Origin of the sequence: Nocardioides sp., from assembly GCF_035576065.1 — a bacterium.
Taxonomy (GTDB): Bacteria; Actinomycetota; Actinomycetes; order Propionibacteriales; family Nocardioidaceae; genus Nocardioides.
In genome coordinates, this window is record NZ_DATLWX010000031.1 from 1 (window position 1) to 114637 (window position 114637).

A 114637-nucleotide genomic window follows, 5' to 3' on the forward strand; every position below is an offset into this window, starting at 1 on the left:
ATCGTCCCGCCGGCCTCCACTACTCAGAACCCACAGGTCCGCCGGACCGCCCGTCCCATCCCGACCACCCGGCTCGTCAAGATCGAGCTCCGCAAGATGTTCAACACCCGCTCGGGCTTCTGGATGCTCATCAGCATCGGCGTCCTCTCGGTCATCGCGACCGGGTCGGTCATCATCTTCGCCCCCGACAGCGCCATCAACTACAACAACTTCTCCGCCGCGATCGGTTTCCCGATGTCGGTGATCCTGCCGATGATCGCCATCCTCGGCGTCACCAGCGAGTGGAGCCAGCGCAGCGGGCTCACGACCTTCACCCTCGTGCCGAGCAGGGGGCGGGTGATCGGGGCCAAGGCCATCGCGACCTTCCTGGTGGGTGTCGCCTCCATGGCCGTCGCCTTCGCGATCGGAGCCGCCGGCAACCTCGCCGGCTCGGCGATCGTCGGTGTCGACACCGTCTGGGACGTCTCGCTCGTGCACGCCTCGCAGATCCTGTTGGGCAACCTGGTCGGCATGGCCATCGGCTTCACCCTCGGTGTCGTGCTGCGCAACTCCGCGGCAGCCATCGTCGGCTACTTCGTCGTCTCACTGGTCCTGCCGGGCATCCTCGTCCTGCTGGCCCAGGTGCGCTCGTGGTTCGAGGACCTGCAGCCCTGGATCGACTGGAACTACACCCAGGTCGGGCTGTTCGAAGGCCTCACCAACACCGGCGAGGAGTGGGCGATGCTCGCCTCCACCACCGCCATCTGGATCGTCCTCCCCCTCGCGATCGGCCTGCTCTTCCTGCGCCGCTCCGAGGTCAAGTAGCGGCTCGGGCGCTCCCCGGCACCACAACTGGCGGCGGACGACACTCATCCCGTGGGATGACGTGTCGTCCGCCGCCAGCTTGCGTGACAGATGACCAGCTCAGCGCGCAGCGGTTCCCTCGGTGTAGTCCGAGTCCTCCTGCTTCCAGGCGAAGTGCGAGCGCAACGTCTTGCCGGTCTGCTCGATCGAGTGGGCCGCTTCCTTCTCCCGCAGCTCCAGGAACTCCTTGCCGCCGTTGTCCTGGTCGTCGATGAAGCGCTGGGCGAAGGCGCCGTTCTGGATGTCGTCGAGGATCGACTTCATGCTGGCCTTCACGTCGGGGGTGATGACGCGGGGACCAGAGACGTAGTCGCCGTACTCCGCCGTGTCCGAGACCGACCAACGCTGCTTGGCGATGCCGCCCTCGAACATGAGGTCGACGATCAGCTTGAGCTCGTGCAGCACTTCGAAGTAGGCGATCTCGGGCTGGTAGCCGGCTTCGGTCAGCGTCTCGAAGCCCGCCTGGACGAGGTGCGAGACCCCGCCGCAGAGGACGGCCTGCTCGCCGAACAGGTCGGTCTCCGTCTCCTCGGTGAAGGTGGTCTTGATGACGCCGGCGCGGGTGCCACCGATCCCCTTCGCGTAGGACTTGGCGAGGTCCCACGCGGTGCCGGAGGCGTCCTGCTCCACCGCGATGATGTCGGGGATGCCGCGGCCGGCGACGTATTCGCGTCGCACGGTGTGACCCGGGGCCTTCGGGGCGACGAGGATCACGTCGACACCGGCCGGGGGCTCGATGTAGCCGAAGCGGATGTTGAAGCCGTGGCCGAAGACCAAGGTGTCGCCCTCAGTGAGGTGCTCCTCGATCGACTCCTTGTAGAGGTGGCGTTGCACCTGGTCGGGCGCCAGGATGACGACCACATCCGCCTCCTGCACCGCTTCGGCGGGCGTCAGGACCCGGAGGCCCTGGTCCTCGGCCTTGGCCCGGCTCTTCGAGCCCTCAGGCAGGCCGACGCGGACGTCGACCCCGGAGTCACGCAGGTTGAGCGCGTGGGCGTGGCCCTGGCTGCCGTAGCCGATGACGGCGACGTTCTTGCCCTGGATCAGGCTCAGGTCGGCGTCATCGTCGTAGAACATCTCAGCCACTGGGGGCTCTCCTTCGGTTGGGGTGTGCAGTTCTTGGATCAGGGTGCTGGGACGGCGACCGGGACAGGTCGCAGGGTGCGCTCGCTGATGGAGCGCGAGCCCCGACCGATCGCCACCATGCCGGACTGCACGAGCTCACGGATCCCGAAGGGCTCGAGCACGCGGAGGAAGTCGCCCAGCTTGTCGGCGTTGCCGGTCGCCTGGATCGTCACGGCGTCGGGCGAGACGTCGACGACCTTGGCGCGGAAGAGTTGTACGGCGTCGAGCACCGCACCACGGGTCTGCGGGTCGGCCTTGACCTTGACCAGCATCAGCTCGCGGCTGATCGAGGCTGACCCGTCGAGCTCGACGATCTTGATCACCTCGATCAGCTTGTTGAGCTGCTTGGTGACCTGCTCCAGCGGGGACTCGTCCACGTTGACCACGATCGTCATCCGTGAGACCTCGGGATGCTCAGTCGGACCCACGGCCAGGCTCTCGATGTTGAAGCCGCGGCGGCTGAAGAGGCCCGCGATCCGGGCCAGGACTCCGGGCTTGTTCTCCACCAGGACCGACAGGGTGTGCTTCGACATCAGAGGTCATCCTCATCGAATTGGGGGGCCAGGTCGCGGGCGTACTTGATCTCGTCGTTGCTGGTGCCGGCAGCCACCATCGGCCACACCATCGCGTCGCGGTGGACCCTGAAGTCGACCACGACCGGCTGGTCGTTGATCGCCATCGCCTTCTCGATCGTCGCGTCGACCTGTTCCGGCGACTCGCACGAGAGACCCACGCACCCGTAGGCCTCCGCGAGCTTGACGAAGTCGGGGATGCGCTTGCTCTGCAGGTCGGTGTTGGAGTAGCGCGAGTTGTAGAACAGCGTCTGCCACTGGCGCACCATCCCCAGCGACTCGTTGTTGATGATGGCGACCTTGATCGGGATGTCGTTGATCGCGCAGGTGGCCAGCTCCTGGTTGGTCATCTGGAAGCAGCCGTCGCCGTCGATGGCCCACACGACTCTGTCGGGCATGCCGACCTTGGCGCCCATGGCAGCCGGCACGGCATAGCCCATGGTGCCGAGACCGCCTGAGTTGATCCACGTGTTGGGGCGCTCGTAGTTGACGAAGTGCGCGGCCCACATCTGGTGCTGGCCCACGCCGGAGGTGTAGATGGAGTCGGGTCCGGCGATGTGGCCGAGCCGCTCGATGACGTACTGCGGCGCGAGCGAGCCGTCGTCGGGAGCGTCGTAGCCCACCGGGTAGGTCTTCTTCACCCCGGCCAGGAAGGCGACCCAGCCCTCGTAGTCGCCCGTGTTGCCCGCGTCCTCCTCGGACTGGAGCAGGGCGAGGAGGTCGGCGATGACTTCAGCGCAGTCGCCCACGATGGGCACGTCGACCGGGCGGTTCTTGCCGATCTCTGCCGGGTCGATGTCGGCGTGGATCACCTTGGCATGGGGTGCGAAGGAGTCGAGGTTCCCCGTCACCCGATCGTCGAAGCGCGCCCCGAGGCTGATGATGAGGTCGCTCTTCTGCAGCGCGGCGACCGCGGCGACAGTGCCGTGCATGCCGGGCATGCCGAGGTGCTGGGCGTGGCTGTCGGGGAACGCCCCGCGCGCCATCAGCGTGGTGACGACCGGCATGCCGGTGGCCTCGGCGAGCTTGAGCAGCCCCGCCGACGCCTGGGCCCGGATCACGCCGCCGCCGACGTAGAGGACCGGCTTGCGCGAGGCGAGGATGAGCCGGACCGCCTCGCGGATCTGCTTGCTGTGCGGGCGTGTCACCGGACGGTAGCCCGGCAGGTGCAGCTCGGTGGGCCACTCGAACGTGGTCATGGCCTGGAGAGCCGACTTGGCGACGTCGACCAGCACCGGGCCCGGCCGGCCCGTGGAGGCGATGTGGAACGCCTCGGCGACGGTCCGCGCGATGTCTGCCGGGTCCGTCACCAGGAAGCTGTGCTTGGTGATCGGCATGGTGATGCCACGGATGTCGGCTTCCTGGAAGGCGTCGGTGCCGATCATGGAGGCGCCCACCTGGCCGGTCACGGCCACGAGCGGGACCGAGTCCATGTGCGCGTCCGCGAGCGGCGTGACGAGGTTGGTGGCCCCCGGTCCCGAGGTGGCCATGCAGACGCCGACCTTGCCGGTCGCCGCGGCATATCCCTGGGCCGCGTGTCCGGCGCCCTGCTCGTGCCGGACCAGGATGTGCCGGATCTTGGCGGAGTCCATCAACGGGTCGTAGGCGGGCAGGATGGCGCCGCCCGGGATCCCGAAGATGTCGGTGACGCCTGCGCTCTCGAGCGACGTGATCAGGCTCTGAGCGCCGCTCATGGCCGCGCCGGCGGTCCCGCGCTGCTCTGTCATGGTCATCCCTTGCTCGTGTGGCCAACAAAAAACCCCTCGGCCCGGCGGGCAACGAGGGGAGGACGCGGGAGCGTTCGAGGCGAAGGGCCTCAGCTCACGCGTCGCGTGCGTACAAGAATGTCAGTGCGCATGCGCCTACGGTCGCCGTCGGGGTGTTACGACGTCAACCTACTCTCCCAGCCGTCCCACATTCTGGTATGCCGATCCCAGCATCTGGCCTCGCTGCGTCCGCCTCAGTCGCGGTCGGCCACCGTGCAGATGCACGAGCGATTGCCCTCGGCGTCCGCGACCACCCAGTAGGCCGGCGCGGCCGCGTCGCTGAGCAGCGTCCCGCCGGCGTCGAGCACCCTCCGCAGCCGTTGCTCGGCCTCGTCCGCGGGCACCCACACGTCGAAGTGCCAACGCTGGGGGACGTCCGGCTCGGGCAGAGCCGGGCCCAGGTCGTGAGGCTCCTGCCACCACAGGGTCGGCACCTGTCCGCTCGGATCCACCAGCTCCCCGTCCTTGACCTCGCTTCCGAGCAGCGCGGCATAGAACGGCGCCAGCCGCTCCCCCGCTGCGGTGTCGAGGCCGATCTCGAGCTGGGTGAGACCGGCGACGTCCGCCTCGGCCCCCACCTCGGCCGCGTGACCACTGATCGTGCGGGCAAGGTCGATGTCGCGCTGGGTGATGCCACCCACGTCGTGGCTGCTCAGCGTGACCAGGACCTCGGGGTAGGTCAGGGAGATGTCTGGATGGTGGTTGGCGCACTCGGCTGCCGAGCCGATCCGGTCGACCAGGGCGAGCCCCGTGGCGAAGTCGCCCGTCTTGAAGCGCGCCTTGATGGTGCCGAGGACATGGCGCCAGTCCGCGAGGCCGGCAGCCTCGATCTGGGCGTTGGACAGCTTGTCGGTCATGGCAGCACCTTTGCTCCGATCTCTCCCGGGTTGTGACAGATCTCCCAGCGGAAGCCTAGGCGCGAAGGCTCTCGAGACGACGGCGCTGGTCACCCGACGAGTCGAAGTTCTCGGGGCGGAGCCACTGCGTCAGAGCCGCCGAGACGCCCGGCCACTCGGCGTCTGTGATCGAGAACCAGGTCGTGTCCCGGTTGCGTCCCTGATAGACCATCGCGTTGCGGAACGTGCCCTCCTCGACGAAGCCGAGTCGTCGGGCGGCCCGGCGCGACGGCTCGTTGAGCGAGTCGCACTTCCACTCGAAACGTCGGTAGCCGAGGTCGTCGAAGGCATGCGCCAGCATCACGTAGATCGCCTCGGTGGCGGCGGTCGTGCGCTGGACGGTCTCGGCGAGGACGATGCCACCGACCTCGACCGATCCGTTCGCGGCGTCCTTCCGCAGGTAGCAGGCGACCCCGAGGCCCTCGCCCCGCGGCGAGAGGATCGCCATCGGCCAGGCGAGGGGAAGCATGAGCAGACCGGCGACGTACTCGTCGAAGGCAGCCGGCTCGCTCAGGTCGGGATAGGGGTAGTAGGTCCACGTCCGGGGCGAGCTCTCCAGCACCATCGGACCGTGGAGCACGCTCGCGTGATCCGGGCGCAACCGCTCGAGGCGGACATGTCGACCGAGGAGCGCACCGGGCTCGACGGAGGGACGGGGAGACCACCCCGGGACCTCGGCGCCGATGGGTTGGCGGAACTCGTTGATGCGCGTCACCCACTCATCTGACACGGTGGCGGCATGTCTTCTCCATTCGACGCGCTCAAGAAGGCGGCGCAAGCCGTCGTTGGCGCGCCCAACGTGTTCAACGCTGCTCGCGATGCCGGCGCCAGCCCGTCGGCCGCGACCGACGTCATGGCAGCGTCCGCGGCTGCCGTGCAGATCGCCTCATCGGCGACCGACGGGACACCCGGCATGCAGAACGCGGTCCGGCACTTCATCTGGCAGGCCTACATCGCGGGTCGACACGGAACGGCCGTAGCCGAAGCCGTCGCCGCCGCACACGAGGAGGGTCGAGACACGCCTCACGACACCCGGATCGACCTGCACAACAACGCCGTCGGTCGCGAGTACGGCGCAGCGAACTCCGCCTCGATCGGGCAGGGGTCGCTCACCGACGCGCTCAAGGCGCTCGTGCCCGTTGCGAAGGAGAAGTGGGCTGCCGGCGAGCTGATCTGGGTCAAGCAGAGCTGAGTGCGTCCCGGATCGCCGTCATCCCGGCGAGGACCTCTGCGTACGACGTCGAGAGCGGGCTCAGACCGACTCTCAGCCCGCCCGGGTCGCGGTAGTCCGGGATCACGTCGCGCAGCCACAGCGACGCCACCACCTCGCGCATCTTCGGGTGGTTGAGCGTGACGTGACCGCCTCGCTGCTCCGGGTCTCGGGGCGTGGCGAGCACCACTCCGTGTTCGGCCAGCATCGCGTCCGCCAGGTCCACGGAGTATGCGGTGAGGGCGATGGACTTCGCGCGGACCGCCTCCATCCCCGCACGGTCGATGAGCTCGAGCATGTCCTGCATCGCCAGCATGCCGATCACCGCCGGCGTGCCGGACAGGAAGCGCCGCATGCCGCCCGACGGCTCATAGCTGGGTCCCATCAGGAACGGGTCGGCGTGGCCCATCCAGCCCTGGATCGGCTGGCTCATGGCCGCCTGGTGACGCTCGGCGACATAGGCGAACGCTGGTGCGCCCGGCCCGCCGTTGAGGTACTTGTAGGTGCAGCCGATCGCGATGTCCACGCCCCACTCGTCCAGCTGGATCGGCACCGAGCCGACCGAGTGGCACACGTCCCAGATCACCACCGCGCCGGCGTCCTGGACGACCTCGGTGATCGCGGGGGTGTCGGCGAGGTATCCGGACCTGTAGGCGACCTGGCTCAACAGCACGACGGCGGTCTGCGGGCCCACGACGGCTTCGACGTCGGCGATGCTGACGCCGCCGTGGCGTTCGACCTCGATCCACCTCACGGTGAGGCCGAGCTCGTCGGCGATGCCCTGGACGATGTAGCGATCGGTGGGGAAGTTGTCGCTGTCGATGACGATCTCGCCCCGCCCCGGGCGTGCCTGGACCGCAGCACGGACCATCTTGTAGAGCAGCACCGTCGTGGAGTCACCGACCGTGGTCTGTCCGGGGGCCGCGCCGAGGCAGATCCGACCGATCTCGTCGCCGACGGTCAACGGCAGGTCGTACCAGCCCTCGTCCCAACCGCGGATCAACCGACCGCCCCACGCCTGTGCCACGAAGTCCCGGAGCCTGTCGCCGGTCACCCGCAACGGGCGACCCAGCGAGTTGCCGTCGAAGTAGACGAGATCGGACTCGGCACCGACAAACTCGTCTCGCAGCGGCGCAAGCGGATCGGCGGCGTCCTGCGCCTCAGCGTACGACGACGTGGTGATCTCGCTCTGCATGCTCATGGCCTCCCAGACCGACGACGCAACATTTCCGACCAAGCATGGCACCCGTCGTGAACAACCCCTGTAGGATCGGCTCAAGGGCGCGGCTTGCCGGGTCCCAACGGCCCCTGGTCAACCCCCCGGCGATCAGGGGTCGTTCCTATTTCGCCGCCCCGGCTGTCCTCAGCTGGCGTCCTTAGCTGGTCACGGCGCCGTGGGCCGCCGACTGCACGACCTTGGCGTACTTCCCCAGGACGCCACGGGTGTACTTGGGCGGGTTCGGCTCCCAGCCGACCTTGCGGTCCTCGAGATCCTCGATCTGTACGTCGAGGCTGCGGCCGGCGACGTCGAGGGTGATCTGGTCGCCGTCGCGCACGAAGGCGATCGGTCCCCCGTCGACCGCCTCGGGGGCGATGTGGCCCACGCACAGCCCTGTCGTACCACCGCTGAAGCGACCATCGGTGATGAGCAGGACGTCCTTGCCCAGGCCTGCTCCCTTGATGGCGCCAGTGATCGCGAGCATCTCGCGCATGCCCGGCCCACCCTTGGGACCCTCGTAGCGGATGACCACCACGTCGCGCGGCTTGATCTCGCCAGCTGCCAGGGCGTCGAGGGCCAGACGTTCGCCGTCGAAGACCCGAGCCGTGCCGGTGAAGGTCGAGTCGTCGAACCCGGCGCTCTTGACGACCGCGCCCTCGGGGGCCAGCGAGCCGTGCAGGATCGTCAGGCCGCCGGTGGCGTGGATGGGCTTGTCGAGCTCGCGCAGCACTTCACCGTCAACATGCTGGGGTTTCAGTGCCTCGAGGTTCTCGGCCATCGTCCTGCCCGTGACCGTGAGGGTGTCACCGTGCATGAGACCGGCGTCGAGCAGCGCCTTCATCACGACCGGGATGCCGCCGATCTTGTCGACGTCGTTCATGACGAAGCGGCCGAAGGGCTTGAGGTCCCCGATGTGCGGGACCTTGTCCCCGATCCGGTTGAAGTCCTCGAGGGTGAGGTCCACCTCAGCCTCGCGCGCGATCGCCAGCAGGTGCAGGACCGCGTTGGTCGACCCGCCGAGGGCCATCACGATCGCGATCGCGTTCTCGAAGGCGGGCTTGGTCATGATCTGGCGGGCGGTGATGCCCTGGCGGAGCATCTCCACGACTGCTTGACCCGACCGGTGTGCGAACCCGTCGCGACGGCGGTCGACGGCGGGCGGCGCAGCGCTGCCGGGGAGGCTCATGCCCAGAGCCTCGGCGACGCTGGCCATCGTGTTGGCGGTGTACATGCCACCGCAGGCACCCTCGCCGGGGCAGATAGCCCGCTCGACCTTCTCCACGTCCGCCTCGGTGATCTTGCCGGCCAGGCACGCACCGATGGCCTCGAAGGCGTCGATGATCGTGACGTCGTTGCCGTCGACCTGTCCCGGCATCGTCGACCCGCCGTAGAGGAAGACGCTCGCCAGGTCGAGACGTGCTGCCGCCATCAGCATGCCCGGGAGGCTCTTGTCACAGCCCGCAAGCAGGACGCTGCCGTCGAGCCGCTCAGCCATCATCACGGTCTCCACCGAGTCGGCGATGACCTCACGCGAGACCAGGGAGAAGTGCATGCCCTCGTGGCCCATCGAGATCCCGTCGGAGACCGAGATCGTCCCGAACTCGAGGGGATAGCCCCCCGCGGCGTGGACGCCGTTCTTCACTGCCTTGGCCAGCCGGTCGAGGGAGAGGTTGCAGGGGGTGATCTCGTTCCAGCTGCTGGCCACGCCGATCTGGGGCTTCTCCCAGTCGTCATCACCCATGCCGACCGCGCGGAGCATCCCGCGGGCCGCCGCCTTCTCCAGACCGTCAGTGACGTCTCGTGAGCGAGGCTTGATGTCGGGCTGGCCGGCGTCGGGACTCATGGCGCAAGGCTACTTGCGTGCGCGGCGAGCCCCCGGCCCCGTCTCAGCCGTCGCCCCGTCGTCGCCCCGTCGTCGCCCTAGCTGTCGGGCCAGTTGTCGCTCCGGGCAACTCGCCGGTGGTCACCTGGACGCCGGTTGCGAGATTTCTTGGTGTCCTGCAGAGCCCAGTCAGGGATGAGGAGCGATTTGTGCCTGCGGGGCTGCCATCCCTCTCTGGCCTCGGCCACGAGCTCGGCCCAGGTGGGATGGTCCAACAGGTCGGCGACGGTCGGTGGACGAGCGGGCTGCCACGACCTGCTGTAACGGACTCTCGGCAGCGCCAGATCGGCCGATCTGCACAGGATCTCCCCGAGCCAGGCGCTTGTTTCGGCACCCTCCGGCGCCCACCAGCCTTCACTCCAGACGAAGGTGTGTGCCGGATATCGACGATGGGCTGCGTCCCTGGCGGCGACCGAGTTCATGGGGCGTACGCGTTTGCCGTCGTCCGCGACCGCGACGAGGTGCAGCCCCGCCAGCCCAAGGATGCGGGTCAGCATCCGCGCTGACGGCTCCGTGCGCCCCGTCTCCCACTTCGCCACGGCGGACTGCGAGACGCCCAGATCATGCGCCAGTTCTCGTTGCGACAGCTTCGCCCGGCGGCGTGCCCGCCGGATCAAACCGGCGAGCTCGTCGTGCTCTGCCGTCGCTCCGGTCGTTGCCCCTGCTGTCGCTCCGGCCGCCGCCCCCGCAAGCGGCTCGCAGTGAATCGCGACGTCCGCGCTGATCTCCACCATGTGCTCCCCCAACTGCTCCTGGTCTGCTGCTGCGCCCGCCGGTCCCTGGCCTCGGGACCATCAGAACAGGAAGCACCGACAGCCGTCGCTTGGACCTGAGTCGCCGGAGGACTCAGGTCCAAGCGACGGGGTAAAGAGGGGGCAGGTGCGCGGGACCGCCGGCCCGAACGGGGATGTCGGGCCCGGACCGGGCGAGGCGCGGACGACCGTGCTCAGTCGATGGAGGCGGCTCGGACGACCAGCACGTCGGGGAGGTTCGTCTGGATCTCTGCCCAGGTGGCCCCAGCGTCCGGAGAGCACCACACCGTGCCGTTTCGGCCACCGAAGTAGAGGCCTGCGGGCTCGTGGTCGTCGGTGCACATGGCGTCGCGCATCACCGCCGCGTAGAAGGCGTCGGGCAACGAATCCTCGCCGAGCTGTTCCCAGGAGGAACCACCATCCGTGGTCCGGCACACGCGTGCCTTGCCGTCGACCGGCCAGCGCGCACCAGCATCGGCGATCGGGAACGTGTAGGCCGTGTTCGACTTGTGCGGATGGGTGACCATGGCGAAGCCGAACTCCGAGGGCAGGCCCGGTGCGATGTCCTGCCAGGACGAGCCACCGTCATCGGAGCGGTAGACGCCCCCGTGGTTCTGGAGGAAGAGCCGCTCGGGGTCCATCGGGTCACGGGCCACCTTGTGCACACACTGACCGAACTCGGGGTAGTTGCGCTCTCCCGGGTAGAACTCCGCCTTGATCCCCTCGTTGGCCGGGGACCAGGACGACCCGCCGTCAGACGTGCGATAGACCCCGCCGGTGGACAACGCGGCCAGCACCGAGGTGGCATCCTTCGGGTGGGGCAGGATGGTGTGGAACGCCTGCCCGCCGAAGCCCTCATTCCACTCCTCGCGGTGCGGGTGGTCCCAGAGGCCGCGGACCAGCGAGAAGGTCTCGCCGCCATCGTCGGAGCGGAAGATCGCTCCGGGCTCGGTCCCGGCCCAGACCACGCCGTCCTCGACACCGGGGGTCAGCTGCCACACCCGGGCCAACGTGGCGGGCGAACCGTCGGGCAGTTGCGCGTCCTCGGGGAAGCGAACGGCGCCGTTCGGGGTCTCCTTCCACGTCTGCCCGAGGTCGTCACTGCGGCGTACCTGCGGACCGAACCAGCTCGAGGAGCAGCCCGCAAGCAGCCGGGGAGACGCTCCGCGGCGATCGAGCAGGACGGAATAGACCTCATCCATCGGGAAGTACGGCGGGGTCCAGTCCCACGTCGTGCGGGACTCGTCCGATGTCCCCACCCACAAGCCCTTGCGGGTCCCGACCATCAGCATCGTGCGCGACATGAGTTCTCCTTCGCGACGAGCACGCGCTCGTCTATTCCTAAGTGGAACACTAGTCTTCTCCCATCATGGGTCAAGACCTTCCTGTCACGTCCTTCGCGCTGCTGGGCCTCTTCACCTTCGGTGAGGGCGACCGACCCCAGAAGCTCACGGGCTACGAGCTGAAGCGGCGTGCGGACGCGACCCTGCGCTTCTACTGGGTGTCGCCGGCCATGAGCCAGGTCTACAAGGAGCTGAGCCGGCTCGCCGAGCGAGGGCTGGTGAGTCCCAGTGACGACGACCGAGGGACGACCTACAGCATCACCAGCGCTGGTCGTAGCGCGCTCGAGGCCTGGATGCGGGAGAGCGAACCGGGATTCTCGGTGCTGAAGCACCCGATCGCGCTTCGACTGCTCCTCGGCCACCTGGTGGAGCCGAGCGCCACGATCGCCATGCTGCACGACCACCTCGAGGCGCTGGACAAGGAGCGGGAGGCCCTCGTGGAGGTGCGGGAGAGTCTGCGAGGGGCCGATGCGCCCGGGGAGACATTCCGACACCCGAGCCTCGTCGCGGACTGGGGACTCGAGTATTTCGCGCACGAACGGCTCATCGTCGAAGATCTCATCCGACGCATCAACCAGGACGAGTAGCGCAGCGGGCCGGAGGAGGCACTGATGAGCCGAGCGATCTGGCTGGTCGTGATCGGCATCGTCTCCGTCCAGGCCGGCGCAGCGATCGCAAAGGACCTCTTCGGCACCATCTCCCCCACCTCGATGGTGTTCCTGCGCCTCGCGACCAGCACCCTGGTCCTGCTGGCCGTGGCCCGCCCGTCCTGGCGTGGTCGGAGCCGGACCGACTGGCTGGTCGTCGTCGGCTTCGGCATCAGCCTCGGCCTGATGAACTGGTCGATCTACCAGTCGTTCGCCCGCATCCCGCTCGGGATCGCCGTCACGATCGAGTTCATCGGGCCGCTGACCCTGGCGGTGCTGGGCTCCCGCAAGGCCAAGGACCTGGTCTGGGTGGGACTGGCAGCTCTCGGTGTCGTGCTGCTGGGGTTCGAGCCCGCCAACCTCAACGCACCCGGCATCGCGTTCGCCCTGCTCGCCGGCGCCGCCTGGGCCTCCTACATCCTGCTGAGCGCCCGGACAGGTCAGCGCTGGCCCGGCTTCGACGGGCTCGCGATCGCCAGTGCCGTGGCCACCCTGCTGGTGACCGGCCCCGCCATGGTGTCCGGGGGTACGGCGCTCCTCGACCCCCGCGTGCTGCTGATCGGCGCCCTCGTCGGTGTGCTGAGCTCGGTCATCCCCTACAGCTGTGAGCTGGTCGCCCTGCGCACGCTCTCCCCGAGCGTCTTCAGCGTCCTCATGAGTCTCGAGCCGGCGGCCGCCGCACTGGCCGCCATCGTGGTGCTGAACGAGCTGCTCACGCCGCTGCAGTGGTTGGCGGTCGCCTGCGTCGTGCTCGCCAGCGTGGGCGCCACGCGCAGCCGTCCCGTGCACACGGAGCCTGCCCCGGACTGAGGCACAATCTGGGCATGGAGAAGACGAGCACGGACGCGGTCACCGTCGACGACGTCATCGGGTTCGAGGACGTCCTGTCCGACGACGGGACCCGGATCCGTGCCTGGACGAACGACCCCGGCGGCCGGATCACGGGCCCGACCGTCGTGCTGTGCAACGGTCTGGGCACCAACGCGTGGGCGTGGCCCGCGCTGCTCGAGCCCGACTGCGGCGTACGCGTCGTGTCCTGGAACCATCGCGGTGTCGGCGGCTCCGACCGCCCCACGGACCCCAGCCGGGTCAACATCAGCGACTTCGTCGACGACGCGCTCTCCGTCATGGACCACTTCGGGATCGACAAGGCTGTCCTGATGGGCTGGTCGATGGGCGTGAACACGATGTTCGAGCTCGCGGCCCGACACCCGGAGCGGGTCACCGGCCTCTTTGCCGTCTGCGGGGTGCCGGGTGACACGTTCGCCACGATGCTCGGCCCGCTGCACGTCCCCCGCTGGGCGGCACGGCTCGCGCTGGTCAACGCGGCGCGGACCACGAAGCTCGTCGGCTGGGCCCTGACCCCGTTCACGACCCGCCTGCCCATCGGGCCCCTCATGATCGGCGTCGTCAGCCACTCGGGTTTCATGCTGCCCGTGGCCGACCCGGAGCTCGCGGCGCGAGCGGTCAAGGAGTTCTTCTCCACTCCGGTGGAGTGGTATTCCCACATGGCCCTCGCGACCTCGCAGCACGCTCGGGTCTCCCTGAGCGGGATCGGCGTGCCTGCGTTCTTCGTCGCCGGCGCCTACGACCTGCTCACCGGGACGAAGCACATGGAGACCGCGGCCTCCAAGATGGACGACGCCACCTTCGTGGAGCTCAAGGCCACCCACTTCGCGCAGATGGAGCAGCCCGACGCCGTGCACCGACTCCTCCGGGAGTTCCTCGAGCAGGTCGCCGGATGACGCGTCGGGGAGCGAGCCTGGCGGCGGCCGTGCTCCTCACCGGAGTGCTGACGGCGTGCGCCGAGGCTGCTGATCCACCGGACGACGCAGATGCCACGTCCAGGTCCCCCGGCGTCCCCACCGTCACCGCCACCGTGGCCAGCGGGCTCGCGGTGCCCTGGGGCATCGCCTTCCTGCCCGACGGGTCGGCCATCGTCACCGAGCGCGACTCCCGCCGGGTGCTGCGCCTCATCCCGACGAGCGAGGGAGAGGCGCCCCAGGCCGCCGAGATCATCGAGCTCGGCGAGATCGAGGAAGCGGTCCCCGAGGTCGAGGCCGGGCTGCTGGGTGTTGCGGTGTCGCCGGACTTCGCAGCAGACAACACCCTCTTCTTCTACGCGACGACCGACGACGACAACACCGTCTTCAAGGTGACGCTGGACGGAGACGAGCTCGGTGAACCGACCCCGATCCTGACCGGGATCCCCAAGGGCGTGATCCACGACGGCGGACGGCTGGAGTTCGGGCCCGACGGGTTCCTCTACGTCTCCACCGGCGAGACCGGTGACCCGAGCCAGGCCCAGGACTTCCGCTCGCTCGCGGGCAAGATCCTGCGGATCACCACCGAGGGCGACCCGGCACCCGGCAACCCTGAGCCGGACTCCCCCGTGTGGTCGCTCGGCCACCGCAACGTGCAGGGCCTCGCCTTCGACGACGCCGGGAAGCTGTGGGCCAGCGAGTTCGGCGACTCGACCTTCGACGAGCTTAACCTGGTGACCCCGGGTGGCAACTACGGCTGGCCGCTGATCGAGGGCACCGGCGGAGAGCCGGACTACGTCGACCCGCTGCTCACCTGGTCCACCGAGGACGCCTCCCCCTCCGGCTTGGCGTTCGCCGACGGCACGCTGTGGATGGCGGCGCTACGGGGTGCGCGACTGTGGCAGATCCCGCTGACGGGCGAGCGCCCGGGTGAGCCCGTCGGCCTCCTGGCCGGTGAGTACGGCCGCATCCGCACGGTCGTCACCACACCCGATGGTGACCTGTGGGTCGCGACGTCCAACCGGGACGGTCGCGGCGACCCGGCCGAGGACGACGACCGGATCCTGCTGGTCTCCCTCGGCGACTGACTGCTAGCCCACCCGCCGGATCACCGAGCGTCGAGAGGCCCGTCGCAACGTGGTCAGGATCGCGGGGCCGAGCACGATCAACGCCACTGCGGTGGTGATGGCGCGCCCGGTGTCCCAGCTCCCGGTCGAGGTGAGCAGCGTGAAGATCCCGAACCGGTGCAGGTTCTCCATGAGCGGTGCACCTGCGACGTACGACAGCGAGCCCTCGTGCCCTGGGACTGCGATCCCGAGGTAGAACGGCCAGCTCGAGAGGTTCATCAAGATGCCGAAGGCGTACGACGCCAGGATCCCGTAGACGACCAGGGCCGCCACCTCGGCGCGGCCGGTGAGCCGTCGCGGCAGGAACCCCGCCCCCATCCCGATCCACGCCGAGACGAGCATCTGGAAGGGCAGCCACGGCCCGACGCCGCCGGTCATCAGCGCGGAGGCGAACAGCGACGTGCAACCCAGGACGAATCCGAACCCCGGGCCGAACACCCGGCCCGCCAGGATGAGCAGGAAGAAGACCAGCTCGATCCCGGCCGTCCCCGCGCCGAGCCCGCGCAGGATCGCGTTGACCGCCGACAGCACCCCGAGGATCGCCAGCACCCGGGCATCCATCCCGCCCTCGCTGAACTCCACCAGCACCACCACGATCACCAGCGGGAGCAGCGCCAGGAAGACGAACGGAGGGTCCACGCGCGCCGACTCGGGCACGTCGAGCAGCAGCGGCCAGCCCAGCATCATCAGCCCCGCGAGCGACGCGAGCCCGAGCACCATCGCCGACCGCGCGCCGATCGGCAGCGCGGCACTCTCGGGTCGAGCCCGGTCGAGGGCACGGTCCATGGCACTCACGACGAGACCCTCAACGCAGCGACGACCTCGTCGACCCGGAGCCACGGCTCCCCCAGGATCTTGGTGACCTGGGGCGCAGTGCTCGGCGACGCGGAGACGACCTCGCGGGCAGGACCCGAGGAGACGACCTCGCCCTCCGCGAGCACCACCACGTCGTCCGCGACTCCCGCCACGAACTCGACGTCGTGGGTCGCGATCAGCACCGCGTGACCAGCGGCTGCCAGGTCTCGCACGATCGTCGCCAGCTCGGCCTTGACGGTGTAGTCGAGCCCACGGGTCGGCTCGTCGAGCAGCACGACGTCGGGCCGGGCGGTCAGCACGATGGCCAGCACCAGCGCCAGCCGTTGGCCCTCGGAGAGGTCGCGGGGGTGCATGGTCTCGTCGATGTGCGGGACGAGGCGATCGAGCAGCTGGCGGCAGCTGCCCGCAGCCGCCCCCGCACCGGCGTCCGCTGCGGCGCACTCGTCGGTCACGGTCTCGAGGTAGAGGAGGTCCGCGGCAGTCTGCGGGACGAGACCGACCAGCGTGCGCCTGCCCGCCGGGTCGAGCCGCCCGGGGTCCTTGCCGGCCACCGAGACGGCGCCGGCGCGCCGGTTCTGCGTGCCCTGCAGCGTCCAGATCAGGGTCGACTTGCCCGCGCCGTTGCGTCCCATGAGGGCGGTGACGTGGCCGCCGCGCAGGTCGAGGTCGACGCCGTCGAGGACGACGTGGCGCCCGTGGGCCACCGTCAGCCCTCGGGCCGAGAGCACCGTCGGTCCCGCTGGCGGGTCGGGGACGACCGGTGCAGGCAGATCGAGCGACCGCGCGTGGCGCCGCGCGTCCCGGACACTCAGCGGCAGCGGCGACCAGCCCGCAGCGCGGCCGAGCTCGACGATCGGGGGCACGACGGGCGAGACCGCGAGCACGGCGTCCGGCGAGCCGACCTGCACCCGCCCGTCGCCCGTCAGCAGGCACATGCGGTCGGCGAACGGCACCACACGCTCGAGGCGGTGCTCGGCGAGGAGGACGGTGAGCCCGAGGTCGTGGACCAGGCGGGTGAGGGTCGCCAGGACGTCCTCGGCGGCGGTCGGGTCGAGCGCCGAGGTCGGCTCGTCGAGCACCAGCAGACGCGGGTGCGTGGTCAGCACCGCGCCGGTCGCGACCCGCTGCTGCTGACCACCCGACAGGGTGCGCAGGTCGCGCTGGCGGAGGTCGGCGATCCCGAGCAGGTCGAGGGTCTCCTCCACCCGGCGGCGCATCGTGTCGCCAGGAAGGCCGAGCTGCTCCATGCCGTAGGCCAGCTCCTCCTCGACGGTGTCGGTGACGAACCCAGCCGCCGGGTCCTGCCCGACGTAGCCCACGACATGGGCACGTTCCCGCGGCGGCTGGTTGATGACGCTGACGCCGTCGATGAGGATGTCGCCGGACAGCGTTCCTCCGCTGAACCGTGGCACCAGGCCGGTCAGGACGCCCAGCAGCGTGGACTTGCCCACTCCCGTGCGCCCCGAGACGAGCACCAGCTCACCCTCCTCCAGCGTGAGGTCCACCCCGCTGAGGATCTGAACGTGGTCGTAGGAGAAGTGGATGTCCCGCAGCTCGATCATGCGCCCACCTCCAGCGGGGTGGCGATCGGCTGCCGCGGCGGCGGGGCCGCGACGGCAGGCACCAGACCGACCAGCGCGCCGGTCAGCGCGATGACGCTGAGGTAGGGCATGGCCGACACCGACGGGTAGGCGACGAGCGGCTCGGTCCGGCCCAGCTGCCAGACGACGGCACCGACGACCAGCCCGCAGCCGGCCACCACCACCTCCGCGGTTCGCCAGCGATCGGGCCGGTAGCGGGAGCGCTCGACCCGACGACCTGCACTGACCATCCCGACCACGGCCACCACGGCACCGATGACCAGCATGGGCACGGCCAGCCAACGGGGAGCCGACTGGTCGAGCAGCGCGTAGGTGCCGATGCAGACGCCGAGCAGGGCGCTCAGGAGCAGGACCCCGGTCGTCCATCGTTGGCCACGTGTCGCCGTACCTGATCGTCCGTAGCCCCGGGCGTCCATGCCGGCCGCCAGCGAGAGCGATCGTTCGAGGGCGTCCTCGAGGACCGGGACCAGGAAACGGCGCAGCCGCCCGACCCGTCCGCTGACGTCTCCTCGCAGCGCCTGGGCCGCACGCACCCGGCGCGCGCTGTCGGCCAACTGGGGGAAGACGGTCACGGCGACGACGAGCGCCGTCCCGATCTCGTAGAGCGCGGTCGGGACCGTCTTGAGCAGCCGCTTCGGGTTGGCCAGCGAGTTGGCGGCGCCGATGCAGATGACGATGGCAGCGAGGCGCAGGCCGTCGTAGAGCCCGGAGAGCAGCGCCTCCTGCGTGATCGGTCCCAGGAGCCGGATCCCTGCCACCCACTCGGGCAACGGCACTGTGGGCAGGTCGACCAGCACGTTCCCCTGGCTCACGCCGCCGAAGATGATGCGAAACGCCACGCGGATGATCACGATGCTCAGCCCGAGCAGGAGGTAGAGCCGGAACGACCGCGCCCACGGATGGTCGGAACGACGCGCCATCACGACCACCGCGGCGGTCGCGACCAGCAGGACCAGCAGGAGGGGGTTGGTCGTCAGCGTGGCCGCGGTTGCGAGCCCGATCGCCCAGATCCACCAGGCGACGGGATGCAGGTCACGGGCCAGCCGAGGTGCCATCAGGGTTGGGTACGCCGCCGCGCAGCCATCGCCGCGATGCCGATCGAGACCAGCAGCAGGACCAGGATGCCCAGCGAGACCCAGGTCGGGACTCGCCGCGACTCGGACTCGGCGGCACTCGGCGCGACCGGATCGGCGACGGACTCGGTGGCGGTCGACGACGGGGCCGACGAGGCCGAATCGCTCTCGACCGGGTCAGCCGCCGCAGCAGACTTCTTCGCGCCGGGCGACGGAGTGCCCGACCCGGCGGCGCTGGGTTGCTCGGTGGCCGCCTCGCTGCCCTGTGCCGACGGGGATGCCGAGTCGCTCGGGGCGGCGGGCGCGGTCCCAGTCGTGGGCGCCGGCGAGCCACCGGCGGTGGTCCCGGTCGGCCCGGGCGTACCCGTGCCGGTGGGCTTCGGACTCCGGCTCGGGCTCGGGCTCGTCGTGCCCGACGACGACGGCTGGGTCGGGCTGGGCCCGGTGGTCGGCGTCCCGGAGGGTGTCGGCGAGGGTGTCGCGGTGGGCGAAGGTTCCTCGACAGCGTGCGCCGTTGCCGCCTGCCCCGGCACCCGGCGGGTGCCGCTCTGCCACGCCAACCCGATGTAGCCACCGTCCGGCACCTGGAGCGAGGTGACGCCGAAGTCGCTGTAGTGCCAGACACCGTCCTTGCCGTCGGACCAGAAGAGTCCCCAGTAGGCGTTGCTCGGCGGCGTGTTCACGCAAGGGTCGGAAGCCGGCACGCCGTCGATGCGGCACAGGAAGCCGGGCTGGCGTTGCACGTAGTCCACGCGGAACCCTGCCGCTGCAACGACGTCGCTCGCCGGCTGGTCGGCCCCACCGGCCACGCACGCAGACCTGAGCCCGCTGGTGACCCCGCTGAAGTCGACGACCACCGAGACACCCGACGAGGTCGAGCAGGCCGCGGCCGTGGCCGGCGAGGAGACCCCGACGAGCACGGCCGAGGTGGCCGCCATCACGAGGATGGCGGCCACCAGGCGACGTACGGACCCCGCCGGGGTGCCCAGCAGGGTCACTTGGCGCGCAGCCAGAACTTCGTGACTGCGCGGTCGGCGTCCGGAGCGGACTGGACGGCCTTGACCTTGACCCGGCCCTCGGCCAGCGCCGGGCGAGCGGGCTTGCGGACCTTGAGGACGAGCCTCTTCGTCGTCCCGGGGGCGACCGAGTAGGAGGTCTTGGCAACCAGCACCTTGCGGGCCCGGGCTGCGTCGCCGACGGTGACCTTGCGGGCCGAGCGGACCACGATCTTGGCGTCGCACCGCTCGGTGTCGTCACACGTGAGCGACACCTTGAAGCGGTTGTTCCTCGCCGTGACGACCTTCTTGACCGTCAGGCTCCCCACCTCGGGCGTCGCAGGCACAGGCGGGACCGGGACGGGCGTCAGCGTCGCCCGGGTAGTCGCCGTCTGCGTCCCGGCCAGGGTCGCCAGGGTGAAGGTGTGAATCGCGGCGCCGGCGGGCAGGTCGAACGTCACCGTGAGGTTGTCGCCGGTGCCAGTGACCGGCTGGGACACCGAGCCGAAGCTCACACAACCCGGCTCGCCGGCACCGAGGCCGGACACCGTCACGGTCACCTTGCTCTTCTCAACGGCCGTGGCAGGTGCCGAGAGGGCCAAGGTGCCGGTGCCGGCCGGCACGCTGGCCAGGGTCGGCAGTGCCTGGGCGGTGGCGCGACGGAACTGGTCGCGCTGACCGGCTGTGATGCTGCCGGCCGTCCTGGTCGCGCTGAGGATGCTCGGCTTGTAGGCGATCGCGCCGTTCTCCGCCGCGAGCCTGGTCGCGCACGGAGCGAGGTCAGCAACCTGTACGCCGCGGAGCCAGGCCGCCGCCTTGGTGGCGGCCGCGTTCTTCCCGGCCAGGTCAAGCGCCCAGCCGGCGAGACCGGTGCTGTTGGCGTTGTAGCCCTCGGTGCCGCCAGCGCTGAAGGAGCCGTCGGCCGCCTGCTGGGTCTTCAGCCACTCAGCGGCAGCACCCGCCAGGCCTCTCGTGGTTGCAGACACACCTGGGGTGTCGAGCAGGTTGATCACCGTGAGGGCGGTGGTGTCGACGCTCGGCCCGCTGCCTGCGGCACCGCTGACACAACCCTGCTCGGGGCTGGTCTTGTCGGGGTTCAGCTGTTCCCGGAAGAAACCCTCCGGACACTGCTGCTCAAGCAGGAAGGTGGTCGCGTCCACGGCGCGAGGCGATCCCGCCGTGGTGAGTGCCCGAGCGGCGAAAGACTGACCGATCACGTTGACGAAGTCAGCATCGAAGGGGTCCGTGGAGTCCACCCCGGCGTCTTCGAGACGACCGGTGATGTGCCCAGCACTGGCCACGCGGCCTTCCAGGCGCGCGACCTGGTTGACGCTGTTGAAGGCGCGGGCGTCCTCCCCTGCCGCCTGGGCGACGCTCACGAGCTTGGCGAGGCTCCCGGCATAGACACGCGAGGGGCTGCCAAAGTCAGCACCGCTGACCCACGACTCGGACTTGGGTTCGATCGCGTTGACGATCGTCGCCGCGTCCGCGTTCTTGCCCACCGCCTTGAGGGCAAAGGCGAAGTCCGCGGAGAGGCCGTAATCGTCGAACCCGCCGAACTGGTCGTTGTGCACGAGGCCGTTCGTGAGCTGGCCCTTGAGCCAGGACGCTCCGGCGTTGACCGCGCGGTCACCCGCGGGGTGGGCCTCGGCCGGACTGCTCAGGACTCCGAGGGTGGTGATGGACAGGGCCGACGCAGCCACGAGGGCGGCTCCGCGGCACAGCAGTGCTGATCGCATGTTTCCTTCCCGCTGCACCAGCGGGAGCGGTCGAGTCGAGTCGACCAGCATCCGTTGTTTTCCACGACAGCGTGTGTTCTGAAGACGCATCGCAGTGAGTGCTCCGGCTTGCACGAGTGACTCGTGCCTACGGTTGCGGGACAGCGCCGGACTCGGACCGGCTTCCCCCGACTACGGGCGCTATGAATGTTGTGGACGCACGCTACCAAGCAGTGGCGTCACGGCGCGCATCCTGCGACCGGTGAGGTGCGACTCAGGTCAGCTTCTCCAGGATGAGCTCGCGGACGCGACCGGCGTCGGCCTGCCCACGCATCTCCTTCATCACGGCTCCGATGAGCGCTCCCGCGGCCGCGACCTTGCCGTCGCGGATCTTGTCCGCCACGTCGGGGTTGGCGGCGATGGCGTTGTCGACGGCGGCGCTCAGGGCACCCTCGTCGGACACGATGGCGAGGCCGCGCTTCTCCACGATCTCGGCGGGGGTGCCCTCTGCGGCGTACAACCCCTCGAAGACCTGGCGCGCGAGCTTGTCGTTGAGCGAGCCCGCATCGATCAGCGCTTGTACGGCGACCACGTCGGCCGGCGTCACGCCGAGCTCGGCGATGTCGGTCTCGGTGTCGTTGGCGCGTCGGGCGAGCTCGGAGAGCCACCACTTGCGAGCGGCCTGGGGCGTGGCGCCGGCCGCGATGGTCTCCTCGACCAGCCCGAAGGCGCCAGCGCCGATCGTGTCGCGCATCTCGAGGTCGGAGAAGCCCCACTCGCCCTGGAGGCGGACGCGCTTGAGGGTCGGGTTCTCCGGCAGGGTGCCGCGGAGCTCGTCGACCCATGCGCGACTCGGCGCGACCGGGACGAGGTCGGGCTCGGGGAAGTAGCGGTAGTCCTCGGCGTCGGACTTCTCGCGGCCGCTGGTGGTCACGCCGGTGTCCTCGTGCCAGTGCCGGGTCTCTTGGAGGATTGAGCCGCCGGAGTCGAGGATCGCGGCGTGCCGCCGCATCTCGTAGCGCACGGCCCGCTCGACGGAGCGGAGCGAGTTGACGTTCTTGGTCTCCGTGCGGGTGCCGAGCGTGCCGGCGCCCACCGGGGAGAGCGACAGGTTGACGTCGGCGCGGATCGAGCCCTGGTCCATCCTCGCGTCGGAGACACCGAGGGCCACGATCAGCTCGCGGAGCTGGGCGACGTAGGCCTTGGCCACCGCCGGGGCGTTCGCCCGGGTGCCCATGATCGGGCGGGTGACGATCTCGATCAGCGGGATGCCCGCGCGGTTGTAGTCGACCAGCGAGTAGTCGGCCCCGTGGATGCGCCCGGTGGCGCCACCGACGTGCAACGACTTGCCGGTGTCCTCCTCCATGTGGGCGCGCTCGATCTCGACCCGGACGACCTCGATGTCACTTGGGCCGCCTCCATCGACGGGCACGTTGACGTCCATGTGGCCGTCGAAGGCGATGGGTTCGTCGTACTGCGAGGTCTGGAAGTTCTTCGGCATGTCCGGGTAGAAGTAGTTCTTCCGGGCGAAGCGGCACCACTCGGCGATCTCGCAGTTGAGCGCGAGGCCGATCCGCATGGCCGACTCGACAGCGATGCGGTTGACCACGGGCATCGCGCCGGGCAGGCCCAGGCAGGTCGGGCAGACCTGCGTGTTGGGCTCGGCGCCGAACTCGGTGGGGCACCCGCAGAACATCTTGGAGTTGGTGTTGAGCTCGACGTGGACCTCGAGGCCCATCGCCGGGTCGAACTTCTCCAGCGACTCCTCGAACGAGAGCAGCGTGTCGGAGCGGGCGTGCGTGGTCATCGGGTCTCCTCCAGGGCGGGAGCCTTGTCGAGCAGCGGCGCGCCCCACTCCTGAGCGAGCAGGGTCTCGAGGGCGGCGCCGACGCGGTAGAGGCGGTCGTCCTCGAGCGCGGGGGCGAGGATCTGGAAGCCGGCGGGCAACCCGTCCTCGTCGGCGAGACCGCTCGGCACCGAGATGCCCGGGACGCCGGCGAGATTGGCTGGGATGGTCGCGAGGTCGTTGAGATACATCGCGAGCGGGTCGTCCAGCTTCTCGCCCAGCTTGAAGGCGGTCGTCGGCGCGGTGGGCGAGACGAGCACGTCGACCGAGGCGAAGGCGGCCTCGAAGTCGCGACTGATCAGCGTGCGCACCTTCTGGGCCTGGCCGTAGTAGGCGTCGTAGTAGCCGCTGGACAGGGCGTAGGTGCCCAGGATGATGCGGCGCTTGACCTCGTCACCGAAGCCCGCGTCACGCGAGGCGCGCATGACGTCCTCAGCGCTGGGGTCGCCCTCGGGCACGACGCGGAGGCCGTAGCGCATGGCGTCGAACTTCGCGAGGTTGGAGGAGGCCTCGGCCGGGAGGATCAGGTAGTACGCCGCCAGTGCGTGCACGAAGCTCGGGCAGGACACCTCGACGACCTCGGCACCGGCCTTCACGAGCAGGTCGAGCGAGTCCTGGAACCGCGCGATCACACCGTCCTGCCACCCGTCTCCGGCCATCTCGGTGACGACGCCGATCTTCACGCCGGTCATGTCGCCGCTCGCACCCGCCCGGGCCGCTTCGGTGAAGGAGGGCCACGCCTGGTCGATGCTCGTCGAGTCGCGCGGGTCGTGCCCGGCAATGATGTCGTGGAGGAGTGCTGAGTCCAGGACGGTCCGGGTGACCGGGCCGGCCTGGTCGAGGCTGTTGGCGAGGGCCACGAGGCCGTAGCGGGAGACTCCGCCGTACGTCGGCTTCACACCGACCGTGCCGGTGACCGCGCCGGGCTGGCGGATCGAGCCGCCGGTGTCGGTGCCGATGGCGAGCGGCGCCTCGAAGGCAGCCACGGCCGCAGCCGAGCCGCCGCCGGAGCCACCGGGGATGCGGTCGAGGTCCCATGGGTTGTGGGTGGGGCCGTAGGCCGAGTGCTCGGTCGAGGAGCCCATCGCGAACTCGTCCATGTTGGTCTTGCCCAGGATCGGCAGGCCGGCTGCCCTGAGCTTTGCGACGACGGTCGAGTCGTACGGCGGGATCCAGCCCTCGAGGATCTTCGACCCGCACGTCGTGGGGAGTCCCTCGGTGGTCAGCACATCCTTCACCGCGATCGGCACGCCGTCGAGCGGGCTCAGGGTCTCACCGGCCGCTCGACGGGCGTCGGAGGCCGCAGCCTGCGCGAGCGCGCCGTCGCGATCGACGTGCAGGAAGGCGTGGACGGCGCCGTCGACGGCAGCGATGCGGTCGAGGTGGAGCTCGGTGAGCTCGACGCTGGTGACCGTGCCCTCGGTCAAGGCCTGTGCCATCTCGGCGGCAGTGCTGCGGATGGTGATGCCTGCGGCGCTCACTGCTCGTCCCCCAGGATCCGCGGCACGCTGAAGCGCTGCTGGTCGACCGCCGGGGCCATGGCCAGCGCCTGCTCGGCGGTCAGCCCGGGTGTCACGACGTCGTCGCGGAAGACGTTGGTCAGGGGCAGCGCGTGTGACGTGGGGGGCACGTCGTCCCCCGCCACACCGTTGATGGAGGCGACAGACTCGAGGATCACACTCAGCTGTGGGACAAGGTGATCGAGCTCGGCGTCGTCGAGGTCGATGCGGGCAAGGTTCGCGAGGTGCGCGACCTCGTCTCGGGTGATCTCGGGCATGACGGCAATCCTAGGGTCGCCCAACCGAAGCGAGGCACGCGGCATCTGTCTGGGTGACAATCCATTCGAGGAGGACTGATGGCTCGACCACCCTCTGGCTCGACGTACGACGGGGACTTCACCGAGTTCGTGCAGGCCAGCTGGCCGGGGCTCTACCGCACTGCCTACCTGCTCATGGGCGAACGCGCCCTGGCGGAGGACCTGGCGCAGACTGCCCTGGCCAAGACGTACGCCGCCTGGTCGCGCATCGACGACCGCTCCGCCGCACCGGCGTACGCCAGGCGCACCCTGGTCAACACCGCCGCGTCGTGGTTCCGCAAGAAGGGATGGCGCAACGAGCTCCCCAGCGCCGAGCTGCCCGAGACGGCGTACTCACTCGACCCGAGCACCCGGCCCGCGGTCATCGACGCGCTGGCCCAGCTGCCGCCACGGCAGCGAGCGGTCGTCGTGCTCCGCTACTACGAGGACCTCTCGGTCGCCGAGACGGCCGACGCCCTCGGCTGCTCGACCGGAACGGTCAAGAGCCAGACCTTCGAGGCCTTCGCCAAGCTGCGCGTGCTGCTCGGCGATGCCGTGATCCCTGCGACCCTGGGAGCCAGCAATGACTGAACGACTCTCTGCCCTGCTCCGCGACGAGGCCGCCGCCCTCGACATCCCGCCGGTCGACCAGGCGGCCATCCTGGCGCGCGGTCGGCAGGCCCGGACGCCTCGCCGCGCAACCACGTGGCTCGCCGCGGCCGCTGTCGTGGCCGTCGTCGGGGCCGGCTCCACCTGGGCCCTCCAGGGGGACGGAGATCGGCAGACGGAGGACCGGGTCGCCGACCCGGCCGCCGAAGCCGGACCCTCCCGGGGGGTCGTGGCGTACGGCGCCGGCTCGACCGTCGTCGTCATCAGCCCGCCCGTGATCAGGGCTGGCGTGCCGCACCGTCAGTCCGCGATCACCGACATCCCGGGCACCCTGCACTCGCTGCACTACACGTCGGTGGGGGTGCTGACGCGAAGCAACGCCCAAGGCGGGGCCTCCGACGGGTCCGGCCCCGAGAGCCTCACGCTGGTCGCCGCCGACGGGACGACGACAGACCTCGGCACGATCCCGGAGGGCGTCGGCCCCGCCACCGACCCCGACGAGGACGTCTACGCCCTGGCGGAGAAGTCCGGCGACGGGTTCGAGGTCGTGGTCCGCGACGCCCGCACGGGAGACGAGGTCGGCTCGGTCCCGCTGCCCGACCTGCCGATGAGCTACTGGCCGGTCCCACCCCTCGCCCTCGACGGCGATGTGGTCTACGCCGGGTTCGAGGAGGAGGCCTACGCCGTCAACTGGCGTACGGGCGAAATGCAGCAGGCTGCCGGGCTGGGCGGTGGAATCCCCGAGGTCCGGGGCGGATTCGCCTACGCCACCGGCGAGAAGCTCAACGAGGAGACCGGCGCCCTCGACCTGGTCGTCTCGGTCGTCGACGCAGCCACCGGCGCCAGCGCCCTCGTCGTCCCGCTGGAGCAGGGAGAATATGGCTTCGGCAGCCTCTCTCCCGACGGGCAGTACCTGAGCTTCACCCAGCAGATGGGGACGAATAGCGGCGTCGACATCTACCACGTCGCCAGCCAGGAGCGCGTGACCCTCGAGGGAGACGGCTGGGGTTGGACTGCCGGCAGCTCACCGTTCAAGGTCACCAAGGAAGGGCTCGAGGTGTGCGACCCGATCACCGCTGCCTGTGAGACCGAGCCCGGACCGCCCGTCGGCCAGAACCTCAGGCTCGGGGGCAACATCTACGAGAGCTGAGGACTGAGCGAGGTGCGTGAGCCACATTCTCGGCGCCGAGAGTGTGGCTCACGCACCGCTGAGCAGGCCGCTCAGCAGCTCTGGCGCCGCTCGATGAGCTTGCACCTGTCCTTGCCGCTCTTGCCGAAGCCGATGTCGAAGCCGGTGCCGCCGATCAGGACGTCCTTCTGGTTGGAGCCTGTGATCACGTCCGCGCCGCCACGGGCCTTGATGGTCGCGCCGAAGTCGGGGTGGGCATCGATGACCTCGCCCTTCATCGTGCCCTTGTAGATCGTCGTGGTGCTGGCCGGCAGGGAGACCTCGGTGAAGCTCTGGAACTTGCCGCTGACCACGAAGGGTTGGAGCTTGGTGACCTTGGTCAGGCCTTTGCGCTGATCGATCCGCAGCGTGGGGAGGACGGCCGGGTTGGGGTACGCCACCAACCGCAGCTTGTCTCGGCCGGCGTTGCCGATCACCTGGAACCCGGACTCTCCGGGCACCGGCACCGTGACCGTGTCGCCGCCCGACCCACCCTTGATCAACAGCCGGTTGACCGAGCTCGAGGAGATCGCGTCGATGCCAACACCGCCCAACAAGGTGTCGAAGCCGGCCACGCTGGAGATCTTGTCGTCCCCGGAGCCGCCGTCCACGAGGTCAGCGCCGGCACTGTCGTTGCCGTCCGGGGTGATGACGTCGTCGCCGTCGTGGCCGAACAGCTGGTCGTCCCCGGCCATGCCGAACAGGCGGTCGTCCTTGTAGGTGCCGCGGATGACGTCGTTGAAGGCCGTCCCCACGAAGCCGATCGGCGAACCGGCAGCGATGGCGATGGTGTCGGTACCGTCGGCAGCGACCACCGCAGGGGCCGTGCGCATGTCGATCACTGCCGGGGCGGGAGCGCTGTAGTAGCTGATGGTGTCGGGCACCACCTGTACGCCGACCGAGACGGCCCGTGCGTCATAACCCGGGTCGACGTAGTCATTGCCGGCGCCGGGGACGATCGTGTCGCCGGTGCGCTTGAACCGGCCGAACCGGTCGGCCCGGTAGTGGTCCAGCTCGCCGTAGATCGTGTCGTCGTCCGGGCCACCTGAGATGCGGTCGGCGCCCTCTCCGGCACAGATGAGGTCGTTCCCCCCGAGCCCGGAGATCCGGTCGTTGCCGGCGCCGGCCCAGATCACGTCCCGCTTCGTCGTGCCGGTGAGGTCGTTCGACCTCTCGTTGCCGACGATCGTCGCCCTCTCGCCGGCGCAGCTCTTGGCTGCGGCCTGGGCCGTGGCTCCCAGGGCGACAAGTGGGATGGTGAGGGCGAGGGTGGTGGTGAGGGTGGGTACGAGACGCATGGCTGACCTCCGAGTGTGGTCCTGATGGATGCCTGGTGGTGGCGGGTGGTTGCAGGGCACAGATGAGACGCCGTACCTCGCGCCTAAGTTGTCGGTGGGCGACGCAGGCCCTGACGCGATGTGTCACTATTCCGGTCCATTCGGGGGATGCGGGGGCAGGCAGCATGACGGTCGTGGCGCGCGACGAGATCGACGGCGTGGCAACGTTCTGGGTGGACTCCGGGCGTCCCACATTGACGGCCAGCCTGATGTTCCGCTGGGGCAGCGGAGACGAACCAGCGACGGAATCGGGCTGGCAGCACCTGCTGGAGCACCTCGCCCTGCATGAACGCATGGGCGGCGGGCAGCTCCAGATCAACGGTGAGGTCTCCCTCCAGCACACGAGCTTCGATGCCCACGGACCCGCAGACGAGGTGGCAGCACACCTCAGCGGCGTGGCCCAGTGGCTGAGCGAGCCGTCCTTCGCACGGATGGACACCGAGCGTCGGGTGTTGGCCGCCGAGGCCGCCCAGCGCAGCTCGGTGGGCCTCCCCAACGCGCTCGGCATGCGTTACGGGGCCGCCGGGCCCGGCATCGTGGCCTTCGGCGAGCTGGGACTGGGGCGGGCGACGCCGGAGCTGCTGGCAGCCCGGGCGCGCGCCGTCTTCACGCAGCAGAACGCGGTCCTGATGCTCGACGGGCCTCCCCCGCCCGGGTGGCGGCTACCGCTGCCGTCCGGACGGTTGCGGGTCCCGCAACCCGTGCACGCCGTCGAGGAGCTCCCGGCCGGCTACGTCGACGCGGGGCTGCTGGCGAGCGGCGTGGTGCGGCGTACCCCAGCGGCAACCCTGCTCCCCGAGACCCTTCGGCGCGAGTTCGTCGACGAGTTCCGCGAACGCCTCGGCCTGGCGTACTCCCCGTTCTGCGGTTACGAGTACGCCGACGCGGACCACGCCGTGGCCTATGTCGGCACGGACATCAACGGCGCTGAGCGCGGGTGCGCGACGACCGCGCGCGACCTCCTCCAGACCCACGCGGAGCGGGGGCCCGACGAGGTTGTCGTCTCGGAGATCAAGGCGATGATCATCCAAGGCCTGCGCGATCCCTATGCGACGTACGGCCTGGCCCTGCGGGCCGGCGGCATGCACCTGGCCGGCGAGGACCCGCACCTGACTCTGGACCAGGTCGTCGCGGAGTACGAGTCGATCACCGCTGACGACGTACGGATCCACGCTGCCGAGCTCCTGGACAGCCTCCTGCTCGCGATGCCGCCGTTGGCGGACGAACAGCAGATGATCCGGATGGTCACCCAGCCGACCACCACGCCCCGGGTGCCCCCGACGCAGGGTCGCAAGCACGCCAACTGGCCGGCGTGCCTGGACCGGTTGATCGTCGATGGACACGGCACGGTGCTGGCCTCGGGCGACCAGGCCCTCGACTACCCCCATGCCGACCTCGCGGCCTACCTCACCTACCCGTCAGGGATCCGGCACCTCGTGCGGGCCGACGGGTGGGGACTCACGATCGACCCAGCTCAGTGGTCGGGCGGCTCGGGCGTGGTCGCCTCGCTCGATGCGGCCGTGCCCGGCGACCTGCACACCCCCCAGCGAGAGCGTGAGGGACGCGAGTCGTTCAACCGCGCGAGCCTCGGTGGCCGCTACCGCCCTCTGCTGGCGCTGAACACTCGGAAGGACCCGGTGGTCAAGTCCGATCCGACCGCCCGCCTGATCGCCCAGGGAAGCGACCTGCTGTTCGTGCTCGTCCTCCTGACCCTGGTCTTCGGGATGCTGCTGCTGACCAGGCTCGTCGACACGACCCCGGACTACCCGAGGGTGGAGATCCCGGACAAGGTGACGGTGCCCATCGGGATGGGTGCGCTCCGGGACGTTCTCTCCGGCGAGTGAGCAGAGGTGTGCGGGTCAGGAGACCTCAGGATCGGGAGCCAGCGGATCGAACTCGTCGTCCTCCTCGATGGCGGTGCGGATGGCCTCGGCATGTTCCTCGCTCATGCGGTGCAGGTGACCGTCGAAGAGGCCGCCGTGCGGCGCGATTCCTTCGAAGACCTCCTGCCAGGACTCCTCGCCGTTCTCGATGTGCTGGGCGAGCCGCTGCATGTCCTGTCCCAGCCGGCCTGCCAGTGCGTCCTGGTGCAGTTCGGCGCGCTCGTCAGGCGTGTGCACGGGTCGGGAGCGGCGACGGTCCAGTGCCTGTCGGGCGGAGATGAGGGTCGCCTCTAGCTCGCGACGTGCCGCCATGATGCGCTCGGCCGGGGGGTCAGGCGGTTGGGTCATTGGTGCTTCGTTCGAGGGCTGCCGGGCTCACCGTCAGCCCTAGTGCGCAGCGGTCGGCGCGGGCGGGAGCGCGTCGATGGAGAAGGCGTTGATGATCATGATGATGCCGTCCTTGACCATCGTGATCGCGTTCCAGAAGACGGTGATGACCTTGCGGGCGTTGTTGATCAACGGGATCGCCTCCTTGACCGTCTTGATTGCCTTCCACTGTCCCCAACCGGGGATGTACGCGCTCGACAGGGCCGCTGTCACGAGGCTGATCACGGTCTTGATGATGTCTACCACCACCTGCGCCATCTGGACAGCCTGGTCGATCATGTCGCGAAGATGACCGGCCATGGCCGAGCACGACGCGGACTGGGTCGCCAGCGCCTCGATCCAGCTCGCCGCCCGCGCGCTGGCGTTCTGCGCCGCTCCACCCGCCCAGGTCTGGCCGATCCGGTCCAGACCGCTGTCGAGGTTGCGTTGCACCGCGTCCACGCAGCCTGAGAGGTGCTCCCATGCCTCGGCCTGGAGCGAGGCCTTGCCGATGTCGCCGGCGATCCACTTGGTGACGTACTCCCGGGGGTCGGGGCAACCGACCCACATGAGAAGGTCGCAGCACTGGTCAAGCACGAAACCGAACGACACCTCGGGCAGCACGTCGCCGCTGGTCGACGGAGCCGGGATCGACCCCGCCGGGCGAGAGTCCGGGAAGTTGTTGCCGCCACCGTCCACGATCGCCGCGCCCACGCCGAAGGTCTGGGCGACCTGCGCGTCGGTCTCGGCGAAGTCGTCGCGGGTCATGTCCAGCGCTGAAGCAAAGCTCGCCAGCTGCTCCGCGTCGGTGTCGAGAACGGTGTGGAAGCTCGAGATCAATGCCTCGTAGTCGGCCGTGATCAGTTCGAGGATCAGCCCGAAGTCGCCGTCGCTGATGTGACTGCGGCCGTAGTCGGCAGCTGCGCCGAGATGACTCCCCGCCCGCTCGACCTGGTTGGACCACGCACGGAGGTTGGAGAGGTCCACTTGGAGATCGCTCATCTGGTGCTCCTCAAGTCGTCGCCCACATGAGGGCGACCGTCCCCACGTCGAGGGCCAGGATGACCAGCCCCAAGGTGAGGGCTGCGTGGACTGGTAGTTCCTTGCCCAGTGCCACGAACCCTGAAACCAGTCCCACACCTCCAATGACCACGCCGAGCGTCATGAGCGGGCCCACCCCGGTAAGAAAACCCGCGACCAGCACGACCAGCGAGCAGAAGGCCGCGAACGTGAGCAGTCCATCGACCACCCGGCCGTGCGGCGACCGGCGTGCCCCCATCAGACGAACATCACCCCGAGGAGGAGGAGGTCCAGCGACAACACGATGAGGAGTGCCAACCAGGTGCGGGCGATGGGCCAGCGCTTGGCGACGCTCAACAGGCCAACGGCCGCGCCGGCGACGCCCACGACGGGGCCCACTACCACCCAGGGCAGCTCACCGACCATGACCCCGGCGCCCACCACGATCAGGGAGAGCAGGATGACACCGTTGGTCACCCAGTCACGGATGAACCCCTCCGCGAGCCCGGCCAACGCAGTCCCCGTCCCTCCAGTCTCAGGCAGGCCTTCGGGATCGGATCGGCTCATGCGGTCACGCTACCTGCTGTCAACGGCGGCGGACCGTCGGCGAGCAGCTCGACAAAACCCGCCTCGTCGAGGATCGGTACGCCGAGCTGCTCGGCCTTGTCCGCCTTGGACCCGGCGTTGTCGCCGACCACGACGAAGTCGGTCTTCTTCGACACCGACCCCGACGCCTTGCCGCCGCGGACGATGATCGCCTCCTTGACGGAGTCGCGGGTGAAGCCCTCGAGCGACCCGGTGACCACGATCGTGAGGCCCTCCAGGGTGCGACTGACGGACTCGTCGCGCTCGTCGTGCATGGTGACCTTCGCCCTTTCCCACTTCGTGATGATCGCCTGGTGCCAGTCCTGCTCGGATCCGTCGAACCACTCGCGGACCGACGCCGCGATCGTCGACCCGACGCCGTCGGTGTTGGCCAGGGTCGTCTCGTCGGCCTCGCGGATCGCGGCCATCGAGCCGAACTGCGTGGCCAGCGCTCGTGCAGCGGTCGGCCCGACGTGCCGGATCGACAGTGCCACGACCACCCGCCACAGGGGCACGTCCTTGGCCTTGTCGAGGTTGTCGAGAAGACGCTGCCCGTTGGCCGAGATTTGCGGTCCGTCCTCCCCCTTCTTCGGCGCGCGGGTGAACAGCGGTGCCGTCAGCAACGCCGCCTCGTCGAGGTCGAACAGGTCGCCCTCGTTGGCGATCGCACCCGCCTCGAGGAGGGCGACGGCCGCTTCGTAGCCGAGGCCTTCGATGTCGAACGCGCCGCGCCCGGCCACGAAGAAGGCACGCTCGCGCACCTGTGCCGGGCACTTCTCATGGTTGGGACAGCGCAGGTCCTTGTCGCCGTCCTTCTGCTGGACCAGCGGGGTGCCGCAGCCGCCGACCTTCGGCGGGCACACCGTCGGCGGCACCCACGGCTCCAGCCCCTCGGGCCGCAGCGCCAGCACGGGACCGACGATCTCGGGGATGACGTCGCCGGCCTTGCGCAGGATCACCGTGTCGCCCGGGTTGCCTGGTCGGACGTCCTTGCGCACGACCTCGTGGAAGTTGTGCAGGGTCGCGTTCTCCACCGTCGAGCCGGCGACGCGAGTCGGCTCCATGACGCCGTACGGCGTGACGCGGCCCGTGCGACCGACGTTGACCTCGATCGAGATCAGCTTGGCGTTGACCTCCTCGGGCGGGTACTTGAAGGCGATGGCCCAGCGGGGGGCACGGCTGGTCGAGCCCAGCCGACGCTGGAGCGACACGTCGTCGACCTTCACGACCACACCGTCGATCTCGTAGCCGACGATCGTGTGCCGGTGCTCCCCCACGTGCTCGATGTAGGACTGCACGTCGGCCAGGGTCGAGACCGCCTTGATCTGGTCGGAGGTGGGCAGGCCCCAGGCACGCATGGCGGCGTAGGCCGCGGACTGAGCCGTCGGCTCGAAGCCCTCGCGGGCCCCCAGCCCGTGGCAGACCATCCCGAGGGACCGGGTGGCCGTGACCTTGGGGTCCTTCTGGCGCAGCGAACCGGCCGCAGCGTTGCGGGGGTTGGCGAACAGCGGCTTGCCGGCATCGGCCATGCCAGCGTTGAGGCGCTCGAAGGCTGTGGCGGGGAGGAACACCTCGCCACGCACCTCGACCAGCGACGGCACGGGGAACTCGTCGGTGCCGGTGAGGCGGTGCGGGACCGACTCGATCGTCTTGACGTTGGGCGTGACGTCCTCGCCCGTCCGCCCGTCGCCGCGGGTCAGGGCCCGCACCAGTCGGCCCTGCTCGTAGAGCAGGTTGATCGCGAGGCCGTCGACCTTGAGCTCGCACAGCAGCTCCGCCGACTCTCCCCCGTCACGAGCCAGCCGCGCACACCAGGCTGCGAGCTCGTCGAACGAGAAGGCGTTGTCGAGGCTCTCCATCCGTTGGAGGTGGTCGACGGCCGTGAACATCGTCGAGACGGCGCCGCCCACCGTCTGCGTCGGCGACTCCGGCGTCCGGAGCTCGGGATGCTCCTCCTCCAGGGCCTCCAGCTCACGCAGACCGGCGTCGAACTCCGCGTCGGACATCGTCGGGTCGTCCAGGACGTAGTAGCGCCAACGGGCATCCTCCAGGCGCTGGCTCAGCTCCTGGTGACGATCGCGCGCCTCGGGCGGCGCGGGCTCCAGGGCTGGTCGATCCGGGTCACTCATGGGGCTAGTTTGCCCGCCCGCACCGACAGGCGCGGAGAGACGTCGCCCTGGCCCCTCGTGGGCGCGCAACTGGCGGCATACGTCATCGAAACTGGTCGATGGCCGGTCGGGCGCCGCCAGTTCACGAGCCCGCCAACGCGAGGTGGATGAAACAAGGTTGTTCCATCGGAATATCCGGCCTACTGTCGCGGTTAGTACGAAACCGTTTCGTTTCATCGATCAGGAAGGACGCCGCCATGACCCCACTCACACCGGACGCGTCCACCGATGCCTCCCCCGACGGACAGGCCAGCCGACCGCGCGTCGAGGGGGACCGCGAGCAGGAGATCCTCGACGCCACGCTCGACGTCCTGGCCGAGGTCGGCTACGACCGGCTCACCATGGACGCCGTCGCCACCCGCGCGAAGGCCAGCAAGGCGACGCTCTACCGACGCTGGAGCACCAAGCAGGCGCTGGTCGTCGACTCCGTCTGCTCCCAGAAGTCGTCCGGGCCCGTGCCGGACACCGGCAGCCTCCGGGGCGACCTGGTCGCTCTGCACTGCGCCCTGGGCGGCTTCCGCGACCCCCGCAACCTCGCCGTCATGGCCGCCGTGGTCACCGCGATGGCGCGCGACGAGGAGTTCGCCGAGACCTACCGCCGCGACTTCATCGGCCCCAAGGTCGCTGCCTCCCGGGCCGTCTTCGAACGCGCCCGGGCGCGCGGGGAGATCGCCGAGGGCGTCGACGTGAGCCTGCTCGCCCCCGCCCTGCCGGGCATCGTCCTGCACCGGGTTTTCATGCTCGGCGAGGAAGCAACGCCCGAGCTCATCGCCCAAGTGATCGACCAGATCATCATTCCGGCCACAACCTGTCCGCATCTGCCGACAACCTCAGACCACGAACCCACGAAGACACATCCGCACGCCGAGCACGAAGGAACCTCATGACCAACATCGACAGCACCGCTCCCCCGCCCGAGGCGGTGGCCGCGCCCCAACGCGAGCTCAACCTCGGCTGGGCGCTCGTCCTGATCTCGATCGCCCAGCTGATGGTGGTGCTCGACGCCACCATCGCGAACATCGCGCTGCCCTACATCCAGAAGGATCTGGACATCAGCGACGCCAACCTGTCGTGGATCGTCACCGGCTACGCCCTGGCCTTCGGCAGCCTGCTGCTGCTGGGTGGACGGCTCGCCGACCTCTACGGCCGCCGTCGGATCTTCATCATCGGCCTCGTCGTCTTCGCCATCGCCTCGCTCCTGGGCGGACTGGCCACCAACGAGCCGCTCCTGCTCGCCGCTCGCGGACTCCAGGGCCTCGGCGCCGCGCTGGCCTCACCCGCCGCGCTCGCGCTCATCACCACGACCTTCCCGGCAGGCCCGGCTCGCAACCGGGCGTTCGCGGTGTACGCCGCCATGTCGGGCGCCGGTGCGGCCGTCGGCCTCATCCTCGGTGGCTGGCTCACCGGGACCTCCCCCGAGCTCTTCGGCGTGGTCATCGACGGCTGGCGCCTGACCTTCCTGATCAACGTCCCGATCGGCATCGTCGCGGCCCTGCTCTCGCCGCGCTTCCTCAACGAGTCGGAGTCTCACGAGGGCGAGCTCGACCTGCCCGGCGCCGTCACCGGCACCCTGGGACTCCTCGGCGTCGTCTACGGCCTCTCCCGGGCCGGCACCGAGGGCTGGTCCGACACCTGGACCGTGGCGAGCCTGGTCGCCGGCGTCGCGCTGCTGGCTCTGTTCGTCGTGGTCGAGACCCGGGTCAAGCACCCGCTGCTGCCGTTCCGGATCTTCACCAACCGGACCCGCGCTGCCAGCTTCGTGGCGATGTTCCTCGCTCCCGCCGCCATGTTCGCGATGTTCTTCTTCCTCAGCCAGTACATCCAGAACGTCATGGGCTACAGCCCGCTCAAGGCCGGCGTCGCGTTCCTGCCGTTCACGGTCGGCATCGTCGTCGGCGCGGGCTTGGCCTCCAACCTCGTCAACCGGATCGACCCCCGTTACATCTCCGGTGTCGGCACCTTGATCGCCGCGGGTTCGCTGTACGGCTTCTCGAGGCTGCCCTTCGACACGACCTTCCCGGCGGAGGCCGTCACCGGCACCTACGTCACCGACCTCCTGCCCTACATCACGCTGATGGCCTTCGGCATGGGGCTCACGTTCGTACCCGTCACCCTGACCGCCGTCCACCACCTCCGCTCGGAGGAGTCCGGCATCGGTTCGGGCGTCCTCAACACCGCTCAGCAGGTCGGCGGCGCGCTCGGCCTCGCCGTGCTGGCGACGGTGGCCACCCAGACGTTCACCGATCGGGGCAAGGAGCTCGCCGAAGCCGGCGCCCAGGCGGGCGGGCCCCAGCCCTCCCCCGAGCAGCTGGAGGCCTTCCAGCGGATCGCCCAGCAGCAGATCTTCACCGAGGGCTCGACGCAGGCGTTCCTCGTCGGTGCCTTCCTGATGCTCGCGGCCTCCGTGGTGATCTGGGTGTTCCTCGACGTCAAGCACGAGGAGCTCGCCACCGACAGCCCGGAGGGCGTGCACGTCGGCTGAGTCGCTCTCCACCACGCCGGCCCGCCTGAAGTCTCAGGCGGGTCGGCGTACCCATCCGTGCTGGTCCTCGGCTCCGAAGGAATCCATGTGAGCGATCCGATCTTGTCCAAGCACGACGCCCCCGAGACCACGCGTGGGCTCATCCTGATGTTCCACGGCGGCAAGGACCGCTCCAAGGAAGACGTGGACGGCCGCAGCCTGTCGTGGAAACGGTCCCTGGCCATGCAACGCTCGATCGCCCCGGCCGCTCATGAGGACGACCTGAGCGTCTGGTTGCTGCGCTACCGCCAGCGTGGATGGAACGGTGGTCGCGACCGCATCGCCGATGCTCGCTGGGCCCTCGACCAGGTCCGTTCCGAGCACCCCGGCGTGCCCATCACCCTGCTCGGGCACTCGATGGGCGCCCGCGTTGCGGTGCACGTGGCCGACGACCCACAGGTGCGTGGCGTCGTGGGGCTCGCCCCCTGGCTGCCCGGGGGCGAGAGCATCGACGCCCTCGCCGGCCGCGACCTCGTGGTCGCACACGGTCGTCGCGACCGGATCACGTCGTTCAAGGCCACTGCGGCGTACGTCGAACGCGCCCGCACCGTCGCGAGCAGCGCGGAGATGCACGACATGGGACCGGTCGGGCACTACATGCTCAAGGGTTCCGCTGCCTGGAACGCAGTCGCGCTCAGCGCCAGCCTGGGTGTGCTGACCGACTGATCCCCGCGCACGCTCCGTGCCTAGGAGCTGTGCGTCGAGCCGCTTTCGGTGTGCGAGGTGACGATGTCGTTCGCGGCGGCCCAGGCGTTGATGTCCCGTCGCTCGATGGCAGCGGCCATCAGGTCGGGGAACTGGTCGGGCGTGCACGCGAACGCGGGCACCCCGATCCCGGCCAGCGCTGCTGCATGGTCGGCGTCGAACGAGGGCCGCCCCGAGTCGCTCAGCGCGAGCAGGGCGATCATCGTCGCGCCCGACCCGACGATCGCTGCGGCGCGACGCAGCATGTCGTCGGCTATCCCTCCCTCGTAGAGGTCACTGATCAGCACCAGCACGGTGTCGTTCGGAGCCGCGATCAGGCCCTGGCAGTAGGCCAGCGCCTGGTTGATGTCGGTGCCTCCGCCGAGCTGCACGCCGAAGAGGATGTCGACCGGGTCCTCGAGCTCGTCGGTGAGGTCGACCACCGCCGTGTCGAAGACGACCAGCCGGGTGGAGACCGAACGCAGGGAGGCGAGCACAGCCCCGAAGACGGACGAGAACACGATCGACTCCGCCATCGAGCCGGACTGGTCGATGCAGAGGATGATCTGCCGCTCGACCTGGGTCGTACGTCGCCCGAACCCCACGAGCCGCTCGGGCACGATCGTCTTGTACTCGGGCTGGTAGTGCTTGAGGTTGGCGGCGATGGTGCGGTTCCAGTCGACGTCGGCGAGCTTGGGACGCCGGGTCCGCGCGGCGCGGTTGAGGGCGCCGTTGATGGACTGCACCGTCTTGGCGCGGAGGCGCTCCTCGAGCTGGTCGGTCACCGCTCGGACAACGGCCCTGGCCGTCTCCCGGGAGTGCTCGGGGATCACGCGGCCCAGCCCGATGAGCGTCGAGACCAGGTTGATGTCCGGTTGGACAGCCTTGAGGAGCTCGGGTTCGAGCAGCAGCTGGCTCAGGCCCAACCGGTGCATCGCGTCGGTCTGCATCACCTGGACGACGCTGGAGGGGAAGTAGCTGCGGATGTCGCCCAGCCAGCGAGCGACCTTGGGCGCTGAGCTGCCCAGACCGGCCCGGCGTCTGCCGTCGTAGAGGTCGCTCAGCGCTGCGTCGCGCTTCGCGTCTGCGGCGCTCAGGGCGACGCCCCCGCTCCCGTCCGTTCCCTGACCGATGCCGTCGGCTTCGTTGCCGCCCAGCACCAACCTCCACCGCGTCAGCCGATCGCGCTCGTTGCTCTCCGCCTCGCTCATCGAGATGCCTCCAGTCCGAGCAGTGCGGCGACGCGGGCGACGGCCGGCGCGGCCTGGTCGAGGTCAAGGGCGGCCGACGATGCCGACTCCCGGCTCGCGGCGCCGCGGTGGCGGAGGTGTTCACCGATCTGGCGCCGCTCGGGTGGCTCGAACCGGGAGAAGGTCCTGCGCAACAACGGCAGCAGATCCTCGAAGGTGGTTTCGTTGATGCCGGCGACCCAGTCGTCGATGATCCGGAGCAGCGCCTCGTCGTGCAGGAGCAGGAGCGCCTCTCCGGAGAGGAACCCGTCGAGCCAGGCCGCTGCCGCAGGGGCGTCAGCGCCATGGGACAAGCGGCGACTGAGGCGGCTGCCTGCCTCCTCGGCGGTGAGCTGCGCCCCGTCCAGCAGCATCCGGTTGACCCGGCCCGACACCGAGCCGTGCACGCTGTCGACGGGCGCGATCCCGTGCAGCGCACGAAGCCACGGGGTGGTGAGCTCTGGGTCGTCCAGCAGGGTGATGCCTCGGTGAGCACCCTCGATGGCGCCGCGCAGCGCCTCAGCCCCGTCGTCGTCGAGGGCCGAGCACGCGCCTGCGAGTCCGAGTGCGGCCCGCACGACGACGGTCCGGAGGACGTGGTGCACTTCGTCGGTGTCCGCGCCGCGCACGTCGCCGTACCGACAGGTGCGGGCGAGCGGCTCGATCGTGGTGAGCAGGCCCAGGGCGTCGTGCTGGCGAGCGGTCCGCTCCGCGAGCGTGTGCACGACGCTGGCCAAGCCCCCCGGCAGCTCAGCGAGCAGGCACTGTTCGATGAGGGACGCCAGGGCTGTCAGGTCCTCGGCCACCTCGGCTCGTTCGGTGACTCGTGACTCGGCCGCGCTGATCACCGTGTTGCCATGCACGCTGGCCTCGATCACTGCCACTGCCAGCTCTGGCTGCCACTCCAGCTGCCAGGCCTCCTTGAACGTGCCGGTGCTTCGTCCTGCGTCGACCTGGTGGCCCCACTCGATCCCCAGCAGCAGCAACCGGTGCAGCAGGACCGACCGGGCCAGCTGCGCCTCCTTGCGCAGGTCGATCTGGATGACCGTCTGGCTCGCGGTCGGCTTCAGCCGCAGCGACTTCTGGTGACGCACCAGGTCGCTGGCGAGCGGCACCATGGGTGTGGAGGCCGGCACCCGGCCCAACTCCTCACCCACGAGCAGGGCGCGACCGATCATCTGGAGCGGCAGGTCGGAGCCGTCGCACAGCACCGCGCGACTGGCGTCCTGGAGCTCGTCGATGCCGACCGAGGGTCGGCCGCGTACGGCGGCCAGTGCCTCCGCCAGGCGCACGGCTTCGACCACCGCCGCCGGTGATGCGTCGAGCCGCTCGCTGCGCAGCGCATGGGCCACCTTGACCAGCCAGCTGGCGACCACGGTCTCGTCGGGGGTGACGAAGAGGTGCTGGTACCACCCGGGAGAGGCGACGCCGGCGCCGTACCCACTGGCAGCGGCGAGCCGACCGGCCGTCCACGGAGCCCATGTGGCCGAGACCTTCGCCTTCGACAATCCGGCCAGCAGCTTGTTGTCCGCCGACGCCGGTGGCCACGTTGACGGATGCACGGCTGGCGCATGGAACGCGCCGCAGACGAAGGCGATCCGCTCGGCGCCCGCCTTCTGGGCCGTCCTGATGACACGGCGCATCGCAGCTTCGCGGAGCTCGTTCTCGCGATCCGGCTCGCCCTCAGCACGCAGCTGCGCCATGGCTTCGCGTAGGACCGCGAAGCGCTGCAGGGTCGAGGAGCGACGGTGCTCCACGGCGTCCTCCCACCAGCGCTCGGCATCGTCGTACCCCGCGGTCGCGGCCAGGATCGCGATCGGGTCGGGGCGACGAGGTGGGTTCGTCGCGGCGTCGGCAGCCTCATCGGCCGCCTCCGCCAACAGGTGGGCGGCCGGGAGGTCCGCGAACCGGGCGTCCACACCGTTGCGGATGGCCCACTGCAGCGCGACCCACTCGGGCGAGAAGACAGCGAGGGGATAGAACAGCGAGCGCCGGGGTGCATCGACGGCATAGACGAGTCCCGCGACGGGGGGCACGAGCTCGGGGTCAGCAGCGAACGCGACCAGTGCGTCGAGCTCAGGGGCTCCCTCGATCAGCACGAGATCGGGCTGCAGCTCCTCGAGGGCAGCCGCCACCGACCGGGCAGACCCCGGGCCGTGGTGTCGGATGCCGAGGACCTCGACGAGCGACTCGGTCACGATCAGCCGAGCTCGCGGCAGGCGCGATAGAGGTCGGTCCACGGCTTGCGGTCCTTGACGACCGTCTCGAGGTATTCCTGCCACACGACCCGGTCCTGCACCGGGTCCTTGATGATCGCGCCGACGAGCCCCGCGGCGATGTCGTCGGCACGCACGACCCCGTCGCCGAAGTGGGCAGCGAGAGCGACCCCGTTGGTCATCACCGAGATCGCTTCCGCGGTCGAGAGCGTCGCCGACGGCGACTTGATCGTCGTACGCTGGTCGGCCGTCACGCCCGAGCGCAGCTCGCGGAAGATCGTGACCACCCGCTCGATCTCCGAGAGCGACTCGAGCTCGGCAGGCAGCTGCAGCGACCGGCCGAGTGCGGCCACCCTCGTGCGTACGATCTCGACCTCCTGCTCGAGGGTGTCGGGCAGCGGCAGGACCAGCGTGTTGAACCGCCGCTTCAACGCCGACGACAGGTCGTTGACGCCCTTGTCGCGGTTGTTGGCCGTGGCGATCACGTTGAAGCCCTGCCGCGCCTGCACCTCGTCGTCGAGCTCCGGAATGGGCAGGTGCTTCTCAGACAGCACCGTGATCAGACAGTCCTGGACGTCCGCCGGGATGCGGGTCAGCTCCTCGATGCGGACCAGGGTGCCGAGCTCCATCGCCCGCATCACCGGGCTCGGCACGATCGCTGCCCGGCTCGGACCCTCGGCGAGCAGCCGGGCGTAGTTCCAGCCGTAGCGCAGGGATTCCTCCGGGGTCCCCGCGGTGCCTTGCACCACCAGCTGCGACGAGCCGCTGATCGCCGCGGCCAGGTGCTCGCTGACCCAGGTCTTGGCCGTCCCCGGGATGCCGAGCAGGAGCAGCGCCCGGTCGGTGGCCAGCGACGCGACCGCCACCTCCATCAGACGGCGGGACCCGAGATACTTCGGCGAGATCTCCGTGCCGTCCACGAGGGTGCCGCCCAGGAGGTAGGTCGTCACCGCCCACGGCGAGAGCAGCCACTCGGGTGGACGGGGCTTGTCGTCGACCGCGGCCAGGGCAGTCAGCTCCGCAGCGTAGGCATCCTCTGCGTGAGCTCGCAGGACGTGGGTGGTGTCGGTCATCTGAATGCCTCCGTGATCGAGCTCTTGACGGACTGGAACTGGATGAGGTTGCGCAGCCGGGTCTCGACCCCGCTGGGATGGCCCTTGCGCTCGAGCCACCGCGTGAGGTCGCTGACGGTGTCGGGGTGCAGGTTTTCGGCCAACCGCGACCCGGACGCGGACAGTACGTGCAACGGGTCCTCCTGCTGGGCCAGCGCCCGGACGACGTCGCGACTGACCTCGCTGCTCCAGGGTCCGGGCAGCGCCTCGACGAGCTGGGTCAGCTCGCCCGGCTTCAGCTTGGGCGACAACCTCTTCGCGACGATGCGTTCGCGCTCGACGTGCCCGATGACCGCCAGCAACGCGGGATCCCATCTCTTGTCGATCAGCGCGGTGGCCCACTCGGCATCGCGCCGCGCCACGGTTGCCCGACGGATGCCTGCCAGGGCGTCCTCGTCGGCCAGCCGCTCCACCGTCGCCGAGGCCCCCACCCCACTCATGTCCGTCCACACTGCCAGCGGCGCCCCGGCGGCCAGCTGCTCCAGCCACCACCCACGCTGGGACCGGCGGCCGGGCGGCTTGCCCAAGCCGTCTCGAACACCGGCTGGGTCGGGATCGTCGGGCAGGTCGACCTCGAGACCGCGCTTGAGCAGACCGGTCGCGCGGACCAAGGGGACAAGACGCGCCCGCATGCGCTCGGCTCGCCTGGATCCCGGCAGCCCGTCGAGGAGTCCTTGCGCTGTGTCGCGGACGGAGCCTGCCCGGTCGTCGAGGGCTGACTCGAGGAGCTCCTCGTCGTCGGGACCCAGACCGACCCGCAAGGCCGCGATGCTCGCCAGCCGGTCCTTGGCGCCGTCGACGGCCCAGGACGTGAGCACCAGCTCACGTGCCGCCCCCGGATCCACCCGTCGACAGGCCTGCAGGGCGACGCCTCGGTCGACGCTGGACAGCTCGTCCCAGTCCCGCTCGAGGCGAGCCGAATCGAATGTCCACCCCTCGACAGCGTCTGCCGGAGAGCCGTCGCCACCCAGTGCCCAGCCCCATACGGGATTCAGCTCCGCAAGCCAGCGTCCACGCGCGTCGAGCGACTTCAGGGCTGGCCCGCGGAGAGAGCCCTGCTCGGTGGCCAGGTCGAGGATCGACGGCAACAGCCGATGGGGGACGCGGCATCCACCCTCGTCGGCTGTGCGCAGCCAGTGCTCGACCAGCGCCGAACGGTTCCGCGCGCCAGCGGGCGGCTGTGCCAGGACCAGGTCGAGGAGCTGCACAGCCCGGGCCGGGGCGACCGGACGACTGTCGGCCTGCGCCGCGTCCGTCTCCGGACGGGTCTGGGGCAGTCGGCCCGCGTGGCGGAGGGCGGCGCCGAGGGCGGCGGCATCGAGGGCGAGCACCTCCGGCGACGCGCCTGCCCGCGCGGCGTACCCGAGGTCGGGAAGGTCGGGCACGGGTCGTCGCGACGTGCCGATGAGCGCAGCGGTCGTGAGCTCGCGCCACCATGCGTCGACGTCACTCACAGCCCGATCAGCTCCCCGTCGACCACGACCGAGAGCGGGCGGAGCGTGCCCGAGTCGAGCTCCCCGAAGAGGTCGACCCGGTGGCCGCCCGTCAGCGCGAGCACGTCCCAGCCGGCGGAGTCGCCCGAGAGCCCGAGCGAGGCGCCGTCCGGGTCGACGACGTAGGCCGGGGCAGCCCGCACGGAACTCAGAACGACGGGCAGGCGTCGCAGCCACGGATTGGCTCCACGCGCCAGCGCGGCGGCCGCTACTGCGGCGCGTATCCCGGTCCCCGCCGGCAGTCCGCCGCGTGTCGTGGTGGCGACCGGTTCGGTGACGAAGGTCGCTCGCCGCACGGTCGTCCCCGGGTAGCGAGCCACGCTGGCCTCGATCACCGATCCGACGACCTGTGGCACCGCCAGGGCCTGGCCGGCCGCCGCGAAGTCCAGGACCTGCACGATCTCGTGGCTGGTCTCGCCCCAGAGCCAGGTGCGTTGCTGCTGCAGCCGCCCGTCCTCGGTGCGGTGCGCCCCCAGCGTCAGCCAGCTGTCCTGGACGGCCTCTGACTGACGGATCTCCTCCTTGGCGTACGCCCATCCCAGCGCCGCCCGCAGGTCGCCCAACGCATCGTCGTCGAGACCCTCCCGACCGAGCCAGGCACGCGTCATCGTCCACCACTCACCACAGCCGACCAGCAGGTGCTCGGCCCAGTCGGCGCGGCCGTGGATCTCAGAGCTCATGGTCCGGACCTGCTCGGCGAGGCCCGGCAGCTGAGCATCGACGAGCCGAGCAGCGGTGTTCTCCCACCACGCGGTCGGCTGGTTGCGGGCGGTCGCGGAGCCGCTGCGCATGAGGTCGCCGAGCCACAGGGCGAAGTCCTCGATGCCCGCACTCATCAACGCGATCCGGTCCTCGCGTCGCTTGGCCTGCGCGACCGGGTCGACGGCCTTCTTCTCCTGTGTGGACCGACGTGCGCGCTCCGCCCGCTGGCTGGCCCAGTCGCTCGCGAAGTCGGCGGTGTCGGCCTGGTCAGCGATCGTCCCGGAACCGTCCACCCACAGCAACAGCAGCGCGAGCCCGTGCTTGCAGGGGAACTTGCGGCTCGGGCACGAGCAACGGAACGCCGGGCCGTTGAGGTCGATGCTGGTCTGGTACGGCGTCTTGCCTGACCCTTGGCACTTGCCCCAGACCAAGGTGTCGTTGCTCCCGGTGTCCGACCACGGTCCGGGCACAGCCAGCTTTCGCGCAGCAGCCAGCGACGCCGCGTCGGGGGCCAGCTTGGCCACCTGCTCAGGAGTCCACCGAGTCATGTCGGGCACATCATGACAGTCAGCGAAGCAGGTGCCCTACGACACGGCGCGGCGGCCGAGGTGTCGCCTACAGGTTGCCGGCAACCGCGCGCACGAGGCCGAGCGCCTCGCGCGACCAGTCCGGCGACGCGCCCGCCAGCCCGCACGACGGCGTGATCACCAGTCGCTCACGGACCCCGGCCGGATCCAGGCCGAGCATGTCCAGCCAGCGCAGCACGCTCTCGGTCAGCGCGGTCTCGGAGGGTACGGCGCCGGTGTCGGTCGAGGGCACCATCCCGAGCGCGACGACGGCTCCACCATCAAGCGCCTGCGCCAGCGCATCGAGGTCCTGCGGGACCAGCACGTCGTGGTCCACCGAGAGCCCTCGGGCACCGGCACCGGCGACCAGGCCCCACGGCACTCCGGGAGCACACGAGTGCACCCATGGTTCGGCACCTGCCTCGGCGATGGCACCCAGCACGACCTCGAGGGCTGCTGAGGCCTCGGGCGGGTGGACGGTGCGGTGCCGCCCGAAGCCGGATGCCGTAGGGATCGAGCCAGCGAGCACCGCCGGCAACGCCGGCTCGTCGACCTGCACGATCAGCCGGTCGACGCCGGGCAGGCGGCGCTTGAGGTCGGCGACGTGACCCAGCAGGCCTTCTGCGAGCGCCTGGGTGAGGTCACGACGGGCGCCGTGGTCGGACAGCACCTTGTCGCCGCGCGGCTTCTCAGTGGTGGCAGCCAGCGTCCAGGGTCCAGTGACCTGCGTCTTGAAGGCGCCGGCATAGCCCTGGGCCTGCTCCTCGACCTGGTCGAGGTCCTGGGCCAGCAGCGAGCGCGCGCGGCGGTGGTCGATCCCCGACGCATCTGTCAGGCGCCAGCCGGCGGGCTGGAGGTCGACCCCGATGCCGACGACGACGCCGAGCGTGCGACCCGTCATGCCGGCGCCCGGTCCCCGGCCGGGGACCTCGGGCACGAACGGCAGGTCGGGGAGCTCTCCGAGCGAGAGCCGCACCGCTTCGGCGTACTCCCGATCGTCCTCGCCCGGCATGGAACCCACTCCCGTGGCCATCGTCATGAGGGCGCTCCGTCGAGGGCAACGCTTCGGGCCGTGGCGCTGATCGTGGCCGAGCCCACGACGCGGGTCCCCTCGTAGATCACCGCGGCCTGCCCGGGCGCGATGCCCTCGGCCGGGTCGAGGAGCTCGATCTCCACGACATCGACGTCGTGCTCGACACCCACGCGCACGACGGCTCGGTGCTCGCGCCCGTGGGCGCGGAGCTGCACGGTGACATCCGGACCGTCGAGCAACGACGGCACCGTGCCGCACCACCGGGGCTTGATCCCGGAGACCCGATCGATCCGCAGCCCTTCCCGCGGTCCCACCGAGACCGTGCCGCTGACCGGCTCGATGTCGAGGACGAAGCGCGGCTTCCCGTCTGCTGCGGGCGTGCCGAGGCGCAGCCCGCGACGCTGCCCGATCGTGAAGCCGACCGTCCCGTCGTGCCGGGCCAGCACCTCCCCAGAGCTCGCGTCGACGATGTCACCGCCGGCGTTGGGGTTGCGGTCGCCGAGCTTCTCCTTGAGCCACCCCGTGGTGTCGCCGTCGGCGACGAAGCAGATGTCGTGGGAGTCCGGCTTGTCGGCGACCAGCAGGCCTCGGTCGGCGGCCTCGCGGCGTACAACGTCCTTGGTGGTGTCGCCGAGCGGGAAGAGCGAGTGTGCCAGCTGGTCCTGGGTCAGCACCCCGAGCACGTAGGACTGGTCCTTGCCCATGTCGGTGGCGCGGTGCATCTCCACCAGGCCGTCGGGGCCTGTGCGCAGCTGCGCGTAGTGGCCGGTCGCCACGGCATCGAAGCCGAGGGCGAGTGCGCGGTCCAGCACGGCTGCGAACTTGATTTTCTCGTTGCACCGCAGGCACGGGTTGGGGGTGCGGCCGGCGGCGTATTCGTCCATGAAGTCCTCGACGACGTCCTCGTGGAACCGGTCGGAGAGGTCCCACACGTAGAACGGGATGCCGATGATGTCGGCCGCGCGGCGGGCGTCGTTGCTGTCCTCGATGGTGCAGCAGCCCCGGGCGCCCGTGCGGTAGGACTGCGGGTTGCGCGAGAGAGCCAGGTGGATGCCGGTGACGTCGTGCCCTGCCTCGGCGGCGCGGGCGGCGGCGACGGCTGAGTCCACCCCGCCGGACATGGCAGCGAGGATCCTCATCAGCGCACGCCTGCCTTGGCCGTCCTGGCTCGCTCGACCACGGGGCCGATCGCCTCGACGAGGGCGTCGATGTCGGCAGCGGTGGTGGTGTGTCCCAGCGAGAACCGCAGCGAGTGGCGGGCCTGGTCGTCGTCGCACCCCATCGCCAGCAGCACGTGCGAGGGCTGGGGCACGCCGGCGCTGCAGGCCGAGCCGGTCGAGCACTCGATGCCGCGGGCGTCGAGCAGCATCAGCATGGAGTCGCCCTCGCACCCCGGGAAGCCGATGTGCGCGTTGCCGGGCAGGCGCCGGACGGGATCGCCGTGGAGGTGCGCGTCCGGGACGGCCTCGACCACGCGGCGTACGAGCTCATCGCGCAGGGCGCGGAGCCGGGTGGCGTGGTGGTCCTGGTTCTTGACCGACGCCTCGATGGCGGCCGCCAGCCCGGCGATCGCCGGCGGGTCGAGGGTTCCGCTCCGGATGTCTCGCTCCTGGCCACCCCCGTGCACGAGGGCGGAGACCTTCAGGTCTCGGCGTACGACCAACGCACCCACGCCGTAGGGCCCACCCACCTTGTGCCCGGTCAGGCTCAGGGCATCGACCCCCGAGGCGGCGAAGTCGACGGGCTCCACGCCGATCGCCTGCACCGCGTCGGTGTGGACAGGGATGTCGTACTCGCTCGCGATGTCGACGACCAGGTCCAAGGGCTGCAGCGTGCCGACCTCGTTGTTGGCCCACATCACCGAGACCAGCGAGACGGTCTCGGGGTCGCGCGCGATCGACTCATGAAGCGCTGCCACGACCAGCCGGCCGCGATCGTCGACCGGGAGGAGCTCGACCTCGGCCCCCTCCGCCTCCGCGAGCCAGTTCAAGGGATCCAGGACGGCGTGGTGCTCGATGGCGGTGGACAGGATGCGGACCCGACGGGGGTCGGCCGCCCTACGCGCCCAGAAGATGCCCTTGAGGGCGAGGTTGTCGGACTCGGTGCCGCCGGCAGTGAACACGACGTCGCCCGGCCGGCAGCCCAGTGACCGCGCGATCGTCTCGCGGCTCTCCTCCACGACCCGGCGGGCGCCGCGGCCGGAGGCATGCAGGGAGTTGGCATTGCCCACGGCCGCGAGCTGCGCGGTCATCGCCTCGATCGCCGCCGGCAACATCGGCGTCGTCGCGGCATGGTCGAGATAGACCCGTGAAGTGTTCATGGCCGCCAAAGCCTATCCGTGGTGTGTGTGCGAGCGGCTTTCCGCGACGGGGACGGACTGCACCACACGCCCCCACGCTCCCCTACCCTGACGGCGTGATGCACATGTCTCGGGTCGTGGTCGCGACTCTCCTGCTGATGTTCGTGGCCGGTTGCACCCAGGGAAGCGGGGAGCCCGCAGCGTCGAAGAGCCCCGCCAGCGCTGGCGCGGACGGACAATCCGCCCTGCGCGCGGCCGCGCTCTCCTTGGTCGAGAGGCGCAGCGATGCGCTGCGCTCGGGCGACCGAGACGCGTTCATCGCGACCGTCGATCCGCGAGAGACGGAGTTCCTGGAGACGCAGACTCGATGGTTCGACAATCTCGCCGCCCTGCCGATCGCCACGATCGGGCTCCGCCTCGGGGACGAGGACGACATGACCCGCATCTCTGCCGACGGCGACTACCAGCTGCCGGTGGAGTTCGCCCTCCAGCTCGAGGGCTACGACGAGCACCCCGTCACGCAGCCGATGGTCTACCGGTTCTCGGCGAACGGCGACGACGTCCTGTTGACCGCTGACCGCAACGTGCAGAGCGACGCCCGCAGTGGCTGGCGACCGGCCCCCTGGGACGTCACGGCGATCGAGGTGCGCACCACGGACTCAGTGCTCGGGGTCTTCGACGCGAACACGGCGAAGTCCGCCGACGAGATCATGACCGACGTGGGCGACTCCGTGGCCCACCTCAAGGGCGTCGTACCCCCATGGTCCAATCGCGTGGTCGCCTATGCCATCGAGAACGTCGACGCGCTCGACAAGATGAGCCTGATGGAGGTCAGCCGCACGGGTGGCGTCGCCTTCCCCGTGCCGACGAAGCCGGGATCCGAGCGGATTGCTGCCTACCGCCTCGCGCTCAACCCCGCTGCGATCGCCGATGACACCTTCCGTGGTGTCCTGATCCGCCACGAGGTGGGGCACGCCGCGCTGGGCGGGCTCGACGACTCGAGCCCCACCTGGCTCGTCGAGGGCAGTGCGGAATACCTCGGGTTGCGCTCCCTGCCGACGGCCCGGGTGCGGGACTTCTTCCGCGAGCTCGCCGTTTCCTACACCACGTTTCCCCTCGCCGCCGGCCGGAAGTTCTACGAGGTCAGGAGCACCCGCAACTACAACTCGGCGAGCCTCGTGTGCAGCTTCCTCGCCGAGACGCTAGGGCCCGAGACGTTGTGGTCCCTCATGCGTGCCTTCGAGCGGAGCGGCTACGTGTCCCAGGCGGACATCGACGACATCGTGCGCCGTGAGCTCGGGCGGACCACCCGACAGCTCGGCGAGGACGCGCGCGCCTGGGCACTGGCCGGCTGAGCTGCCGGCGGCTGACGTCAGCTCCCCATCGCCTCGGTCAGCCACGGGTGGTCCGCCCGCTCCTTGTGTACGGCGCCGCGCAACCACGCCTGGGCCTCGCGGGCCAGCAGCGGCCACGTCGTGACCAGGTCGGCGGTGTCCTTGGGGCGGAGCAGCCGCGCCTTGTGGTGCAGGACCACCTCGGGCTTCATGTAGCGGATGCCGTCGTCCGCCAGCCAGGTGACGTCCGCCAGGGGGGCCACGTGCTCCGGGTCGCGGCGAGAGAGCCACTGGCCGTCCACGTCCTCACTGAGGATGCAGTCCAGGAACCAGGGCGCTGCAGCGTGGTTGCGCAGCCACACCTGGCCCGCCTGGTCGTGGGGTTCTGGCCAGTCGTCGTTGAGGGGACGGATAGCCCCGCTCCCGGCGCTCCAGATGTGGTGCCGGTCCCCCACGAGCTCACGCAACAGCGGCAGGTCGCGGCGCCAGATGACGAGGTCGATGTCCTCGTGCTGACGCGGGATCCCTGTGTAGGCCTCGATCGCCCAGCCTCCGACGATCCACCACTCGCCGGGATATTGCGCCATGAAGTCCGCGACCCCTGCCGGGTCGAGGGCGTCCCAGTCGCCGTACAACCGGCGAAAGGAGATCTCCTCGGCTTGTTCGTCTGCGCTCGGCACCCACGTTGTCATCCCGCGAACCTACCGAGAGTGGGTCAGGTCAACCCCAGCTCGGCCACGACCGCCGCGTGGTCGGTGCCGTTGATCCCCACGACCTCACCCTCAAGGGCAGCCAGCTTGCGGGCGACGAGGACGTGGTCGATCTGGACCAGCGGCAACGGCAACCTCCCCTTGCCGTTCATGGGCCACGTCGGGCGCCATCCGCTGTTGGTCGACTCAGACACGGCGCGCAACCCGGCGTCGCGCAGCGACATCATGACCTCGTGGTCGTGCGTGGCGTTGAAGTCGCCCATCATCAGGTCAGCGTCGAGGGCGGACTCGGCGATCGCGGCATGGTCGAGGCGCCAGTCCTCCGAGCTGCCGATCGGCGGTCGCGGGTGCACCGCAAGGACGCGGATCGTCTCGGCGTCGAGCTGCACGTCGGCCACCACCGTGCCGAACCTGGTGCCGATCTGATCGATGTCGCTCAGTGGCGTCCGGGAGAGCAGCATCGTGGTGCTCCTCACGCCGGGTTGCGCCGTCCCAGCACGATAGGGGAACAGGTCCGCGAAGCCGGCCGCGTCCATGGTCTTCAACGCCTCAGGCGTCACCTCGACCAGTGCAAGAAGGTCCACCTCGCGTCGGGAGACCTCCTCGACGACCTGGACGGGATCGGCCGCGCCGTGGAGCAGGTTCACCGACATGACGGTCATCCGCTCAGCACCGTCGGCGGGCTGTGGCGCCGAACCCAGGTAGAAGGGTGACAACCACCAGGCGTGCAGCGCGACGCCCGCCACGGCAAGCACGAGCACGCCGATCGAGGCACGCTCGCGGCGCAGGGCACCGGCCAGCAACAACATGGCCGCCAGCAGGCAGGCAGGAAGGGCCACTGGCGTGAAGGACACCAGGCGCACCCACGTCCCCGCCTCGGGCTGCAGCACCCGGAGCACCGTCAGCACGCCTGCCCACAGCAGCGCTGCGCCCACCGTGACTCTGGCCAGCCCCCGGATCACCTGCACGCCGCGAACCTACCGGGGCGCGGCAGCTCAGCGACGACCGACACAGCTCGACGAGACAAAGGTCGACCAGCCCGTATCTCCACGCAGGCGCGTCGAGCTTCAGGTCCATGACCTGTCTTCAGCATGAAACTCCACGCAGGTGCGTCGAGCTTCAGCTTCGGGCGCCGATCCGCGCCAGCAGGCTTGTTCAGGGTCCGGCGTCGACGATCCGACGGACTTCACCAAGGTCGAGGTCGAACGGTCCGATCCGGGTCAGCACCCACGACGCCCCGCAGTCCGTCCACTCCTCCGGGTCCTGCTCGGGCTGCAGGTCGACCACCACGTCGAATCCCGGAGCCGCGGCGTGCTCCCTCAAGTCGGCGGTCACGGCGTCGAGGTCATCGGGTCCGTCCAGACCGATGACGAAGAAGCCGTCGTACCTCGCTGCCCGGCGCACGGGCGCACGGTTGCCGAACCGTCCGGCCAGCCAGATCGGCACGGCCGGCGCCGGCTGGAAGCGGACGTCGCGCGCCGCGTAGTGAGCCCCGTCGTGGTCGGTCGGGGCACCCGAGAGCAACGAGGTGAGGACCTCGAGGCCTTCGTCGAGCATCGCGCCGCGCACCTGGGGCACTGACTCGTCGCCGAACGCGCTGAACTCGCCCACCCAGTCGTCTCCCAGTCCCAGCCCGAGCACGAACCGGCCACCCGACAGCACCGCCAGGCTGGCCGCCTGCCGAGCCAGGACCTGTGGTCGGCGCCGCGCGAGGGGGGTCACCATCGACCCGAACAGCAGGCGCTCGGTGCGCATAGCGACAGCCGCGCAGCAGGTCCACACGTCGGCGATGGCCTCCACGCGCTCGCCGTACTGCAGGTGGTCCCAGACGAAGAAGCCGTCCCAACCGGCCGCCTCCGCTGCAGCAGCCAGGTCGCCGATCACCCGCGGGTCGGCCAAGGGGTCGAAGGGGGCCACGAAGAGCCCCCGGCGCGTGGTCATGGGGACATCATGGCCGACGGCCTAGTACACCTGGAGCAGGATCAGGTCGTCGCGGTGCACGACTTCACGCTCGTACGCCGACCCGAGCTCACGCGAGAGGTCCTTGCTCGAGCGTCCGAGCAGGCCGGGTAGCTCATCGGCATCGAAGTTGACCAGCCCCCTGGCCACGGGTCGGTGCTCCGGGTCGACCAACGAGACCGGGTCGCCGGCGCTGAAGACGCCGGTCACCGCGGTGATGCCGGCTGCCAGCAGCGACGCCCGGCGCTCGGTGACGGCCGCCACCGCGCCGGGGTCGAGCACCAGCGAGCCCTTGGGCTCGGTGGCGTGGGCCAGCCACAGCAGGCGCGTCGGACGGCGCTTGCCGGTGACCTGGAAGACCGTACCCACGTCGGCGCCGGAGAGGGCTGCAGCGGCCTGGTCCGCGGACGTGAGGATCACCGGGATCCCGGCGCCCGTGGCGATCCGGACCGCGTCGATCTTGGTCGCCATGCCGCCGGTCCCGACACCGGAGGTCCCCGCGGAGCCGATGTCGACACGGGCGAGGTCGTCCTCAGACCGGATCGCCGGGATCAGTGTCGAACCGGGCTGGGTCGGCGGGCCGTCGTACAACCCATCGACGTCCGACAGCAGGACCAACAGGTCGGCATGCACGAGGTGGGCCACGAGGGCGGCCAGCCGGTCGTTGTCACCGAACCGGATCTCCGAGGTCGCCACCGTGTCGTTCTCGTTGACGATCGGCAGCACGCCGAGCTCCAGCAGCTTGGCGAACGTCTGGTGGGCGTTGCGATAGTGAGCGCGCCGGATCACGTCGTCGACGGTCAGCAGCACCTGCCCGGTCACGAGTCCGTGGCGGGCGAGCTCCTCCTGGTAGCGGTGCACCAGCAGACCCTGACCGACCGAGGCCGCAGCCTGCTGGGTGGCGAGGGCGCTCGGCCTCCTCGTCAGCCCGAGCGGGGCGAGGCCCGCCGCGATGGCCCCGGAGGAGACCAGGACGACCTCGACGCCACGTCCGCGAGCCGCGGCCAGGACGTCGACGAGGTGCCGGATCCGCGCCGGGTCGATGCCGCCGTCGGCCGTGGTGAGCGACGACGAGCCCACCTTGACGACGACCCGTCGCGCTTGCGCCACGAGGGCGCCACGATCCAACGCCCCCCGATCGGTCACTCGTCGTCCCGGTCAGGGTCGTCCTTGGAACCGATCTCGTAGGACATGGGGCCGATGCCGGAGCTGGTGACCGTCTTGGGCGCGGCAGCCTTGCCGGCGCGGTCGATCCGTCGGGCCACGTCTGCGCGCGTCTCGGTCTCCGAGCGCTCGGGCATCTGCTCCTGGATGTCACGGCGTCGGGTGGAGGAGGGACGCTCCTCGCGCAGCCGCTCGTCCTCGCCGCGGCGACCGAGCATCTCGGCGCCGGCCTCGATGCCTGGCTTGAAGTCGAAGACCACGGCGTCGTCGGGCTTGCCGATGAGCACGGCGTCGCCCTCCTGGGCCCCCATCTTGGCCAGCTTTGCCTCGACGCCGAGCCGGGTGAGACGGTCCGCGAGGAAGCCCACGGCCTCCTCGTTGCTGAAGTCGGTCTGTCGCACCCATCGCTCGGGCTTCTCGCCGCGCACGCGCCACCCCTCGGGCGACTCGGTGACCTCGAAGTCGCCACCGTTGTCGGCGCCCGGGGGCCGGAGCACGATGCGGGTGGTCTCCACCGCGGGGCGGGCGGCGCGGGCCTGGCCGACGATGTCGCCCATCGCATAGATCAGGGCGGGCATCCCCTCGCCGGACGCGGCACTGACCGGGAAGACCCGGTGGCCGCGCGCTTCGAGGTCGTCGCGGACCATGCTGGCGATCTCGTTGCCGTCCGGGACGTCGACCTTGTTGAGCGCCACCAGCCGGGGCCGGTCCTCGAGGCCGCCGTAGCGGCTCAGCTCGTTCTCGATCACGTCGAGGTCGTCCACGGGGTTGCGGCCGGGCTCGATGGTCGCGGTGTCGATCACGTGCACGAGAGCGGCGCAGCGTTCGATGTGGCGCAGGAAGTCGTGTCCGAGGCCGCGACCGTCGGCGGCGCCCTCGATCAGCCCGGGCACGTCAGCGACGGTGAACGTCACGTCGCCGGCGCGTACGACGCCGAGGTTGGGCACCAGCGTGGTGAACGGGTAGTCGGCGATCTTCGGGCGCGCACGCGACATCGCCGCGATCAGCGACGACTTGCCCGCACTGGGGAAGCCGACCAGCCCGACGTCCGCGACCACCTTGAGCTCGAGGCGGACCTCGATCTCGTCGCCCGGCTCACCGAGGAGGGCGAAGCCCGGGGCCTTGCGCTTGCTGCTGGCCAGCGCGGCGTTGCCGAGACCGCCGCGTCCGCCACGGGCGACCACCATCTCGGTGCCGGCCCCCACCATGTCGCCGAGGATCTCGCCGTCGGTCGTCTTGACCAGAGTGCCGTCGGGGACGGGCAGGACGAGATCGCCGCCGTGGGCGCCGTTGCGGTGCGCGCCAGCACCGTGGCCCCCGTTGTCGGCCTTGCGCTTGTTGCCGTGGTGATAGTCGATCAGCGTGGTGACATCCGGGTCCACCCGCAGGATCACCGACCCGCCCGGGCCACCGTTGCCGCCATCAGGTCCCCCGAGGGGCTTGAACTTCTCCCGGTGGACCGACGCGACACCGTTGCCGCCCCGGCCGGCGCTGATGTGCAGCGTCACCTGGTCGACGAAGGTGGGTACTGCCATGGGGTGCTCCTGGTGCGAGTCTCTGCGTTGGCAAATGGGACGAAGGGCGACCCCAGAAGTCCAGGGACGCCCTTCGCACAAGCTGTGGTGCGGGAAGCTAAGGCTTCGTCACTCGCCGGGGACGATGTTGACGACCTTGCGGCCACGCTTGCGGCCGAACTCGACGGCACCGGCGATCAGGGCGAACAGGGTGTCGTCGCCACCACGACCCACACCCGAACCGGGGTGGAAGTGGGTGCCACGCTGGCGGACGATGATCTCGCCCGCGTTGACGGCCTGGCCGCCGAAGCGCTTCACGCCGAGGCGCTGGCTGTTGGAGTCGCGGCCGTTCTTGGTGGACGCGGCGCCCTTCTTGTGAGCCATGAGTTCAGTCCTTCGTCAGCAGTTCAGGAGAGTTCCGAGCGTGAGCTCAGAGGGAGATGTCGGTGACCTTGACCTGGGTGTACTTCTGGCGGTGTCCCTGGCGCTTCTTGTAGCCGGTCTTGTTCTTGTACTTCTGGATGACGATCTTCGGGCCCTTGGTGGCGCCGAGGATCTCGACGGTCACGGCAGCCTTGTCGAGCCCGGTCGCGGTGACCGTCTCGCCATCGACAACCATCACGACGGGGAGAGACAGGGTGCTGCCGACCACGTTGGCCTTCAGGTCCATCTTGTCGATCTCGATGACGTCGCCGACAGCAACCTTCTGCTGCTTGCTGCCACTGCGCACAACTGCGTACACGGCGGACTCACTCTCCTCAGGTCCTGTGGTTGCCAAAGACTGGCACGGTGAAAAAACGTGTGGTTCGAGTCCTGCTCAAGCCTCGCGACGAGTAGTCAGCGCAGTTCTGAGAGGAGGGATACGCCGAGGCGCACAAGGAGCGACTTTACGGCGCCGAGGCCAACGCGGTCAAAACGAGCCCGACCGCCGCGGACTTCAGCGCTTCCGGGTGCCCTTCTTCTTGATCGGGACGTGCTCCACGTGCGGCGCTTCGTCGCCTGCCTCACCCGAACCGTTGACCGCCTGGCCGTCGGCGCCAGCAGACGCCGCACCGGCCCCATCCGCAGACGGGACGGCAGGCGGGCCAGCCGGACGGGTCGCGGAGCGGCGACGCGTCCGCGTCACGACCCGGGGCTTCTCCGGCTCTGCGTCCGTGACCGGCTCGGCCGGCGCAGACTCCTCGGCGGGTGCCGGGGCGGACTCTTCCTCGGGGGCCTTGACCTCCGTGGCCGTGACCTCCGTGGCCTTGACCTCCGTGGCCTTGACCTTGGTTGTCTTCTCCTCGACAGCCTGCTCCTCGACGACCGGAGCATCCACCACCGGTGTGGTGGGCTCGGCGTCGACCGGTGCGTCCGTCTGGTCAGCCTGGTCGGGCACGTCGGTGCCCTCGGCCTTCTCCGAACGGGGCATCGCGGCAACGTCCTTGGGCGACGGGGCGCTGGTGTTGCCGTTGCTGTTCTTGGCCGCTGGCTTGTTGTTGCCGCCGGAGCTGTCGTCCTGGCCCTCGCCACGGCCGCGGCCGCGGCCACGGCGAGCGCCCCGGCCGTCGCCTTCGTCGCTCTTGGGCTCGACCGGCTCGTTGACGATCACGACGCCACGGCCCTGGCAGTGCTCACAGTCGGTGCTGAAGGACTCGAGCAGTCCCGTGCCGATCCGCTTGCGGGTCATCTGGACGAGGCCGAGTGACGTCACCTCCGCGACCTGGTGGCGGGTGCGGTCGCGACCGAGGCACTCCACGAGGCGGCGTACGACGAGATCGCGGTTGGACTCGAGCACCATGTCGATGAAGTCGATGACGATGATGCCGCCGATGTCACGCAGCCGGAGCTGACGGACCATCTCCTCGGCGGCCTCGAGGTTGTTCTTGGTGACCGTCTCCTCGAGGTTGCCGCCGGATCCGGTGAACTTGCCCGTGTTGACGTCGACGACCGTCATGGCCTCGGTGCGGTCGATGATCAGCGAGCCACCGGAGGGCAGCCAGACCTTGCGGTCGAGCCCCTTCTGGATCTGCTCGTCGATGCGGTACGTCGCAAAGATGTCCTTGCCCCGGTCACGGCCCTCGGTGGCGGGCTCGAACTTCTCGAGCCGCTCCTCGAGGTCGGGCGCGACATGGGAGACGTAACCCTGCACGGTGTCCCACGCGTCGGGACCCTCGATGACCAGCTTGGAGAAGTCCTCGGTGAAGAGGTCGCGGACGACCTTCAGGGTCAGGTCGGGCTCGCCGTACAGGAGCTGGGCGTTGCCGCTCTTGGCGGCGACCTTGGCCTCGATGTCCTCCCAGCGGGCCCTGAGCCGCTCGACGTCGCGGGTGAGCTCGTCCTCGCTGGCACCCTCGGCGGCCGTGCGCACGATGACACCGGCCGTGTCCGGGACGATCTCCTTGAGCAGGGTCTTGAGACGGTTGCGCTCGGTGTCGGGCAGCTTGCGCGAGATGCCGCTGGTCGTACCGTCCGGGACGTAGACCAGGAAGCGACCGGCCAGGCTGATCTGCGAGGTCAGGCGCGCGCCCTTGTGGCCGATCGGGTCCTTGGTCACCTGCACCAGGATCGACTGACCGCTCGAGAGGAAGGACTCGATCTTGCGGGGCTGGCCCTCCTTGTGGCCGAGCGCCGACCAGTTGACCTCACCGGCGTAGAGCACTGCGTTGCGGCCCTTGCCGATGTCGATGAAAGCGGCTTCCATCGAGGGCAGGACGTTCTGCACCCGACCGAGGTAGACGTTGCCAATCAGGGAGGTCTGCGACTCGCGGGCGACGTAGTGCTCGACGAGGACCTTGTCCTCGAGGACGGCGATCTGGGTCAGGTCGTTGCGCTGACGAACCACCATCACCCGCTCGACGGCCTCGCGGCGGGCCAGGAACTCGGCCTCGCTGACGATCGGGGCACGACGACGCCCTGCCTCGCGGCCCTCGCGGCGGCGCTGCTTCTTCGCCTCGAGCCGGGTCGATCCGGCGACTGCGGTGATCTGGTCCTCGGCTGAGCGGCGGCTGCGGACCCGGGTGACGGTGTTGGGCTCCTCGTCGCTCTCCTCCGCACCCTCTTCGCCCGCGCGGCGGCGACGGCGGCGACGTCGCGACGTGCCTTCGCCCTGGTCGTTCTGGTCCGCGTCGCTGCTGCTTGACGCGCCCGAGGCCTCGGTGTCGTCGTCGGTCTCGTCCTCGGAGTCGCTGTCGGAGTCGCCGTTCTGGCCTTCTCCGCCTTCGCCGCCCTTGCGACGACGACGGCCCCCACGACGGCGGCGGCGGCGAGCCGGCCCGGTGCCGTCGCCGTTCTCGTCGTTGTCACCGTCGGTGTCGGTGTCGGTGCCGGTGTCCCCGTCGGTGTCCCCGTCGGTGTCCGCCGCGTCGGCAGCGTCACCTTCCGCGTCGGGGTCCGGAGTTGCGGCCTTCTTGGCCGAGGTCCGCTTCCTGGTGGTCGTCTTCTTGGCGGGCCTGCTGTCGGTAGCCGTCTCGGCTGACGCGTCAGCGGCGGTGTCGGCGGTCGTCCCGTCCGGCGCTTCAAGGGCCTCGTCGTCGGTGGGCTCGACGTCGGTGGGCTCGGGCTCGACGGGAGCGCTCGCGGCCTTCTTGGCGCTGGAACGGGTGCGCCGGGTTGCGACCACGGGTGCCTGGAAGAGCGGCACCGGCGCGGCAGCCGTCGGCGAGTTGAGGGCGGCGGTGTCGGTCGCGGTGGCGTCGACGTCGACCTCAGGCGCGCCGCCCTCGGGGGCGGCCTTCTTGCTGGTCTTCTTCGCGGCCGTCTTCTTGGCCGTCGTCTTCTTGGCGGCGGGCGTCTTGGCCGCTGCCTTCCTGGCGCTCGTCTTCTTCACGACGGGACCGGCGGCCTCGACATCGCCGCTGGTCGAGTCGCCGGGAGAGTCGGGCAGGAGCGAGTCCTGGACGGAGTCAGCCTGCTTGGCGGCGGTCTTCCTGGTCGCGCTGGACCGGGTCCGCGTGGTCTTCTTCACGGTCGGAGCCGCGGGGGTCTCCACGGGCTCTTCGGCGGCCAGCGCGGTCGCTTCCGGGATCACTGCACTCTCGGCAGCCGCGGAGGCCGGGCTGGCGGTCTTGCGGGTCGCCGCCTTGCGGGTCGTCCTCTTCACCACCGGGCGAGCCGGAGCACTCGCCTCGACGGGTGACGAGTCATCCGACTCGGGGGTGCTGGTGGGGGTGTCGTTCGGGTTGTCGTCGAGCATTGCGCTCTCCTTGCCGGCCACCGGAGGATCAGCTCCGGAACCGTGTCGGCGCCGCGAGGCCCGGAGGGCGTCGGACGCAAAGCCTTCGTGTGGCGGCGACTCTCCCCGCGTGCGCGTCACCTGATGCGCGTCGGCCACCCGTCCGCGGTCGCTGGGCCTTGGGTGCGCATCACTGTCACTGATGCGCGAGCCGCGTCGCGGAACTGGTGTCGACCTTCACCTGGCGTGCCGGACCTTGAGGGGGTACGGCGAGAACGTCGTCGGCTCGTCGTGGATGGCGAACCATCCCCGGCGAACCTGGCGAGTATCGCACACCCGCCCCCGATCACCGGTACCACACGGTCGGTGCCACCCGCCGATCAGACGCCGATCAGACGAGCGGGTCGCCGATCGTGCCGGTCTCGTCGAGCGGTCCCTGAGCCATCCGCGTCATCAGCGGCGCGTCCCCGAGCGACAGGCCGGACACCGAGGTCAACGCCGTCAACACGTCGTCGGGGCGGACGGACGGCACCCCGTGACGGAGCACGAGCTGGATGGCGGTCGCCTCGCCGTCGGGGACGGCCGTGAGCGCCAGCACGGCCCCACGTGTGTCGAACTCACGCAGGCCCTTCTTGGTCATCCGCTCGACGAGCACCTCGCTCGCGGCGAGGAAGGCGTCCACGGCCGTGCCCACCGCCGCGGCCGGCAGGTTGACGTCGATCTGCCAGCGGCTGGCCTCGAGGCGGTCGGCCAAGGACCCTCCGGGCGACTCCACGACCTCCAGGACGTCAAGGCCCGGCGGAAGCGACTCGTCGAGGGCGGCGTGCACGTCGGCGGGGACCAGGACCTCGGACAGGGCGATCTCGAGGTACTCGGCCTCGCTGGCAGACCCGGTCGGCGCGGCCCCGGCGTAGGAGATCCGGGGGTGCGGGTTGAACCCGGAGGAGTACGCCATCGGGATGCGCGCGCGGAAGACGGCTCGCTCGAAGGCGCGGCTGAAGTCGCGGTGGCTCGTGAAGCGGAGGCGGCCGCGCTTGGCGTAGCGCACCCGCAGGCGCTGCACCGGGGGCGGCTGCTGGGGTGGGTCCTTGCGTGCCATGGCGCGACAGGCTATCTGCCGGCGACGGAGACGTCGCCGGCGCCGGCGCCGGTCATCACTTGATGATGGAGTCCATGCCGAGCACGTACGGGGTCGAGGCATAGGCGATCAGCGCGAGCACGGCGATCACCTGCGAGGTCCTGGTGCGGAGGATGAGCGCGGCGAACGCGAGCCCGAGGGGCCAGATCGCAAGGCCGTACCTGAAGTGGATCCCGATGTACTGGTCGGTGGTCAGATACACCATGAGGTCGAGCACGACCGCTCCGAGCGCCGCGCCCAGGAGATAGCCCGGCCCGAGCTGTCGGACGAACGGCGCCTGCTCCCTGGCGAGTCCACTCCAGACCGCCAGCGCGCTGCCCGCCATGAGGAACATCATCCACACGCTCGCGATGGCGAGTTCTTCCTCCCCGTAGGGGCCGAGGAGGCTCACGGTGTCGAGCAGCAGTCTCGAGAGCGGCAACGACTCGACCATGTAGCTGCCCGGGGGCGGGGGGTCGGCGACCTGGGTCAGCTTGATGACCAGCATCCACAGCACGGTGAACCCGAGGGTGCTCCCTGCCAGGACCGCACCACCCATCAGTGCTCGCAGCCGGTCGGCCCGGTCGAAGACCTTCGGCCACACGATCACCGACAGGAGCGTGACCCCGAGCCCGACGACGATCACCAGGTTCGACCCCTTGACGCCCGCGACGGCCAGGCCGGCCAGCACGAGAGTCCACCAGGGCCACTCGCGGCGAAGGAAGCGCAAGGTGGCCAGCGCGGCGAAGGCGCCGACGGGTATGTCGAGCGCGTGAGGCGTGATGAAGGTGTACTGCTGCAGCAGCCCGGGCACCATCAGCACGCAGGAGGCAACGATGAAGGATGCGACCCCGCCCGCACCCATGGCCCGGGCCAGCAGGAACAGGCTCCACATGCTCAGGGCTGCCCACAGCGTCCCGACCAGGCGTCCCGCGATCAAGGGGCTCTCGACGAGCCCGGTCTTGAGGAGCACGCCCGCGACCGAGCCGGTCGCCACGAAGTAGAACGGCGGGTCGGCTGCCGCCGAGTTGGCGACCACGAAGGGCTCTCCCTCGCGGCACGGGGGCGGGGCCGGCGGACCGAGCCGGACGATGCCGCGGCACGTGCGCGCGTCCTGTGCCCATTCGGTCAGGACCTCGCCGTTGCGCATGAACGGGTCGCCCTGGGAGACCTGGTAGACGCGCTCGAGGTACTGCCACTCGTCCAAGATGCTGAGCTCGGTGTTCTCCGTCGCCTGATCGGCGACGAACGGTGCCGCGAGGATCGCGAAGACGAGCAGCAGCAGTACGTGTGCCCGCCAACCGCGCACACCATCGATCCGCTCCCCGAGGGCGGTCACCTTCGTCCCGATAGTCACGCGGGGAGTATGCCTCAGCGAGCTCGGCCCGCTGGGCGGCGCCGTCGGGTCCGAGCGCGGGGTCTCCAATTGCTACCATCCCGGCGTGCCGCGAACCGATCCGTCAGCCCGCGTGCTCGTCATCGTCCCGGCGTGGAACGAGCAGGAGAGCGTGGGCCCGACCGTTCGCGAGATCCTCGCGGTCCAGCCTGAGGTCGACGTCCTCGTCGTCGACGACGGCTCAGGCGATGCGACGGCCGAACGTGCAGAGGCCGCCGGGGCCAAGGTGGCGCGTCTGCCGTTCAACCTCGGCGTCGGTGGCGCCATGCGGACCGGCTACCGCCACGCCGTGCGCGAGGGATACGACATCGCCGTGCAGATCGACGCCGACGGCCAGCACGACCCGCGGTTCCTGCCGTCCTTGATCGCCGAGCTCGACCACGCCGACATCTGCATCGGCGTGCGGTTCGCCAAGCCCGACGACCCCTACAAGGTCCGCGGTCCGCGTCGCTGGGCGATGTATCTCCTCGCCAAGGTCCTCAGCCGGCTCGCCGGCACCCGGCTGACCGACGTGACCTCGGGCTTCCGCGCCTGCAACCGCCGCGCGATGAAGGTGTTCGCCGAGCACTACCCGGCCGAATACCTCGGCGACACGGTTGAGTCGCTCGTGATCGCGACTCGGGTCGGCTGCACGATCACGCAGGTGCCCATCGACATGCGGCGCCGTACCGCCGGCACCGCCAGCGCCTCACCGGTGCGCGCGGCCCTGTTCCTGTTCCGCGCCGTCGTCGCTCTCGGGCTCGCGCTGGTGCGCAAGTGGCCGGCCAACTTCGACGAGGGCGTCGTCGGCGAAGACGGCCCCCTGCCCCTGGACGCGGCATGAGCAGCGCCACCGTGCTCGGCCTCGCCGCCGCTGTCATCGTCGTCATCACGCTCTTCGAGATGCTGCGCCGGCACCGGTTGCGCGAGAAGTACGCGCTGATCTGGTTCGTGCTCGCCATGGGATCGCTGACGGTCGCGGTGTTCCCTGCGTTGCTCTTCGGCCTCGCTGACCTGCTCAACGTGCAGGTGCCGTCCAACCTCGTCTTCTTCATCGCCTCCCTGCTGCTGCTGGCCATGAGCCTCCAGCACAGCTTCGAGATCGGGAAGCTCGAGGAGCGGACCCGCACCCTGGCCGAGGAGGTCGCGCTGCTGCGGTTGGACGTCGACGCCGCGGCCCCGGACCGGACGACGGCACGGAGTGAGACCGAGCCGACGGACCGCAGTGTCGAGTGATCAGGGGCAGGAGGATCGCCTCCACGTCCTGATCCCCTACTGGGGGCCTCCGGGACTGCTCGACACCACGATCGACTCCGTGCTGTCCCAGACCGACCCGCGGTGGCGCGTCACCATCGTCGATGACGCCTATCCCGATCCGACAGCGCAGCAGACGTACGCCGACCATCCGGACCCACGGATCGAATACGTGCGCAACGAGGTGAACCTCGGCATCGCCGGCAACTTCGAGCGGTGCCGAACCCTCGCGAGCGGCACGCTGGCGATGTTCCTGGGCTGCGACGACCTGCTCCACGACGACTTCGTGGCGACGATCCGGCGACTGCACGCAGCCCACCCGGACGTCGAGCTGATCCAGGTCGGGGTGCGGGTGATCGACGGTTCGGGTCAGCCATCGAACGGTCTCGCTGACCGCGTCAAGGCCCTGATCCGGCCCCGAGTGTCGAGCCCGCTCGTGCTCGGTGGCGAGCGTCTCGCCGCGAGTCTCCTGCGCGGCAACTGGCTCTACTGGCCATCCCTGGTCTTCCGGGTCGATGCCCTGCAGCAACGCTCGTTCCGCGCGGACCTGCCGATCATCCTCGACCTCGCCCTCATCATGGACGCGATCGTCGCCGGCAACCGGTTGGTGCTGGCGCCCGAGATCTGCTTCGACTATCGCCGCCACGACGAGAGTGCGTCGTCGCTGAGCCTGCTGCAGGGCGAGCGGCTCGCCGACGAGCGGCGCTACTTCGGCGAGGTGGCGGCCGCACTCGAGGCTCGCGGCTGGCCGCGTGCGGCCCGAGCAGCGCGCACTCACTGGACGTCTCGCCTCCATGCGGTGTCTCTGCTCCCGGCCGCCCTGGGCACTCGGTCCCGCAGCGCCACGTCACGCGTGCTGCGACACGTCGTGGCGTAGGCAGCCTCGAGGGCTCGGACTCAGCGCAGGTCGAGCTCGCGTAGCCGCTGGGCGAACCGCCATGCGGCGTGCCCGTCGAGGGGGGCGATGCCCGGTCGAACGCCCACCCCGCTCCTGGCGAAACCGTTGTCCCGGGCCGCCCCGAGCTGCTCGAGGAGTCCGTCGGTGTCGTTGACCCGGACCACGGGCGGCCAGCCGTCGCCCTCGAACACCGGCTCGAGGGTGCTGCGTGGCTCGTGGGCGCTGCGTGCGGCGTACTGGATGACAGGGGTGCCCAGGACGAGGGCGTCGAACGCCTCCGCGACCCGGTCGGTGACGACCGCGTCGGCCACGCGATGGATCAGGCTCGACCACGGGGTGGAGCGGGCGCTGAGTGAGATGACCTCGCCGTCGCCGAACGCGCGGGTCCAGCCGTCCCGGCGATCGACCCGAGTCTCCCGGACCCCGATGACGACCTCGTGGGCGCGCGCCCACTCGCTGATCCGGGCCATCTCGTCAGCAGTGTGGTCACACGTGCCCGCGGCCCACCACATGACCAGACGACGGTCGCCCACCCGGTCGCGGATCCGGGACTCTTCTTCGGCCAGGTCCGCCGGCAGGTGGTCGCTGAGCAGGAGGTCGTGGCGCGGCAGCCCGGTGGCCCACATCTGGCTCAGCTCGAGATCAGGCACGGCGGCAACGCGCACGAGGGCGTCGGCCTGCGAGGCGACGGCCATCGCCTCGAGCTTGCGCCACTCCCCCTCGGGGTCGGCCGAGGTTGAGTGGGCGAGCACGGGCAGCCCGATGCCGACATGGATGAAGTCGTGCCGCGAGGGTGCCAGTGGCAGGTTGACGGCCAGGTTGGGCTCGGAGTCGACCAGGATGCGAGCGCATCGGACGAGCAGCCGTTGCCCGTCGACGGTGTTGAGCGGCAGCACGGTGACGTTGTCACCCTCCAGCACGTCGTCGAGGCGGCGCGGGCCGGTGAGCACCACCTTGCGGATGCTCGGGTCGTGCCTGACCTGCTCGAAGACGGCGCGCAGACCGGGATCGAGCCGGCCGGTGCGGGGGTTGGCACAGAAGGCCCACCAGTGCCCGAACGCCGGGGACTCCCGGTCGAGCTTGCGCAGCGCCCCGCCCCACACCGACCGTGGCGCGACGATGCGGCGCCCCTGGTCGTCGAGGCGAACGGTGTAGGCCTCGTGCAGCCGGTCGGCGGGCGAGACGCGCGCGATGTTCGCCACGATCTTCTCGACCGGTGCAAGCGGTGCCACGGCCCGGAGCCGGTCCGGCCACGCGTCGAGATCGATCACGTGGAGGGGGTTCTCACCTAGGTAGTTGCGCTTGACCAGTGGCAAGCCGCGCTCGATCAGGTCGAAGACCTCACCCGAGTAGAGCGGATGGAACGCGTGGAGCTCGGGCAGGTAGGTCTCGAAATCGAAGCCGGCGTCCATGAGGTAGCGGCTGATGCCGACTTCGTACTTGTGGACCACCAGCATCTTGTCGCGTTGGCTGCTGACGGTGTTGAGGCGGAACCTGAAGCCGGGGTCGCTGACCACCGGGCGGCGGTAGACGAGGAAGTAGGAGCTGAGATGGAGGTAGTTGACGTCCGTCCATTTGCGCGGGCCGACGAAGCGCTCCTTGGCCTCGGCCAGCGGGACCGGGGTCTCGTCACCGTCGTAGGCCTGACCGTGCTCCATCGAGGTCGCCTGCAGGCTCCACCAGTCGCACGCGACCGCGTCCATGCGGGCGAAGACGTCGTCGAGGGGGCGCACGAGGTAGCAGCTGTCGTTGGCGAGGATCACCTCGTCGTAGCCGTCGATCACGTCCCAGCCGACGAGGTCACGAGCCAGCATCGAGAACGACCCGAAGTCATACGCGGCATGCGGGACGGCCCAGGCGCCCTTCGTCACACCGGCGATCTTGTCGAGCTCGCCGGGCTCGAGCACGCCGTCGGCCAGGTAGTAGATGTCTGCATGGCGCGCGAGCTCAGTCAGGTAGTCCACGACGTAGTCGTCGACGATGCCGTCGCGGTCGTAGGCGGCGAAGAGACAGACACGCCGCGGCTTGTCGGGCAGCAGGCTCCCCGGGCGGAACGGGACCTGCTCCGGGACGGGTGACAGGCCGACGTGACGGCCGACCAGCAGGTAGTGGATCAGGGGGTTGACCTGGGTGTCGGTCGGGTCGAGGTGCGCGGCCCAGTAGGACCAGAGGTCGAAACGAAGGCTGGGTGCACGCAAGTCGAGCCAGCCCTGCTCGACGAAATGCCGGACCGGGTCGACGCCCAGAGTCAACCGGTGCTCGACGGCGTAGTCCTCTGCGTCGAAGAGGTCGCTGGCAGCCACGACGGCACAGGCCGCGTTGAGCAGGACCTCCGTCGGCGGCGGCACCGGCTCACGGTCGGCAATCGGTGCCAGTCCGTCCGCCAGCGCACGACGGACCAGCGCCTGGCCAGCCTCATGGCCTTGTTCGGACGCTCGTCGCCACTGGCGCGCGAACCGGTGCCACCGGTGCTGGAAGTCGCGGACCGTGTCGCGGCGGGTCACCAGCTCGCCGGCGTCGGGAGCGTCGTGGGCAGGTCCCGTCATCGTCGCCGCGGGGGGTAGGAGTCTGCTCCCCGCGACTCCGGGGACAGCAGGAAGTGCACCAAGGGATTGGCCCGGTCAGCGAACACGTCGGGGTGATCAGCGCAGTACTGCGCGATGTTGAAGTGCTCGCTCGGGCTGCGGAAGGGGTCGTACGGATGGCGCAGGAAGTGCACGGCTGGGTCCATCCCGAGGTGCGCCACGTCCGGGTGGGCGCGGATGTACCACGCGGCGTCGAAGAGCTCAGAGCTCCGGATCAGCTCGAGGTGGACGGCCTCGGTCCGGCTGAGCGGTCGGAACCGCTGGCGGAGGATCTTGGTGCCCTTGCCCAGTCCGGCGTTCTCGATGCGCAGCCGCGCCGCCAGGGCAGTGGCGAACTCGTCGGCCGCCTTGATGGCACGATCGCGGTCGACCCGGATCTTGATCTCCTTCTCGGCCCAGGTCTCCTTCTCGGCGCGCAGGGCGGCCAGCTCGGAGCGCGTGGTCGCAAGCTCTGCGGTGAGGCGGGCGATCTCGTCGCTCTCGGTCGAATCCGGCACGTGCGCGACCTTATCGTCCGGCCTACGGTGGTGTTGTGACGTCCCTGCGCCGACTCGCCACGGTGGTGCTCTCGGGGGCCCTGCTCGTTGCCTGCTCCTCAACACGCTCCCCCGATGGGCGACCGGAGCCGCCCCGGGAGCCCAGCGTCTCGCCCTCGTCGTCGGCGGCGACTCCCACCCCGACGCCGACTCCGGTCCCGGCCCCGACCACTGCCCCGGTCCCGGTCTCGATCGCGGCGCTGAAGGCCACTTCGCACCGCGGCTCCCGACTGCGGTTGGGCGCCGTCCGCGAGCGCACGGCGTCCTACACGTCGTACGACGTCACCTACCGCGCGGCGACGGGACAGCGCTCCTTCACGATCTCCGGCGTCCTCAACGTGCCCACCGGACGGGGCCCCTTCCCGGCCGTCGTGCTGGCCCACGGCTACATCGACCCCGCCTACTACGTGCGCGGCCAGGGCATGACCCGAGAGCGAGGCGTCTTCGCCACCCGGGGCTACGTCGCGCTGCACGTGGACTACCGGGGCCACGCCGAATCCACCGACGACCCGCGCTCCGACCGCGACCTCCGGCTCGGCTACTCCGCCGACGTGATCGGGGCCGTCAAGGCGCTGCGTGCCTCCGAGGTGAACGTGGACTCCGACCGGATCGCGCTGATGGGCCGCTCGATGGGAGGCGGCGTCGTGATGAAGGCACTGATCGCCGAACCGGGCCTCGTGCAGGCGGCTGCGCTGTGGGCGTCTGTCTCGTCGCTGGAGGCCGAGAACTTCGACCAGTTCATCCGCCCTGACGGCGACTCCCGCGCCGAGGCGGTCGTGCGGGCGCACGGCCTGCCCGAGGACGAGCCCGCCTTCTGGCGGGCAGCGTCGGCTCGCCCCTACCTCGGGGAGATCACCGAGCCCGTGCTGATGGCGCACGGCCGCTTCGACGACACGTGTCCGCCGCCTTGGGCGCGAGCAACGCAGGCTGCGATGCGGCGTGCGGGCGTCGAGTCGACCCTCGAGTGGTACGACGACGGGCATGCCTTCGGACCTGCGTTCCTCGCCGCCATGGACCGGACGATCCGCTACCTCGACCGTCAGCTGGGCCGTTGACGAGCCACTAGGGTTGCGCCGTCGAGCACCGAGGGGGATGACATGTCGGGCTTTCAGTGGGCACCCGCGCCCGCCCAGCAGCAGCCGCAGGAGCAGGAGCAGAGTTCCAGCGCCATGGCGGTGGCCGCGCTGTTCCTGTCTCTGGTCTTCTGCCTGCCCATCCTCCCGCTCGTCGCGATCGTGCTCGCGATCGTCGTCCTCGTCTCCGGTCGAGGTGGCCGCGGGATGGCGGTAGCCGCGCTCGTGCTCGCTCCGCTGGCCCTGATCCCCTCGGTCCTGCTGCTCACGTCCGATGCCTTCGACAATGCCGCGGACGAGTTCCGAGAGGGGTTCAACTCCGGACTGCGCGGCCCCGAGGCCACCCGCGACGCGTCCGGCGAGATCTCGGCGCGCTCGCAGGTCGGTGTCGACAACCTCGAGATCGGGGACTGCGTGCTTCGCATGCAGATGCTCGAGGATCTCCCGCCCGGGGAACAACCCCTCGGCGAAGTGACGGCGATCCCGTGCGACGAGCAGCACAAGTCGGAGGTCTTCCACTTCTACGACCTCGACCCAACGGGGTTCGAGAACCAGAAGGCCTTGGACCGTCAGGCCGTGAAGGGTTGCCTGCCCGCCTTCCAGGAGTACGTCGGCGTTCCCCACCGCCGATCAACGCTCGAGATCATCTTCTACTCCCCCGTCGTGGACCAGCCGGGGTTCGCCCCGGACAGGGTCACATGCCTGGCAAGCACCCCTGCAGGGCTCACCGACACGATGCTGGCCGGCTCGAAGCGCTGACTGTTCACCATGGGATGTCGGTGAATGGGCACTCCCCGGCGTCAATTGACCAGGGGAAGTGCTCATTGACCGACATACCTTGATGAAGCAGCGCGGTGAGATTCAGTCACGCGCGGGCACGATGCGGGTCCGACCCTCCCAGGAGCCGTGCTCGGAGAGAGGTCGGAGACGGAACGTCGCGAACTCGTGACGGAAGTCGCGGCGTCTGCGCTCGGCCATCGCAGCGACGTGCCGCTCCGGGTCCGGGACCGCCGACCTGCCGTGCACCATCTGCTCCATCTCGCGCACCGACCGCCAGACGGAGAAGGTCACGATGGTCCGTGGTGGACGGACCGCGGCGAGGGCGAGGGTGACAGCGGGATCGTCGCGGACGAGCCGCTCCACCGGCTTGCCCCAGTGCAGGAACCGGGGCAATTCACCCAGACGCGTCCGCGCGACCGTGACCGCGACGACCGGCTCGTCCTGGTCCCACTCACCTGCCGTCACCGGCAGATCAGGCAGGGCCTCGAGGGCAGACCACCGCCTCAGGAACTCCAGGCGCACGTGCCAGCCGACGGACAGCTGGCGCCCCAGGGCGTCGTCGCGCAGGAACCGCTCGAGGGCCGCCTCGTCACGCCACTGGGCGAACACAGCCATCCGGCGCAGCTGCAGCCGGTCCGGCGAGATAACGGGGGCACCGAGGCGCATCAGCGCGAGGGGCTCGGCATGATCGAGCCCATCGACGGTCCTGCCGGACGGAGGGCGCCTGAGTGCCCGCACCGTCACCGAGGACGGCAACTCCGCCAGGTGGAACGTGTGGAGGGTCACGACGAGCGCTCCAGCCGGTAGTGGAGCCTCACAGCCGACATGGTGCGCAGCCGCAACTCATGATCGGTGCGGAGCACCCCACGGTCATCCACGTAGATGTGAAATGTCTCGTGCAGGGGTACGCGCGCCGCGACGTCGCTCCCGTCGCGGACCACCACGTAGGCGCCGTCCTGGCCGAACCTGCCCGACGACGACTCCAGAAGGAGCCCGCCGTCGTCGGTCACGGACGGCGCAGGAACACCTGGAGGTTGCCCGACTCGAGCGGGAACGCGACGTGGACGCTGGCGCGCTCCGCTCCGCTCCGCTCCGGGGAGCGTGCGAGCCGAGGAGTTGCCGCTGAAGACGTGGCGCTCGCTGCTGCGCAGGGTGCGCATCCAGGCGGTCGGAGCAGAGCCGAATCGAACCCCGGTCCGTCCAGCAGCTCCATGGAGGACAGCAGCCCGGCGCTGGAGCACTCTCGGTCCAAGGCCCACCCGCGCTGCGCGGCCTCGGTCTCCAGCCATCCGTCCGCCACCTTCGACGAGCTGCTCACGGGCGCGTCGAGCCAGGACTCGTCGCCGTCGAGGTCCACCGCCCGGCCGGCGAGGCGCCAGAACTTGCGCGACCACAGGTCCTGCAGGTGAGGCACGAGGGTGGAGTCTGGCACGCGTGAGGCGCACCAACCCGGAGCGGTGCCTCAGACGACGGCGAGGGGCAGGAGCGTCTGGCCCGTGGGGCCGATCTGGATCTCCGTGCCCATCTCCGGGCAGACACCGCAGTCATAGCACGGCGTCCAGCGGCAGTCCTCGATCTCGATGTCAGCACCGTCGGCGGCCGCGAGGGCGTCCTCCCAGTCCCCCCACAACCAGTCCTTGTCGAGGCCGGAGTCGAGGTGGTCCCAGGGCATGACCTCGTCGTAGTCGCGCTCACGGGTGGTGTACCAGTCGACGTCGATCCCGGACCCGTCGAGCGCGGACTTGGCCGCCGCCATCCACCGGTCGAAGGAGAAGTGCTCGCTCCAGCCGTCGAAGCGGCCGCCATCGCGCCATACCTGCTCGATGATCGCCCCGACCCGGCGATCGCCGCGTGAGAGGAGTCCCTCGACGATCCCCGGCTTGCCGTCGTGGTAGCGGAAGCCGATCGCCCGGCCGTAGCGCTTGTCCTCGCGGACGGTGTCGCGCAGCTTCTTGAGCCGCGCGTCGGTCGTCTCGTGGTCGAGCTGGGCGGCCCACTGGAACGGCGTGTGCGGCTTGGGCACGAAGCCACCGATGGAGACGGTGCAGCGGATGTCGTTCTGGCCCGTGACCTCACGGCCCTTGGCGATGACCTTCTTCGCCAGCTCCGCGACCTGCAGGACGTCCTCGTCGGTCTCGGTGGGCAGGCCGACCATGAAGTAGAGCTTCACCTGACGCCAGCCGTGCGAGTAGGCCGTCGCGACGGTGCGGATGAGGTCCTCCTCGCTGACCATCTTGTTGATCACCTTGCGCATGCGGTCGCTGCCACCCTCGGGGGCGAAGGTCAGTCCGGACCGCCGGCCGTTGCGGGAGAACTCGTTGGCGAGGGTGATGTTGAAGGCGTCGACGCGGGTCGAGGGCAGCGACAGCGACACCCCTTGGCCTTCATAGCGGTCGGCCAACCCCTTGGCGACCTCGCCGATCTCGGAGTGGTCGGCGCTGGACAGGGAGAGCAGGCCGACCTCGTCGAAGCCGGTCTTGCGGATGCCGTTCTCCACCATGGCGCCGATGGTCTCGATCGACCGCTCGCGCACGGGTCGGGTGATCATCCCGGCCTGGCAGAACCGGCAGCCGCGCGTGCAGCCCCGGAAGATCTCGACCGAGAAGCGCTCGTGGACCGTCTCGGCCAGCGGCACCAGCGGCTTGGCGGGGTAGGGCCAGGCGTCCAGGTCCATCAGGGTGTGCTTGGCGATCCGGAACGGGATCCCCGGACGGTTGGGGACGACGGCCTCGATGGTGCCGTCGGCGGCGTACGCCACGTCGTAGAACTTCGGGACATAGACACCGCCGCTCACGGCGAGCCGGCGCAGGAGCTCGTCCCTGCCGGAGGGCTCCCCCTCCTCCTTCCACTCACGCACCACCTCGGAGATCGCGAGCACGACCTCTTCTCCGTCGCCGAGGACGGCGGCGTCGATGAAGTCGGCAATGGGCTCGGGGTTGAACGCTGCGTGGCCACCGGCCAGCACGATGGGGTCCTCGTCGGTGCGGTCCGCGGCGTGCAGCGGGATGCCTGCGAGGTCCAGGGCGTTGAGCATGTTGGTGTAGCCGAGCTCGGTGGAGAAGCTCAGCCCCAGGATGTCGAAGCCGCGGACCGGGCGGTGCTGGTCGACGGTGAACTGCGGGATGTCGTGCTCACGCATCACCGCTTCCATGTCGGACCACACGGCATAGGTGCGCTCGGCGAGGATCCAGTCGCGCTCGTTGAGGACCTCGTAGAGGATCTGCACGCCCTGGTTGGGCAGACCGACCTCGTAGGCGTCGGGATACATCAGCGCCCAGCGGACTGTCGTGTCTCCCCCGCAGTCCCAGTCCTTGAGGGTGGAGTTGAGCTCGCCGCCGACGTACTGGATCGGCTTCTGGACCGACGGCAGGTGCGGCTCGAGCTGACGGAAGACCGATGCCGGGGAGACAGCGACGGACACGGGACACACCTCAGGGACTAGCAGGAATGGAGCAACGGCCAAGGCTACGCCGGAAGTTGGAACGATGCGCAGTCCGATCGAGTTGACATATCGATCTTCGATGTTATTGTTCATCGATGCTTTATCGACTTTCGACAACACAGGAGCCCGCCATGCGCCAGCGTTCCCGACTCACGTTCGACCGCTGGGACTTCCTGGCGACCCGGGTCGCCCTGACAATGATCGCCGTGGCCACCACCGTCTTCACAGTGGTCCTGCCGGTCGTGCAGTGGCTGCGCGGCCAGCCCCTCAGCTGGCGCGTCGAGACCCACCGTGAGACGACGCTGTCACCGACGGACGTGACACCGCGCGACGGGGTCGAGCTCGTGTGGCCGGGGAGCCTCGACGTGTCCATCCCGGAGGCGAGCGCGTGGGCCTGGTCGGTCAGCCTCCTGCCCGGCTTGGCGATCACGGCCATCATCGTGACGGTGGTCGCAGCGTTGTGGCGGTTGCTGGGGCAGATCCAGGCGGGGCGACCCTTCGGCGCATCCAGCGTGGCGCTGCTCCGCACGATCGGAGCCGCCCTGATGACCGGCGCCCTGCTCCTGTTCGGCCTGACCGGCTTCGCCAACGGCGTCGTCCTGGAAGCCGCTGCGGAGCTGTCCGGACCACCGATTCTCACTTTCGAGTTCGGGCTCCCCGCACTGCTGCTGACAGGGGGGCTCGTCGTCGCGGCGATGGCCGAGGCGTTCGCGTACGGCACCGAGCTCGCCGACGACGTCGAAGGGCTCGTCTGATGCCCGTCGACGAACCGCACCGGATCGTGTGTCGCCTCGACGAGCTGCTCACTGAGCGCGGGATGACCCTCACGGCGCTGGCCGAGCAGATCGGCGTCACGATCGTGAACCTCAGTGTCCTCAAGAACCAGCGCGCGAAGGCCGTCCGGTTCTCGACACTGACAGCGATCTGCCACGCCCTCGAGTGCCAACCAGGAGACCTCTTCGTGCTGGGCGAGTGACGTCTGCGGCACACTTCTTCCGAGCACCACGACCACACCATTGATCCGGGAGCAACGAGTGACCAAGCGCGAGAGCCTCATCCGCGCAGCGCTGCTCGTTCTCGTGCTGAGCATCATCGCGACCCTGGTCGTGCTCGACCGCACGCGCGGCGACGACCGGCCCAGCGCCGTACCGACCCCGACGGCCACCGAGATGCCCGCCAAGGTCAACAGCGACCCGCCGGCGGCACCCGAGGTGCCGGCGCCCTCGAAGACGGCGAAGCCCGGGGACGTCATCCCCACGCCACCTCCGGGGATCGAGTCGATCGCGTGCCAGAAGCTGCAGCAGTCGGTGGAGATCCGGGTGCTCAACTTCAACACCCATCGCTCCTACGGCGGCATCGGCACCGTGGCCGCCGAGATCGCGGCCGTCGACCCCGACATCGTGCTCCTGCAGGAGATCGACCGCTTCAAGGGCAGCACCGGCAACATCGACCAAGCCGCCTACTTCGCGCAGGCTCTCGGGATGGACCATGCCTTCGGCGCCAACGTGCGGTCGGGCAACGGCGAGTACGGCGTCGCGGTCCTCTCCCGTTTCAAGATCCTCAACTCGCGGAACTACCTGCTCCCCAACGGTCCCGGCGGGGAACAACGAGGTCTGCTCGGCGTCGGCGTGGAGGTGGGCGGCCAGGAGGTGCGGATCTACAACACGCACCTGCAGAACAAGATGGAGGGGCTCCGTGAGGCGCAGGCGCGTCACGTCGCGGGCATCCTGGCCAACGAGGTCAACCCGATCATCCTGGGCGGCGACATGAATGCGACCGTCAACACCGCGACCCTGGCACCCCTGACGAGCCTGCTCGTCGACGCGTGGTCGGTCGGGTCGGGCCCGGAAGGCACTGGACCCAACGGCTCCCGGATCGACTTCCTCCTCGCAAGCCCCACGATCAAGCCGCAGCAGGCCCAGGTGCTGCGCTCGTCGATCTCCGACCACGCCCGCTTGTACGCCGACTTCGTCGTCCCGGCGGCCACCGACTGCCCCACCCAACCGCGTGGCACAAAGGGGAACCAGAAGCGCTGATTCCCCGCGACATCCTGACCGGCGTCATACGCTGTCGGCGGTTGGAGGTCACATGGACAGCACTGCCAGCGAGGCCCCGACTCGCCGGATCCAGTTCGTGCTGGGCTGCTGGCTGATCGGCTGCATCGTTGCGCTCGGGGAGAACCCGGCCCCCGGCCTGCCCACCGAGCTGTGGCCTCCGGTCGGCGTCGGCTTCGTTGCGCTGACCCTGGTCTGGGACGGCGCCAGCCGACCGGGTCGTGGAGCGGTTCTCACCACGATCTTCTTGACGGTGACCTTCTGCCTTGTGGGCGTCCTCCTCAACCATCCGGCCTTCGAGCTCATCGTGATGGCTCTGCTCAACACTGTCGCGTGCTGGGTGATGACGGTCCTCTATGCCCTCATCAAGAACTCCCAGGGCTGGTCGCCGCGTGGCGGTCGATCCCTGGCCGGTATGGCGCTCGCCGCCGTGGTCGCCTCGGCGTTCGTGTCCGTTCTGGGGGGTTTTCCCCGCCAACCGTTCGCTGACCTTGAGGTCCTCACGTTCTGGTGGGTCATCCGCAGCACCATCTTCGCCTTCATCGGCGGCGCCACGTTCATGATCTTCTACTTCGGTGATCGTGACCTGTGGCGCTCCCGGCCTCCACCCTCGCGTGTCGGCGTGGGGTTGCTGGTGCCGGTCTCCATCGCCTGCATGTACGTCGTGTTCCTGAGCCCAGACCTGCCCCTGAGCTGGTTCATGCTGATCCCGGCAGTCTGGGCTGGCGTCATGTTGTCGCCGTACGGCGCGGCCATGCACGCCTTGCTGCAGTCGCTGGCCGCCGGCGTGCTCGCTCTGACGGCTGCTGACCGGTTCAGCTACGAGGGTGTGCTGCCGTCCTCGCTGATCATCGACCTCTTGCTGATGTCGACCACCTTCATCACCCTCCACATTGCGCTGCTGCGCGACGGGCGCGAACACGCGATAGCCAGCGAACGGACCTTGCGGCAGGAGGCGGACGCCGAGTCGACGTTGTTCGGCCAGGTCTTCGACGCCATGTCCGACGGCATCATTCTCTTCGACACCGACGGCCAGATGTTGCGCCACAACACCGCCGCCCGGCACCTGTTCGGTCGCCCGCTGCCGGCTCCGGACCGGAATTGGTCGAGCTACCTCGGGCTCCGGCACGAGGACGGGCGACCGGTCGACGACGCCGAGCTCCCTGGGCAGCCCGGCACCGGCCAGCACCGCCTGAGGGTGACCGTGGACCATGCCGCGGATCGCCGCATCCTCGACATCGCCTCCTGGCCCCTGCCCGAGTCGGAGATCCTGGTGCTGATCACCGACGTGACCAGCCAACGGCAACGGCTGGACGAGCTGTCGCGTTTCGCGGGGATCGTCTCCCACGACCTGCGCACCCCCCTGACCGGACTCCGCGGATGGCTGGAGCTCGCGCGGGAGGCCGCGCTGGCGGGGAAGATCGAGGACATCGAGCCCATGCTCTGCCGCGCCGAGACGGCCAGTCTTCGCATGGAGCGCGTGATCGGGGGCTGGATCAACTACACCGTCGTCCGCGAGGGGAAGCTCTCCCCCGAGCGAATCGTGCTGTCGGAGCTGATCGAGAACGTCGTCTCGACGCACGCGCGCCCCGACACCAAGATCGTGGTCGACGCACCCCACGCGGTGAACGCCGGGCCGGACCTCGTGCAGCAGCTGCTGGCGAACCTCATCGGCAACGCGGTGAAATTCGCCCGCCCATCGACGCCGGCCGAGGTGGAGATCGTCTCGTACGACGACGGTGAGCCGGGGTGGATCCGGATCGACGTGGCCGACCGCGGCCTCGGTCTGCCCGAGAGCGAGGAGGAGCTGATCTTCGAGGAGTTCCACCGCGCCCCGGACCACGCCGAAGGCGTCGATGGCACAGGCCTGGGTCTGTCGTTGTGCCGCACGATCGTCGCCCGCCACGGCGGCAGCATCAGCGCCTTCACCAACGAGCACGGGGGCGCGACCTTCACGATGACGCTGCCCAGAGCCCGCTGAGGGCCGCGGGCGTCAGGTCACGACTCGGGGAGGGCCAGCTCGGGGCGGGCTGCGAGTTCGATCAGCTTGTCGATCCCAGGCAGGTCGGTGGCGGGTGCCGAGCCGGGGGCGGCGTTGTTGCCCCAGATGGCCGCGGCGTCGATGCCGACGGTGATCCCGTCGGCGCGTTCAACAATCACAGCGTGCCCGCCGCCGCCGTGGCTGTAGTTGGTGACGTCGACCGAGTTGACACCAGTCGGAAGCTGGCCCGTGTAGGCGGCCCAGCCAGCGTGGCGCATCACTGTCTGAGAGTCCCCTGCTTGCTCGGGCGAGACGACCTCGACTTGAATCACCCCGAGCGCTCCGCCGCCGGTCCAGCCGATCTGGGTGCCGAGGCTGGTGAGGTGGTCACCGGTCTCGGGATCGCAGTAGGAGCTGGACTGGATGTTGTTCGATCGCCTGTTGTCGGCGGGGTCGAGGTGCGCACCAGACGGGTCGAGCGTTGCGGCCGCGGCCTCTCGATAGGCGGACAGCGCCGCAGCCACTTCGGGGTCGCGCTGGTCCGCTCCCGGCGATCCCGAGGTGTCGCCGGCGACCAGTTCCTCAATGGTGGCGCACACGAGGGGAGACGGTGTGGGCGAGGGCGTGGGTGTGGGTGTGGGTGTGGGCGAGGTTGCGCTGGTGGGAGACCCGGCAGGGCCGGTGCTGTCACCGCCTGAGGCCCTGTCGAGGCCGGACAAGGTCGCGGCGACCGCTCCGACGGCCACCATGGCAGTCGTGACACCGACGGCGCTGCGAGCGTGCCGCCGTCGGAGCGCGACACGGCCGCGACGCACGTCCTGGAGCGGGTCGACAACGGCGACGGGCGCGTGCTGCCCGAGTTGCTGGAGTCGGTCGGTGAGCTGGTCGAGGTCGTTCATCTGGCTTCCCCTGGGGCGTCGCCGGTCGCCGCTGCGGAGGCGCCGGCTGGTTCGGGTGTGAGATTGCGCCGCAGTGCGGCGAGTGCGGCCGAGGTCTGGCTCTTCACCGTGCCGGTGCCGACTCCGAGGTCGTTGGCGGTCTCTTCGACGGACAGGCCCAGGTAGTGACGCAGGACGACCACGCGGCGTTGCCCAGCCGGGAGCGCTCGGAGTGCATGCCAGAGCTCGTCGGACTCCTCACCCGGGCCTGGAGTGGCGTCCAGCTGGGGCGGCTGTGCGGTCAGGCGTTCGCGGCGCCAGGGCCGGCGGCTGTCGTCGATGTGCCCGTTGACAAGCATCCGCCGGACGTAGGCGTCGATGTTGCCGACCCGAGAGACGCGCGGCCACGCGATGTAGAGCTTGGTCAGCGCCTCTTGGACAAGGTCCTCGGCCCGGTGTGGGTCGCCGCACAGCATCCAAGCGGTCCGGTAGAGATGCGGCCGTCGCCCGGCGACGTACGCTCCGAAGTCCTCGTCTCGTGACACGCCTTGCCTCCTGTCTTCCTCGTCACCCACCTGACGGAAGTCAGTGCGCGAAAGGTTGGCCGCGTCGGCAGCTTTTCTTCACACCCACTAGCGCCGCGCGAGCAGCCGGGGGTTCGTCAGGAGCCGAGCCGGCAGTGCCGCCGACGAGCGCAGGTGGATGTTCTGCAGGAGGCCCAGGGCGAGCATGCCGGCGAACATCGAGCTTCCGCCGTACGACACGAAGGGAAGCGGGACCCCGGTCACCGGCATGATCCCCAGGCACATGCCGATGTTCTGGAAGGCCTGGAAGCCGAACCAGCAGGCGATGCCGCCCGCGGCGATGCGCCCGAACATGTCGTCGGTGTCGGCGGAGATGGCGAGTGCCCGCCAGATGACGACCGCGAGGAGGGCGATCACGAGCCCGGCGCCGGCGAGCCCGAGCTCCTCGCCCGCGACGGTGAAGATGAAGTCGGTGTGCTGCTCGGGCACGAAGCCGGAGCGGGTCTGGGACCCGTCGAAGAGCCCTTGTCCGAAGAGGCCGCCGTTGCCGACGGCGATCCGCGCCTGCTCGGTGTTGTAGCCGGCGCCGCGTGGGTCGAGGCCCGGATTGGTGAAGGCCAGGAAACGATCGACCTGGTAGTCCTTCAGCACCCCTGCCGCGACCGCGGCGGCCGCGGCGGCGACGCCGGCGGCGGAGAGGCCCAGCAACCATCGCCGGTCCGCGCCGGACACGGCCAGCACCCCGAAGACGGTCGCGGTGAGCACCAGCATCGTGCCGAGATCCGGCTGCAGCATGATGAGCGCGGCGGGCAGACCCGCGATGACGAGCATCCCGAGCACCTCGGTGCTGCGCACCCCGCGACGCCAGCGGCCCTCGGTACGTTCTGCGACGAGCAACGCCATGCCGACGACCACCGACAGCTTGGCGAACTCGGAAGGCTGGATGGACATGCCGGCGACCTGGATCCAGGAGCGCGATCCGTTGATCGTCGAGCCGGCGACGAGCACCAGCACCAGCCCGACGACAGACCCGACGTAGAAGAGCGGAGCCACGATGCGGACCCACCGATGGTCGGTGGCCATCACCATCACCATCAGCACGAGCCCGATCGCGACGTTGACGAGCTGCTTGGTGAGGTAGGCCGTGGTCTCGCCGCCGGTGAGGTCCTCCCGGGTGGAGGTGGCCGACCAGACGAGCAGGGTGCCGAGGAGGACCAGGCCCAGCGCCGCCGACATGAGCAGCCAGTCGAGGCCCGGTGCCCTGAAGGTGGCCCGGCCGGACCGCTGCGTCGGGCCGCTCATCGGCGTCCCCGCGTGAGTGCGAGTGCAGCGAGCAGTCTCGTGGCGTGGTTCACTGCTCCTCCTCGACCGGAGGAAGGATGGAGCCGTCCGCCAGGAAGGTCGGCAGCGTCCTGGGTGCCACGACCCCCGGGATGGCCGCCTTCTCCGGGTGGACCTTTTCGCCCCTGACGCCGTAGAGCGTCTCCCAGATCTTGCGGACGGCCTCACCGGTCGAGCCGGAGCCGGTGCCGCCCTGGCTGATCATCATCACCACGACGTAGTCCTCGGTGTACGACGCCACCCACCCGGTCGACTGCTTGCCGTAGACCTCGGCAGAGCCGGTCTTGGCGCGGATGGTGACCTCGTCGAGGGGGAACCCCACCAGCTTCCAGGCCATCGTGCCCACGCTGCTGACGTTCTTCAGCGCCTGGTCGATGTAGGCGAGGTATCTCTTGGGCACGTCGACGGTCCCGCTCTTCGTCGGGGTGATCCGCCGGAGCACCTCCCCCGTGGGGCTCACGACGGCCTTGGCCACCGTCGGCTGCCACAGCGTGCCGCCGTTGGACAGCGCGGCATAGGCGCGCGCGAGCTGGAGCGGCGTCACGATCGTGTCGCCCTGACCGATGGCGAAGTTGACGGCATCGCCGGCGCGGTAGGCGTAGCCCTCGATGCAGAACTCGCGGGCGAACTTGTAGACGAAGTCGCTCGTGTCCTTGTTGATGGGCGCAGTCTGCGGCTTCGAGGCAATCTCGCAGTAGTAGTCCTTCATGGACTCGTAGTAGTCGCGCTTCCACTGCCGATCAGCGATGCGGCCCGGCGCCTCACCGGGGATGTCGATGCCCGTGCGGGACCCGAAGCCGAAGGTCTGGGCCTCCTCGACCAGGGGATCCTTTGCATCGACGTCGTCGACGTCGGAGCCGAACCGCTGCCAGAAGTCGTAGCCGACGCGGTAGAAGAAGGTGTTGCAGGAGACCTCGAGCGCCTTGGCGAAGCCGATGCTGCCGTACTGGCCGGACTCGTAGTTCTTGAAGACCCGGTTGCCTACCTGGAAGCCGCTCGGGCACGGAAGGCTGGTGTCCGTGCGGTAGCCGTTCTGCAGCGCCCCCGCCGTCATGAAGGGCTTCCACGTCGAGCCGGGCGCGAACTGACCCTGGGTCGCGCGGCTGAGCAGTGGGGTGCCGGCCTTCTCGGAGTAGAGCCGATCGAGCTCCGAGCTGGTGATGCCTCCGACCCACACACCCGGGTCGTACGTCGGCTGGCTGGCCATTGCGACCACCCGGCCCGTCTTCGCCTCCAGCACGACGGCGGCGCCTGAGTCTGCGACGTAGTTGCGCCCGGTGACGTCGTCGAACTGGGTGCGCTGATAGCGGATCCGCTCCGCGAGCGACCTCTCGACCACGCTCTGGACCTTCGCGTCGATCGAGGTCACCAACGTGTCGCCGGGCGTCGCCTCGATGGTGCTGTCGTCCCCGAGCACCCTGCCCATCGAGTCGACGGCGACCCGGCGATAGCCCGGCAGCCCGCGCAACCACGCGTCGTACTGCTTCTCCACCCCGGCGCGGCCGACGCTCGAGGCGCCGTTCAGGGACTGGTCGTCGACCTTCTTCGCGGCGTCGAACTCCTCCTCGGTGATCGGGCTGAGATAGCCGAGCACGTGGGCGAGGTTGACGCCGAAGGGGCGCGGGTACGCGCGTACGTTCTGCTGCTCGGCCACGACGGCGGGGTAGTCCTCGGGCTGTTCGAGGATGCGCACGACGACGTCCTGGCTGACATCACTGGCGATCGGGACCGGCTGGTAGGGCGAGCCGTTCCAGCAGGTGCCGCGGATGCTGCCCGCGTGACCGCAGGTGACGAGCCGCTCCTCGACACCGGCCGGTGTCTCACCGACCACCACCGAGACCCGGCGCACGAGCTGCTGGCGCTGCCGCTCTGCCAGCTTGTCGAGGAGGTTGCGGTCGATCGAGATCACCCAGGAGGTGCGGTTGGCGACCAGCGGACGTCCCTGGTCGTCGACGATGAGGCCGCGTTGCGGCTGGACCACGATGTCGCGCACCGACTGGTTGGCGGCCTGGGCCTGATAGCCCTCCCCACCCACGACCTGCAGGTAGTAGAGACGCACGAAGAGGGTGGCGAACAGGGAGAAGACGAGGACCTGGACCACCGCGAGGCGGAGTCGGCTCTTCTCCGAACCTGTGACGGCCATCAGGCCGCCGCCAGCTGTGGATCGAGCCGGCCGAACAGCGTCATCAGGGGCGGAAGCACGATCGGGGTCAGCAGCACGTCCCAGAGCACCGCCACGGCGATGACCTGCAGCAGGTCCGGGACCGATGCGCTGTCCCCGAGCAGGAGCCCCGAGAGGGCGAAGATCGAGGTGCCGATGAACGAGGCTGCGGCCACCGTCGCGACGACGGCGGCCGCCGTCGGCTTCACGTCCTGGCGGATCCGGGCGGCGAGGAACGCCACCACGGTGAGGGCCAGGGCCCAACGCCCAGCGACGTGGTCGGCGGGTGGTGCGAGGTCGAGCGCCACCCCGGCCACGAAGCCGAGCACCATCGCGGCAGGGGCGTTGATCGTGAGGGCGGCCCCGACGACGACGAGCAGGCAGAGGTTGGGCACGATGCCGTGCCAGGCGACGTGCGGGAACACCGAGACCTGCAGCACGAGGGCGAGCGCCACGGCGACCACGGCGATGACTGGCCGCATCCGGCTCGAGGGGTGGTTCATCGCAGGGCGCCGTCCGCCTCGATCACCGCGCGGTCGCTCGTGGTCCCCGTGGGGACCATCACGCCCACGACGTCGAGGGCGGAGAAGTTCACGAAGGGCACGACCACGGCTCGCTGGGAGCTTTCGCGCAGGCTGGTGTAGACGTCGGTGACCCGACCCACAGGGACGCCCGGCTGGTAGGGACCTTGCGAGCTCCCCCAGGTGACGACCGTGTCGTGCTTGGCGGGGATGACGGCGCCGTCGACGAGCTTCAGGTCGAGCTCGTCGTCGGCCAGCGAGCCGTTGCCGTGGACGAAGCCGATCTCCATGCTGGATCCGACCCGACCGCCCACGATCGACTCGGTGTCGGTGATCAGCAGCACCGTCGCGGTGCTGCGGGTCACGCGCAGCACCCGGCCGACGAGGCCGTCGTTGTTGATGACCGTCATGTCCGGTCCGAGTCCGGCGTTCGAACCGGCGTCGATGGTGACGGTGTTGCTGAAGGACTGCGAGGAGCCGTACGCCACCACCCGCGCGGGGACGAGCGCCTGCCCGAGGCTCTCGGCGGCCTGCGTCAGCCCGTCGAACTCCTCGAGCCGGTTCTGGTCGAACCCCGAGGTCGCCACCTCGCTCTTGAGCTCGGAGTTCTCGGCCTCGAGGTCGCGGATCTCCTCGCTCAGCGAGTCGCGCGAGCGGAACCACGACGGGATGCCGGTGAAGGGCCGGACCACGGTTGCGGTGGCCGTCTCGATCGGGCCGAACGCCTCGCCCATCACCCGGCGCGCGGGCTCGACGGGCGAGTCCGCACGGGAGTGGAAGTCGAGGGTGATCAGGGTGACGCTGGCCAGGACGAGCGCCATCAGCAGCGAGCGCGGCGGCCGGTTGCGCGAGTCGAGGCTGTCCATGCCGCGCCAGCGCCGCTCGCGGCCCCCCATCGGGCCGCCTCCCCCCAGCCCACCCATCAGAACCGCCGGCGATCCGAGACGAGGACCTGCTGGAGGGCTTCGAACTCCTCGACGCACTTGCCGGCGCCGAAGGCAACACTGGAGAGAGGGTCCTCGGCCACGTGGACCGGCATGCCGGTCTCGTGCCGGAGTCGCTCGTCGAGCCCCCGGAGCAGCGCTCCCCCACCCGTGAGCACGATGCCGCGGTCCATGATGTCGCCGGCCAGCTCGGGCGGGGTCTGGTCCAGCGTGGACCGGACGGCGTCGACGATGTTGTGCAGTGGCTCCTCGAGCGCCTGGCGGACCTCGGCGCTCGAGATGACCACCGTGCGCGGCAGCCCGGAGACCATGTCCCGCCCGCGAATCTCCGCCTCCGGCTCGGTAGGGAGGGGGAAGGCCGAACCGAGGGTCATCTTCATCTCCTCGGCAGTGCGCTCCCCCAACATCAGGGAATACTCCTTCTTCATCCAGGCGATGATCGCCTGGTCGAGGTCGTCGCCGGCCGTGCGCACGCTCATGCTGGTGACGATCCCGCCGAGGCTGATCACCGCGACCTCGGTGGTGCCCCCACCGACATCGACGATCATGTTGCCGGTGGCCTCGTGGACCGGCAGCCCCGCACCGATGGCAGCCGCCATCGGCTCCTCGACGATGTAGACCCGGCGGGCACCCGCCTGGTAGCCGGCTTCCTTGACGGCTCGCTGCTCGACGGCCGTGATCCCGCTGGGCACGCAGATGACCATGCGGGGCTTGGCGAAGTAGCGACGCCGGTGCACCTGCTGGATGAAGTATCGCAACATCTGCTCGGTCGCCTCGAAGTCGGCGATCACGCCGTCCTTGAGCGGCCGGATGGCGGTGATGTTGTCGGGCGTACGACCGATCATCCGCTTCGCTTCGTAGCCGACGGCCAGGACCTCGCCGGTGGTGGTGTTCATCGCGACCACGGACGGCTCGTCGAGCACGATGCCCTTGCCGCGGACATAGACCAGCGTGTTGGCGGTGCCGAGGTCCACAGCCATGTCCCGGCCGATGAAGCTAGTAGCCATGCGCGCTGCCTCGCAGGAGTTGCGTGTGTACGGGGAAGGCGGGCGCCGCACAGGTCGGACCCATGGCTCAGGGTAGGTAGCGCGCGCGCCTGTTCCCGGCAGGACACGCCCTGCCCTGGGCGCCCAACTCCCGCTACGTTGCTTTCATGGCTGACATCAACGAGCTCATCTCGACCCTGCCCATCGACCAGATCGCCGCTCGGCTGGGTGAGGACCCGGACGCCGTACGCCGCGCAGTGGACGTCGCCCTGCCTGCGCTGCTCGGCGGCCTCGAGGCCAACGCCCAGGACCCGGGTGGTGAGGCATCGCTGGCCGAGGCCGTCGGACAGCACGACAACGACGTCGCGACCCCGCCCGTCGACGTCAACGACGTCGACGTGGCCGAGGGCCAGAAGATCGCCGCCCACATCTTCGGCGCCAACCAGGACCAGGTCGTCAACCAGCTCGGTTCCACCGGCGTCAGCAGCAGCCTCGTCTCGAAACTGATCCCGATCCTCGCCCCGATCGTGCTCAGCTATCTCGCCAAGCAGGTCGGCGGCAGGAGCGGAGCAGCCGGCGGCGGAGTGCTCGGCTCGATCCTGTCCAGCATCCTCGGTGGCGCAGCCTCGGGAGCCGGGACGCCGTCATCGGCGGGCACCAGTGCCGGTTCGATCCTGACCGACCTGCTCGGCGGGTTGCTGGGCGGTGGCCGCAAGGCCTGAACTGTCTGTAACGCCGGGTTACACGCTGTGACCCCCCTGATGTTTCAGGGTGGGTAGAGCAACTAACCCGGCGCTACAGCGATGCGTCGGCTCAGAACTCGCAGGTCGCAGGCCCGCTGTCGAGCACGGCGGCCCGGTCGAGGCGCAGCAGTCGCGGCACGAGCGCGCCGCCAGGGTCGCGGTACGGCGACGCGCTGGCCTCGCTCACCACCCAGATCGAGTCCCGGGTGACCACGAGGTCCTCCGCGCCGGGCACGAAGTCGCGCGGCCGGCCGGCCGGATGGAGCAGCCCGCAGGAGATCCGGGACGCGACGTGCCACGGCACGCCGGTAGGAGTGAACGCCAACCCCTGCAGGCGCGGCGGGACCCGGGTCGCCTTCGCCATGGCGACCTGACCGGAGCCGGCCGAGGACTCGACGAGGTCGGTGACGCCGACGGCAAGCACGGATGCCTCGGGATACCACCTCGCCTTCCCCGGTCCCAGTGGGCGGTAGCCGGCGATCACGAGCTGACCGTCGTGCGCGGCGATCGTCGAGCCGCGCACCTCGTCGGCGAGCTCCCAGACGCGACGGACCTGGTCGGACCTGCCGATCCGGTCAGGGTCGAGCAGCCACAGCCGCCCGGTCTGGATGACCCAGAGGCCGGCATCCGTGAGGGCGGCCCCACCGCCGTGCCGACAGAGCTGGCTGCCGTCACCGGCGTCAAGCGCGCCGGTGAAGGCGCTCGTCCGACCCGAGCCCAGGTCGACGACCGCCACCTGGCAGAGCCGATGACCCACGGCACCCGCCCGGTGTCCGACGACGTACGCCGTCCGAGCGTCGAGCTCGAGACCCTGCGGGACGAAGTCATCCGCGAGGTCGAGCCACCAGGCATCGCACACTGCGTCCGCGACCGGATGGTCCCGCAGGCCTCCATTGGGCTTCCCCGGCTCGGGTCCACGCACGTCGGCGTAGTCCACCGCGTCGCAACCGATCCCGACCACCCGCTCGGAGCGGGACCCGGGATCAGACTCAGGGGCCGCCGTGCAGGCTCCGAGCGCCAGCAGCAGCGCCAGCAGCAGCGCCAGCGCGTGGAGCCGGGGGCGGATCACAGACGGGGAAACCAGATGCCGATCTCGCGGGCGGCGGACTCGGGTGCGTCCGAGCCGTGGACGAGGTTCTGCTGGACCTTCGCGCCCCAGTCGCGGCCGAGGTCGCCCCGGATGGTCCCGGGAAGGGCGACCGTGGGGTCGGTGGCGCCCGCGAGCGCGCGGAAGCCCTCGATGCAGCGCTCGCCCTCGAGCACCATGGCCACCACGGGACCAGAGAGCATGAACTCGACGAGCGGCTCGTAGAACGGCTTGCCCTCGTGCTCGGCGTAGTGCTCCGCCAGCTGCTCGGGCGTCGCCTCGCGCATCTCGAGGGCGACCACCCGGTAGCCCTTGGCCTCGATGCGGCGGATCACTTCGCCGGTGAGGCCGCGGCGGACGCCGTCGGGCTTGACGAGGACGAGGGAACGCTGGGCTGCCGGCTCTGTCATGCGAGCAGGGTAGCGACCCGGGCGAGCACGTCGTCGGGGGCCGGGCCCGTCGCCTCCGGAGCTGCCACCGGCTGCCCGGCCGTGCGGCGCAGCGGGATGTGGCCGCCCCAGACGCCTGCTGCCACGTCGTCCACGTCGTCCACCGGCCCGCCGGCGCGCTCCTTCATCGAGGCCTCGTACAGCGGCACCGCGACCACAGTGGTGGCGGCCAGTTCCTTGCGCGTGCTGGCCCGCAGGGTCGCCGATCGGCCGGGGATCATGTGGTCGACGATGAGGTCCAGCGCCCGTTGGCGCTCCAGGGGGTCATCCACCAGGCGAGCCGCGCCGATGATGACGGCCGACCGGTAGTTCATCGAGTGGTGGAACGCCGACCGTGCTGCCACCAGTCCGTCCAGCTCGGTGATGCTCACGCACACCGTCGCCGCCGGCGCGGCGCGCAGCCAGGCCGCGGCGACCGAGCCGTGGAGGTAGAGCGACCCGTCCTCGTCCGGCCCGTCGGGGTCGACGGCGAATGCCGTCGGCAGGACGACCGGGTGCTCGCCCATGACCACGCCGACATGTGCGATCAGCGCGTCGTCCAGGAGCGCCATCAGGCGCCCTCGGTCAGCGACGGCGCGGTCCCGGCCGCGGCCGATCCTCGTGCGCTCGGTGGGCTCCAGAGTGGGAGTCGTGTTCATGGCTCCATCGTGGTGTGATGGTGGCCCAGGCGCACGGGCCAATTCGCCGACACTTCGACAGGCCACTTCCATGCTCCCGCTGACCCTCGACCGCTCCGACCCCCGATCGCTGAGTGTCCAGCTCGCCGATCAGGTACGCCGACTGGTGCTCGCCGGCACGCTGGCTCCCGGCACCCGGCTGCCCAGCACGCGCCGGCTCGCGACGGACCTGGGCATCTCGCGCGCGGTGGCCGAGCAGGCCTGGGACCAGCTGCGCGCCGAAGGCTGGCTCGAGGCTCGGCAGGGCTCGGGCAGCTGGGTGAGCTCAGGGGTCGGGGCTCGCACGGCACCGCCGCGAGCGCGGGCTTCGGCTCGCACGGCGCCACCGCTCATCGACCTGGACGCCGGCACCCCGTGGATCGACGCCCGGCATGCCGCCGCCTGGCGTCGCGCGTGGCGGGAGGTCTCCTCGGCCACGCCGCCGCGGGGATACGACGACCCGCGGGGGATCCCGGAGCTGCGCGCACTGCTGGCGGCCCGGCTCGGCACGACCCGCGGCCTGGTCGTCGACCCGGACGACGTGCACGTCACGGCCGGCACCACCGCCGGGCTGCGGCACGTGCTCGCTGTCCTGCCGTCGCGACCTGTCGTCGTCGAGGACCCCGGCTATCGAGCAGCAGCACTCACCGTGCTGGAGAGCGGACGCGAGGTGCGCGACCATCCCGCTCTCGCGGCCGTCCACGACCTGTCGGGCTGCGCTGCGGCATACGTCACACCGGCTCACCAGCATCCGCTCGGCCGCGTGATGCCGGCCGAGGACCGGCTCACCCTGCTGGCCACCGCACGACGCGACGGCGCGGTGGTGATCGAGGACGACTACGACTCCGAGTTCCGCTACGACGTGGCGCCCGTGCCCGCCCTGGCCTCGCTCGACCCCGATGTCGTCGCCTACCTCGGCACCGCGTCGAAGTCGGTGCTGCCCTCGCTGAGGCTGGGCTGGATGGTGCCGCCGCCCGCGCTGCGCGCGCAGATCGAACGGCGCCGGGCGATCACCCACGACGCGACTGCCTGGCCGGTGCAGCGGGCCTTCGTCGCCCTGGTGCGCGACGGCTATCTCGACGCCGTCGTCCGCAGCGCGCGACGGGTCTACGCCGAACGCGCCGTGCGCGTCGTGGCTGCACTGTCGCCGTACGCCGACCTCGCGGGCCCGGTGGCAGGGATGTATTCCACCTGGCTGCTCCCCCACGGGCGCGCCGTCCGGGCACGCGACGCTGCCGAAGCCGCGGGGTTCCGGGTCAACCTGCTGTCGGACTACTGCCGCAGCGCCCACCTGACGGGACTGGTCGTCGGGTTCGGGGGCCCCACGGACGAGGAGCTCGAGCGGGCGTGCAGGGTGCTGGCCCAGTCGTTGGAGCAGTCGTTGGAGCAGTCGCTGGTCGAGTGACTCAGGCGTTCTCGGCTCGGTACGCCGCCCACGCGGCCGCCTTCTCGCGCTCGATCTTGCGCCCGAGGAAATCAGCGGCCGTCCACAGCAGCGCGAAGATCGCGCCCAGCAGGAACATCATCGGGATCACGAACCCGAGACCGACCGCGGCGACCTGGACGGCGTAGCCGAGGGCGTAGGCCCATGGTGCTCGCAGCATGCCCGCCAGCAGCAGGCACAGGACGGCCAGTCCGAGACCGACCATCAGCGCGGTGCCCACGGCAACACCGGCGATCGTGATCATCACCGGCGTGGTGAGACCCAGGGTGATGGCCTCGAGGCACAGCACCGCCGCACACATGCCCCGACGGGGCGACCGTTCGGTGTTGTGGCCAGGACCGTCAGGCACGCTCATCGGCGTCCCTTGAGCATCGCGCGCGCCTCGCCGACCGTCACGACCGACCCGGTGACCAGCACTGCACCGGAACCGAGGCCGTAGCCGCCGTCGTCCCCGGACTCCGCCATCGTGGCCGCGCTGTCGATCGCGCTGGCGAGGTCGGGCACGACACTGACGCGGTCCTCCCCGAAGATCTCGGTCGCCGCGCGGCCGAGGGCCGCAGCGGACATCGAGCGCGGCGTGGAGTTCTGCGTGCACACGACGTGGGAGAGGTGCGGCTCGAGGGCAGCCAGCACGCCGTCGGCGTCCTTGTCGCCCATCATGCCCATCACGCCGACCAGCGGGGAGAAGCTGAAGGAGTCCTCCAGCGCCTCCGCGACGGCTGCCGCTCCGTGCGGGTTGTGCGCCGCATCCAGCACGATGGTGGGGCTGCGGCGGATGATCTCGAGGCGACCTGGGCTGGTGACCTCGGCGAAGGCGGCGCGGACGAGCTCGGCGTCGAGCGTCGCCTCCCCCACGAACGCCTCCACCGCGGCGAGTGCCACGGCGGCGTTCTGGGCCTGGTGTGCGCCGTACAACGGCAGGAAGACCTCGTCGTAGCGGCCGCGGAGTCCCTGCAGGATCAGCATCTGGCCGCCGACCGCGGGCACCCGGTGTTCCACGCCGAAGTCGACGCCCTCCCGGACGACGGTGGCACCCACCTCTGCGGCGCGCTCGAGGAGGAGCGCCAGCACGTCAGGCTGCTGCTCGGCCAGGACCGCCATCGAGCCGGGCTTCAGGATGCCGGCCTTCTCAGAGGCGATGCTCAGGGGCGACTCGCCGAGATATTGCGCGTGGTCCACGGCGATGGGCAGCAGGACTGCGACATCGGCGTCCGCCACGTTGGTGGCGTCCCAAGCGCCTCCCATGCCGACCTCCACGACAGCGACGTCGACCGGCGCATCGGCGAACGCGGCGTAGGCCATCCCCACGACGGTCTCGAAGAACGACAGCGGGTGGTCCTGGTCCGCGTCGACGAGGTGGGTGTATGCCGCAACGTCGTTGAACGCCCGGACGAAGTCGTCGTCACTGAGCGGCTCGCCGTCGATGCTGATCCGCTCGCTCATCTTCTCCAGGTGCGGAGAGCTGAAGCGGCCGGTGCGCAGGTCCAGCGCGCGCAGCAACGTCTCGACGATGCGGCTGGTGGAGGTCTTGCCGTTGGTGCCGGTCAGGTGGATGACCGGGAAGGAGCTCTGCGGCTCACCGAGCAGCTCGGTGAAGGCGCGGATGCGGTCGAGGCTGGGCTCGAGCCTGGTCTCCGGCCAGCGGGACAGCAGGGCGTCCTCGGCTTCGGCGAAGGTCTGGGCCGGGCGGGCGTCTGCGGCGTCGTCACTCATCTCGAGTGGAGTCTAGGGCGTGGCCTTGTGTGGTCGTGCCTCCTCAGCAGCGGTCTCAGCAGCGGACGATCTTGCGCCAGGGCTTGACCACCTCGAGCGCCCGGCCGTCGAGCGGGTGCTCGCGGAACTGGTCGAGGGCGTCGGCCCACCGGGGGTCGGCGGTGCCGGTGACATACATGGCCGATCCCTGGTCGGCGTAGATCAGCCCGTAGCGCTTCATCGCCACCACGATGGCGCGGGCGGCACCGGTGTAGCGCGAGGTCGGGAAGGACTTCTTCAACCGGAAGCGCAGGCCGTAGGCCGGCAGGTCGCGGGCGGTGTTGCCCGAGGGTCCGCAGTGCCGGGCGGGCCAGGTGTAGGCGTGACGCGCCGAGGGCAGCGTGAACCGCAGCGCGTGCGTGATCGCGCCCGAGGCCGCCTCCTCGTAGTCCAGCAGCCCGGGCAGGATCGGCAACCCCGCGGCGTCGGCGGAGGTCCAGCCAGCCGGACGCAACCGGTTGGACGACAGGTCCCAGCGGGCAGCAGAGGCCGCGCGCCACCCGACCACGGTGCCGTTGCTGTCGCGGACGCGCTCGGCGGCGTACAGCTCGATCAGGTCGCACGTCCCGCGGCGTACGGCGATGACATGCCGGTCGCCCTCGTCGGGGTCCGGGTCCGCGGAGCTCCCGCCCTCGATGGCGGCGTCGGCCGGCACGAACACCGGACCCCGGTCGCTCTCGTCGCCGTAGTCCTCGCCGTCCACCCCGAACGACAACGGCAGCAGCGGCTGGTCCTCGTCGACGACGTTGACCGGGATCCCGTAGTACTCCTCGGTGGTGCCGAGGTCGAGGTGCAGGTCGGCGCCGGCAGCCTGCTTGCCCACGATCGCCTGCGACCACTTCCAGACCGGTCGACGGTCGATGCGCCGGTTCCAGGGGTTGTCAGCGGGGAACAGCTCACACCCGCCCACGGTGTGGACGGACGCACGCGCGACGCGCTCCTCGGGCGGCGCGGCAGCCGGCGCCGAGGACAACCCCGACGCGAGCAGGCCAACGGTGGTCAGGAGCAGGATGGGACGCCGCATCGTCCGATGCTAGACCTCACCCGCCGCAGTGACGAGGTGCTCGGCCATGTCGTAGACCGGCCGATAGCCCAGGTCTGCATAGATCTTGTTGGACGTGGGGTTGGCCTGGTCGGTGAACAGGCACACCCGGTGTCCCGCCGCCAGGCCACGTCGGGTCAGCTCGCCCACGACGTGGGAGGCGATGCCCCGCCCGCGGTGCTCCTTCGGCGTGAACACCGGACCGATCCGGCTGACGCCGAAGGCCGGTAGCCCAGCCCCTGTCAGGTGCACGACCTCGCCGTCAGGGCACTCCCACAACCACTCGATCCCCTCCCGGATGCTGACCAGGACGCTGTCGAGGCTGTTGTGCTCGCCGGCGTCCGGGTCCGGTTCACGTCCGGCCTGCTCGTCGGCCTCGCTGTGGAACGCCCTGAACCACGCGAGCACCAGCTCGGCGTCGGCCTCGGTGGCCTGTCGCAGTCTGCCCTCGGGGGCCGACGGCACCTCGACGCTGATGGCCTCCCACAGCCGCGTGTGCTTATCGACCACCACCGCCCCGCCCCACAGCCGAGCGGTCTCCTCGGCCAACGTGCGCGAGCCCGGCAGTGCGCCGTTCGCGCCCCCGAGGAACTCCCCCCGCTCGTGCAGCGCTGCTGCCAGGGCGGCGGCGGCCTCGTCGGCCATCGCCACACTGAAGGTCGGGTACGGCGTGAATGGGGCGGTCCGCATCGCGGCGCTGACGACCTCTCCCGCCTCGTCGCGGACGGCCACCCACCAGCGCTCGAAGGGCGCTCCCACCTCGTCCCAGGAATCCTCTCCTCGCGCCACCTCGCGCGCGGTCCGCTCGGTGACGCTCGCGATGACGCTGCCGAGCACCGGGTCGGCGGCCAGCAACGGAGCAGCCGCCTGGAGGAAGCGAGCGGGGTCGGTGCAGAACTCGAGGCGCATCCCGCAACGCTAGTGGCGGGCCCCCCTGGGGGTCACTCGTTTTCTCGCCTCCAGACGCCGCTCATAGACTGCGCGCATGACTGCCACCACCCCCGAGCCCGAGTCCACGACGACGTCCGCACGCCGCGACGTCGTCGTACCGGACAAGGCCGTGCTCGAAGGGCTCGAAGCCACGTGGTCCGAGCGCTGGAAGAACGACGGGACCTACACGTTCGACCGGTCCTCCGCACGCGAGGACGTCTACTCGATCGACACCCCGCCGCCGACGGTGAGCGGCAGCCTGCACGTCGGACACGTCTTCTCCTACACCCACCCCGACCTGATCGCGCGCTACCAGCGGATGACCGGCAAGAGTGTCTTCTACCCGATGGGCTGGGACGACAACGGCCTGCCGACCGAGCGCCGGGTGCAGAACTACTTCGGCGTCCGGTGCGACCCGTCGCTGCCGTACGACGCCGACTTCACCCCGCCGGAGAAGCCGGATGCGAAGAAGCAGGTCCCGATCAGCCGCCCCAACTTCATCGAGTTGTGCGAACAGCTCGTCGAGGAGGACGAACAGGTCTTCGAGTCGCTGTGGCGCACGCTCGGCCTCAGCGTCGACTGGGCGGAGAACTACACCACGATCGGACCGAAGGCCCAGAAGGTCAGCCAGACCGCGTTCCTGCGCAACTACGCGCGCGGCGAGGCCTACCTCCAGGAGGCACCGACCCTGTGGGACGTCACCTTCCAGACCGCCGTCGCGCAGGCGGAGCTGGAGGCGCGTGAATACCCGGGCGCCTACCACCGGATCTCGTTCCACTCGGCGTCCGGGCCGCTGTTCATCGAGACGACCCGACCGGAGCTGATCCCGAGTGTCGTGGCCCTGATCGCCCACCCCGACGACGAGCGCTACCAGTCGCTGTTCGGCACGACCGCCACCAGCCCGGTCTTCGGCGTCGAGATCCCGGTCGTCGCCCACCCGGCCGCCGAGATGGACAAGGGGTCCGGCCTGGTCATGTGCTGCACGTTCGGTGACCTCACCGACGTGATGTGGTGGCGCGAGCTCAACCTTCCCGTCCGCACGCTGATCGGTCGCGACGGCCGGATGCTCCGCGAGACGCCCGAGTGGCTCTCGGGCGAGCGCGCCGCTGCGGCGTACGAAGAGCTCAAGGGCAAGACGACGTTCAGTGCCCGCGAGGCCGTGGTGGCGGCGCTGCGCGAGTCGGGCGACCTCGACGGTGAGCCGAAGCCGACCCAGCGGATGGCGAACTTCTACGAGAAGGGCGACAAGCCGCTCGAGATCGTCGCCACGCGTCAGTGGTACATCCGCAACGGCGGCCGCGAGGCCGACGTGCGCGCCGAGATGCTCGAGCGCGCGGACGAGGTCATCTGGATCCCGGCCCACATGAAGCACCGCTACGACAACTGGGTCGGCGGTCTCAACGGCGACTGGCTCGTCTCGCGTCAGCGGTTCTTCGGGATCGCCTTCCCGGTCTGGTATCCCCTGGACGACGCCGGGGAGCCCGACTACGACCACCCCCTGCTCCCCCGCGAGGACGCGTTGCCCGTCGACCCGTCGACGCAGGCTCCTGAGGGCTTCGAGGAGTCGCAGCGGGGCAAGCCCGGCGGGTTCGTGGGCGACCCCGACGTGATGGACACCTGGGCGACCTCGTCGCTGAGCCCTCAGATCGCCGGCGGCTGGTTGGACGACGAGGACCTGTTCGGGCGGGTCTTCCCCTACGACCTGTGCACCCATGCGCACGACATCATCCGGACCTGGCTCTTCAGCCGCGTCGTCCGGGCGCACTTCGAGCAGCATGCCGCTCCGTGGACGCACGCGATGATCTCCGGCTTCATCGTCGACCCCGACCGCAAGAAGATGTCAAAGTCCAAGGGCAACGTGGTCGTGCCGACCGAGATCCTCGAGAAGTACGGCGCCGACGCGGTCCGCTGGCGGGCCGCCCTAGGTCGCCCCGGGGCGGACTCACCCTTCGACGAGTCGCAGATGAAGGTCGGCCGTCGCCTGGCGATGAAGGTCCTCAACGCCTCGAAGTTCGTCCTCGGCAACGTCGGGGCGTCCTCGCTCGACCACTTCGCCGTCAGCTCGCCGATCGACTGCGCGCTGCTCGGGCGGCTCGAGGTCGTGGTGCGAAGGGCCACGGAGGCGTTCGAGGCCTACGACTACACGACCGCACTCGAGGTGACCGAGAAGTTCTTCTGGGAGTTCTGCGACGACTACCTCGAGCTGGTCAAGGAACGGGCGTACGACGAGGACGGCGGCCTGGCCACGGAATCGGCCCGGGCTGCCCTTGCCATCGCCCTGCACGTCCAGCTCCGGCTGCTCGCACCCTTCATGCCCTACGTCACCGAAGAGGTGTGGTCGTGGTGGCAGGAGGGCTCGATCCACCGCGCCTCCTGGCCGACCTCGGCCGACCTGGGCGCGGCGGCAGCCGCCGACCCGTCCGCGATCTCGGCCGTAGCCACCGCGCTCATGGGGGTCCGCGGCGCCAAGTCCAAGGCCAAGGTGTCGATGAAGGCGGAGCTCTCCCGCGTGGAGATCAGCGGCCCACCTGCCCTGCTCGCCGGCGTCGAGGCGGCGGCCGACGACCTGCGTCGCGCCGGCAAGATCACCGGCGACCTGGTCTTCACTCCCGATGCCAACGCCCAGGAGATCTCGGTGTCAGCTGAGCTCGCCGAGGTTGCGGCTCCCGCGACCTCCTGAGGTCGGGGTCTCACGACCTGATCGTCGGACGTATCGCCATACGTCCGACGAGGTGGCTGCGGTCACGACCTGACCGTCGGACGTCCCGAGGACCGTCGCACGTGCGACAAGGTGGCTGTGCTGACGACTCCAGCGTCGGACGTCCCGCAGGACGAGCTGATCAGCCGATCGTCAGGCCGACTTCTTCTTCTTCGACTCCGACTCGTGCGGCACCAGCGTCGGCGCGACGTCGTTGTCGACGACATCGCGGGTGATGATCACCTTGGCGATGTCGTCGCGCGAGGGCACCTCGTACATGACGTGGAGCAGCACTTCTTCGATGATCGCCCGCAGACCGCGCGCGCCGGTGCCGCGTTCGAGGGCCCGGTCGGCGATGGAGGTGATGGCGTCCTCGGTGAACTCGAGCTCGACGCCGTCGAGGTCGAAGAGCTTCTGGTACTGCTTCACCAGGGCGTTGCGGGGCTCGGTCAGGATCTGGACGAGCGCTTCGTTGTCGAGCTTGGTGACGCTGGCGATCAGCGGCAGGCGGCCGATGAACTCAGGAATCAGACCGAACTTCGTGAGGTCCTCGGGTCGCACCAGCGCCATCAGGTCGTCGGCCTCGCGTTCGGCCTCGCCGCGCACGTCAGCGGTGAAGCCAAGCGTCTTCTTGCCCACCCGCTGCTCGACGATCCCTTCGAGGCCGGCGAATGCGCCGCCCACGATGAAGAGGATGTTGGTGGTGTCGATCTGGATGAACTCCTGGTGCGGGTGCTTGCGCCCGCCCTGCGGGGGGACCGACGCCGTGGTGCCTTCAAGCATCTTCAGCAGCGCCTGCTGGACACCCTCACCCGAGACGTCGCGGGTGATCGACGGGTTTTCGGCCTTGCGCGCCACCTTGTCGATCTCGTCGATGTAGATGATCCCGGTCTCGGCCTTCTTGACGTCGTAGTCAGCGGCCTGGATGAGCTTGAGCAGGATGTTCTCGACGTCCTCGCCGACATAGCCCGCCTCGGTCAGCGCCGTGGCATCCGCGATCGCGAACGGCACGTTGAGCATCCGGGCCAGGGTCTGCGCGAGATAGGTCTTGCCGCACCCGGTCGGCCCGATGACCAGGATGTTGGACTTCGCGACCTCGACGACCTCGTCCTTGGAGTGCTTGCCGTTGACAGGTTGGAGCCCTGCCTGGATGCGCTTGTAGTGGTTGTAGACGGCCACCGCGAGCGCCTTCTTGGCGTGCTCCTGCCCGATGACGTAGGCGTTGAGGAACTCGAAGATCTCCCGCGGCTTGGGCAGCTCGTCCAGGCTGACCTCGCCACCATCGGCGAGCTCCTCCTCGATGATCTCGTTGCACAGCTCGATGCACTCATCGCAGATGTAGACGTTGGGGCCAGCGATGAGCTTCTTGACCTGCTTTTGGCTCTTCCCGCAGAAGTTGCACTTCAGCAGGTCGCCACCGTCACCGATTCGAGCCACGGGTGTTTCCTCCGGTCCTGCCGGGTCGGACTCCCGGCCTTGCAAACTCCTCGACGGTACCCCGTGCTGCACCGCTGGGGGGTGCAGACACGAAAGCCGGTCGCTGGCTCTTCGTCATCTGTGCGGGTCGCGCGCTCAGGTGAGCGCCGGCACGCCCTTGCGGGACTCGAGCACGGCGTCGATGAGGCCGTATTCGACGGCGCCTTCGGCGGTCAGGATCTTGTCGCGCTCGATGTCGCGGCTGACCTGCTCGATGTCCTTGCCGCTGTGGTCGGAGATCATCTTCTCGAGCAGCTCGCGCATGCGGAGGATCTCGTTGGCCTGGATCTCGATGTCGGAGGTCTGCCCGAAGGTGCCCTCGGTGTACGGCTGGTGGATCAGGATCCGGCTGTTGGGCAGCGCCAACCGCTTGCCGGGGGTGCCGGCGGCCAACAGGATCGCCGCGGCAGAGGCGGCTTGGCCCAGGCACACGGTCTGCACGTCGGGCTTGATGAAGCGCATCGTGTCGTAGATGGCGGTGAGCGCCGTGAACGAGCCACCGGGCGAGTTGATGTAGATGCTGATGTCCTGGTCGGGGTTCATCGACTCCAAGCACAACAGCTGCGCCATCACGGCGTTGGCGACGTCGTCGCTGATCGGCGTGCCGAGGAAGATGATGCGGTCCTCGAACAGCTTGCCGTAGGGGTCGATGCGACGGAAGCCGTAGGACGTCCGCTCTTCCCACTGGGGAATGTAGTAGTTCACGTCTCAGTCCTTGTCTGACGAGTTGGCGCGGGCGGGTCGGCCTTCATCGGCGGCCTCACGGGCGTTGGTGACCACACGATCGACCAAGCCGTATTCCACTGCCTGCTCGGCGGTGAACCAGCGGTCGCGGTCTGCGTCGGCGACGACCTGCTCGACCGACTGGCCGGTGTGCTGGGCGATCAGGTCGAGCAGCACCTTCTTGATGTGCAGCGACTGCTGGGCCTGGATCTTGATGTCGGAGGCGGAACCACCCATGCCGGACGACGGCTGGTGCATCATGATCCGCGCGTGCGGCAGGGCGTAGCGCTTGCCCTTGGTGCCCGCGCACAGCAGGAACTGACCCATCGAGGCGGCCAAGCCCATGCCGACCGTGGCGACGTCGTTGGGGATGTAGTTCATGGTGTCGTAGATCGCCATGCCGGCGTCAACGGAGCCACCGGGACTGTTGATGTGGAGGAAGATGTCGGTCTCCGGGTCCTCCGCCGAGAGCAGCAGGAGCTGCGCACAGATCGCGTTGGCGTTCTGGTCGCGCACCTCGGAGCCGAGGAAGATGATCCGCTCGCGGAGCAGCCGCTGGTAGATGTGGTCGTCGAGGCCGTAGCCGGCGGGCCCACCATTCATCTCGGGCGGGGCAGCCATGCCGTAGTGGGCTGGATTGGAGTTCTGGTTCACGCAAGCGACACTAGCCCGAAGCGCCGACACTTCCACGCGATAGGCACCCCTGTTCGCCCACAGCGCACAGCGCCGTGTCGACTGGCCCACACCGGGCTCAGCCCAGCCACTTCCGCAGCGCGGCCGCCACGCCGTCGTCGTTGAGCAGGTCGAAGTGGTGCCCGCGCAGGTGGAGGACCTCACCGTCGGGGAACAGGTTGCGCCCCCGGCGATCGCGACCGTAGGCAGACGACTGGCGGACGAGGACGTCGCCGAAGAACGCACCCACGGGGTGTCGTGGCGAGGCGGTCAGCGTCGCTGAGACGAGTCGGTAGCGCGCATGCGGCAACGGTGCGAAGTCCTCGTCGAGCCCGAGGATCAGGTCTTCCACCCCTGCGGCCCGCTGGTCCAGGATGCGCCCGAACCCTGCCAGCTCCGGCAGCCTTCCCAGCAGCTCGCTGCCTCGCTTGACCCCGCCCGCGAGGGGAGCTCCCAGGTGAGGGGTGCCGAGGGTGACGACGTCACTGACCCGATCGCGCCACGTCCACTCGCCGTTCACCGCGGTGGCGGCTCGGATGACCAACCCACCCATCGAGTGACCGATCAGCGCCACGCGGCTGACGTCCGTCGGCCAGCTCGCGACGAGGGCCTCCAGGACGGCGGCCAGGGCTGCTCCGTTGGTCCGCACCGGCAGCCCGGTGTTGGTCCGGAGCATGACCGGCGTCCAACCCAGCTCGGCCAGCTCTTCGGCGTACGTCGTGCCCCGTTGCGCCCGCCCTCGGCGCCAGTACGCGTCGTTCTCGCACAATCCGTGCAGGAAGACTGCGATCTGCCCGCCCGCCGTGGGGTACGCCGCAGCGAGCCCGTCGCGCGTCAGCGGCACGTCCCTGTCGTCGACCCGGGGCGCCATGGTGATCGCCAGGCGCGGTCGCTCCCGCTCCAGCCGGTCGCCGATCAGGCCGTTGACCGTCGAGCGGACGGCGCGGGATCGGTGTCCGGTCTCCATCACGGGGCCGGCGCCGGTCCGCGCGACCATGTCGAGACCAGCGGTGAGCCCCCGCACCGAGAGGCCCACACCTCGATAGAGCGACCCGGCGAGGACACGGTGGCCGCGCCCGACCATGGCGCTGGACCTGCCCAGCGGACGGTCGAGAACGCCGTGGGCCCGGTCCACCCAAGCCAGGTGCGTGTCCCGCGCAGTGTCGACGAGCACCTCGTCGGCCACCTGGGCCAGCAGCGCCAGGGCGTCGAGGAGACCGGGCTCCTGGCGGCTGGGCGTGCGGGTGGACATGCGCGCAGCGTATCGGCGCGGTGGACACGTGTTCACCTGCCACGCGTGTGGTCTACTCACCTCATGCTGCGGGTGACGTTGCGGGGGGCTGGTCTTCCTACGGCAACATTGGGGACCGGTGAGACGCTGCTGTTCGGGCGTTCGCCGCACCACGCCCTGCCCGAGGATGACCCCGACGAGGCCCTGCGGGTCACGGCGCTGGCACTCCCCCGCTGCGCTCCGCACGTGTCGAGGCTGCTGGGCGAGCTCGAGATCGGCGAGGAGATCGCCCGGCTGCGCTGGCACGGCGCCGGGGAGACCCAGGTGTCCAGCCTCTTCGACGCCCCGGGCGGAGCACGACGCGTGACCCTGGTCGAAGGCATGTCGCTGCTGCTCGACGAGGGAGAGAACGCGATGATCGTCATGCGCGGGCGCCAGACGGCTCGCGACGCCTTCGAGGACCTCTCCATCGTCGTGGACGTCGCCACCTCCACGCCGACACCGGCCGAGCGCGTCCGGCCTGAGGTGGACGAGGACCTCGACGCGACGGCGACAGCGCCCTCGCCGGGCCTGCTGCCGCACTCGCGTGAGTGGTACGCCGCGCTCGCGCTCGCCGAGCCATGGTTGACCGGCACCGACGACTATCCGCGACCACCCTCCAACCGCGAGATCTATGAGCGGGTGCTCCACTGGCACGGCTACGCCTGGAACCTCGAGCGTGCCCAGCGGGTCGACGACGCCATCCGGGCCATCTCGTCGCTGGCGTTCAGCGCCAAGGACGACCCGTTCCGGGCCGGCGCCGGCCGCGCCCAGAACGTCCGGTTCGCCGTCGGACGACGCACCGCGGAGGTCCGACTGGTGACTGCGGAGGACCTCGACGCCGTCGAAAGGGCCGCTGCGAAGCGGAACCTTCCACCCCCCTCGCCCTAGCCCCTGCGCCCCTCAGTGCCTAGCGTCCGCCGGAGACCACCTTCGCGAGGCCCTCTCGCGGACCGGAAGAGGAGGACGCCATGGCTCAGCAAGTACAAGGAATGGACACCGAAGAGGGACGTCGCGTCGCGCGCGACATGAACGAGGGCTCCGCCCAGATCGGCGACGTGATCGGCAGCGCCAACGCGATCGCCTCGCGCATCAACAGCATGTGGCCCGGACAGGACGGGTCGCGCTTCGGCGAGGACGTCGCCCAGTTCGTCAGCAACGCCCAGAACGCCGCCCAGTCACTGTCCGACCAGGCCCAACAGCTCGTCGTACACGCGGACCGGCAGGACCAGGCCAGCGCCTGACCCCAGCGGCGCCCCAGCCGCGAGCCACCCACCCGTTGACCGCCGGACCTCCGGCGGTCTTCGGCATTTTCCGAACCCGGTTGCCGGGTCTGGAGGGGCTGACAACCCGGAACCTTCCACCCCCTCAGGCCTCGACCAGAGCCGCAACAGATGGCTGACTTCACCACCAGACGCCGGCTCGACCGGACACCGAGCTCGATCGAGTCAGACCAGAACCGAAGGGGAACCGCGATGGCCTTCATGGGAGCAGACACCGACGCACTCCGCGAAGCAGGCGAGGAGTGCCAGGAGGGCAAGGAGAAGACCGACCAGGTCATCCAGTACCTCCGGATGCTGATCATGGCGCTGCGCGCCGCGTCGTTCTTCACGGGTGGCGCAAGCGCGGCCTACGCCGACTACCTCGAAGGCACGGTGGTCCCGTGGCTCGAGCGCATCTCGCAAGCACTCGGCCTGATGGCCAAGGTGCTGATGCAGAACGCGCAGGACCAGGACGACGTCAGCAACAGCGGAAGTGAGGTCACCGGGGCGCCGCGTGCGGCGATCTCCTACTCCACTCCCGGGGGCTCGATGCCCGCACAGCGGATCGGGGTGTGGGAGGGCAGTCTCGTCCCCGCCCTCGCCCCCGGCGCCACCTCCGACACGGGCTCGGGCTTCGCCGCCATGGGCAACCTGCCCGCCTCGGCCACGTCCCCTGGCATCGCCTCCATGGGCAACCTGCCCGCCTCGGCCACGTCCCCTGGCGTGTTCGCACCTTCGGGCGCCGTCGGGTCCGGCTCGTTCGGAAGTGGTTCGGGCAGCCAGGAGTCCTGGGCGACCCGCGACCACGTCGGCAGCCTGGACACCCTGAGCCAGTCGACGTTGGGCGGATCCTCGGCCGGCGGGATCGGCTCGTGGGACGGCACCTCGGCCAGCAGCTCGCCCGACTTCGCGACCACCGGCGGCACCAGCGGCATCGGCGGCATCGGCGGCATCGGCGGACAGACACCTGGAGTCGGCGGGGGCGCTGGGGGAATCGGCAGCTCTGCCGGGGGCGCTCCCGCGGACATCGGCGGCGGCTCGAGCGGCCTCGGGTCGTCCTCGATCGGCGGCGGGTCGCCTCTCGGCTCCCCCGACGCAGGGGGTGACGAGTCGGGCACCGGCCTGTCGTCGTACAGCAACGGCAACCTCGCCGGGATCGGCGGCAGCACTCCCGACAGCGGTGCCAGCGGAGACGCGGCGCTGGGTGCGCCGACCGCGGACGGGACCGTTCGCGAGGGGAGCGGGTCGTACGGCGCAGTCGCCGGTGTGGCCGGTGGCGCAGCCGCTCTCGGGCTCGGCGGCGCTGCACTGGCCGGGCGCAGCGGCGCGGCCACTGACAAGCGCATCGAGGAGCTCGGCACCCAGAACGGTCGCGGCAGCCGCGGCGCCGGCGTGAGCGAGCTGCAGCGTCGCCTGACCGAGGCCGGCTACGACACCAAGGGCACGGACGGCGCTTGGGGCCGCAACACGCAGGCGGCGTACGACGCCTATCGCAACGACCACCCGATGGCGATCCGGCCCGGCAGCGGCTACACGTCCCCCGACGGCTTCGACTACACCAAGATCGCGCACGTGCAGGGCAACAGGCACGTGACTCCGGAGTTCCTCCGCGGCGTCGAGGGCGTGGCGCAACGGCTCGGGACCAAGCCCGAGCACCTGCTCACTGCGATGTCCTACGAGTCCGGGTTCGATCCGCGCGCCGACAACCCCAAGAGCAGCGCCTTTGGCCTCATCCAATTCATGGACGACACCCGAGCAGGCCTCGGTGTCACCCAGGAGCAGCTGTCCCGGATGACCGCGACCGAGCAGCTCCCCTACGTCGAGAAGTACTTCGAGCACCACCGCGGAAAGCTCGGCAGCCTCGAGGCGGTCTACACAAGCATCTTGGCGGGACGCCCCGCGGCGCCCGACGACGTGCTCTTCCGGGAGGGCTCGAACGCCTACCGCGACAACAGCCAGCTCGACATCAACAAGGACGGTCGACTGACCGCCGCCGAGGCGACCACGGTCGTCCGCCGCAATCTCCGCAACTGATCGGGTCGCGGGCAGCTTCACCACGCACCACCCACCACCGCAACACCACCACCCACCAATGAGCACCACCACACAGAAGGAGACATCAGATGGCTATCAAGGGAATGGACGTCGAGGGCGGCACCCAGGCGGCGCAGGCCTTCGCTCGCGGAGCCCAGGAGATCGAGCAGTTCGGTGCGCAGTACACCCAGGTCATGAACGGCTGGGAGTGGACCGGCGCCGATGCCGAGCGAATTCGTCAGACGTGGGAGGACCAGCACATGAACAACCTCCGCCAGGTCTCCCAGGCGCTCGAGGGCTTCTCCCAGCTGATCAACCAGCAGGCCCAGGAGCAGGAGCAGGTCTCCAGCTGATCGCGCCCTGCGGGGCCGCCCGGCGTCAGCCCGGCGGCCCCGCAAGCCCGCTTCCCCATGTACCTCTGAGTCCCATCAGCTCCACCGACGAGAGCGAGGCACGATGCCCACCTGGACCCTGTCCGTGCGCAGTGCCCCCGAGAGCGGCCTGCCCTCGGTCGACGTGGAGGTCCACGCTCGACCGGAGGCGACGGTCGCCGACCTGGCCCGGGCCCTGGGCCAGCACCTCGCCCCCGACCAGCGCCGGCTCGACGTGGTCCCCCTGGACGGGACGCACCCGTGGCCCGCGAAGCGACCGCTCTCCGAGTGCGGACTCCGCACCGGCGACCTGATCGACGTCATCAGCGCCCCGCACGCCTGGCGCGACCGGCCGGCGCAGACCACCAAGCCGCGCGCCGTGCTGCACGTCACCGAGGGTCCGGACCGCGGACAGCGGCTCAACGTCCGCGGCTCCTCGGTCAGCCTCGGTCGCGGGGCCCACTGCACCATGCGGTTCACCGACTCCCTGGTCTCCCAGCAGCACGCCCGCATCGAGCTCGGTGCCCGACCCACGGTGTACGACGAGGGGTCGGCCAACGGCACCACCGTCGGCGACCTCCGCGTCACCTCGCCCCGCGAGGTCGACTGGGGCACCGCCATCCGGCTCGGCCGCAGCACCGTCGTCATCGAGCCCGGCGAGGTGGCCAGCACCGACCCGGTGGTCTCGGTCTTCCGGCCGCCCCGCTTCGGCAACCCCCTCGCCGAGGAGACCCTGGACGTCCCGTCCCCACCGGAGAAGCGTCGTCCCTCGCCCCTCCCATGGGCGATGTTCGCCCTGCCGGTGGTGATGGGGCTGGCGATGTTCATGCGCAGCCAGACGCCCTACGCGCTCGTGTACATGCTGGCCTGGCCGCTCGTCGGCTACTTCGGCTGGCGACAGCAGCGCAAGCAGGCCGAGAAGGAGTTCCTCGAGGAGCTCCAGGAGTGGCGCGAGGACGTCGATGCGCTGATCACCACCATCGACGACCAGGCCGTCCTCCAGCGTCAACGGTTCCACGACGACTACGCCGACGCCGAGACCCTGCGCAGCCGGGCCGCCGGCCGCGACCGCTACCTGTGGGCACGGCGTGAGGACCGCGACGCCTTCCTGGTGACGCGCCTGGGCATCGGCACCGTGCCGGCGTTGCTCCGCGGCGAGGTCAAGGACGGCGGTGACAGGCAGGCCCGCCGGGAGGTCGCGGCCGAGCTCGCGGGGCGCGACCGACTCGAGGACATGCCCGTGCTCGCCGACCTGGCACAGCACTCCCTGGTCGCCATCACCGGCGAGCCGGACGACGTGGACGCCCTGGTCAGGGCCATGCTCCTGCGGCTGGCGTTCGACCACTCGCCCACCGACCTGTCGGTGGCCGGCTGCCTCGGGCGCGTCCGCAGCGGCCACGAGGCCTGGCTGCGCTGGCTCCCGCACGCCGCTGCTCGCGAGGGGGGCGAGCCGCCGGTGGCCGTCGGAGTGCAGGCCGGCAGCGCGCTGCTCGACCACATCCTCGGCGAGGACGGCCAGCGGGCCCACACCATCTGCCTCGTGGACGAGGAGGCCGGACTCAGCCGGCGCACCGTCGAGGCGATCGCCGCCTCCGCGACGGATCGACAGCTCCACCTGGTCTGGCTCGGCCGATCGGCGGCCGAGGTGCCCGCTGCCACCACGCTGTTGATCGACCTGTCGACGAGTCCCGGCGGCACCGTCAACCTCAGCGACCGACGCGGCGTCGCGACCATCGACCTCGCCGACCGAGTCACTCTCGAGCACGCCTGGCGCACGGCCCGGCTGATGACGGCCTACGTCGACGAGGCAGCTGTGCTCCCCGCCAGCACCGCCATCCCCGCACACGTCCGCCTCTCCGACGTCAGCCCCGACTTCAGCGACCTCGACGACGCCGACGCTGTGATCCGCCGGTGGTCCCAGTCCACCGGGCTCCGTGCCCAGATCGGCGCCGGTGTCGACGGGGTGGTCACCCTCGACCTGCGCGAGGACGGCCCCCACGGCCTCGTCGCCGGCACCACCGGCTCCGGCAAGAGCGAGCTGTTGCAGTCGTTGATCTGCTCGCTGGCGCTCAACAACCCGCCGTCGCGGATCAACTTCCTCCTCGTCGACTATAAGGGTGGGGCGGCCTTCCGCGAGTGCGGCGACCTGCCGCACACCGTCGGCTACATCACCGACCTCACGCCCGCGCTCGTCAGCCGGGCGCTCACCTCCCTGAGCGCGGAGATCGCTGCGCGCGAGCACCTGCTCGGGGAGTACGGCGTCAAGGACCTCGTCCAGCTCGAGCGGGAGCGCCCCGACGCCGCTCCGCCCAGCCTGCTGATCTGCGTCGACGAGTTCGCCGCCCTCACCGCCGAGGTGCCCGAGTTCGTCGACGGCATGGTCAACATCGCCCAGCGTGGCCGCTCCCTGGGCATGCACGTGATGCTGGCGACCCAGCGCCCTGCTGGAGTGGTGACCGGCAACATCCGCGCCAACGCCGACCTGCGGATCGCGCTGCGGGTGTCGTCGCGCGACGACTCGCAGGACGTGATCGAGGCGCCGGACGCGGCGCACATCTCCCGGCGGACTCCCGGCCGGGCCTGGATCCGTCGCACGGGGCACGGCACCGCCGAGCTCGTCCAGTCCGCGTGGACCGGAGCCCGGCAGCCGCTCGCCGGCAGCGAGGTGGCGGTCGAGGTGTCCGCGTTCACCGCCGCCGGTCGGGAGCCCGACCTCGATCAGGTCGCTGCCCGCCTCAACCCGCGCACCGACCTCGAGCGGTGCGTCACCACCATCACCACCGCGTTCCAGCGCAGTGGCCTGTCCGCGCCGGCACAGCCCTGGCTCCCGCCGCTGCCCGCGGAGCTCCTGCTCGATGAGACCGACCTGGCCGAGCAAGCGGCAGAGCACACCTCCGGCCACGTCATCATCGGCCGGATCGACGAGCCGGCTGCCCAGCGTCAGCCCGCGTTGGCCATCGACTTCGCCAGCGTGGGGCACCTGCTGGTCTACGGCGCGTCCGGCTCGGGCAAGACCGAGCTGCTGCGCACCGCGCTGATCGCGGCGTCGGTGTCCGACGCCTCGTGCCCGGGCAGCGTTGCGCCGTACGTCTATGGACTGGACTTCGCCGGCGGCGGCCTCACCGCGATCGCCGGTCTGCCGACGGTCGAGGCGATCGTGCCGGAGTCGCACACCGGCCGGGTGTTGCGCCTGATCAGGCTGCTCCGACGCACCATGCGCGAGCGCACCCAGACCTTGGCTTCCCGGGGGTGCTCCGACCTCGCCGACCTGTCGCGCACGGGCATCTCCCTCCCCCGCGTCTACGTCGCCATCGACAATCTCCCTGCCCTGGTCGAGTCGCTGGAGAGCGCGGGCGGCGTGGCCCGCGAGCACATCGAGCACCTGCAGTCCGTGCTGCAGAACGGGCGTCGGGTCGGGGTGCACGTCATCGCGACCGTCCCCGGCCGCGGCGGTGTGCCCAGCTCGCTGTCGGCCTCGTTCGGTCAGCGGATCGTGATGCGGATGACGACAGCGGACGACTACCTGATGCTCGGCGTCCCGGGAAACGTCCTCGACTCCGACACCCCGGCCGGTGCCGGCTTGTTCGGCAAGCGAAGCATCCAGGTCGCCACGACCGGCGGAGCCGGCACCCCTGCGCAGGCCGAGCGGGTCGCGGCGATCGGGGAGCTGCTTGGACCGGTGGTCGGGGACCGCGTCCGAGCGCCCGTCCCGGCCATGCCCACGCGGCTCGACCAGGCGCTCCTGCCAGCCCCCGTCGGCACCCGGATCGCCCTCGGTGTCGATGCGGACGCCGTGTCGATCGTCGAGGCAGACCTCCTGGCCGGCCCCATCCTGATCGCTGGCCGTGGCAGGTCCGGACGCACAAGCGCACTGGACGCCGTCGAGCTGTTGCTGAGCAGGGCCGACGAGGCGGTCCATGTCATCCGCGAGGCCGGCGCCGTGGCCACCATGGAGCGCCTCGAGGAGTGGTTGAGGACCGAAGCGGAAGGTTCCGGATCGTGCTCCCTGGTCATGGTGGACGACGCCCAGGTCTGGGACACTGAAGCCGGAGTCGACGCGGACTCCCGCACCGCCAGGGACAACCTCCTGCGAGTGGTGGCCGAGCATCCGACGAGGATCGCACTCCTGGCCACCGCGGACACCACGCAGGCGAGGGTCCGGGGCAGCGTGGGCGCCCTCGTCGACGCTGTACGCCAAGGGCGGCGGGGCTTCCTCCTGCAGCCGGAGTGGAACGATGGAGAGGTTCTCGGAGTGACCGTCCCGACCAAGACCACCGAACCGCTCACCGGACCGGGTCGTGGGGTGTGGTGCGATGGCGGCAACGCCGTCGTGGCCCAGCTGGTCACGACGGACGGGCGACACCAGCAGACACAGGACGATCGGGGCGTTCGATGACGCAGGACAACACCTTCCAGGGACCGGCCGCGACCGACGGGGCGGTCAGGGGCTGGCGCGCCCGACTGGGCGCGGCCGGACTACGGCGCCGGCTCTCCCGTCGCCAGGCCACCGGCATGGCCGAGGTCTCGGTCCTGGTGGTCGCAGCCTCGCTCATCACCGGACTCTTCGTCGGCGACGGCCTCACGCGCACGGCCGTCGACATCGCCGACGGCGTCACGTGGCTGACCGACGACCCCCACGGCGACGTCATCCAGGTCAATCCCGCCACCGGCCAGCCCGAAGTTCGCCTCGAGATCGAAGGGTCCGACGGCAACGATCTCAGCCTGGGGCAGTACGACAACCAGCTCTACGTCATCGACAACACCGCCGGCGTCATGTCGGCCATCGACGTCAGCACCCTGATCCGCTCCGGCAACCGCCGTGTCTCCCCACACGGCGCCGCCGAGACGATGACCGACGGCGAGACCGTCTACCTCGTCGATCGGGGCATCGGCACGGTCTCGGCCGTCGACCCGCTCACCCGCGACGAGCTCGGCACCGTCTGGCTCGAGGACGAAGGCCTCGCCGACGCAACGATCGACGACACCGGCCTGGTCTGGTCACTCGACACCACAGGCCGCCTGACCAGCCTGCGCTGGTCCGAGACCTCCCAGCAGTTCACCACCGAGGACACCCAGCAGATCGACGACAGCGGCCCCGGCTCGGTGCTCGTCGGCCACGAAGAAGGCGTCACAGTCTTCGGACCCGACGCCGGCATCGTCTACCAGGTCGGGACCGGTCACGACGTGATTGCCAGCAGCGCCGACCTCATGGGCGAGGTTGCCGCACCCCGGCAATCCCACTCCGACCTGACCGCGGCCTCAGCGCCCGACTCCTCGACCGTGGTGATCGTGACCCAGGATCAGGTCCGCGAGGTCAACGTGGGAGGCATCGGCTGCGCCGAACCCGGCCGCCCCGAGGTGTTCCGCGACCGCATCTACGTCCCCTGCCTGGGCGAGAGCAAGGTCATCCAGCTCGATGCCGACGGCAACGCGGGTGTCGAGATCCCCACACCGGGGTCGGAAGATCCCGAGCTCGTCCTCGACGACGACAACCTCCTCATCAATGCGCAAGGCTCCGAGAACGGCGTCGTGGTCAACGCCGACGGCTCGACCAAGACCATCGTCCGCAAGAACGACGACGTGCCCACCATCACCCCGCAGACTGCGACCCAGGCCCAGCTCCCACCCACGACTCCACCCGTGCAGCCGCCCAGGATCCCGCCCACGCAGAACACCCCACAGGCGCAGCCGCCGAACACCCCGCAGAAGCCCAACCAGGACCCAGTCCTCACCCCCGACCCCGGCTCGGACAAGGGCGCGCGCGACCCGGACAAGGACAACCCCTCCAACTCCAACGGAGGCAAGAAGGGCAACGGCACGAATCCGGTAGCGACCCCGACCCCCACCGCCACCCCGACCACCGGACCTCCGACGCCGGTCCCCACCACCACGTCCACCACGGAACCGATCCCCACGTCCACCACCACACCCACCCCGGCGCCCACCCCGACACCAAGCCCCACCCCGACCCCGACACCGACCCCGACCCCGACCCCCACCCCCACACCGACACCGACACCGACCCCGACCCCGACACCGACCCCGCCTCCTGCGGCGGACCTCCAGGCACCAACGGGTGTGAGTGCCGTGGCGCTCAGCGGTGGACAGGTCCAGGTCGACTGGAACCACGCTGGTCCGGCCGCGGCCAGCTTCGAGATCTCAGCCGCGAGCGGCGGCAACCTCGGGACGTTCGACGGCTCCATCCGCCAAGGCGTCGTCACGGTGGCCGTGGGCAGCACGGTCCGGTTCGTGGTGACCGCCGTGCGCAGCGCTGAGCGACGCGCCTCCGGGTCCTCCAACGCCGTCACCCCGACGGGGCGCCCCGGCGCCCCCACAGATGTCTCTGGTTCGGTGGCCACGGCCAGCTACAACGCCGGCTCGACCACGGCCACGGTCACCTGGTCTGCGGCGCCGGACAATGGCTCGGCCATCGCTTCCTACACGGTCACCGTCACCGGCGGCAGCCCCGCGACCAGCCAGAGCACGACGGTGAGCACCACCTCTGCCAGCGTGACCATCCCGTGCGCCGACTCCCAGACCGACACCTGTGACTACGGGCAGGTGACAGCCTCGGTGGTCGCCACCAACGCGGAAGGCACGGGTCCGGCTGGCAGCGCCACCATCGGCACCTACAGCGCCGGCGCGGCCAGGATGCCGGCGGGTGGATTCCAGATGGTGACGGGCACCGACGACAGCGGCGTCTTTGAGGGGTATGGCGAGGTCGTGTTGACCTTGAATCCACCGGCGGACTGGCGCAACTTCTCCGGCACGTGCACATGGACGCACCGGGGCAACGGCAGCCGGACCGCACCTCGGACCGAGACCGGCACCATGGCGTGCTCGGACCTGTCCTTGACACTGTCCATCGACAACCCACCCGTGCTCAGGCCTCGGTCCTTCCCCCACACCGTCACGTTCCATGCGACCAATGGAGCGGGCGCCTCGGTGAGCAGCGCCGCCCACTCGTTCACCGTCTACACCGAAGGCGACGGCGGATGCCCGAAGATTTGTCCCTGACCAGCCCCATGAGGCTGGGCACCGACCGAAGGAATCCAGGTTGACCACTCTGATCACTGCCCCGACGCCCACCGAGCGCGACATCGTCGAGTTCCGTCGCCTCCACCAGGCCCTCGGCGACTCGATCGAGTCAGCGATCCACGGCAAGCGGGCAGTCATCGACCTCGTGTTGATCGCGACCTTCGCCGGCGGCCACGTGCTGCTCGAGGACGTCCCCGGCACGGGCAAGACGACGCTGGCACGAGCGGTCGCCAAGGCTCTGGGTGGTGAGCACCGGCGCGTGCAGTTCACGCCCGACCTGCTGCCCAGCGATGTGACCGGGACGAGCGTCTTCGATCCGCGCGACAGCCAGGTCCGGTTCCGACCTGGCCCCGTCTTCGCCAACGTCGTCCTTGCCGACGAGATCAACCGCGCTGCCGCCAAGACGCAGTCAGCGCTGCTGGAGGTGATGGAGGAGCACACCGTCACCGTCGATGGCGAGACGCACCACGTGCCGGCACCGTTCCTGGTCATCGCGACCCAGAACCCGGTCGACCTCGACGGCACCTACCGGCTCCCCGAGGCGCAGCTCGACCGGTTCCTGGTCAAGACGTCGCTGGGCTACCCCGACGCCGAGCACGAGATCGAGGTGCTCCGCCCCGGCAGCACGGCCGGTCGCATCGATGACGTCCGTCCCATCTCCACGCCCGGCGAGATCGCTGCCATCTCGGCATCGCTCGCGACCCTGCACGTCGCCGACCCGATCCTGCGCTACGTCCGCGAGATCGGCGTGGCGATCCGGCACGACGAGCGGGTGCGGCTCGGCGCCAGCACGCGCGGGCTGCGCGCTCTGGTCCGTTGCCTCCAGGTGTACGCCGCAGCGCGAGGCCGCCACTACGTCATCCCCGCGGACGTGCACCGTCTCGTCGAGCCCGTGCTCGCCCACCGCACGGTGCTCACCCGCGACGCCGTGCTGTCGGGGCACACGCAGTCGTCCGTGGTGTCCGAGGTGCTGGAGACAGTGGCCCCGCCACAGCCTGACCAGGTCTGAGGACCATGACTGTCTGGCAGACGCTGACCGTCCGTGGTCGCTGGGTCGGCGCCCTCGCCCTGGCGCTGACTTCTGCCGGCCTCAGCTGGAGCTATCCCGTCGTCGGGGCACTGGGCCTGGTCCTGGTCGCGCTCGTGACGGTGGAGCTCATCGCGGTCCTGACCAGCCGTGACCTCGCCATACACCGCACGGTCTCGCCACTCGTCGTGGTGCGACAGGGCCCCTGCGAGGGACACCTCACGCTCTCCGGTCGCAGACGCCAGGGCTTGATGCGTGCCGACGTGGCCGAACAGGTCGACGGTGAGCTGGTCCCGATAGACCTACCCGCACGACGCCCGGGTGCTGCCGAAGTCAGCTATCCGATTCCGACCCGCCGACGCGGCGTCCTCGTCGTCGGCCCGGTCCACGTGCGGCGCTCGTCCCTGGCGGGGATGGCCGCTCGAGCGAGCGAGGTCGGCGACGTGGTCTCGGTCCGGGTCCTGCCTCGGATCGTGCCGCTGACCTCGATGGCGAGGGGGCATCGCCGGGCACTGATGGGCGGCGACGACAGCGCGGAGCTCGGCGGCACCGACCTCGTCGGTCTCCACGAATACACGATGGGCGACGACCTGCGCCGCCTGCACTGGGCCACGTCCGCACGCACCGGCACGCTGATGGTGCGCGAGGACGCCGACCCGGCCGAGCCGCACGTCTGCGTCGTCCTCGACGATCGGTCCGCCAGCTATCTCGATCGCGCCGACGACTTCGAGGAGGCCGTCGAGCTGGCGGCTGCGCTGTGCCGCATCTCGGTCGAGGGCGGGCACCCGGTCCGGTTCCGCTCACTCAGCGGCCGCGACGAGATCGTGGTGCCGGGTTCGGCCAGCCGGCTGCCCCGGCGTGAGGCCCGCGACATCGACTGGTTGTTGACCGAGATCGACACCACCGACGACGACCGGATCGGCAACCTCGGTCGCCGCGACCTCGACGTGCTCGTGGCCGTGACCGGTCACGCGGGCGACGTACGCGACCTTGCTCGACACCTCGAAGGGGCGGAGGACACCGTCGTGTGCGTCGTCGACCCTCAGCCCACGATCGCAGCCGGACGCGAGGCCGGCGTGCTCGTGCTGCGCGGGCGCAGCTCGATCGATCTGGCCCGGCTCTGGGACACGGCGGTGGCCCGATGACGACCCAGCTGACCCAGGCGAGGCCGCCGGCCCAGGGCCTCCCGGTCGCCAACCCCGTCGCCAACCCCGTTGCCGCCCCCGGCCCCTCACTGGCGGTGGGTGTCTGGGCGGCAGCGCTGCTGGTCATCGGTTCGCTCTCGTTGGCGACCGCGTGGTCGGGCTGGGTCCCCGCCCTCGCCCTGACGGTGGCGGCGGTGCTCCCGCTCCTGATCGTGCGCCTCGTGCTGCGCGCTGGCATCTCACCCTGGGCCGGGGCCGGGGTGGTCGTGCTGCTGCTTCTCCTCCTCTCCTACCTCATGGCCGCGCGGGCGGAGACCTCCTTCGCCGACACGGTCCGCGACGCGGTTCCCCGCCTCCTCACCACGCCCCGCCCCTATCCGGTCCGCGCCGACCTGCTGGTCGCACCACTCACCTTGACGGGACTCGTCTCGGTGCTCGTCGCGCTGCGACTGGCCTCGTCGCACCGGGTCGCACCGGTGCTGGGCGCGAGCACTCTGTATGTCGCAGGCGCGCTGCTCACCGTCGGCGCCGGAGACAGGTGGGGGGTCGTGGCGGCGTTGATGCTGGCCGCGTCGGTCCTGGGTTGGGTCCTCCTCGACGAGCACCGGGAGCCGACGTCCCACCGGATCGCTGTCGCCGCTCCGCTCGCGGTGGCCGGTCTGGGGATCGTGGTCGCCGCGTCCTTGTTGCCGGCGGGCAGCCCCTTCCAGCCGCGCGACGTCGTCGACCCGCCGGTGGTCACCGTCGTGGCCAGCAGCCCGATGCCCCAGCTCGGCGCGTGGCAGGCAAGTCCCGACGAGCCGCTCTTCGAGGTCAGCGGGCCGGCCGTGCCGTTGCGACTCGTGACCCTGGACAGCTACGACGGCACACACTGGACCGCGCCGACGAGCTACGCGCCGCTCGGATCGACCGACGCGGAGCGGGTCCTGCCGGGCGGGCTGCGCACCCGCACCGTCAGCCTCCGGGTCCACCTCACCGAGCTGGGCGGCAACTGGCTGCCCACCCCCGGCTGGCCGACCGCCATCTCCGAGAGCCGAGCAGTTGTCGACAACGACACCGGCACGGCGTTCCTGGCCACGGCCGAGGCGATTGATCCGGCGATGGGCGCGGACCCCACCGATCCCGACTCCAGCCCCACCGACGACCTGACCTACGACGTCACCGGTCGCGTGGACGTCCCCCTCCCAGAAGCCTTGACCACAGCCGCCGTGCCAGCACCGGAAACGGTCTCGCGCTACGTCTCGCTGCCACCGTTGCCGGAGAAGCTTGCGCAGTTCGCAGATGGGGCCGCCGCAGGTGCGGCCACGCCCTACGAGCGCGCCAAGGTCCTGGAGAAGCTCGTCAAGGAAAGCGCCCAGCTCTCGGCCAAGGCCATCTCCGGCTCGCAGATCTGGCGGATCGAGTCCTTCCTCTACGGCAAGCGTGGCACAGATGCAGGCGCGCGGATGGGCACCTCCGAGCAGTTCGCGACGGCGTACGCCCTGCTGGCCCGCTACCACGGCCTGCCGACGCGCGTCGTCGTCGGTTTCCGTCCGGGCGACGAACAGCCGGACGGCACCCGGATCGTGCGCGGCGGCGACGCCTTCGCCTGGCCCGAGGTCTACTTCCAAGATCTTGGTTGGGTGGCGTTCTCCCCCACGCCCGACGACGACACGTTCCGCCGCGACGTCCCTCAGGAGTCCCGAGCACCGGACGACGGCGCCGACGACGAGATGAACCCCGATGATTCCGCCGCGTCGGGAGACTCAGAGGACGGAGCCGTCGCAGGGTCGACGGCGGAGAGCACCCTCACCTGGCAGGTGCTCGTGGCCGGCGCCGGAGGACTGGCCCTCCTCACCGGACTCGTCCTCGCCGCCGCCCGCGCCCTTCGCCGGCGACGGCACCGCCGCCGGGGTGCGTCTGGAGCCTGGGCAGAGGTGCTCGACGCGCTCCACCTCGCTGGCGACGCGCCGCCCCGTCACTGGTCGGCCAGCCAGGTCGCGGCAGCCACTGACGCGCGGCTCGCGATCACGTCCACGGCACCGATCGCCGTACACGCCGAACGGGCAGCGTTCTCGCCTGATCCGGCCGACGGGGCGGCGTCATGGGACGCGGACCTCGTGACGCTTCGCAAGTCCGTACGCCGCACGCTGCCGGTGTGGCGCCGATGGTGGTGGTCGCTCGACCCCCGGGTCTTCGCTCGGCGCTGAGCGCGGGTCAGCCGGACTTGTTGGTCAGGCAGCGTGGCTTGGACACGCCCAGCGCGCCGTCGGGCATGATCAGGCCCACGACGTAGCAGGAGCGCCGTGGGGGGAGCAGGTAGGCGAACTCGGTCTCGGTCTGACCGAACTCGAAGGCCTTCAGGAGGGCGGTCTCTGGTGTGCTCTGGGACATGTGGAACGTCGCCTCGCCGTCGCTCGGGTCCGTCCAGGAGGCGACGATCTTGCCGTCCTTGTAGGTGAGGCCCGTGAACACCGGCTTCAGGGCGGGGTCGGCGACATCGGGCGTGGGGTCGTCCTCCTCGGGCTCCCCGGTAAACGTGGGAATGGACCGACCCGCCAACCTGTCGTCGTCCGGTGCCGGCGACTGCTCCGAATCCTTGTCGCGCAGGACCGAGCCGGCCACGCCCAGCGCCGTACCGACGACGAGCGCGAGCACGCCCAGTCCGATCACCAGGCGGCGGCGTCCGGTGGGACTCGCGGCGGCGTCCTCGCCGACTGACGGCAGGTCGACGGCCCCCGGCTGGGCACGGTGCTCCTCCGGGAGTCCCATCCCCGTGGGTTCGGCATCCTTGGAAGCGGCGGCCGGCACGTGTGCGGCGGCCGAGAGCGCGACTGGGGCGGGCGCACCCTCCCAGTCCTCGGCGACGGGGGCCCGGGCGCCGGAGTCACGCTGTTCGCGGGGGCTGGTGCGGTCCGTGGGTGGACGTTCGTCCGAGCCCGCGGAGGGCGCCCACCCCTGGCCTGTCCGGTCGCTGGGGGCACCATCGCTGGGGGCACCATCGCTGCGGTGTTGCTCGGCGCGGGGTGCCGCCGGCTGCGGGGTGGGCGGGGCGGCTGGGGGTTTCCCCCCGGGCTCCCAGGCGCGATGACGGAGTCCGAGCAGCGCGTCGTGCAGCTCCCCGGCCGCGGACCAGCGGTCAGCCGTGTCCTTGGCCAGGCAGCGGCCGATGAGCTCCGCGAGCGCCTCGGCGCCCGGGGCGACGAGCGGCCGGTGCTCCTCGGTGCGGACACGGCGCAGGTAGGCCAGCGCGGAGTCCTCGTCGGGGTCGTCGCTCGCGAACGGCGGCCGGCCGTCCACCAGGGTGTAGAGGGTGGAGCCCAGCGACCAGACGTCGTCGGCGGCCGTGGGCGCATGTCCGTCCAGGACCTGCGGGGACGCATGGCGATAGGTGAACGTCTCGACCGAGCTCGTGTGCTCGGAGTCCGCCAGCCGGGCGATCCCGAAGTCCGCCAGCACCCACGAGGTGGGCAGGACGAGCACGTTCTGGGGCTTCACGTCGCGGTGGAGGACGCCGCGACCGTGAGCGAAGGACAACGCATCCGCGAGCACCAGGCCGACCCGGACGACCTCCT

The 114637-nt window shown here is 70.1% G+C and carries 100 protein-coding genes (1 of these 100 cut by a window edge); 34 read left to right on the forward strand and 66 right to left on the reverse strand.

Translation table 11 applies throughout. The annotated features are described in order from the left end of the window. The coding region (locus VNJ48_RS14820; RefSeq protein ID WP_325603429.1) for an ABC transporter permease at positions 1-804 on the forward strand (804 nt) is incomplete at its 5' end. Positions 805-903: 99 nt separating this feature from the next. Here the strand turns inward: VNJ48_RS14820 and ilvC are convergent. The 5 genes from ilvC to VNJ48_RS14845 all read right to left on the reverse strand — a co-directional run bounded on the left by ilvC (position 904) and on the right by VNJ48_RS14845 (position 5917). Continuing rightward, the gene (ilvC, locus tag VNJ48_RS14825; RefSeq protein WP_325603431.1) at positions 904-1929 is read right to left on the reverse strand and encodes a ketol-acid reductoisomerase; all 1026 of its coding nucleotides are present in this window, start codon (positions 1927-1929) and stop codon (positions 904-906) included. A gap of 38 nt (positions 1930-1967) precedes the next feature. After that, a complete protein-coding gene (gene ilvN, locus VNJ48_RS14830) occupies positions 1968-2501 on the reverse strand; it encodes an acetolactate synthase small subunit (protein WP_325603432.1) in 534 nt (177 codons plus the stop codon). Continuing rightward, positions 2501-4267: an acetolactate synthase large subunit gene (locus VNJ48_RS14835; RefSeq protein WP_325603433.1), complete on the reverse strand. Its 1767-nt coding sequence runs from the start codon at positions 4265-4267 to the stop codon at positions 2501-2503. The genes ilvN and VNJ48_RS14835 overlap by 1 nt, the downstream gene beginning before the upstream one ends. A 233-nt stretch (positions 4268-4500) precedes the next feature. After that, positions 4501-5163 (reverse strand): 4a-hydroxytetrahydrobiopterin dehydratase, encoded by a 663-nt coding sequence (locus VNJ48_RS14840; RefSeq protein WP_325603435.1) that lies wholly within the window; start codon positions 5161-5163, stop codon positions 4501-4503. A 55-nt stretch (positions 5164-5218) separates the two neighbouring features. Then, positions 5219-5917, reverse strand: a complete 699-nt coding sequence (locus VNJ48_RS14845) for a GNAT family protein (protein WP_325603437.1) — start codon at positions 5915-5917, stop codon at positions 5219-5221. A gap of 24 nt (positions 5918-5941) precedes the next feature. Here VNJ48_RS14845 and VNJ48_RS14850 point away from each other — a divergent pair, with 24 nt between their 5' ends. Beyond that, on the forward strand, positions 5942-6394 hold the full coding sequence (locus VNJ48_RS14850; RefSeq protein ID WP_325603439.1) for a DUF6973 domain-containing protein: 453 nt from the start codon (positions 5942-5944) through the stop codon (positions 6392-6394). On the opposite strand, the gene kynU is transcribed toward VNJ48_RS14850, so the two are convergent. The 4 genes from kynU to VNJ48_RS14870 all read right to left on the reverse strand — a co-directional run bounded on the left by kynU (position 6381) and on the right by VNJ48_RS14870 (position 11569). Beyond that, positions 6381-7613, reverse strand: coding sequence for a kynureninase (gene kynU / locus VNJ48_RS14855; RefSeq protein WP_325603441.1), 1233 nt, complete (start codon positions 7611-7613; stop codon positions 6381-6383). The two genes, VNJ48_RS14850 and kynU, sit on opposite strands and share 14 nt — an antisense overlap. Positions 7614-7788: 175 nt before the next feature. Beyond that, positions 7789-9474, reverse strand: a complete 1686-nt coding sequence (gene ilvD, locus VNJ48_RS14860; RefSeq protein WP_325603443.1) for a dihydroxy-acid dehydratase — start codon at positions 9472-9474, stop codon at positions 7789-7791. A gap of 77 nt (positions 9475-9551) precedes the next feature. Continuing rightward, positions 9552-10247, reverse strand: a complete 696-nt coding sequence (locus tag VNJ48_RS14865) for a helix-turn-helix transcriptional regulator (protein WP_325603445.1) — start codon at positions 10245-10247, stop codon at positions 9552-9554. A 212-nt stretch (positions 10248-10459) separates the two neighbouring features. Then, positions 10460-11569: an exo-alpha-sialidase gene (locus VNJ48_RS14870; protein WP_325603447.1), complete on the reverse strand. Its 1110-nt coding sequence runs from the start codon at positions 11567-11569 to the stop codon at positions 10460-10462. A 65-nt stretch (positions 11570-11634) separates the two neighbouring features. On the opposite strand from VNJ48_RS14870, the gene VNJ48_RS14875 reads away from it, so the two are divergent. The 4 genes from VNJ48_RS14875 to VNJ48_RS14890 are packed head-to-tail and all read left to right on the forward strand — an operon-like array spanning position 11635 to position 15106. Beyond that, entirely contained in the window at positions 11635-12195 is a 561-nt protein-coding gene (locus VNJ48_RS14875) for a PadR family transcriptional regulator (RefSeq protein WP_325603449.1), read from the forward strand. Between the two features lie 24 nt (positions 12196-12219). Beyond that, positions 12220-13065 (forward strand): EamA family transporter, encoded by an 846-nt coding sequence (locus VNJ48_RS14880; RefSeq protein ID WP_325603451.1) that lies wholly within the window; start codon positions 12220-12222, stop codon positions 13063-13065. A gap of 14 nt (positions 13066-13079) precedes the next feature. Beyond that, entirely contained in the window at positions 13080-14000 is a 921-nt protein-coding gene (locus tag VNJ48_RS14885; RefSeq protein WP_325603453.1) for an alpha/beta hydrolase, read from the forward strand. Next, entirely contained in the window at positions 13997-15106 is a 1110-nt protein-coding gene (locus VNJ48_RS14890) for a PQQ-dependent sugar dehydrogenase (RefSeq protein WP_325603455.1), read from the forward strand. The genes VNJ48_RS14885 and VNJ48_RS14890 overlap by 4 nt, the downstream gene beginning before the upstream one ends. Positions 15107-15109: 3 nt before the next feature. On the opposite strand, the gene VNJ48_RS14895 is transcribed toward VNJ48_RS14890, so the two are convergent. The 8 genes from VNJ48_RS14895 to gatC form a co-directional block, all read right to left on the reverse strand. Next, positions 15110-15931 carry an ECF transporter S component gene (locus tag VNJ48_RS14895; RefSeq protein ID WP_325603673.1) on the reverse strand — a complete coding sequence of 274 codons (822 nt, stop codon included), beginning with the start codon at positions 15929-15931 and terminating at the stop codon, positions 15110-15112. Positions 15932-15936: 5 nt separating this feature from the next. Then, the gene (locus VNJ48_RS14900; protein WP_325603456.1) at positions 15937-17523 is read right to left on the reverse strand and encodes an ABC transporter ATP-binding protein; all 1587 of its coding nucleotides are present in this window, start codon (positions 17521-17523) and stop codon (positions 15937-15939) included. Further along, entirely contained in the window at positions 17520-18617 is a 1098-nt protein-coding gene (locus tag VNJ48_RS14905) for an energy-coupling factor transporter transmembrane component T (RefSeq protein ID WP_325603458.1), read from the reverse strand. The genes VNJ48_RS14900 and VNJ48_RS14905 overlap by 4 nt, the downstream gene beginning before the upstream one ends. Continuing rightward, positions 18617-19633 (reverse strand): hypothetical protein, encoded by a 1017-nt coding sequence (locus tag VNJ48_RS14910; protein ID WP_325603460.1) that lies wholly within the window; start codon positions 19631-19633, stop codon positions 18617-18619. Before VNJ48_RS14910 ends, VNJ48_RS14905 begins: the two co-directional genes overlap by 1 nt. Beyond that, entirely contained in the window at positions 19630-21369 is a 1740-nt protein-coding gene (locus tag VNJ48_RS14915) for a hypothetical protein (RefSeq protein WP_325603462.1), read from the reverse strand. Before VNJ48_RS14915 ends, VNJ48_RS14910 begins: the two co-directional genes overlap by 4 nt. Before the next feature lie 253 nt (positions 21370-21622). After that, complete coding sequence (gene gatB, locus VNJ48_RS14920; protein ID WP_325603464.1) at positions 21623-23155, reverse strand: Asp-tRNA(Asn)/Glu-tRNA(Gln) amidotransferase subunit GatB; 1533 nt, start codon at positions 23153-23155, stop codon at positions 21623-21625. Continuing rightward, positions 23152-24633, reverse strand: coding sequence for an Asp-tRNA(Asn)/Glu-tRNA(Gln) amidotransferase subunit GatA (gene gatA, locus VNJ48_RS14925; RefSeq protein WP_325603676.1), 1482 nt, complete (start codon positions 24631-24633; stop codon positions 23152-23154). The genes gatB and gatA overlap by 4 nt, the downstream gene beginning before the upstream one ends. A 38-nt stretch (positions 24634-24671) precedes the next feature. Then, positions 24672-24971, reverse strand: a complete 300-nt coding sequence (gatC, locus tag VNJ48_RS14930) for an Asp-tRNA(Asn)/Glu-tRNA(Gln) amidotransferase subunit GatC (RefSeq protein WP_325603466.1) — start codon at positions 24969-24971, stop codon at positions 24672-24674. 78 nt (positions 24972-25049) lie between these two features. Here gatC and VNJ48_RS14935 point away from each other — a divergent pair, with 78 nt between their 5' ends. Further along, positions 25050-25580 carry a SigE family RNA polymerase sigma factor gene (locus VNJ48_RS14935; protein ID WP_325603468.1) on the forward strand — a complete coding sequence of 177 codons (531 nt, stop codon included), beginning with the start codon at positions 25050-25052 and terminating at the stop codon, positions 25578-25580. Continuing rightward, entirely contained in the window at positions 25573-26748 is a 1176-nt protein-coding gene (locus VNJ48_RS14940) for a hypothetical protein (protein WP_325603470.1), read from the forward strand. The genes VNJ48_RS14935 and VNJ48_RS14940 overlap by 8 nt, the downstream gene beginning before the upstream one ends. A 71-nt stretch (positions 26749-26819) precedes the next feature. Here the strand turns inward: VNJ48_RS14940 and VNJ48_RS14945 are convergent, their stop codons facing one another. Then, on the reverse strand, positions 26820-28064 hold the full coding sequence (locus VNJ48_RS14945; protein WP_325603472.1) for a calcium-binding protein: 1245 nt from the start codon (positions 28062-28064) through the stop codon (positions 26820-26822). A 164-nt stretch (positions 28065-28228) separates the two neighbouring features. Between VNJ48_RS14945 and VNJ48_RS14950 the strand changes: the two genes are divergently transcribed. After that, positions 28229-29947: a hypothetical protein gene (locus VNJ48_RS14950; RefSeq protein WP_325603474.1), complete on the forward strand. Its 1719-nt coding sequence runs from the start codon at positions 28229-28231 to the stop codon at positions 29945-29947. Between the two features lie 15 nt (positions 29948-29962). Here the strand turns inward: VNJ48_RS14950 and VNJ48_RS14955 are convergent, their stop codons facing one another. The 5 genes from VNJ48_RS14955 to ligA are packed head-to-tail and all read right to left on the reverse strand — an operon-like array spanning position 29963 to position 34086. Next, entirely contained in the window at positions 29963-30334 is a 372-nt protein-coding gene (locus VNJ48_RS14955; RefSeq protein WP_325603476.1) for a hypothetical protein, read from the reverse strand. Between the two features lie 39 nt (positions 30335-30373). Next, the gene (locus VNJ48_RS14960) at positions 30374-31354 is read right to left on the reverse strand and encodes a hypothetical protein (RefSeq protein WP_325603477.1); all 981 of its coding nucleotides are present in this window, start codon (positions 31352-31354) and stop codon (positions 30374-30376) included. Positions 31355-31364: 10 nt separating this feature from the next. Beyond that, positions 31365-31631, reverse strand: a complete 267-nt coding sequence (locus VNJ48_RS14965; RefSeq protein WP_325603479.1) for a hypothetical protein — start codon at positions 31629-31631, stop codon at positions 31365-31367. After that, entirely contained in the window at positions 31631-31939 is a 309-nt protein-coding gene (locus VNJ48_RS14970; protein WP_325603481.1) for a hypothetical protein, read from the reverse strand. Before VNJ48_RS14970 ends, VNJ48_RS14965 begins: the two co-directional genes overlap by 1 nt. Next, positions 31936-34086, reverse strand: coding sequence for an NAD-dependent DNA ligase LigA (ligA, locus tag VNJ48_RS14975; RefSeq protein ID WP_325603483.1), 2151 nt, complete (start codon positions 34084-34086; stop codon positions 31936-31938). The genes VNJ48_RS14970 and ligA overlap by 4 nt, the downstream gene beginning before the upstream one ends. Before the next feature lie 236 nt (positions 34087-34322). Between ligA and VNJ48_RS14980 the strand changes: the two genes are divergently transcribed. The 3 genes from VNJ48_RS14980 to VNJ48_RS14990 all read left to right on the forward strand — a co-directional run bounded on the left by VNJ48_RS14980 (position 34323) and on the right by VNJ48_RS14990 (position 37312). Then, on the forward strand, positions 34323-35012 hold the full coding sequence (locus VNJ48_RS14980; protein WP_325603485.1) for a TetR/AcrR family transcriptional regulator: 690 nt from the start codon (positions 34323-34325) through the stop codon (positions 35010-35012). After that, positions 35009-36607: an MFS transporter gene (locus VNJ48_RS14985; RefSeq protein ID WP_325603487.1), complete on the forward strand. Its 1599-nt coding sequence runs from the start codon at positions 35009-35011 to the stop codon at positions 36605-36607. Before VNJ48_RS14980 ends, VNJ48_RS14985 begins: the two co-directional genes overlap by 4 nt. A gap of 87 nt (positions 36608-36694) precedes the next feature. After that, positions 36695-37312, forward strand: a complete 618-nt coding sequence (locus VNJ48_RS14990) for an alpha/beta hydrolase (protein WP_325603489.1) — start codon at positions 36695-36697, stop codon at positions 37310-37312. 20 nt (positions 37313-37332) lie between these two features. Here the strand turns inward: VNJ48_RS14990 and VNJ48_RS14995 are convergent, their stop codons facing one another. The 8 genes from VNJ48_RS14995 to VNJ48_RS15030 form a co-directional block, all read right to left on the reverse strand. Then, positions 37333-38541 (reverse strand): VWA domain-containing protein, encoded by a 1209-nt coding sequence (locus VNJ48_RS14995; protein WP_325603491.1) that lies wholly within the window; start codon positions 38539-38541, stop codon positions 37333-37335. After that, entirely contained in the window at positions 38538-40757 is a 2220-nt protein-coding gene (locus VNJ48_RS15000) for a DUF5682 family protein (protein ID WP_325603492.1), read from the reverse strand. The genes VNJ48_RS14995 and VNJ48_RS15000 overlap by 4 nt, the downstream gene beginning before the upstream one ends. A 2-nt stretch (positions 40758-40759) precedes the next feature. Further along, the gene (locus VNJ48_RS15005; protein WP_325603494.1) at positions 40760-41848 is read right to left on the reverse strand and encodes an ATP-binding protein; all 1089 of its coding nucleotides are present in this window, start codon (positions 41846-41848) and stop codon (positions 40760-40762) included. Next, positions 41845-43341, reverse strand: a complete 1497-nt coding sequence (locus tag VNJ48_RS15010) for a DUF5691 domain-containing protein (protein ID WP_325603496.1) — start codon at positions 43339-43341, stop codon at positions 41845-41847. The genes VNJ48_RS15005 and VNJ48_RS15010 overlap by 4 nt, the downstream gene beginning before the upstream one ends. Then, the gene (locus VNJ48_RS15015; RefSeq protein WP_325603498.1) at positions 43338-44630 is read right to left on the reverse strand and encodes an SWIM zinc finger family protein; all 1293 of its coding nucleotides are present in this window, start codon (positions 44628-44630) and stop codon (positions 43338-43340) included. The genes VNJ48_RS15010 and VNJ48_RS15015 overlap by 4 nt, the downstream gene beginning before the upstream one ends. A 67-nt stretch (positions 44631-44697) precedes the next feature. Beyond that, complete coding sequence (locus VNJ48_RS15020) at positions 44698-45687, reverse strand: methionine synthase (RefSeq protein ID WP_325603500.1); 990 nt, start codon at positions 45685-45687, stop codon at positions 44698-44700. Further along, positions 45684-46820, reverse strand: a complete 1137-nt coding sequence (mnmA, locus tag VNJ48_RS15025) for a tRNA 2-thiouridine(34) synthase MnmA (RefSeq protein ID WP_325603502.1) — start codon at positions 46818-46820, stop codon at positions 45684-45686. Before mnmA ends, VNJ48_RS15020 begins: the two co-directional genes overlap by 4 nt. Further along, the gene (locus tag VNJ48_RS15030) at positions 46820-48001 is read right to left on the reverse strand and encodes a cysteine desulfurase family protein (protein ID WP_325603504.1); all 1182 of its coding nucleotides are present in this window, start codon (positions 47999-48001) and stop codon (positions 46820-46822) included. Before VNJ48_RS15030 ends, mnmA begins: the two co-directional genes overlap by 1 nt. Positions 48002-48096: 95 nt before the next feature. Between VNJ48_RS15030 and VNJ48_RS15035 the strand changes: the two genes are divergently transcribed. Continuing rightward, positions 48097-49335, forward strand: a complete 1239-nt coding sequence (locus VNJ48_RS15035; RefSeq protein ID WP_325603506.1) for a hypothetical protein — start codon at positions 48097-48099, stop codon at positions 49333-49335. A gap of 17 nt (positions 49336-49352) precedes the next feature. Here the strand turns inward: VNJ48_RS15035 and VNJ48_RS15040 are convergent, their stop codons facing one another. The 10 genes from VNJ48_RS15040 to VNJ48_RS15085 all read right to left on the reverse strand — a co-directional run bounded on the left by VNJ48_RS15040 (position 49353) and on the right by VNJ48_RS15085 (position 61288). After that, positions 49353-50006, reverse strand: coding sequence for a nucleotidyltransferase domain-containing protein (locus VNJ48_RS15040; RefSeq protein WP_325603508.1), 654 nt, complete (start codon positions 50004-50006; stop codon positions 49353-49355). A gap of 23 nt (positions 50007-50029) precedes the next feature. Further along, the gene (locus tag VNJ48_RS15045; protein ID WP_325603510.1) at positions 50030-50992 is read right to left on the reverse strand and encodes an endonuclease/exonuclease/phosphatase family protein; all 963 of its coding nucleotides are present in this window, start codon (positions 50990-50992) and stop codon (positions 50030-50032) included. A gap of 187 nt (positions 50993-51179) precedes the next feature. Continuing rightward, positions 51180-51965, reverse strand: a complete 786-nt coding sequence (locus VNJ48_RS15050) for an LLM class flavin-dependent oxidoreductase (protein ID WP_325603512.1) — start codon at positions 51963-51965, stop codon at positions 51180-51182. 21 nt (positions 51966-51986) lie between these two features. After that, positions 51987-53129 (reverse strand): glutamate 5-kinase, encoded by a 1143-nt coding sequence (proB, locus tag VNJ48_RS15055; RefSeq protein WP_325603514.1) that lies wholly within the window; start codon positions 53127-53129, stop codon positions 51987-51989. Next, a complete protein-coding gene (gene obgE / locus VNJ48_RS15060) occupies positions 53126-54682 on the reverse strand; it encodes a GTPase ObgE (protein WP_325603516.1) in 1557 nt (518 codons plus the stop codon). The genes proB and obgE overlap by 4 nt, the downstream gene beginning before the upstream one ends. 108 nt (positions 54683-54790) lie before the next feature. Next, positions 54791-55045: a 50S ribosomal protein L27 gene (gene rpmA, locus VNJ48_RS15065; protein WP_297735047.1), complete on the reverse strand. Its 255-nt coding sequence runs from the start codon at positions 55043-55045 to the stop codon at positions 54791-54793. Between the two features lie 46 nt (positions 55046-55091). Beyond that, on the reverse strand, positions 55092-55403 hold the full coding sequence (gene rplU / locus VNJ48_RS15070) for a 50S ribosomal protein L21 (RefSeq protein ID WP_297735044.1): 312 nt from the start codon (positions 55401-55403) through the stop codon (positions 55092-55094). Positions 55404-55598: 195 nt separating this feature from the next. Continuing rightward, the gene (locus VNJ48_RS15075; protein ID WP_325603519.1) at positions 55599-58835 is read right to left on the reverse strand and encodes an Rne/Rng family ribonuclease; all 3237 of its coding nucleotides are present in this window, start codon (positions 58833-58835) and stop codon (positions 55599-55601) included. Positions 58836-59205: 370 nt separating this feature from the next. Further along, a complete protein-coding gene (locus VNJ48_RS15080) occupies positions 59206-59913 on the reverse strand; it encodes a TIGR03936 family radical SAM-associated protein (RefSeq protein WP_325603521.1) in 708 nt (235 codons plus the stop codon). A 55-nt stretch (positions 59914-59968) separates the two neighbouring features. Then, positions 59969-61288: a hypothetical protein gene (locus tag VNJ48_RS15085; protein ID WP_325603522.1), complete on the reverse strand. Its 1320-nt coding sequence runs from the start codon at positions 61286-61288 to the stop codon at positions 59969-59971. Between the two features lie 85 nt (positions 61289-61373). Between VNJ48_RS15085 and VNJ48_RS15090 the strand changes: the two genes are divergently transcribed. Genes VNJ48_RS15090 through VNJ48_RS15100 form a run of 3 tightly spaced genes read left to right on the forward strand, consistent with a single transcriptional unit; the run spans position 61374 to position 63437 of the window. Further along, complete coding sequence (locus tag VNJ48_RS15090; RefSeq protein ID WP_325603523.1) at positions 61374-62150, forward strand: glycosyltransferase family 2 protein; 777 nt, start codon at positions 61374-61376, stop codon at positions 62148-62150. Next, positions 62147-62542: a DUF2304 domain-containing protein gene (locus VNJ48_RS15095; RefSeq protein ID WP_325603524.1), complete on the forward strand. Its 396-nt coding sequence runs from the start codon at positions 62147-62149 to the stop codon at positions 62540-62542. The genes VNJ48_RS15090 and VNJ48_RS15095 overlap by 4 nt, the downstream gene beginning before the upstream one ends. Continuing rightward, positions 62532-63437 (forward strand): glycosyltransferase, encoded by a 906-nt coding sequence (locus VNJ48_RS15100; RefSeq protein WP_325603526.1) that lies wholly within the window; start codon positions 62532-62534, stop codon positions 63435-63437. The genes VNJ48_RS15095 and VNJ48_RS15100 overlap by 11 nt, the downstream gene beginning before the upstream one ends. Positions 63438-63457: 20 nt before the next feature. Here the strand turns inward: VNJ48_RS15100 and VNJ48_RS15105 are convergent, their stop codons facing one another. Then, positions 63458-66004 (reverse strand): rhamnan synthesis F family protein, encoded by a 2547-nt coding sequence (locus VNJ48_RS15105; protein ID WP_325603528.1) that lies wholly within the window; start codon positions 66002-66004, stop codon positions 63458-63460. Further along, on the reverse strand, positions 66001-66540 hold the full coding sequence (locus VNJ48_RS15110) for a hypothetical protein (RefSeq protein WP_325603530.1): 540 nt from the start codon (positions 66538-66540) through the stop codon (positions 66001-66003). Before VNJ48_RS15110 ends, VNJ48_RS15105 begins: the two co-directional genes overlap by 4 nt. A 35-nt stretch (positions 66541-66575) precedes the next feature. Between VNJ48_RS15110 and VNJ48_RS15115 the strand changes: the two genes are divergently transcribed. Together VNJ48_RS15115 and VNJ48_RS15120 are read left to right on the forward strand one after the other, a co-directional pair. After that, complete coding sequence (locus tag VNJ48_RS15115) at positions 66576-67634, forward strand: alpha/beta hydrolase family protein (protein ID WP_325603532.1); 1059 nt, start codon at positions 66576-66578, stop codon at positions 67632-67634. Between the two features lie 42 nt (positions 67635-67676). Further along, complete coding sequence (locus tag VNJ48_RS15120) at positions 67677-68411, forward strand: septum formation family protein (protein ID WP_325603534.1); 735 nt, start codon at positions 67677-67679, stop codon at positions 68409-68411. 102 nt (positions 68412-68513) lie between these two features. On the opposite strand, the gene VNJ48_RS15125 is transcribed toward VNJ48_RS15120, so the two are convergent. The 4 genes from VNJ48_RS15125 to VNJ48_RS15140 are packed head-to-tail and all read right to left on the reverse strand — an operon-like array spanning position 68514 to position 71853. Further along, positions 68514-69218, reverse strand: coding sequence for a hypothetical protein (locus tag VNJ48_RS15125; protein ID WP_325603536.1), 705 nt, complete (start codon positions 69216-69218; stop codon positions 68514-68516). Continuing rightward, complete coding sequence (locus VNJ48_RS15130; protein WP_325603538.1) at positions 69215-69442, reverse strand: hypothetical protein; 228 nt, start codon at positions 69440-69442, stop codon at positions 69215-69217. The genes VNJ48_RS15125 and VNJ48_RS15130 overlap by 4 nt, the downstream gene beginning before the upstream one ends. Then, positions 69439-69846 carry a hypothetical protein gene (locus VNJ48_RS15135; RefSeq protein ID WP_325603540.1) on the reverse strand — a complete coding sequence of 136 codons (408 nt, stop codon included), beginning with the start codon at positions 69844-69846 and terminating at the stop codon, positions 69439-69441. The genes VNJ48_RS15130 and VNJ48_RS15135 overlap by 4 nt, the downstream gene beginning before the upstream one ends. 48 nt (positions 69847-69894) lie before the next feature. After that, positions 69895-71853 carry a TIGR03960 family B12-binding radical SAM protein gene (locus VNJ48_RS15140; protein WP_325603542.1) on the reverse strand — a complete coding sequence of 653 codons (1959 nt, stop codon included), beginning with the start codon at positions 71851-71853 and terminating at the stop codon, positions 69895-69897. A gap of 152 nt (positions 71854-72005) precedes the next feature. Between VNJ48_RS15140 and VNJ48_RS15145 the strand changes: the two genes are divergently transcribed. From VNJ48_RS15145 to VNJ48_RS15160, 4 genes are read left to right on the forward strand one after another with little or no spacing between them, the layout of a single operon-like run. After that, positions 72006-72629 carry a DUF2975 domain-containing protein gene (locus VNJ48_RS15145; protein ID WP_325603544.1) on the forward strand — a complete coding sequence of 208 codons (624 nt, stop codon included), beginning with the start codon at positions 72006-72008 and terminating at the stop codon, positions 72627-72629. Further along, on the forward strand, positions 72629-72850 hold the full coding sequence (locus VNJ48_RS15150; protein ID WP_325603546.1) for a helix-turn-helix transcriptional regulator: 222 nt from the start codon (positions 72629-72631) through the stop codon (positions 72848-72850). Before VNJ48_RS15145 ends, VNJ48_RS15150 begins: the two co-directional genes overlap by 1 nt. Positions 72851-72908: 58 nt before the next feature. Continuing rightward, complete coding sequence (locus VNJ48_RS15155; RefSeq protein WP_325603548.1) at positions 72909-73910, forward strand: endonuclease/exonuclease/phosphatase family protein; 1002 nt, start codon at positions 72909-72911, stop codon at positions 73908-73910. 52 nt (positions 73911-73962) lie between these two features. Then, positions 73963-75909: an ATP-binding protein gene (locus tag VNJ48_RS15160; protein ID WP_325603549.1), complete on the forward strand. Its 1947-nt coding sequence runs from the start codon at positions 73963-73965 to the stop codon at positions 75907-75909. A 17-nt stretch (positions 75910-75926) separates the two neighbouring features. On the opposite strand, the gene VNJ48_RS15165 is transcribed toward VNJ48_RS15160, so the two are convergent. The 7 genes from VNJ48_RS15165 to VNJ48_RS15195 all read right to left on the reverse strand — a co-directional run bounded on the left by VNJ48_RS15165 (position 75927) and on the right by VNJ48_RS15195 (position 83285). Beyond that, entirely contained in the window at positions 75927-76808 is an 882-nt protein-coding gene (locus VNJ48_RS15165) for a hypothetical protein (RefSeq protein ID WP_325603552.1), read from the reverse strand. After that, positions 76805-77332 carry a SigE family RNA polymerase sigma factor gene (locus VNJ48_RS15170; protein WP_325603554.1) on the reverse strand — a complete coding sequence of 176 codons (528 nt, stop codon included), beginning with the start codon at positions 77330-77332 and terminating at the stop codon, positions 76805-76807. The genes VNJ48_RS15165 and VNJ48_RS15170 overlap by 4 nt, the downstream gene beginning before the upstream one ends. 87 nt (positions 77333-77419) lie before the next feature. Further along, positions 77420-78613 carry a rod shape-determining protein RodA gene (rodA, locus tag VNJ48_RS15175; RefSeq protein WP_325603556.1) on the reverse strand — a complete coding sequence of 398 codons (1194 nt, stop codon included), beginning with the start codon at positions 78611-78613 and terminating at the stop codon, positions 77420-77422. Positions 78614-78662: 49 nt separating this feature from the next. Beyond that, entirely contained in the window at positions 78663-80795 is a 2133-nt protein-coding gene (mrdA, locus tag VNJ48_RS15180) for a penicillin-binding protein 2 (RefSeq protein ID WP_325603558.1), read from the reverse strand. After that, positions 80795-81316: a rod shape-determining protein MreD gene (mreD, locus tag VNJ48_RS15185; RefSeq protein ID WP_325603560.1), complete on the reverse strand. Its 522-nt coding sequence runs from the start codon at positions 81314-81316 to the stop codon at positions 80795-80797. Before mreD ends, mrdA begins: the two co-directional genes overlap by 1 nt. Then, positions 81313-82200: a rod shape-determining protein MreC gene (gene mreC, locus VNJ48_RS15190; RefSeq protein WP_325603562.1), complete on the reverse strand. Its 888-nt coding sequence runs from the start codon at positions 82198-82200 to the stop codon at positions 81313-81315. The genes mreD and mreC overlap by 4 nt, the downstream gene beginning before the upstream one ends. A gap of 56 nt (positions 82201-82256) precedes the next feature. After that, complete coding sequence (locus VNJ48_RS15195; RefSeq protein ID WP_325603564.1) at positions 82257-83285, reverse strand: rod shape-determining protein; 1029 nt, start codon at positions 83283-83285, stop codon at positions 82257-82259. Between the two features lie 146 nt (positions 83286-83431). Between VNJ48_RS15195 and VNJ48_RS15200 the strand changes: the two genes are divergently transcribed. Continuing rightward, positions 83432-83986, forward strand: a complete 555-nt coding sequence (locus VNJ48_RS15200) for a DUF937 domain-containing protein (protein ID WP_325603565.1) — start codon at positions 83432-83434, stop codon at positions 83984-83986. Between the two features lie 91 nt (positions 83987-84077). Here VNJ48_RS15200 and VNJ48_RS15205 read toward each other — a convergent pair whose 3' ends face one another. From VNJ48_RS15205 to VNJ48_RS15215, 3 genes are read right to left on the reverse strand one after another with little or no spacing between them, the layout of a single operon-like run. Next, complete coding sequence (locus VNJ48_RS15205; RefSeq protein ID WP_325603567.1) at positions 84078-85076, reverse strand: hypothetical protein; 999 nt, start codon at positions 85074-85076, stop codon at positions 84078-84080. Next, positions 85073-85504 carry a nucleoside-diphosphate kinase gene (gene ndk, locus VNJ48_RS15210; protein WP_325603568.1) on the reverse strand — a complete coding sequence of 144 codons (432 nt, stop codon included), beginning with the start codon at positions 85502-85504 and terminating at the stop codon, positions 85073-85075. Before ndk ends, VNJ48_RS15205 begins: the two co-directional genes overlap by 4 nt. Then, entirely contained in the window at positions 85501-86181 is a 681-nt protein-coding gene (locus tag VNJ48_RS15215; RefSeq protein ID WP_325603570.1) for a pyridoxamine 5'-phosphate oxidase family protein, read from the reverse strand. The genes ndk and VNJ48_RS15215 overlap by 4 nt, the downstream gene beginning before the upstream one ends. Before the next feature lie 70 nt (positions 86182-86251). Here VNJ48_RS15215 and VNJ48_RS15220 point away from each other — a divergent pair, with 70 nt between their 5' ends. Then, a complete protein-coding gene (locus VNJ48_RS15220) occupies positions 86252-87604 on the forward strand; it encodes a PLP-dependent aminotransferase family protein (RefSeq protein ID WP_325603572.1) in 1353 nt (450 codons plus the stop codon). 1 nt (position 87605) lies between these two features. Here the strand turns inward: VNJ48_RS15220 and VNJ48_RS15225 are convergent, their stop codons facing one another. From VNJ48_RS15225 to VNJ48_RS15240, 4 genes are read right to left on the reverse strand one after another with little or no spacing between them, the layout of a single operon-like run. Continuing rightward, the gene (locus tag VNJ48_RS15225; RefSeq protein WP_325603574.1) at positions 87606-87998 is read right to left on the reverse strand and encodes a DUF4233 domain-containing protein; all 393 of its coding nucleotides are present in this window, start codon (positions 87996-87998) and stop codon (positions 87606-87608) included. Beyond that, positions 87995-89356: a folylpolyglutamate synthase/dihydrofolate synthase family protein gene (locus VNJ48_RS15230; protein WP_325603576.1), complete on the reverse strand. Its 1362-nt coding sequence runs from the start codon at positions 89354-89356 to the stop codon at positions 87995-87997. Before VNJ48_RS15230 ends, VNJ48_RS15225 begins: the two co-directional genes overlap by 4 nt. A gap of 55 nt (positions 89357-89411) precedes the next feature. Next, complete coding sequence (locus tag VNJ48_RS15235; RefSeq protein ID WP_325603577.1) at positions 89412-90419, reverse strand: hypothetical protein; 1008 nt, start codon at positions 90417-90419, stop codon at positions 89412-89414. Between the two features lie 9 nt (positions 90420-90428). Beyond that, positions 90429-91346, reverse strand: coding sequence for a GNAT family N-acetyltransferase (locus tag VNJ48_RS15240; RefSeq protein ID WP_325603579.1), 918 nt, complete (start codon positions 91344-91346; stop codon positions 90429-90431). A gap of 76 nt (positions 91347-91422) precedes the next feature. On the opposite strand from VNJ48_RS15240, the gene valS reads away from it, so the two are divergent. Next, a complete protein-coding gene (valS, locus tag VNJ48_RS15245; protein WP_325603581.1) occupies positions 91423-94047 on the forward strand; it encodes a valine--tRNA ligase in 2625 nt (874 codons plus the stop codon). A 171-nt stretch (positions 94048-94218) separates the two neighbouring features. Here the strand turns inward: valS and clpX are convergent, their stop codons facing one another. The 4 genes from clpX to VNJ48_RS15265 all read right to left on the reverse strand — a co-directional run bounded on the left by clpX (position 94219) and on the right by VNJ48_RS15265 (position 98188). Beyond that, entirely contained in the window at positions 94219-95502 is a 1284-nt protein-coding gene (clpX, locus tag VNJ48_RS15250) for an ATP-dependent Clp protease ATP-binding subunit ClpX (RefSeq protein ID WP_325603583.1), read from the reverse strand. A gap of 135 nt (positions 95503-95637) precedes the next feature. Further along, a complete protein-coding gene (locus VNJ48_RS15255) occupies positions 95638-96246 on the reverse strand; it encodes an ATP-dependent Clp protease proteolytic subunit (protein ID WP_325603584.1) in 609 nt (202 codons plus the stop codon). Positions 96247-96249: 3 nt separating this feature from the next. Then, complete coding sequence (locus VNJ48_RS15260; RefSeq protein WP_325603678.1) at positions 96250-96885, reverse strand: ATP-dependent Clp protease proteolytic subunit; 636 nt, start codon at positions 96883-96885, stop codon at positions 96250-96252. A 130-nt stretch (positions 96886-97015) separates the two neighbouring features. After that, positions 97016-98188, reverse strand: a complete 1173-nt coding sequence (locus VNJ48_RS15265; RefSeq protein ID WP_325603586.1) for a lipase family alpha/beta hydrolase — start codon at positions 98186-98188, stop codon at positions 97016-97018. A 63-nt stretch (positions 98189-98251) separates the two neighbouring features. Here VNJ48_RS15265 and VNJ48_RS15270 point away from each other — a divergent pair, with 63 nt between their 5' ends. The 9 genes from VNJ48_RS15270 to VNJ48_RS15310 all read left to right on the forward strand — a co-directional run bounded on the left by VNJ48_RS15270 (position 98252) and on the right by VNJ48_RS15310 (position 113272). After that, entirely contained in the window at positions 98252-99097 is an 846-nt protein-coding gene (locus VNJ48_RS15270; RefSeq protein WP_325603588.1) for a hypothetical protein, read from the forward strand. 80 nt (positions 99098-99177) lie between these two features. Further along, positions 99178-99450, forward strand: coding sequence for a WXG100 family type VII secretion target (locus VNJ48_RS15275; RefSeq protein ID WP_325603590.1), 273 nt, complete (start codon positions 99178-99180; stop codon positions 99448-99450). A gap of 150 nt (positions 99451-99600) precedes the next feature. Next, a complete protein-coding gene (locus VNJ48_RS15280; protein ID WP_325603592.1) occupies positions 99601-101502 on the forward strand; it encodes a peptidoglycan-binding domain-containing protein in 1902 nt (633 codons plus the stop codon). 89 nt (positions 101503-101591) lie between these two features. Continuing rightward, on the forward strand, positions 101592-101855 hold the full coding sequence (locus VNJ48_RS15285; RefSeq protein WP_325603594.1) for a hypothetical protein: 264 nt from the start codon (positions 101592-101594) through the stop codon (positions 101853-101855). Between the two features lie 103 nt (positions 101856-101958). Beyond that, positions 101959-106269 (forward strand): FtsK/SpoIIIE domain-containing protein, encoded by a 4311-nt coding sequence (locus VNJ48_RS15290; protein ID WP_325603596.1) that lies wholly within the window; start codon positions 101959-101961, stop codon positions 106267-106269. Next, a complete protein-coding gene (locus tag VNJ48_RS15295) occupies positions 106266-108890 on the forward strand; it encodes a hypothetical protein (protein ID WP_325603597.1) in 2625 nt (874 codons plus the stop codon). Before VNJ48_RS15290 ends, VNJ48_RS15295 begins: the two co-directional genes overlap by 4 nt. A gap of 40 nt (positions 108891-108930) precedes the next feature. Next, positions 108931-109920 (forward strand): MoxR family ATPase, encoded by a 990-nt coding sequence (locus tag VNJ48_RS15300; protein ID WP_325603599.1) that lies wholly within the window; start codon positions 108931-108933, stop codon positions 109918-109920. 5 nt (positions 109921-109925) lie between these two features. After that, entirely contained in the window at positions 109926-111083 is a 1158-nt protein-coding gene (locus tag VNJ48_RS15305) for a DUF58 domain-containing protein (protein WP_325603601.1), read from the forward strand. After that, positions 111080-113272, forward strand: coding sequence for a DUF3488 and transglutaminase-like domain-containing protein (locus VNJ48_RS15310; RefSeq protein WP_325603603.1), 2193 nt, complete (start codon positions 111080-111082; stop codon positions 113270-113272). Before VNJ48_RS15305 ends, VNJ48_RS15310 begins: the two co-directional genes overlap by 4 nt. Before the next feature lie 7 nt (positions 113273-113279). Here the strand turns inward: VNJ48_RS15310 and VNJ48_RS15315 are convergent, their stop codons facing one another. Then, positions 113280-114637, reverse strand: partial view of a serine/threonine-protein kinase gene (locus tag VNJ48_RS15315; RefSeq protein WP_325603605.1) — the 3' portion only. The gene runs 379 nt beyond the window's last position; the window shows 1358 of its 1737 coding nt (coding positions 380-1737); its start codon lies beyond the right edge, outside the window; the stop codon is at positions 113280-113282.

Excerpts from the sequence above, each read along its gene's own strand:
- ilvN (WP_325603432.1), bottom strand. The coding sequence starts at position 2,501 with ATGTCGAAGCACACCCTGTCGGTCCTGGTGGAGAACAAGCCCGGAGTC.
- VNJ48_RS14835 (WP_325603433.1), bottom strand. The coding sequence starts at position 4,267 with ATGACAGAGCAGCGCGGGACCGCCGGCGCGGCCATGAGCGGCGCTCAG.
- VNJ48_RS14840 (WP_325603435.1), bottom strand. The coding sequence starts at position 5,163 with ATGACCGACAAGCTGTCCAACGCCCAGATCGAGGCTGCCGGCCTCGCG.
- VNJ48_RS14850 (WP_325603439.1), top strand. The coding sequence starts at position 5,942 with ATGTCTTCTCCATTCGACGCGCTCAAGAAGGCGGCGCAAGCCGTCGTT.
- kynU (WP_325603441.1), bottom strand. The coding sequence starts at position 7,613 with ATGAGCATGCAGAGCGAGATCACCACGTCGTCGTACGCTGAGGCGCAG.
- ilvD (WP_325603443.1), bottom strand. The coding sequence starts at position 9,474 with ATGAGTCCCGACGCCGGCCAGCCCGACATCAAGCCTCGCTCACGAGAC.
- VNJ48_RS14865 (WP_325603445.1), bottom strand. The coding sequence starts at position 10,247 with ATGGTGGAGATCAGCGCGGACGTCGCGATTCACTGCGAGCCGCTTGCG.
- VNJ48_RS14870 (WP_325603447.1), bottom strand. The coding sequence starts at position 11,569 with ATGTCGCGCACGATGCTGATGGTCGGGACCCGCAAGGGCTTGTGGGTG.
- VNJ48_RS14875 (WP_325603449.1), top strand. The coding sequence starts at position 11,635 with ATGGGTCAAGACCTTCCTGTCACGTCCTTCGCGCTGCTGGGCCTCTTC.
- VNJ48_RS14880 (WP_325603451.1), top strand. The coding sequence starts at position 12,220 with ATGAGCCGAGCGATCTGGCTGGTCGTGATCGGCATCGTCTCCGTCCAG.
- VNJ48_RS14885 (WP_325603453.1), top strand. The coding sequence starts at position 13,080 with ATGGAGAAGACGAGCACGGACGCGGTCACCGTCGACGACGTCATCGGG.
- VNJ48_RS14890 (WP_325603455.1), top strand. The coding sequence starts at position 13,997 with ATGACGCGTCGGGGAGCGAGCCTGGCGGCGGCCGTGCTCCTCACCGGA.
- VNJ48_RS14895 (WP_325603673.1), bottom strand. The coding sequence starts at position 15,931 with ATGGACCGTGCCCTCGACCGGGCTCGACCCGAGAGTGCCGCGCTGCCG.
- VNJ48_RS14900 (WP_325603456.1), bottom strand. The coding sequence starts at position 17,523 with ATGATCGAGCTGCGGGACATCCACTTCTCCTACGACCACGTTCAGATC.
- VNJ48_RS14905 (WP_325603458.1), bottom strand. The coding sequence starts at position 18,617 with ATGGCACCTCGGCTGGCCCGTGACCTGCATCCCGTCGCCTGGTGGATC.
- VNJ48_RS14915 (WP_325603462.1), bottom strand. The coding sequence starts at position 21,369 with ATGCGATCAGCACTGCTGTGCCGCGGAGCCGCCCTCGTGGCTGCGTCG.
- gatB (WP_325603464.1), bottom strand. The coding sequence starts at position 23,155 with ATGACCACGCACGCCCGCTCCGACACGCTGCTCTCGTTCGAGGAGTCG.
- gatA (WP_325603676.1), bottom strand. The coding sequence starts at position 24,633 with ATGGCACAGGCCTTGACCGAGGGCACGGTCACCAGCGTCGAGCTCACC.
- gatC (WP_325603466.1), bottom strand. The coding sequence starts at position 24,971 with ATGCCCGAGATCACCCGAGACGAGGTCGCGCACCTCGCGAACCTTGCC.
- VNJ48_RS14935 (WP_325603468.1), top strand. The coding sequence starts at position 25,050 with ATGGCTCGACCACCCTCTGGCTCGACGTACGACGGGGACTTCACCGAG.
- VNJ48_RS14940 (WP_325603470.1), top strand. The coding sequence starts at position 25,573 with ATGACTGAACGACTCTCTGCCCTGCTCCGCGACGAGGCCGCCGCCCTC.
- VNJ48_RS14945 (WP_325603472.1), bottom strand. The coding sequence starts at position 28,064 with ATGCGTCTCGTACCCACCCTCACCACCACCCTCGCCCTCACCATCCCA.
- VNJ48_RS14950 (WP_325603474.1), top strand. The coding sequence starts at position 28,229 with ATGACGGTCGTGGCGCGCGACGAGATCGACGGCGTGGCAACGTTCTGG.
- VNJ48_RS14955 (WP_325603476.1), bottom strand. The coding sequence starts at position 30,334 with ATGACCCAACCGCCTGACCCCCCGGCCGAGCGCATCATGGCGGCACGT.
- VNJ48_RS14960 (WP_325603477.1), bottom strand. The coding sequence starts at position 31,354 with ATGAGCGATCTCCAAGTGGACCTCTCCAACCTCCGTGCGTGGTCCAAC.
- VNJ48_RS14965 (WP_325603479.1), bottom strand. The coding sequence starts at position 31,631 with ATGGGGGCACGCCGGTCGCCGCACGGCCGGGTGGTCGATGGACTGCTC.
- VNJ48_RS14970 (WP_325603481.1), bottom strand. The coding sequence starts at position 31,939 with ATGAGCCGATCCGATCCCGAAGGCCTGCCTGAGACTGGAGGGACGGGG.
- ligA (WP_325603483.1), bottom strand. The coding sequence starts at position 34,086 with ATGAGTGACCCGGATCGACCAGCCCTGGAGCCCGCGCCGCCCGAGGCG.
- VNJ48_RS14980 (WP_325603485.1), top strand. The coding sequence starts at position 34,323 with ATGACCCCACTCACACCGGACGCGTCCACCGATGCCTCCCCCGACGGA.
- VNJ48_RS14985 (WP_325603487.1), top strand. The coding sequence starts at position 35,009 with ATGACCAACATCGACAGCACCGCTCCCCCGCCCGAGGCGGTGGCCGCG.
- VNJ48_RS14995 (WP_325603491.1), bottom strand. The coding sequence starts at position 38,541 with ATGAGCGAGGCGGAGAGCAACGAGCGCGATCGGCTGACGCGGTGGAGG.
- VNJ48_RS15005 (WP_325603494.1), bottom strand. The coding sequence starts at position 41,848 with ATGACCGACACCACCCACGTCCTGCGAGCTCACGCAGAGGATGCCTAC.
- VNJ48_RS15015 (WP_325603498.1), bottom strand. The coding sequence starts at position 44,630 with ATGACTCGGTGGACTCCTGAGCAGGTGGCCAAGCTGGCCCCCGACGCG.
- VNJ48_RS15020 (WP_325603500.1), bottom strand. The coding sequence starts at position 45,687 with ATGACGATGGCCACGGGAGTGGGTTCCATGCCGGGCGAGGACGATCGG.
- mnmA (WP_325603502.1), bottom strand. The coding sequence starts at position 46,820 with ATGAGGATCCTCGCTGCCATGTCCGGCGGGGTGGACTCAGCCGTCGCC.
- VNJ48_RS15030 (WP_325603504.1), bottom strand. The coding sequence starts at position 48,001 with ATGAACACTTCACGGGTCTATCTCGACCATGCCGCGACGACGCCGATG.
- VNJ48_RS15040 (WP_325603508.1), bottom strand. The coding sequence starts at position 50,006 with ATGACAACGTGGGTGCCGAGCGCAGACGAACAAGCCGAGGAGATCTCC.
- VNJ48_RS15050 (WP_325603512.1), bottom strand. The coding sequence starts at position 51,965 with ATGACCACGCGCCGGGGGCTCTTCGTGGCCCCCTTCGACCCCTTGGCC.
- obgE (WP_325603516.1), bottom strand. The coding sequence starts at position 54,682 with ATGGCAGTACCCACCTTCGTCGACCAGGTGACGCTGCACATCAGCGCC.
- rpmA (WP_297735047.1), bottom strand. The coding sequence starts at position 55,045 with ATGGCTCACAAGAAGGGCGCCGCGTCCACCAAGAACGGCCGCGACTCC.
- VNJ48_RS15075 (WP_325603519.1), bottom strand. The coding sequence starts at position 58,835 with ATGCTCGACGACAACCCGAACGACACCCCCACCAGCACCCCCGAGTCG.
- VNJ48_RS15080 (WP_325603521.1), bottom strand. The coding sequence starts at position 59,913 with ATGGCACGCAAGGACCCACCCCAGCAGCCGCCCCCGGTGCAGCGCCTG.
- VNJ48_RS15095 (WP_325603524.1), top strand. The coding sequence starts at position 62,147 with ATGAGCAGCGCCACCGTGCTCGGCCTCGCCGCCGCTGTCATCGTCGTC.
- VNJ48_RS15105 (WP_325603528.1), bottom strand. The coding sequence starts at position 66,004 with ATGACGGGACCTGCCCACGACGCTCCCGACGCCGGCGAGCTGGTGACC.
- VNJ48_RS15120 (WP_325603534.1), top strand. The coding sequence starts at position 67,677 with ATGTCGGGCTTTCAGTGGGCACCCGCGCCCGCCCAGCAGCAGCCGCAG.
- VNJ48_RS15145 (WP_325603544.1), top strand. The coding sequence starts at position 72,006 with ATGCGCCAGCGTTCCCGACTCACGTTCGACCGCTGGGACTTCCTGGCG.
- VNJ48_RS15150 (WP_325603546.1), top strand. The coding sequence starts at position 72,629 with ATGCCCGTCGACGAACCGCACCGGATCGTGTGTCGCCTCGACGAGCTG.
- VNJ48_RS15160 (WP_325603549.1), top strand. The coding sequence starts at position 73,963 with ATGGACAGCACTGCCAGCGAGGCCCCGACTCGCCGGATCCAGTTCGTG.
- VNJ48_RS15165 (WP_325603552.1), bottom strand. The coding sequence starts at position 76,808 with ATGAACGACCTCGACCAGCTCACCGACCGACTCCAGCAACTCGGGCAG.
- rodA (WP_325603556.1), bottom strand. The coding sequence starts at position 78,613 with ATGAGCGGCCCGACGCAGCGGTCCGGCCGGGCCACCTTCAGGGCACCG.
- mrdA (WP_325603558.1), bottom strand. The coding sequence starts at position 80,795 with ATGGCCGTCACAGGTTCGGAGAAGAGCCGACTCCGCCTCGCGGTGGTC.
- mreD (WP_325603560.1), bottom strand. The coding sequence starts at position 81,316 with ATGAACCACCCCTCGAGCCGGATGCGGCCAGTCATCGCCGTGGTCGCC.
- mreC (WP_325603562.1), bottom strand. The coding sequence starts at position 82,200 with ATGGACAGCCTCGACTCGCGCAACCGGCCGCCGCGCTCGCTGCTGATG.
- VNJ48_RS15195 (WP_325603564.1), bottom strand. The coding sequence starts at position 83,285 with ATGGCTACTAGCTTCATCGGCCGGGACATGGCTGTGGACCTCGGCACC.
- VNJ48_RS15200 (WP_325603565.1), top strand. The coding sequence starts at position 83,432 with ATGGCTGACATCAACGAGCTCATCTCGACCCTGCCCATCGACCAGATC.
- ndk (WP_325603568.1), bottom strand. The coding sequence starts at position 85,504 with ATGACAGAGCCGGCAGCCCAGCGTTCCCTCGTCCTCGTCAAGCCCGAC.
- VNJ48_RS15215 (WP_325603570.1), bottom strand. The coding sequence starts at position 86,181 with ATGAACACGACTCCCACTCTGGAGCCCACCGAGCGCACGAGGATCGGC.
- VNJ48_RS15220 (WP_325603572.1), top strand. The coding sequence starts at position 86,252 with ATGCTCCCGCTGACCCTCGACCGCTCCGACCCCCGATCGCTGAGTGTC.
- VNJ48_RS15225 (WP_325603574.1), bottom strand. The coding sequence starts at position 87,998 with ATGAGCGTGCCTGACGGTCCTGGCCACAACACCGAACGGTCGCCCCGT.
- VNJ48_RS15230 (WP_325603576.1), bottom strand. The coding sequence starts at position 89,356 with ATGAGTGACGACGCCGCAGACGCCCGCCCGGCCCAGACCTTCGCCGAA.
- VNJ48_RS15235 (WP_325603577.1), bottom strand. The coding sequence starts at position 90,419 with ATGCGGCGTCCCATCCTGCTCCTGACCACCGTTGGCCTGCTCGCGTCG.
- VNJ48_RS15240 (WP_325603579.1), bottom strand. The coding sequence starts at position 91,346 with ATGCGCCTCGAGTTCTGCACCGACCCCGCTCGCTTCCTCCAGGCGGCT.
- valS (WP_325603581.1), top strand. The coding sequence starts at position 91,423 with ATGACTGCCACCACCCCCGAGCCCGAGTCCACGACGACGTCCGCACGC.
- VNJ48_RS15260 (WP_325603678.1), bottom strand. The coding sequence starts at position 96,885 with ATGGCTGCCCCGCCCGAGATGAATGGTGGGCCCGCCGGCTACGGCCTC.
- VNJ48_RS15265 (WP_325603586.1), bottom strand. The coding sequence starts at position 98,188 with ATGTCCACCCGCACGCCCAGCCGCCAGGAGCCCGGTCTCCTCGACGCC.
- VNJ48_RS15270 (WP_325603588.1), top strand. The coding sequence starts at position 98,252 with ATGCTGCGGGTGACGTTGCGGGGGGCTGGTCTTCCTACGGCAACATTG.
- VNJ48_RS15275 (WP_325603590.1), top strand. The coding sequence starts at position 99,178 with ATGGCTCAGCAAGTACAAGGAATGGACACCGAAGAGGGACGTCGCGTC.
- VNJ48_RS15280 (WP_325603592.1), top strand. The coding sequence starts at position 99,601 with ATGGCTGACTTCACCACCAGACGCCGGCTCGACCGGACACCGAGCTCG.
- VNJ48_RS15285 (WP_325603594.1), top strand. The coding sequence starts at position 101,592 with ATGGCTATCAAGGGAATGGACGTCGAGGGCGGCACCCAGGCGGCGCAG.
- VNJ48_RS15290 (WP_325603596.1), top strand. The coding sequence starts at position 101,959 with ATGCCCACCTGGACCCTGTCCGTGCGCAGTGCCCCCGAGAGCGGCCTG.
- VNJ48_RS15295 (WP_325603597.1), top strand. The coding sequence starts at position 106,266 with ATGACGCAGGACAACACCTTCCAGGGACCGGCCGCGACCGACGGGGCG.
- VNJ48_RS15305 (WP_325603601.1), top strand. The coding sequence starts at position 109,926 with ATGACTGTCTGGCAGACGCTGACCGTCCGTGGTCGCTGGGTCGGCGCC.
- VNJ48_RS15310 (WP_325603603.1), top strand. The coding sequence starts at position 111,080 with ATGACGACCCAGCTGACCCAGGCGAGGCCGCCGGCCCAGGGCCTCCCG.